Genomic DNA, 115,343 nt, shown 5'->3' on the forward strand with positions numbered 1-115,343 from the left:
ACGAATACCATTTTTTGTAATCGTTTTTATTTCATTACGCTCGTTTTTACTCTCATTAATACCTACCGGGATAACATCCGGATATTTCTTCCAGTATTCTCTTGTATTCGCAACACCTTTAATACCCATATCCATAGCGTGATTTGTCGCTTGCGTCACTATATTGAATCCAGTGTCCACTAAAGATTGGCCTACTTCTTCAGGTGTATTGAAAGTCGGATATCCCTGTACTTTTAAATTATTTCCGGCAATTGGAGTCTCCTGGTTCACGATAGCAAGATCACTTGATTTAACAGCTTTTTTGATATTTTCATAAATATAATTATAATCATATGAACCGTCTTTTTGTTTGCCATCTTTAATTACTGCGTCATGATATAAATTATCACCCGTTGCTATTAAATTCACAACCGATTGTACTTTTTTATCTTCCGTAAAATTAGGAGACTGTTGGATAGGACTTTTCTCTACCCAATTCGGTGCTTTTAATGATGTATCTATATTGGATTCAGCCGGTGGTAATGAAGCTTTAGATGTCTTAACATCTGTATTACCACAAGCGGTTAAAAGCACTAAAAAAATAAGACATACTAAAAAAAACTTTTTACTTTTCTGTAAAGTATCTAACATGTGATCCTCTTTTCTGTTTTATTCCTTATAACTAGTTCTAACAAATCATTCTTTACAACAACGTATTTTGGTTTTACCCTTAATTATGGAAGGACCCTCTGTTACACCTGCTTCGGAATATACTAATAATTGTTTTCCGCTTTCTAGCAATCTATCGATTCCATCAGAAGTGATAGATTACTAGAAAAAGATGATCCATCAGGATGTCGACTAGTTTGATATACCTGTTCCAATTGCAATAACTCGTTTAATATTTAAACAAGATAGGAGAATCGTTCATATAGCCTCTTCTCTCGCTTTATGTTTAAGGTACCTCCAAAAAAAGGGGTCGTTGCTGTACCCCTTTACATAGTGCGAAATTTTTGCAACTAATTTCTTTCATTCAAGCGACAAACATTATACCGATAACAATAAGTAAGACCCAAGAACTTATTTTACCAATATACGAAAAAAGTAGCAATCTTTTGCCCCATATAAAGAAGCCAATTAGGAGAAATGAACGAGAGATTCATTCTATTCAATTCCTTCATTGATTAATAAAAAAACAAGCCACCCAACTATTGGATGGCTCTATACTATAAAGAGAATTTGTTATTGGATTACTTCAATTTTCCTTCAAAAACAATCTTCCTACCGCACGGCTCAACTACTGTTTTGCCGTCTTTCTTTACTTCATGAAAGATTGGCTCTTCCATACGACGAGACGGAGCGTAGCCTTCTTGTTCCATACGTGCTAAGCAGTCTGTAATTGTTTCATTTTCAAGTACTTCAAATTTCTTTTTATTAGGTTGTTTTGTCATGCCCTAACCTACTTTCTATTTTTCTTGATGCGAATTGATTTTTCATGTAGACCATATATAACATTGCGAGAATTCCCATTATAATCATAACCGCAATAAAAAAGCTTGTATACTGTATTTTTTCTATAAATACGCCGCCTAATACAGGTCCCATAATACTTCCTAAACTAAAAGCGATTCCGGATAATATATTACCTGCCGGTAGTAAGTGTCTCGGTAATAAATCAGTCATAAATCCAAGCCCTAAAGAGAAGCACGATCCAATAACCATACCCGCTAAAAGCATGCAGGCAAAGACGATCCAGTAATATTGATCAAATACGGCGGCAAGTAGAAAAATGCCCGTACTTATGCTAAACGTCCACGTTAATATACGGTCCCTTCCGTATTTGTCACTTAATATACCGAGCGGAATTTGTGTAATAATACCCCCAACTGCAAATGCTGGTAATAAGAAGGATACATCTGAAACAGACCACCCTTTACGAAGTGCGTATACTGGTAAGTTACTGTTTAACATTGCTTCAAGTACGCCATATGCAAGTGGACCTAGCAGTGCAATCCATCCTAATCCAACAACTTGTTTATAACGAGAAAATGATGATTCACTCTTCACTTCTCTTTCATCTTGCGCTGGGAATGCATTTTTTGTTGGAAGTAGTAAAAGCCAACCTATTAAACAAAGTATAGTAGATATAATAAATGGTGTTGCAAGACCGTACTGCACAGTGCTTGCTAAATACGGACCAACGGCAAAACCAATTCCGAAGAATACACCGTATATCGATACTTGTCTCCCTATTTTACTTGGGTCTGATGTTGTCGTGATCCATGTTTGTGTTCCGACATGAAGCATATGATCTCCAACTCCAACTAGAAATCTAAGGATAAACCATACCCAAAATGAAAATGTTTGTGTAAAAAAGAATAATGAAATAATAACGAGAAACCCACCTATAACAATAATCGGCTTCATTCCAAACCTTTGCATCGGTTTTTCAAGAAACGGCGAAATAACTAATATCCCAATGTACAATGCCGTCGCATGAATACCATTAATACTTGAACTAACCCCTTCTTGTTCAAAAATCATTGCAATGGCCGGTAAGAGCATTCCTTGTGACAAACCCGAGATTGCTACAATCCCAACCATAATCCAAAAAGTAAAACGCATTGACATCCTCTGTCCCTCTCCTTCTCACGCTTCCACTTTTCATTATAAACTGTTTCTTCAAATGCGTGTACGAATATTCGCAATAAAAAACAAGCTAAAAGAATGAACCTTTTAGCTTGTTATCTTATCCTTCCCAAACATGCGCTTTCACATTGTAATGAAAGTGTTTAAAATATGGATTTTCATAAAATGAAGGTCCATATAAGTAATGTTGCATATGAGCTGTTAGTGGCTGCTGCATTTGTAAAGGAACTACAGCTGGTGAAACTTGCATATACATCGGATCTATCATTATTTTTGTATAGATATGATGATTATATGGCGAATAAGCGATTAAGGATGGTTTATGCATTGATAATCTCCCCTTATACATACAAATGTTATAGTATATGCAACACTTCTCATTTCGGGGATTATTTCTGTTCTAACCAATCCTCTACATGTTTTATAAATACATCTAAACAATCAATAAACGGCGAGTGTCCGCAATCTTCTAATACCTTCAACTCTGCATTTGGCAAATGTTTCGCTAATTCCTCACCGACTACTTGCGGTACGACATAATCTCTATCACCTTGTATGACGAGTGTTGGCGCTTTAATACGATGAATTTGTTTACTTCCCTCTACAACCCCATTATGTTCATCTGAAATATTAAATGTAATGAGCGCATAATTCACATCTACGAAATTACGTTGCGTTAACATATCATCTAAATACTTTTCATAACGATCCGGTTCAGGTTGATTATGTGTATATATTAATAGATTCCATACTGTACGGTAATATAGTTTGTTCATATTTTTTATCGCATCTAATACTGGAGCGATTTGTACTGGATCTTGCGCAATTTCTTCTTTCGTCTTTACTAAACTTGATACAATCGGCTGCCCATTCGTATCTTTTTTAAAGATTGGGTATCCTTTCATTCCTACTGATTCTACTAAAATTAACTTTTCTACAAAAGTTGGGTGATTCGCTGTAAATTGCATCGCAACGCCACCACCCATTGACCAGCCCATTAATGAAAATTTCTCTAGCTTTAACTCGTCAATAAATAATTTTACATCGTCTGCAAAGTCTTGTAATGAATCTATCGACTGATTATACGTTGATTGTCCAAACCCTCTTAAATCAAGAGCGTAAATATGGTATTGATCTTGCAACTTTTCAATAACTAAATCCCAATGTTGTGACGATGTCATGTTCCCGTGAATGAGTACAAGAATATCTGTATTTTGCCTTCCAACTTCCTGATATCCAATCGTTTCTCCGTTCGATAGTGAAACAAACTCCATTGTTGCAGGCTTAATCATCACAAGTTCCCCCATTCTATTTAATAGAAAGAAAATTCTTTACTTAATTAAAGAATAGCACGTAGAATATACGTTCGCAACTGTCACTTTACCCATAAATTTTCCACAATTGGAAGCATAAATTGGCCGTGAGTTAATTATTAACCCATAAGCTTGCCATGTGTTTTATTCATGTAGCTTTGGAATAATGTTTAGTCAAATTGATACGAAAAACCTTAATAAACGAGCAAGTGGAACTGACGCTTCAGTTAGTTAATAGTTCACTTTGCCCTCTTGATATGCTTTCTTTACCCTTTCAATTTGAGCAAGGTGTCCTTGTATATGTTGAAGAACTTTCAATTGAAAATAACCTATAAACCATTTATTAATAAAGTTGTTCTTTGGCAGGTTTATCCAAATATATATAGAAAGTATGAAAAAATAGATTTTAACCTGAACAAAGGAGATGAAGAAATTGTTTAAAAAAATCGGTATAGGAGTATTTTCTACAGCAATTGTATTAAGTACCAGTATAGGTTTTTCAGGTATTGTATCAGCAGATAGTCCATCTGCAAATGAACAAGTTAGGAATGGAGGTTTTGAGGATGGGCTAAATAACTGGATTTTATCTAATCCTAATTCTTCTACCGAGAATATTGGAAATTCTGAACCAGGCAATCATTATCTGAAATTAATGCATACAGACACAGCCTATCAGCTTGTTACTGTAAAGCCGAATACAGAATATACATTATCATTTGATATAGCGGGAAGTATAGGTTCTCCAGCAGAAGTAACAGTCGGTAATCTGAATGCCACTCAAGAAATAGTTCCATTAACAAAGAAGCAGTATACAGGATTTAAGCCGGAACATTATGAGATGAAGTTTAAAACAGGTGAGGATGTGTCAAACTTTGCTGTTAAACTTGCTTCCACAGCAAATGGAAGGGCTAAGTTTGATAATGTACAGTTAAAGGCAAATGAGAAATCTTATGTTTTAAATATGGATTTTGATCACAATTCAAGTTTAGAACCTCTTAAACCATTTGGTAATATAAAATACAATATTGAAGAGAATGCAGGAGTAAATAATTCTAAAGGGCTTCATGTAAACGCATCATCCGGTTCAGCATTGTTTGGATCCATAACTTTGAAACCTAATACTACCTACATACTGTCCGCATCTGGAAAAGTAAATACTCCTAGTTCAGAAGTATGGGTATCAGTAGATGTTAATGGAAGAGGCACAGCTAGTTTGGGATTCAATTCCTCACAGTATGAGCAAAAATCGGTCGAATTTACTACTCCAAATTCTATTAATTCAAGTGAATTCTACATTTATCATCTTGCTGCGTTCAGCTTTGATGTCAATCTTGATGATATTGTACTAGTTGAAAAGTAACCATAATATAAAATATATTTCTATTATTGACACATGAAAATAATTTTAGAAATGAACCGCCATATCCATATCGACTAGATACTTTGAAATATTTATGGGAATTCAGCTCGTTTTTTCATTTTTAGGATTTTTACGTTTAGACACAGGTTGACCTTTACTATGTATGTTATTTATATAACTAGGAGGGGGAACATGAAATTAATATCAAAAATAGTAATGACTGCGTTAATAGTATTGAGTACATTTGCATTCAACTTAGGTGGAGAATTTGATAAGAGTTTTCTTTTTACCTCAAAAGCATATGCGGATTTAATCAAGGCACTTCCACAAAATGCGTCAAAGATAGAGTTAGATTATGCCCCTGTGTATGACTACGACACAGATGGGTGTTATGCGACTGCAGCAATTTCACCAGATGGCACGACTAACCCTGGCCTACCTAAGAGCGGTTCCCCGCAAAGTGTCTGTAGAGATGTTAACCGACTGCAAAATTCAAACACTTATTCTCGGGCCAAATCAAATAATGGTTGGACTGCAATTATGTATGCGAGTTACTTTGAGAAAGATCAAACACATGACGGCCCTGGTTCGGCTGGACATACACATGACTGGGAACACACAATAGTTTGGGTTAAAGATGGTCAGGTTCAATATGTAACTTATTCAGCACATGGTGATTGGTACACTAACCCTCGCTCAAACGTTAGATTCGATGGAAACCACCCGAAAATTGTATACCATAAGAGCGGCGCCTCGACACATGCTTTTCGCCTGGCTAATAGCAATGACGAGCCGCCAGAAAACTATTATCACAAGTGGCTCCAACTACCAATGGTTGGTTGGAATGGCTATCCAAGTCCAAATATTCGTGAAAAACTAATGACTACGAACTTTGGAGATGCAACACTTGAGATCAAAGATGGAAGATTTGAAAAAGCCCTTGCTAACGCAAAGCCACCCATTAACTTTGACCCTTATGCACCGGAACTGGAAGATGGTGGTACTTATCAAATGGTTTCTATTTTAAATAATAGTAGTGTCGTTGACTTAAATCAAGCAGATGGAAATGTTCAATTGTGGCAAAATGGCAACGCTAATAATCAAAAATGGAAGCTAGTATATGATTCAAATAAATCAGCATACCAAATTAAAAATATAGCAAATCAAAATTTAGTATTAGCTTGGAATGATCTTAATGGTTCTAATAATGTAGTTGCTACATCTAATCAAAATAAGGAAGAGCAATATTGGATACCAACAGAAGCAGGAAATGGATATTATTATGTAAGGAATAAGAAGGATCAAAACAAAGTGTTAGATGTAAGTGGTTATGGTACTGCAAATGGAACAAATGTTACAGTATATAATTTCCATGGTGGTACTAATCAAACATTCCAATTGTCTAATGTAACAGGGACTTTAACAAGAGTAGTGGAGTCACTCTATAAGGCACAGCCTGGTCAAACCAGTAGATCAAGTAATAATTTTTCACTTGAACATCTCACGGCAGGTACCAAAGTACGAGTTGTTTTAGAAGGAGCAGGTGCTACCTCTTTGTCATTTAAAATCGCAAGAGATAAATCAGGTACAGACCCTGTAATTTGGTCAAATGTTAGAGATGGTTCTATTCTAACGATCCCTTCAGGAGATGATAGAAAGAATTTGTATATCGCAGGTCCTCCTAGCGGATATACTTCTAACGGTACATTTAAAGTGAAATTTTATGCTCTTCCAAACTAAAAAATATTATAACGTTTCTATTCCCTTTATATTAATCTAATTAGAAAATGAGTATGCATACTTCAAAAAATTATTTCGGCTTGCTCGATTGGATTAACTATATTAATAGGAAATATAGTGTTCTGTTGCAAAGTTTTGTTAAGAGATAAAAAGGTGGGGTTAAGTACAGCTGAAAAACCGAAGTCTGAGCCATGACTTCGGTTTTTTTATATAGGTCTAGAGATGGGGTAGCAGTTCTGGCCCATAACAACATTTCCTAATAATGGATTTTTTGTATTTTTAGTCGCTAATTGTCTATCCAGTTCTGTTGCAAAGTTTTTTAATTGAAGTGTATATCTATATTGATAAATTTATCACAAAATTAGCCATAAATGATTCGAAATCCCAAAGTAAACTTTTACCCAAAAGTTTACTTTGGATTTATTTCAATCACTGTGTTTATAACATTTCTTCGTATTTCGAATAAACATCCAAAAAAGTATACATTCAAGACATCACATATTCTTTTAAACACTTAAAGACGACTTTAAAAATACTCTTAAAATCTTGGAAGCATAAGTTTGCCGCAACAAAAAGAACCATAAGCTTGCCGTCTCGGAAAACTTATGGTTCATATCACAGCAACATAAAACCTATAAGAATTTTTTACATAAATCAACATGTCTATTACTAGACAATTATTATAAAAAAGTATATAGTTAGCTAGGTAACTAATTTGAAAGGATCAAAATACATGGACGAAAAACAACATTTTTTTCACATCGTCAGCCAGACTTCTCGGAAGTTTACGAAGAAATTTAATGAACGTGTATCTCCAACAGGGTTATTTAGTGCGCAATGGGCTGTTATTTTCCGCATTAATCAAACTGGTTCTTGTACGCAAACAGAATTATGCCAGTATTTAAATGTTGAATCACCAACGATGACTCGTACGTTAACACGTATGGAAACGATGGGATGGATTATTCGTACAGAAGGTAAAGATCGCCGCGAGAAGCTCATTTCTTTATCCGAAACAGCGATAAAGATGATTCCAGTATGGCAAGAAGAAGTTGATACTTTCGAAGAAAAAACGCTAGAAGGTATTAACGAAGATGATTTACATCAAGCATTTCAAGTGTTACAACAAATTATTAAAAATTTAGATTAAATTGGAGGGATGACGATGCAAAGTGAGAAACTTTGGACGAAGGATTTCCTCGGAACTTGTTTTAGTAGTCTATTTCTCTTCTTAACATTTTACATGCTTATGACTACTCTGCCTGTCTATGTCATAGACGGCCTAAAAGGAAAACCTGAGGAAATTGGTTTAGTTGCAACTGTGTTTCTTATTTCTTCTGTTTTATGTAGACCATTCACAGGAAAATGGCTCGATGATTTAGGAAGAAAGAAAATATTATTTATTTCACTTTCATTATTTTTAGCCGCTACTGTTATGTATTTCGGTGCGCAAAGTTTATTCTTATTACTTGCCCTTCGCTTCTTGCACGGTATTGGGTTCGGGATGGCAACGACAGCTACTGGTACGATTGTAACTGATGTTGCGCCAGCTCATCGACGAGGCGAAGCGCTTGCATATTTCGGCGTATTTATGAGTCTGCCGATGGTAATTGGTCCTTTTTTAGGTTTAACAATTATTTCTCATTTTTCGTTTACTGTATTATTTATCGTTTGTTCCGTATTTTCATTACTTGCATTTTTATTAGGACTACTTGTAGATATTCCGCACGAAGCACCTGTTAGCAAACAAAAACGTGAAAAAATGAAATGGAAAGACTTAATCGAACCATCTTCTATTCCGATTGCACTTACAGGATTTGTTTTAGCCTTTTCTTATAGTGGTATTTTATCCTTTATTCCTATTTATGCGAAAGAACTCGGTTTAAGTGAAATTGCAAGTTACTTCTTTATTTTATACGCACTTGTTGTTGTCATTTCTCGTCCATTTACAGGAAAGATTTTTGATCGCTTCGGTGAAAATGTACTCGTTTACCCTGCTATCATTATTTTCACAATCGGAATGTTCATATTAAGCCAAGCACAAACTTCATTTTGGTTCCTTGGCGCAGGTATGCTAATCGGTTTAGGTTACGGAACATTAATTCCGAGTTTCCAAACGATTGCGATTTCTGCCGCTCCAAACCATAGACGTGGTTCTGCGACAGCTACGTATTTCTCATTCTTTGATAGTGGTATTGGTTTTGGTTCTTTCATTTTAGGTATTGTCGCAGCGAAATCCAGTTATCATAATATGTATTTTATCGCAGCTATTATCGTTGCGTTCACTTTACTTTTATATTATGGATTACACGGACGAAAACAAAAATTCAAGAAACAACCTACAGACGGAAAAATTTCCGCTTAGCGTTAATAAGGAAAGTAAACTTCCCCGTTTACTTTCCTTATTTTGTATTTCTTTCAAGACGAGCGTATACTTATAGTAGAAATAAAAAGGAGGGCCATATATGAAACTAAAAAAATCTCCCCTACTCTTACTTATACTAACATTCATATTTGTAATTACAGGGCTTGGGTTTACTTACTTCAAACAAAATAAAACGACCCCATCAAAACATAATGTGACAAAAGAAAACTGGTTAAATGCCCCTTACTTACGTTGGTCGTACACACACATGAAAGAATTCACTTTAGTTAATGACGTAAAAAACAATCCTGACCAAATTGCTCACTTCCCTTCCGCATTGCAAAACTTAGACGATTTTGCTGTGGAGCGTAGATTCGGAAATACAACTCCTCTAAAAAAACTTTTAGAGGATAACAAAACAGATGCTTTTGTCGTTGTACATAATGGACAACTTGTTTACGAACGATATTTCAATGGGTATAAACAGAATGAACCTCATGGTATGGCGTCATTAGCAAAAGTCTTTACCGGGGCAATTATACAATCTCTCGCTGAAGAGAATCGTATCGATTTAGAGAAAACAGCTGACACTTACATAAAAGAATTAAAAAACACACCGTTCGGTAATGCCACACTTCAGCAATTAATGGACATGCAAGTGTCAGCAGAATACCCGACCTACGGATATGAGCAGCCTGGGCTAGAAAATCAAGATGCACAATTATATTTAGCTAGCAATATTTTACCCCGCGGCAAAAATTACGACGGTCCGATGAAAATTTATGATATGTTACGAGAAGCCGAAGAAACGGCACCGCCTGGTTCTGCCTTTTCTTACAATAACGGATCAACAGAAACGCTCGCTTGGATTATTAGAACTATTACTGGTAAATCACTAGCTGAAAATGTAAGCGAACGAATTTGGTCTCAAATTGGTATGGAAGAAAACGCGTATTACGTTACAGATGAAACAAAAGTAGAACAAGCTAGTGCTGGATTAAATGCAACTGCTAGAGATATGGCGAGATTCGGGCAATTACTATTAAACAACGGGGAATATAACGGAAAACAAATTCTCCCTTCTTCTATTACTAAAGATATAAAAAATGTCCAAGAAGGTGAACTTGCAATTGCCCCTGGAGCTTCCATTTCTTATCATAATCAATGGTGGATTCCCCGCAATGAACAAGGTGCTTTCGAAGTGTTAGGTAGTTACGGACAAACACTTTACATCGATCCGAAAACAAATATGGTAATCGTTCATTTCTCTTCTAACGCAACGCCAAGTAATGAAATACATTCGGTTTACTCAAATATGTATATTGATATTGCACATCATTTGGAGAAGCTTCCACGGTAGTGGAAGCTTCTTCTTATTGCGTTGTTTTATTTGAAACCACTACCCTCATCACGGTTATTCATAATGAAACTTTTTATTAGCAATCCAATAATACGTTACGAAGAGTGTCAATAAAATCCACACTATAGTTAGTAATCCAGTAATTATTGCGTTTGAATTTACTACCCCCGTGACTAACGTTTCCATTGCATACTTACTCATACCGGCTGGATTAAGCTGATCCATTATTGGATTCAAACCAACGATTACTCTGCAGGCTAAAAGGAAAACAATTGAAATTAATGCAATAATACCTTGACTGTGAAAAATAGCACTTATCATTGTTGTGAAAGATACGATAAAAAGAACCCAAATTAGATAAAATAGTAATCCAGTAATTAGGTGTGCAAATGGAACGGCAGTAAAAAGAAAATTTACATATAGATAAGAAGCTACGTATCCAATTGTTACACTAAACGCTACCATTAAATAGTTTGACACTATTTTCCCACCTACATATGAAGTAACAGTAACGGGCCTTGTTAAAATAAAGGCCAACATACCATTAGCTTTATCTGTTTGAATTGCACCCATCATAGAAATCACTAGAATCATAAGTCCAAGCTGATCAAACTGGGATCCTAAAGTACTCGCTAATACTTCGCCCCCTTTTTGCGCTGCCATACTCAGATCAATTGTAATTCCCTGGCCTCCACCTAATGCTTCTAGAATTGATGGCAAATAATGAGTTACTATCGGCTGTGTTGCACCTAAAAATATAAAAACAATTGGTAGCCAAATAATCTTAAAATCACGTAACATTTGAACATATTCTTTTTTTATCAATACCATTGAGTTATTCATTTTTACACCACCAATTTCAAGAAAATTTCTTCTAAAGTATCGTTGCTCATTTTAAATTTAACAATATCCACTTTATGTTCGAGTGCATTTTGCAGTAACATATTTTTGTTTATTTCGATACTTTCAACCTTCACTTTGATTTTAAGCCCAACCACTTCTACATTCTTCACATACGGTAATTTCTTTACAACTTCAATCCAATTTTGATCTTTATCTTTTATTTCAATAATTAATTTATTTTCACGATTACGTTGTAAAAGCTCCGTAATCGTTGTGTCTTCTATTTTTGTTCCATCTTTTATAATGACAAATCGTTCACAGATTTCTTCTGCATCGCTTAAGATGTGGGTTGATAATAAAATGGTTGTATCTTTTTTTATTTCTTTAATCAGATTCAATACTTCCCGCCGGCCGATCGGATCTAATGCGGATACTGGTTCATCCATGACAATAAGCGAAGGTTTATGCAATAATGCTTGTGCAATACCAAGTCGTTGTTTCATTCCACCAGAAAATGTACTAACCTTTGCATTTTCTTCTTCCTTTAGTCCAACTTTCTCCAACATTTTTGGAATCGACTTTGACAATTCTTCTTTTTTCAACCCCGAAAGTTGGCCCATAAACGTAAGCGTTTCTCTCGCTGTCATCCAATGAAAAAAATTAGGATATTGAGGTAAATAACCAATTTCACTTTTCATTTTTGATATTTTTATCCCATTCAATAAAACTTCACCCGCAGTTGGATTAGTAATATCCGAAATTACTTTTATTAATGTGGATTTCCCTGCTCCGTTTGGTCCAATTAATCCGACGCATTCCCCTGCTCGCAGTTCCATCGAGAAATTATTCACAGCAATTTTTCCTTTAAATGATTTTGTTACATTTTTAATCTCTAATTTCATAATTTCTCACTGTCCTTTCTCCCTATAACAAAGTACAAGATAGGTCCCAATATATTAACGAAAAGAATAATTAACGTCCATACAAGTACATTTTTTCTTGTTTTCCTATGTCGATATAAATCAATGAATGCAATTAAAACTAAAAGTGCTCCCACTGCAATAACTGGTAATATACTGGGTAGAAAAGCCATAATATCAATGTCTTTAAGATCATTCAATCCATAATGTATTTTCATTGTCATCACTCCTTTTAAATCTCATTATCATTATTGATAATGATAAAATAAAAACGGATGGATTGCAATCATTATTCTCATTATTTATAATGAGAATAAAAAACAATACATAAGGTGATATAATGAGTAATAAAGTTGAAATTTTAATGCATCCGGTAAGAATGAAAATTTGCCAAGTGTTAATGAGAAATAAAGAAGATGGGTTAACACCATTAGAAATGGTAAAAATCATTAAAAATGTACCACAAGCAACACTATATAGACAGCTACAAACTATGGTTGATTCAGGTATCGTTCATGTAATTAAAGAAAAAAAGGTAAAATCTGTTTCTGAAAAATATTACGCAATCAATGAAGAAGATGCAAAAATTGAAGGAAGTGAATGGAAAGGATTATCTGATGATGAAAAGTTAAACTACATTTCCTATTATCAGTTATCACTTATGACACAATATCAAAGTTACCTTAAGAAATTAGAGGAACAAAACAGTCAAGAAGATAAGGCTACTTTTTCTGTAGTAGAATTAAAGCTAGATGAGGAACACTTTGAAAAATTTCAAAACGAACTTAACGAATTAATGATTAAATACTACAATAGCCAAAGTAAAGATGACGAAATAGAGGCTCCGATTCGGACCGTTGCTATTACAATTATTCCAGAAACGTGAACTCACTCAATATACATAATACAAGCCGATGCTTCCTTACCATAGGAATCATCGGCTACCTTCATTTCGAAAATTGTTTTGACTACTACTGTACGGCTAGCGAAAAAACTTATCTAGAAGCTGCAATGTTGTAGCATCTAGAATTAGAATGGGCTTAAAGGTCCTATCTTTCCTATATTACATGAATTCTATTCTTTCTTTTCTCATGCTAGTCTCATACGATCCACACTCTCTCCAAACGCTTTTTAAAAAGAAGCATGGATAGACTAATAAATATAAATTAGGGATCCACCAAGACATATCAAAATCTAAACGTATTGTCCAAAATGCTAGAGCTTGTAACCCTGAGCAAAAAGTTAAAATTAATGATAAAAACGCAAAGTGGCTCCAAATATGTTTTTGTTTAGAATACAAATACAAACTTAAAAGTCCCGTTAAAGAGATTAGCAAATCCAAGGGTAAAAAAGACCAGTTCCATGCTACTAAAATTGGGTCTTCATAATCTTTAAATAAATATTCTTGCGGAATCATATGGAAAATTGTTATAAACCAATATACAACAAATCCAAGATCAGTAATAAGGAAAAAATACTTTAATTGATTCAATGTATACGTTCCTCCACCATTTCTTTTTTCTTCGCTTCATGTGCCGCACTATTAAAATTTAATATTGCGACTCCAACTAAAATAAAAAGAATTGCTAGTATCTTAATTATATTGATACTTTCTCCAAAATAAATAAAACCAATTGTTGTAATCGTTACAATTCCCATACCTGACCATACCGCATACGCTACGGACATTTCCATCCCCTTTAATGCAAATGAAAGAAATGCAAAACTTACTACATAAAATACAAAAATAAGAATGCTTGGTACAAGTTTCGTTAATCCATCAGATAGTTTCATCGCAGCTGTACCCGCTACTTCAAATAAAATTGCTAAACTTAAATAAATCCACTGCACTATTCTCCCACCTTCTATTTCGAATTAGAAATTCCGTACAGTAACATATCCATAATTGATTCAAGCATACTTCCCAATGAATAATCACTCTTTTCAATAAACATAGGATCATATATGCGATTCAGTGCCCCTAAATACACTTCAATAAAAAATGGAATTTGAATTTTTCTTATGCTTCCTTCTCTTATTCCCTCTTCTATTAAACCGATTACAGTAGACCAGCCTTCACGTAAAAACTGATCTAATTTTAACCATTGGTAATAATGATGTTTTTTTAGTTCTACTAATAATCGTGCATCCATAAATGTAAATTGTTGTGGAATGCAAATTAAAATGAGCCTTATTTTTTCAACTGTTTGTAACGTATCATCTTTAGCGATATTTTTTTCCTTTTCTTGAATACTTTCTATTACATTACGAATAACTTCATCTACTATTTCATCTTTTGAAGAGAAGTGCTCATAGATTGTCCTCTTACTGACAGCTAATTGTTTTGCTAAATCACTAATTGTAAATGTAAACCCCTTCGTTTGAATTTGATGAATTGTTTCTGTTACTATTCTTTGTTTCATAATCCGCCCCCTAAACCTTTGGTACCGATTTAGTTTTTTTGGTACCATTTCATTTTACAATATTTAACACGACATATACAACTAACATTTCAAATTTTCTTATTTTTAACTCAAAACAGGTAAACATAAGAGCGTTGAGAATCATACCTGCATATTCAACAATTAAGTGAATGTATAAAATAACAATCATACATAAAGATTTAAATAAAGTTAAATACAATTCTATAAGGCTATGTTTGTATATGTTCTTTTTTAGTTTGATGAGGCCGGATAGAAAATATTAGTCACTGAGCACTAATATTTTTTGTTTCATATGATTCCTATAACAATTACAAAGCTGAATCATCATTGTTGGAGCTGCTTACTTCTGCTAAAAAGACACCCTTATAGGAGTGTCTTTTCTACTCTCTTTAAAGAATTTATATCAACCTCATAAGTATTCCCATATGGTCTAAGTGATGGAATCTCTTCCTTTGCCCCATAAAATAATAGTTTCAAATCATCATCTTTATACTGAACTACGAAGAAGTCATCGAATTGGTCAAATGTGTTTTGATTAATCGTGATAAACCCTTTTTCTTGAGCAGTTGTTTTAACACTTATTCTTCGTCCATCTTTAATGACATCATATCCATGCTGATTCGTCACTTTGGATAGCTAACCGTTGTAAAGGACATAAAAAAACTCACCTAGACGACCTATAAGATGCCTTAATTCAGTCGCCTTACAACCAAGAACATTCATTTTAAATCGTAACATTTCAAAGTATGCCTCATATAACTTTTTAATTTGTGAGATTCCTATTTTGTCCTTATCCTCATTGACAAGAAGTTTCCCATTATCCCACTCACCTACATATCTATAAGTTTTTTTATTTATATATAAACAGATTTTTCTTAACCGCTCTTCCTTTGTTATAGCGGTTATAACAATAATCAGCAGGATTCATACTCCCCGGTTTCGTATGAAATTTTGTTATTAATCTTTCCTTTACCTCTGCAGATGTTAAAATATCGCCTATTTTTTCTTTAAGTGCCTCTATAAATTGCTCATAAATAGTCAATATAACCCTCTCCTCATGTTTCTCAATAGTTTTACACCTAGTAGAACTTGCACTCTACAATTTGGCCTAATTGTAGAATAATATATTTAAAGTTCTTCATAAATATTTATAACTTACTATATAGATTTTACATTTAATTAAATTTCATAGACTATTAGAGTAAAATATAAATTGGAGAATTTTATTAAATGCTCAAAATAAAGATAATACTCCATTAAGAGCTCGTTTATTTAGGAAACGTGTCTTTTTTTATTGGCTTTTTAAATAAGGTAAACGTGAAGAAGCATTATGAAAAGCAGGACAATAATATAAAATTAACTTCCATTCGAAGGAGTTTAAGCCTTGCATGAATGACTATAATGGCTATTTGGTTGAGCAATCGATATGTTTTGCCGAAACGTCAATATATTAAAAAAGGATCTCTCTTGATAAAGAGAGATCCTTTTTTTACTTCTTCTTCTTTTCTGTCGGTTGGCTTTGTTTAGCGAAATTAGATGAATCATCGAAATTCGGTTGCTTTTTACCAGCATTATTACTTCTACCTTTTCCCATATGTAATGCACCTCCCTCCTCCTTACTATTCCCAATAAAAAACTCCTCTTGCATCCAAGAGGAGTTTTTGTTGTGCTATTATTAATAATGCCTAACTGTTACCGCAGTACTTCCAACACGGTCCTATCCTAACTTTTAACCATGGTGGTGATCATGGCCATCAAGCCTATGATTATCTATCCGTCTTGGCGTTTTCCTTTAAACGATACCCTAGTCTTCGATCGCTTGGTAGGCCGTGGTCCAGAAGTCTTGGATAAGATGCGATGGGGCCGGAGTCGACATCCCAACCTGGGTGAACAGAATTCCAATAAACTGTTTATCTGGATCAGCGTAAGCTGAAGTACCGGTTCCACCATCCCAGCCGAATTGACCGATAGACGCGTAGTCTCCAAGATAGGTACGCACCGCCATCCCAAAGCCCCAGCCACCTTGGATCCCTTGTCCGAACGACAAATGGACGTTATTTTTGGCCAAATCGTCTCGGTATACTTGTTGTTCCGGAGTAAGACGGTTGGTGGTCATCAGCTGTACTGCGGGCCTAGACAGGATCCGTTTAGTGCCATGCATCCCTTTATTCAAAAGCATCTGCAAATACGCGTGATAATCGTCGACGGTTCCAAGTAGTCCGCCACCGCCTGCTTGGAATGCTGGAGGTTTGCTGTAACGTCCACCCGCCCCCTCATCCCACACGATGAATTCACCTGTCTCCGGATTGGGGGTGAAGGCTGGTGGAAGCCGATCAATCTTGAGCTGAGGTACGTAGAATCCAGTGTCCTTCATTCCTAGCGGATCGAATATGCGTTCGTGCAAGAACGACTCGAACGTCTGACCCGTGACCCTGGCAACAAGAACGCCGATTACTTCTATACTGATATGATACTGCCACCGCTCTCCGGGCTGATAGCTTAGCGGAAGTGCACCTAGGCGACGCATAAACTCATCTGGATCGGGCATATCCTGCCCTGGCGTATCGAATATCCCACTCTCGAAGAACGAGTTCATGATTGGAGAACCCATCAACGTGAGATCCACTCCGAGCCCGAATGTAGAGGTCAACAAGTCTCGTACAGTGATAGGACGCCGTGCTGGGACGGTCTCTTCTAGCGGGCCATCGGGTCGTTTCAACACTTGCCGGTCGGCGAGTTCCGGTAGCCATTTGTCTACTGGGTCGTCTAAATGCAGTTTGCACTCATCGAGCAAAACCATTACTGGTGAAACTGCGATTGGCTTGCTAGTGGACGCCAATCGAAAAATCGTGTCCCGACGCATTGGTGCACCACCATCATGCCTCATTGTTCCAAGTGCTTCGACGTGCGTCTCGCCGTTTCGGCTGACTAAGGCGACGAGCCCAGGAATCTTTCCAGAATCGACATGCCGCGCCAATATATTGCGCATTTTGCGCAATCCTGTTTCAGAAAAGCCCTTATTGTTTTGTCCCATTTTGTTCTCCTTTAGTTTAGATTGAGATTTCTAATACATATTGACAATCAATTATTAGTTCTTCAAATAGAAAGATTCCCCTTTTTAATAATTTCGACAAGATGCATTTACATACATGGAGGCACCATGCATCACTATCAACCTAAGATAGGCTATATTTATGGGGATTTAATAATGGGAAATGCAATCATTAAAAACATTGATACAGCCATAAGAAATATGAATACTACAGCAGTAAAGGTACTTTCTTCAAAAATATCTTTATACTGTCCACTTATTTCAACGCTGTTATCCTTAAGTAAGGATTTAAAAACAGCTTGTACATCTTTGCTCTTAGATGTTGTTTCTAATTTTACATAAATCGTTCTACCATAAGCTACATTTGAAACCATAACAGGTGGAGCTGAATGACTTACTCCTTTACGAGTTAACTCATCAAAAGTAAACACTATTATCAAACAGATTGGATGGATTGTTAGGTAGCTCAGCACTTACGGTATAGAATATTTGCTTATATGCCGCTACCATCATTTTTTTGTCAGGGTGATGATGGTACTACTCTTATTGAAAATATTTCAATCCCTTTTAAAATATCAGAATTTTCAGATTCTAAAAGGTTATGAACGAAACAACCTCGAATAATTGTAATACATATTAAGGAGGTTGATCTATTTTGTTTCGTTCCTTTACAAATGGTTGCGTCGCCTTAGTGCAACGCTTCTTGCCAGAACCGTTTATTTTATCATGTTTACTAACTGTTTTCGTTATCTTCTTTGGTATGTTTGCGACTCACCAAACACCTGTAGAAATGATTAATCACTGGGGTAATGGAATTTGGGGACTCCTCGCCTTTTCTATGCAAATGGCATTTGTACTCGTGACTGGATCTGCTTTAGCAAATGCTCCTCTTATTAAAAAAGGATTAACGAAAGCTGCCAGAATACCAAAAACGAATGGCCAAGGCATTATTGCCATTTCCATTGTAAGTTTACTTGGTGCATACATAAACTGGGGCTTTGGAATTGTTGTATCTGTTTTATACGCAAAAGAAGTGGCAAGACAACTGGACGGATTAGATTATAGACTAGCAATTGCCTCTTCTTACTCTGGATTTCTCATTTGGCATGCCGGTCTTTCTGCCTCTATCCCTCTTACGTTAGCAACAGGCGGTGAAACGTTAATTAAAACGACTGCTGGAAGTATTAAAGAGGCGATTCCGATAACAGAAACGTTATTCTCACCATACGCTCTTGTTCCAGTTATTATTTTTCTCGTTACGATGCCTCTCATTAATAAAGCGATGCATCCAGATGAAAAACATACGATAACTGTAGATCCTAGCGTGTTCCATGAAGAAGCTGCTGCTCAAGAAGTAGAAAAAAATACACTCGCTGAAAAAATGGAAAATAGCATCATTATTACACTTTGTGTTGGATTGTTAGGTCTCATTTATATTTTCAATTACTTTTATACGAAAGGTTTTAACCTTACTCTCGATATCGTGATTTTTATGTTATTAATTGCAGGTCTTATTTTCCACCGTACTCCGATTCAGTATATTCGTGCTTTTTCAGACTCTACGAAAAGTGCTTCTGGCATTTTACTTCAATTTCCGTTTTACGCAGGAATTATGGGCATGATGATTGGAGCAAATAGTGAAGGACTTTCACTTGGAGGAGCTATTTCTAATTTCTTTATTAGCATTTCAAATGAAACGACTTTTCCGCTCTTTACATTTTTAAGTGCTGGCATTGTTAACATTTTCGTTCCATCTGGCGGCGGTCAATGGGCTGTGCAAGCACCAATTATGATTCCAGCTGGCGCTGAACTTGGTGTACCTGCTGCAAAAACAGCAATGGCAATTGCATGGGGCGATGCTTGGACGAATTTAATTCAACCTTTCTGGGCATTACCAGCATTAGCGATAGCTGGTTTAGGTGCTCGCGATATTATGGGATTTTGCGTTGTGAACTTACTATATGCAGGTTTTATCATTAGTCTGTGCTTCTTATTTATTTAAACGAAAAGCTAGTTTTATACTAGCTTTTTTACATAATAAATCATTCATTTCCCATGCAATTTATAACTGTCTTCCACTCTATGTCCGTAAGATGTAATGACTCAAACGCAAAAAAATCTTCCCACACTCTTTCAATTAAATATGGATTTTCCCTCAAGAAATTCCACTGTAATACTTTAGGAAGAAAATGCATTTCATATTCTTTACTTCCCCGTACTACCTCATCAACTTCTCTTTCACAAATCCCTCTTATTAAATAATCATTTCTTAACTCTATTTGAATTTGTTGAAATGTATCGCTGCATTTTTTCAATTGAAGTAAACACGTAATATACTTTCGAAAAAGTTCGTTATCATACTGACAACAGTTTATAATACGATCAACTTCATTCATAATGTACGAGCCTTTTCTTCTATTTGTAATAACCATTTTTCGCGCTTTGATACTTTACTCGTTTTCACAGATTGAAACACTGACCGTTTTATATCACGAATGCCACAAAAACGTAAAACACCTCTCTTCATCATAATCCAATCTGCTGATCGATATAATAGTGCGACGTACCATAACGGTGAATCTAGCGTATTAATCACCCACGCCTTCTTACCTTTCAATAATCCTTTCGGCAGAGCCCCTTCATATTTATAAGCAAATCCAGCTACGAAAATACGATCAATAAAACCTTTTAAAATTGCTGGCATCCCCCACCACCATATTGGATAGATGAATAGAAGTGTATCTGCTTCTTCTACTAACGTTCTATACCGAGCTGTTTCCTCTTCATTTACTAAATCGCGTCTTTTCTTCTCTTCATTAAATACGAGGACTGGATCAAATTGTTCTTTGTATAAATCAAGTACGGTAACTGAATGATTTGTTTCCTGTAGTCCTTTTTGCACATGATTGAAAATCGCCGCGTTAAAACTTGAAGGGTTAGGATGAGCATATATAATTAGTACGTTCACTACAAAACAACTCCCTCTATACGTTAAAGTTTCCCCTTCTTTAATAACTTCTCTACAATTTGTACGTTTTTCGAACTTTGCAACAATCGATTTAATAATATAAGTAACTCTTCTTTTTCTAAATCTTTCAGTTTCTCTTTAACTGCACTCTCACCAGCACCTTGAATATCATAAACAACTGCCGCCATATGTTTACAATAATTTTCATAGGGACACTCACAGTTACTTTCTGAAAAATCTTCGAGATCGATAACTACTTCATAATTCCCTGCATTTCCAGTAACGAAAGCAAACACTTTTTTATCTTGTATTTCAACATCTTCTACATGCCCATCTTCATAATATTCATATCCCTTATCTACAATGTACTTTGGGATCCATTTCGTTATATCTTTTAATAAGTAAGCGTACATAATTGTACCCCTTCCTTTAATTCCCTTTTGACTTCAAAAATCCTGCATGTTATTCTAATTACTGTTAAGTAGCAAGTCTACGTGACAAAACGACTGACACCTATTCGGCGAAGGTGTCTCTTTTCATTTGCAGCCGATATGAATTGCCTCTTTCAGGCACATTCAATTTTTGACACTACACACTCAACACCATTCCCTGTATCAGGCTGCTTTAGCAGTCTTTTACTCTACATACTCCGTTATTTTAAGAAAAAAAGAGAGCTTAGCTCCCTTTTCTCGCCTTATACAATACCCCTTTTTCAGCATAGAGATATTCATCAGCTAATGTAATTTTCCCATCCAGTTTTAGTTCGTCTAATAATCTTGATAAATAAAATTGATGCAACATCTTTTTCGTGAATTTTCCTTCATGATGCGAAACGATATGTTCTTGAATATCTAACAATGATATCGGCTTATCTTGCTCTATCATATATTCATAAACTGTACTACGCAGTTTTACGTATTTTTCGAGTGTCACAGTAATGCGCAACCCCTTTCTTCTTAATATAAATTTTCGTAATCGGTTTTTTTGCAATAAAAAAACCTCTCCGATAAGAAGAAGTTACGTATATATCTTCGTCTTATCTCCCAGAACAAATATGTTCTGCTGGAATTAGCACCTGCATCGCGGTTGCTGGGTTTCATCGGGCCAGTCCCTCCACCTCTCTGGATAAGAAAATATTCACTTAATTCTTACTATACGTAATTCCACTTTAATTGTCAAACAAATATAATAAATATAACAAATTATATTTTCTTCCTTACTGTTCATACTACCCATATACGAACATCCAAGGAGGATTATGAAATGCATCAAAATGCTCGCGGATATGTACAAGATTCTTTTCAATCATTACAAGAAGCTAAAAATTGTTTAGAAGAAGCGCTCGAAACAGTTGAAAAAGATTTTAATCGCGCTCGTATTGAACAATCACTTTATGCTGTTGAACAAGCTATTCAACGTTGCGAGTACACCGTTCACATTTTAGAAAAAGATTAAAAACTTCCCATCAATTGATGGGAAGTTTTTTCAAATGGCATACTTCATAATTATTGCCGTTATGATTAAATAATATACAGAATTAGCAATTTCTAAAATTCCTACTTTTATAATAGAAATTTTTTTGCCATACAACATAATCGCTCGAATGACACTTGGTATAAAAATAAGAGAACACCACGGATTAATCGCAAATACGATTATCGTTAATACAATATGATATCCCCAAGATATAAGACGATACTTCGGATTATTTTTTTCACGAATCATCGTTTTCACATAGAACGTACTACCTAAAAAGTATAAAAATGAAATAAGTGCAATGAATATAGCTGTATGATCGATTTGCTTCATTGAAAAGCAATAACTAATTAACCCACCGATACAAAACACAATAATCGCACAAATATCATTTAATAGTGCTCTTTCATTTTTTTGACGAGCGTAATACATATTCACTATAAATAATGGAATCATTACTATTACGAATAAAAGAATTCGCCACTCATATAATAAAGAAATCATCCCAAATAGGAACGCAATGCTGAAATAAACAATGGCAGCTTGTAAAAACTCTTTTTTTCGTCTTTGCTTTATGTACGTAAGAAATGGATACGTGGCTAAATAGATAAAGAACCACGCTAAAAACAATGGAATATGATAAATAGTAGGTTTCCCAAGTACGACACTTAATAAAAAAGGAATAACAAGCATAGCCCATGCACCATGTTGCTTCGGAATAACTAACTTCATTAACTATACACCTCCCTTTTGAAAGAAGTTCTCACCTACAATTATACAAATAATTTTATATAATAACGGATGTATATTAAATCGATTTTTTGACAAAAAAATGCTCCTTACAATATGTAAGAAGCATGAAAGAGGCAAACGAATATGTAAGTCGCGACCCTACCTTATATGAGTATGCTTTTCTATGTCACGTTATGCTCATCTAATATACCATATTTCTTTTTAAATCTTGTAAGAATCGTAATCCATGAAGTACTAAATAGTAATAAGAAAATAACATTCGAAATCGCATGGCTCAAATCAAAGTAAAAACTTGCGATATAATACGAAATGACAGTTTCCCATGTTGCTTCTCGTATAAAACCGAGAAGGCCCCAGAAATTCATAATCCAGCCAAATAAAAAGCCAACAATTACTCCGTAAAGAAGTCTTCCCCATAGCTTTTTCATAAAAAATGTATTACGAAGTAAACCTGCTATAAAACCAATCATGCCCCACGAAAACATTTGCCACGGTGTCCATGGACCTTGTCCCAAAAAAATATTAGATACGATTGCTGCTGTAGCACCAATCATAAAACCAGTTTCACTTCCAAATACAATTGCAGAAACGATAATGACAAAAGAAGTTGGTTGTACACTTGGTAAAATAAAAAATGGCACCCGGCTTACTGCTGCAATTGCCGCTAATACAGCAACGAGAACAATTTCACGTGAAACAAACGCCTTTCTTTCAAAACGGATATAGAAAGGTAACATAATAACCGCTAATATAAACAAACTACTTAACATGTAATAACCGTCCATGACAAGTGTCGTAAAGAGTAATGTGCCGATTATTACTGCAAAGATAAATATTATGAATGCAACATATCGTTTGGACAAGCTTCGTACACATCCTCCCACGTTAATGCATATGGCAATTCTTTTCGAATGAATCGATTAATAGATGTTGTATAAAAGAAGTTGCCGCTAAAAAATTCTTTCGGTGCATCATTCATAATGACTGTTCCATCAAATAACATCATACATTGATCCACGTATTTCGCTGCAAACTCAATATCATGCGTTGCCATTACAATTGTTGTACCTTCTTTTTGTAGCTTCCTAAATAGTTCTCCTACTCTTTCTTTCTTCCATGGATCCAATCCCTTTGTCGGTTCATCAAGTAATAATAACGTTGGCTTTGATAATAACGTCGTACATAACGCAAGTAATTGTTGCTCTCCTCCGCTACAATCATGCGGATGGCGTTCTTTAAGCGAGTACAACCAAAACTGTTTTAGCGTATCTTCTGCTATTTCTTTTCCCGCTTCTCCGTATAATTCACGTGCACGTTCATAAACCTCGTCCCATACTGTATCAAATGTAAAATGGTAATACGGATGCTGCGATACATACCCAATACTTTTAAACCGTTCTTTCGAATCAATTTTATGTATCACTTTTCCGTCCCACTTTACTTTTCCTCTTCTCGCTTTTTGTAATCCTGCTAAAATCGTTAACAGTGTAGACTTACCTGTACCGTTCTTCCCAACGAGCGCTATCCATTTTCCTTTTTCAATCGAAACTGATAAATCACGTAAAATAAGCGGACTATTTTTTTCATATTGGAACGAAATATGCTCTGCGCTTAAAATTACCTCTTGCTTTTCACTTTCTGCTATTGGGTCATTTACATATGATATCGCTGCAAAATCATTCATTTTCATTTGCGCCTCTCGCACTGTAAACGGAATATCTCTCACATTCCACTCTAAAAATAGCCTTGGAATTTGCGGAATAAATGGACGGAATGTTTCTACTCCCCACATATCCGTAATAACAATTTTAGGACTACCATCATACATAATACGGCCATTATCCATACAAACAACGCGTGTTGCAAGCGGAATTACTTCATCTAAACGATGTTCACTTAAAATAATCGTAATTCCAAGTTCTTCATTAATCCGTTTTAATAATCCTAAAAATTCTTTTGCAGCGATTGGATCTAACTGCGCTGTCGGTTCATCTAATAATAGCAATTTCGGCTGCATAACTAATACCGCAGCTAAATTAACAAGTTGCTTTTGCCCACCAGATAACGTGTGAACAGATTGATGCAATAAATCTTGAAATCCTAAAAAGCTAATAAGCTCTGCTATTCTTTTTTGAATAATATGTGATGGTAATCCGATATTTTCTAAAGAAAATGCTAATTCTTGAATCACTGTATCCATAACGATCTGGTTTTCTGGGTTTTGAAATACCATCCCAATTTCTTGGGCAGATAACAAATCAGCTACTTCCTCTATTAAAACACCCTCATAAAATATCTCTCCAGAACGCGTACCAATTGGAAGTAACTCCTTTTTAAAATGTTTTAATAACGTCGTCTTCCCAGATCCCGATCCTCCAGCAAGTGCAATAAACTCACCTTTTTGAATAGAAAGAGAAATATGCTGTAACGCGTATTCGTTTTCATCAGCATATACAAATGATAAATTGTTTATTTCTGCATGCGCCACCATATCCATTCTCTCCCTTCCATCATAATTGGTAAACTAATAAACAGTGTAAATAATACAAACATCATTCCATCGTATTGCTGGAATAAAATAGATTCGACTTTCGGATAAATAATCAATTTCCCTCCGCCATAATTACTACATACAATAGCAGCTATAAATAAAATGATTAAATAATTGAGCGTATACCAATCGCGCCTTTCCATTCTATAGCGAATATACGTCGTACGCTTCGTTACACCAAATCCACGAGCCTGCATAGAATCTGCCGTTTGCAGTGCATCTTCTAACGAACAAATTAATAATACTTGCAGCAATTGCATACCATTTTTGACGCGTTCAATTATCGAACCTGAATCTACCTGCACACCTTTCGTCTTTTGAACGAGTGTGATTTTCTTTAATCGTCTTATAAACAAAGGAACAAATCTCACTGTAATCATCGTTAACAATGCAACTTTCGGTGAAATTCTTGAAAACAAATATAAAAATTTATGACTGGAAATAATATCATTGTATGACGCAAACGTAAACATAACTGCAACTAGTAATAACCCCATTACTATTCCAAACATAATCGCCTCAAGCTTAATACGGCTATCACCTAACCAAAATAACGTAGTTCGACCTCTATGCGTTAATAACGAATTAAATAAAATTACCATAAAAAAGAAAACAATTGTGCTCGGTAGCATCTTTCTTATCTTTTCGCTATTTCCTTGCATCACATTTAACATAATAATTAATACTATTGCTCCAATTAAAAAAAGAGGATGAAGACACATCGTACATAGTATCATCACCCCGATATAATAGAAAAAATTCACAAAAGGATGTAAAGAAGAAAAACTTATTTTCATAACCCTTTACCGAATGCCTTTCTTATTGTAATACGTATACCCACTCAATTGTATCTCCTGGTTTTACCGTAACTACACCAGCACTATGGTTTGGAAAAGCACCGTTCACACGATATTTCCATCCACTAGTATCCGCAATATCTTTTTCATATAAATCATTAATACCTTTTACATAAATACTATCTCTAGATCCGCTTGCATCAACATCTAATCCTGTACGTTGTAATACTTTATACACAGTGTCGCCATCTTGTACATCCATCTTTTTCGCACCCATTATATATCCGTTATTTCCTTTTACCGAGATTGTTACTTGTTTTGCTTTAGGTACTGGTGGTGGCACTGGGTTTGGTGGTGGTACCGGTGTTGGTGGAGCTGGTACACTATTGTTCTCTTCTGGCTTTTTCTTTTGCTCCTGCTTCGGTGTTTCTTTCGGCTGATTCACAACCTTTGCTTCTTCTTTTACTTCTGGTGCTTTCGGTTGTTGTTTCTCTTCTTGTGCTTGTTGCTGCTCTGGTTGCTTATTTACAGCCGGCTGTTCTTTCGGTTGTTCCTGTTGTTTCTCTTCTTTCTTTACCTCTGGTTGTGCCTGCGGCTTTTCCTCTTTCGGCTTCTCTTCTACTTTTTGTTCTTGTTTCTCTTTCTGTTCTTCTTGCTGCTTTTGCTCTGATTCAGCTTGCTTTTCTTCTGTTTTTTCTTCCGGCTTCGCTTCATCTTTTTGTTCTTCTTGTTTCGCTACCTCTTCTTGCTTCGGTTCTACCTTCTTCTCAGGCTTTACAGCTGCCTCTTCACATCCGGCAAGTAGCCCGAGCGAAAGCAGTAAAGAAATGAACCATTTCACCTTACTCATCCTATCTCTCACCTTTCATACGAAAATTAGGAGCAAATAATTGCTCCTAATTTTTTGTTAAGCTGCTTTACGTCTCCATAATACATATGCAGAAGCAATACATAATACACCTATACCTACTTCTGTTGCTGCACCATGAGAAGATGCTCCTGTTTTTGGTAGACTGTTACCGTTTCCGATTTTTTTATTCTTAACCGGTTCGTTATCTACAACTACTTTTAGATTTTCATCTTTTGTTTCTTGTTGTACTTGTTTTTGTTCTTTCGGTTCTTCAGTAACTTTTTTTTCTACTACATTATTTTCTGGTTCAACGACCTTTTCTGGCTCTTCAATCGGTTTTGGCTTAATTACATTACCAGCGTCTACATTAGACCAATCATAAATAGATTTTCCCATTTCCTTAAATTGAAGTAATGCTAAAAGAGCCTGTTCTGTAGCCATTCCGTTACCATTTTGATCACTTGGTAACCATTTAAATTCACCATTTGAAAGTTGATATGATAATAGGTTTTGCATTGCCTTATGAAGACGATTTTGATCTACATCTTTAACAAGCGATAATCCAATAATTGCTTGCGCAGTACTATTTGAATTTTCTTGTCCATCAGCTGAAAAACCACCATTTTGCAGCTGTTCGTTATATAAATACGCAACAGCTTTTTGTATAGCTGGTTTCACATCTGATCGCTCTTGATAAGGAGCTAATGCTGATAAAACCATACCTGTTACATCAACGCTACTAGCACTATCTTTACTACCTGAACTATTATGAGTCCATCCACCGTCTGTATGCTGATTATTTAACAGTGCTTCCACTAGAGCAACTCTGTTCCATTTTGATTCAACTGGAATCTCATACTTCTTCGTATCAAATGCAAGTAAAGCAAATGCATAACCTGTAACAGAATTCACTTTATCTGACTCATACAATTTTTGAACTAAATTATGTCCACCTACATTTTTAGGGTCTGCACTCATTGCATTCATCATAATAATTGTTCTAGCTAAATCTGTCGCTGAAAAACGATTAATGCGCTTTTCTACTTTTTCAGTTACTGACTTAACATAATTTAATTTTGCCTCAATTGGCACATTCTTTCCAGAACGAGAAAGCGCTACAGCTACCCAGTCACTTTCAATTCCATCTTGTAACATTTTTTCAGATGTTTTTGAGATTGCTTCTTCTAATTGCTTCGCTGGAATTTGAACATTCTCTTGCTTTGGTTGTTCTGGTTTTTTACTATCTTGGTCACCTTGGTTTTTCCCATCTGGCGTTTTACCGTCTTGGTCACCCTGGTTTTTCCCATCTGGCGTTTTACCGTCTTGGTCACCCTGGTTTTTCCCATCTGGCGTTTTACCGTCTTGGTCACCTTGGTTTTTCCCATCTGGCGTTTTATCATCTTGACCTTCTGATTTTGGTTCTTCTGTTTTGCCACCGTTAGTTTCTTCTGTTTTACACGTCCCGAACTTATCTAACGTTTCTTTCAATGTTTCCTGGCTTATATTGCTCCAGTCTGAAACAAAGCGAAAGACAACAACATCTCCAGATTTTAATTTATAACTATCTGCTCCGACTTCTGCAGACTTATCATTTACATCATATAGCCAAGCACTTGTAGCCCCGGCCATTAAACCATCGATTCCTTTTACATATGTTCCAAACGACATCGTTTCAGATTCTACTTTGTCCCCCATGACCTTTTGCAGCAAACTTAAAGCTGTTTCCCCATCTTTAATTTGCTCTTCTTTCGGACATAACATAATGCCCTTTTGTGATTCCCCAATAATTGCAAGTTTTGCTGTATTTCCTTCAGCAAACGTAATATGTACTGTATTCGCAAAAGAAACAAATACAAGTGTCACTGCCATTAACGACGTAAGCAGCCACTTTTTCAACATTGCCATCCCAAAATTTCCTCCCTTACTACCATTTACACAAAAAAAGGCCCTTCAAGGGCGTGCGATTGACACTCTCTTTTTGTAAGTGTCGAACAAAAATGTACAACACCTCCTACCCGCATTATTCGCGGCTATATTTGTATAGGAAAAATAATTTTGTTTATGAACGTATCATTGTGATAACATTCACTTTTCTTGGCACAACTTACTTCCATTTAAGTTATCGTAAAACGATAAACCTATACATTCTGTAAATTTTAAATTTCTGTATTATTTTACTATTGACAAAGAATTTTGTCCATGCTTTATCGGATTTATTTTCTAAGAATAATAACTTATTAACTCTTAACGATGTAAACTCTTTTCACTAATAATGACGCCATCTTCATCCGCATAGACATATTCATTTGGATTCCAATCCACTTGTCCAAAGTGCAATGAAATATTTCGTTCTCCTTTTCCTTCTTTCACACTTCTATTTGGCATCGTTCCTAACGCTAAAATACCAATATTAATATTCTTTAGTTCACTAGAATCACGAACATACCCATTCACAATAATTCCTGCTAGCTTTCTTTCTTCCGCAATAGCTGCCAAATTATCACCAAGTAACGCACAATTCGTAGACGCTCCGCCATCAACAACTAATACTGTTCCTTCCAGTAATGTTTGCAATCCTTCCTTCACTAGTACATTATCATCTTTCACTTTTACAGTTGCAATTTTCCCGTGGAATTGTTCTTTCTTCCCAAAAGACCGAAAAGACTGGCGACATATTTGTAATTCCTTTTCAAATTCATCACATAGATCAGTAGTTTTCCACATCTTGTTCCCTCTTTTCCTTTTTCTTTCTACATAACATATTCTTGGCTTATTATCGTTTCCCTGTCTAATATTGCAATAATTTGTACGTATGGGAAAAGGATACAAAAACTATTGCCTTAAGAAGCTACCTTTATTATAATCTATTTCACAGATTAAATTCAGAATATTAAAAATTAACCAAGTGAAGAAGGAGGGATTTTATGCAAATACAAACTGAGGCAAAAAAACAACCTAGTAAACAAAAGTTTAAAATGCCTGATGCGTACGTACTACTATTTTTTATTGCCTTACTTTGCGCCATTGCTACTTATTTCGTTCCTGCTGGAGAATTTAAAAGGGTTACAAACGGGACCGTTACAACGACAATACCAGGTAGCTATCATTCTGTTCCGCAATCACCCGTAGGATTTGTTTCTTTTTTTACCGCTATTGAAAAAGGAATGACACTTGCTGCCCCTATTATCTTTCTAATTTTATTTACAGGTGGAGCCATTGCAATTCTTGAAAAAACAGGTGCTCTTGACGGTTTAATCTATCATGTTATTAACAAATTTCGTAATCAGCAATTACTTTTCATTTGTATCGTTGCCGCACTTTTTTCTATTCTTGGAACGACTGGTATTATCGTTAACTCAGTTATCGGTTTTATCCCCATCGGCATCATCGTTGCACGCACGTTAAAATGGGACGCTATCGTCGGTGTAGCAATTATTTATTTAGGCACTTATGCTGGTTTTAATGCTACTATTTTATCTCCCTCACCTTTAGGCATTTCACAAAAGATCGCAGAACTTCCGATGTTTTCCGGGATTGGTTTACGCACCGCAATCTATATATCTTTTTTACTTGCCACTATCCTTTATATAAATTGGTATGTAAAACGCTTGAAAAAATCAAATAAAGGAAGCATCCTTGGCGACAACTGGTTTCCCAGTAACGCTCTTTCAAGCGAAAAAGAAACAGAGAAAAAAGAAGTCCCTTGGACGATACGTCATAAATTAATTTTACTCGTTTCAGCTTTATCATTAATTGCATTTTTAATAGGCGCTTTTCGTCTACATTGGACGGACGCAGAAATGACCGCTACTTTTATTTTCATAGCAATTACAGCAGGAATAATAGGTGGCATGAAAGCAAACGATATCGCATCCACTTTTCTAACTGGCTGCCAAAATCTTATCTACGGTGCTTTAATCGTCGGAATGGCTCGCTGTATTTCAGTCATTTTAGAACAAGGCAAATTACTTGATACAATCGTTAACCAACTCGCACAAGCTCTCGAAGGACAAAGCCCTGTATTTGGCGTTATCGGTATGTACGTAAGTAGTGCCGCATTACATTTCCTTATTTCATCCGGGACAGGAGAATCGGTTATTTTTATTCCGATATTAGCTCCATTAGCTGATTTCATGCACATTACACGCCAAGTTACAGTACAGGCTGTTATGCTTGGGGAAGGTATAGTAAACTGCTTAAATCCAACTTCTGGTGTTTTAATGGGCGTTCTCGCAGCGAGCGGGATTTCTTATGGAAAATGGATTCGTTTCATGGCTCCACTTGCACTCATTTGGTTTATCATTGGACTTGTTTTTCTTATTGTTGGGGTGAATATTGAGTGGGGACCTTACTAAATACTTAACTAGATAAATAAGTACTATCGTTCCATATAAATATCTATTCTATTTCCCTCACTAGTCCTATAAAAATCATTTATTCTAGTAAAAATATAAGAAGGGATTGATCATAATGATCAATCCCTTTTATCAAAATATAATACCTTTAAAAATCTTAGTTCCAGATTTTATTTACCCATTCTGGATGATCAATAAAAGGGTTGCGGTTATGTTGATATTTTGTAAAAATCACTTCATTACGCTTTCGCTCTAAATCATCGACCGGGTCTTGTTCATTCCATTTTAATAAGACAGATAGTTTCCCCATGTATGGATCTTTATTGTTATTCACTTTTTCATTTAGTTCTAAATCTATTTCGCCGTTGTCTCCCTCGTAACGAACAGCCATATAAAACAGCATTCTAGCAATATCTCCTTTTACACTATCACGAGGTTCCCAAGAATCACTATCATATTTACATTCTGTCGCTTCAGAATGATTTACACCACCGTTATCAAAATCTAGATTTCCACGTGAACTATTTACAGATACATCCGTCGCTCTTAAATGATGTAGATCTGTTCCAGGTCCTGCAGTCGTTCCAAAGTCACCGTGAGATTTTGCCCAAACATGCTCTCGGTTCCAGTTATTTACTCCTGATCCATTCGTAAGTTTCCCTTGCGAACGACCAGTATATAAGAGTATCACATTATTTTTATTATTCGGATCTTCATCAGTATCTCTTAACGCGTCCCAAACCGCACTGTATGATAACTTTGTATGATTATCAATAATATTATGCAATTCCTTCTTTAATTCTAACCCCGTTTTTCCTATTGCGTTATTATAATATGTATCGTCATAATTTTTTACAATAATCTCCTGTGCTGATGCAGGAACCACTTCACCATGTATAGTATCTGTGAATGATAGAGATGCAGAACCTAAAATAAAAAATGAAGATAGTGTAACCATAGCAATCTTTGTATTTCGAAACTTCATATACCCATTCCCCTTTAAAATATAATTTAAAGCTATTAACTAAAAAGTGCTTTCTAACCCCCGAAACCTTTTAGAAACCCATACCCCTTTTCTGTTTATTTAATACAAGACTCTATCCAGTCTGTATCACTTCTAAACTTTTTGTTTATTCACATTCCAAACAATTTCACTTTTTACAAGGAATATCCTTTTCTTATAAAGATTATTAACATATTCTTTACAACTAAAAAGTAGTTTAATATTAACTTATAAATTTAAATTTATTTATGCAATAATGCATATTTGATAAATACTTTAAAAAACAGTTTGAATAAAATGCATTCAAAGAAAACCGTGCCACAAAACAGATACGGTCTAAGACAGAAATAATAAAAATTAAGATGATAGCTCGACTTTTCCCTTTTCCATAACTATCTTTATTTTTGTGTAAAACCTTTCTTTCTCTGAATAATACGTACAAAAATAGATTGGATACCATGTAGGCACCAATCTATTTTAATTAAAGAAACTGTGTCAATTCTGAGTTCACAACACGTTGTGCAGTAATAATAACATTTTCAGCTGTTAGTCCATAAACACTATATAGTCCACCAGGTTGATTAGGAACAATTTGAACTTCATATTCAAATGCTTGTCCAAGAGCAGGATGAACTAAACTTAGAGTTGCAAAAGTAGAAGCATTAGAATTCACATTGAAGTTTACCTGTTCAATTAATACTAATGAACCGTCAAGTCTAAAAACTCTAGCTACTCCAGTAAGTGGGCCCGTAGTACGGTTAAGGATCTTCACCCTAACTTTATTTGCATTAGCAGGTTGATTTCCTACGTTTTCAATTGGTCCTGTAGTAAGAGCCATATAACACCACCTCCATTATATTATTATATTCAATGATAAACATTAATGTTATAGTCTAATTACCCAATTTATTTAAAATAAAAAGAAGCTCCAAATTCTATTATATTTAGGTCATAGATATTAAACTTAATAAAATCAAAGGCAGGAACATATTTGATATGTTCCTGCCTTTTTATTGTGGGATACCGATAAATAGCCCTCTAGCTAAGATTTTAAAGTGCTACAAAATCAAAAATTTTATCTCACCAAAGTTTTCTACGAGAATCCAGTGAACAGCTTATTTACATGATTTTTGTTCTCAGAAGTTGATCTTGTAGCGCTCTTTCTCGTAATTCACTATGTTTTCCAAAGAAAATAGTGAAAAACAGGGCGGTGAATACATTTACAAAATGACAAAACTGTAAGAATACACGAATGTTTGTAAGAAAGTTCGATGTTTTCTTTTTCCTTTTTTTATTATAGTGAAAAAGAAGAACAAAATATTCTCTTATGTAGGAAAGGAAGATAATAATGATCGATCTATTAAATAAATGGATGTTAGAAAGTACAGCCAATTTTAATATCGTTGTAGGACTTACAGCACTTCTATTTTTTGGTTCAGTAATTGCACTTATTATTATTTACAAAAAAATTGGTAAACCGGTTGAAAGAACAAATGCTATTTATTTAAAAATTACTTCTCGTATGTTTACTACTCAAATTCTAATGAATGCTATATTTATTTCTTTAGTTGGTAAAGATATTGAGAATTTCCGTCAAATCTTTATATTATTTGAAGCTTTTGTATTCTTTATTGGAGCTATTTATTCGTTTAAATTATATAGACAGGAGTACAAATGATTCACTTATAAGAAACAATAAAAAACAGTAGTGATTTTACATTACTGTTTTTTATTGTTCATTTTTAATTGTAAACTTTTCATTTTTAGTTAACTGTATATTCTATACATATGAGGTTAACATAACCCATCATTAGCGTTAGCGAGGAAAAAGGACAACCCTGCTCTCACAAGTGAACCCTTTTTTAGTTCTATGAATCTATACATATTATATACATTCCTATCCTAACGTGGTTTTAGTGCTCTTGTTTGTTACTGGATTAGCCAAAAAACTGTATAAAATCTTGCATACTATTAGCGTGTTTTTTCAAAAATACTGGCATCCCCCAATTTGTGCTTTCTTATGGATATTTCTTGACTCCTCATTAAAACACTCTCCTGTTCTTTGTCTATCTTTAAGAATAAACCCTGCTTGTTTATTTCAAGTTCTTGCATCGAGGTTTTACCTTCTCCCAAAGCCAAACAAACAATTCAGATTACATGCCTATATCAAACTAAACATTCAATCTTTATCCAGTTTGTAAATAAAATAGGATAATCAGCCCCATAACGGACTAACTATCCTATAAATTATTATCTAAATTCAATAAAGTGAAACTTTAATCAGCCCTCACCAATTGGGCTTTTACGGGCAGTTGATCCCCACCTAATTTCTTTGCTTCCGCTGAAATTTGAGATGAGGGTCTTACTGCCCGGCAAATAGCGGGATAAAACTAGAACTTCTTTTCCTATGTATATTTACTTCGTTACCTCTCCAAACTGCGCTCTCGTCACTTTCGCCAAGTCATCTACTTTAAGCTCAATTTGTATACCAATTTTCCCGCCACTTACTATCATCATTTCAAGTGATTGGGCACTTTCATCAATACATGTAGAAAATAACTTCTTCATTCCGACTGGTGAGCAACCACCACGAATATATCCTGACACTTTCGTAATATCTTTAACAGGAATCATTTCAATTTTCTTTTCACTTACTGCTTTTGCGGCAGCTTTTAAATTTAGTTCCTCATCTACCGGAATAATAAACACATGATAATTTTTACTATTCCCTTGAGCGATTAACGTTTTATATACTTCTCTCACTTCTCTTCCAATTTTCTCGGCTACTGATACGCCATCAATTTTCCCATCGTCTGGATCATATGACATCATCGAATATTCAATTTTTTCTTTATCTAATATTCGCATCGCATTTGTTTTATCTTTTTTCATAGTGATCTCCTTAAAAGGTTATTTCATATTATTAAGTTTTATTATACACCCTTTTCCATTTCTCCTACATAACTTCACGTATATTTCAAAACTAAAAATATTGATAATTCAAAAATCATCTGATATAATTTGGAAAAACTTACGTTAAGGAGAGATTTGCAATGCTAAATTTTAATACTTCTTTCCAACTTCATCATCAAACGTAACGCCGTGTATCCGAAGAAAAATTTTTCTTCGTGGGTACAGGGCTTTTCCTGTTGACCCACGAAGCGTTCATAAAGCTATGTGGGTATTTTTATACCTGCATAGCTTTTTTTAATTTGAAAAAGGAGTGATTATGATGGAAATGAGAAATGTAAAAGGAACGAAAGACTATTTACCAGAGGAGCAAGTGCTGCGAAATAAAATTAAAAGAGCTTGTGAAGATACGTTTGAACGATACGGATGCAAACCTTTAGAAACGCCGACGTTAAATATGTATGAGCTTATGTCTTACAAGTACGGCGGTGGCGATGAAATATTAAAAGAAATATATACACTTCAGGATCAAGGAAAACGTGAGCTCGCCTTACGATACGATTTAACTATTCCATTCGCAAAGGTTGTGGCAATGAATCCGAACCTCCGCCTCCCTTTTAAACGTTATGAGATTGGGAAAGTATTTCGAGATGGGCCAATTAAACAAGGAAGATTTCGTGAATTTATACAATGCGACGTTGATATCGTCGGTGTTGAGTCTGTCATGGCAGAAGCTGAACTTATGGCTATGGCGTTTGAGCTGTTCCGAACGTTAAACTTAGAGATAACGATTCAATATAATAACCGAAAATTGTTAAATGGTATTCTTCAGGCCATTAACATCCCTACTGAGTTAACAAGTGACGTCATTTTATCATTAGATAAAATCGAAAAGATTGGGATTGATGGTGTACGAAAAGACGTATTAGAGCGCGGAATTTCTGAAGAAATGGCTGATACGATATGTAATACCGTATTATCTTGTCTAAAACTTACTATCGCTGACTTTAAAGAAGCTTTCAATAATCCACTCGTTGCCGATGGAGTAAACGAACTACAACAATTACAGCAATATTTAATCGCTCTTGGAATAAATGAAAATACGATATTCAACCCGTTTTTAGCGCGAGGACTCACAATGTATACAGGTACTGTATATGAAATCTTTTTAAAAGATAGATCGATTACATCTAGCATCGGTAGCGGCGGCCGTTACCATAACATTATCGGAGCATTCCGTGGTGATAATATGAACTATCCAACAGTCGGTATTTCATTCGGTTTAGACGTTATTTATACAGCACTATCGCAGAAAGAAACAATCTCATCTACAGCGGATCTATTTATCATCCCACTCGGGACAGAGTTACAATGCTTACAAATTGCCCAGCAATTACGTTCTACCACTTCCTTAAAAGTTGAACTAGAACTAGCAGGACGCAAATTAAAACGTGCCCTTAATTATGCCAATAAAGAGAATATCCCTTATGTGCTTATTATTGGGGAAAACGAACTTAGTACAAACACTGTTGTGTTGCGGAATATGAAGGAAGGTAGTGAGGTGAAGGTTCCGATTTCTTCTTTAAGTAATTATTTATAATACGAACCACCCTCGTTTGGGTGGTATTTCTATTTTATAGATACCTAACAATTAGTTTACATAAAATTATTATAATCTATTAAAAATACAAATAAACAATATCCAATTACCTATTATTTTTGGTAATATATAGATACGAATTGTTTTAGGAGGATTAACTTTAAAAACCTACATTCAAGCACTAAAGTGGACTACAGGGATCTATCATCTTTTATTACTTCCTTGTTATTATGTATTTCCAAGTCTTGTTAACCTATATGGGTTACCTTTACTACTATTGATTGTTTTACATATCAATACTATTTTATTAGCTAAAAAAGAAGGCATGAATACGTACCCTCATTATATCGGTATTATCGTTACTCTAGTTGCCTTCTTTCCTTATATAGACATCTTTCTACATATGATAGCAGCCATTTTCCTTTTATTAGATGCTGCTTCTACGAATGCAAAAGAAGTGTATGATTCATAACAGGATGAAATGAAACTTTAATCAGTAGAGTTTTGAAGTCGGTTAGCAAATTGCAAAACTTACACAATAACTTCATTGCTAACACCCAAAAAGGATTTACTTTTTAAGTAAATCCTTTTTTAAATTCCCCTCCTTACTCCAGAATAATAAAAGAATATTCTGTTTAATTTTTATAAATTTCTAAATATTTATAATACATTCGAATTAACATACATTTTAGTTATGTAAAAAATCTAAGTTTTAAGGAGATGAATCCATGCTTAAAAAGTTGGTAGCAGGTGCATTATTAACTGTTTCGTCGTTAACTGGAGGAATGGGATTAGTATCAGCTAGTACCGAAAAAGATTATACGATTTCCTCTTTCGAATATGTAACTGTAGATGAAAAGACTGTTGATTCGTTTAACAAATTGAGTGCTCCATCAAGGGAAGACGTAAAAATAACGTTAGTTCTACCGAAACAAAATCAAAATGGAGACTGGTTATCTTATGGATTTTCGAGCAAAGAAAGTTTAGAGTCTTTTATTGAAAAAGATAAACAAAGGTTGAATCATTCAATCACTCCCCTTGGTGTTGGAGGAAGCGGACCTGGTAGTACAGACTTCTATAAACTCACAAATCAAGGTAGCGAGTATTTTTCACTAAGTAGCGGTTATAAAAACTTGTCTGCTAGTTGGCAAAATCAAATTGTTTCTGTACGTACAGCAGCTCCTACTGCTAGCTATTCAACAACACTATGGGAACGTACTTCAACTGACGGATATGGAAAAGATGTTGTTTTTAAACATGCTGATTGGTATGGTCAAACTGCAAACTTAAATAACTTTCCAACTTCAGCAGTTGAAGTTAAAAAGTAAAAAATATAGAAATAAAAGGTGTTTTCACGTATGAAAGCACCTTTTATTTCTACAATTATTTCTTCTATAACAATTTCAACTCTTAATTATTATTTTTCGTATTCCTACTCTCCAAAACTTTCTCCATATTATGAGTTGCCCATTCCATCATTAATAGAATCACTGGACGTAGTGATTCACCAAGCTCAGTTAACGAATATTCAACTTTAGGTGGCACTTCACGGTATACTTCACGATGTATAATGCCATCAGCTTCAAGTTCTCTCAGCTGCAGCGTTAACATTCTTTGTGTGATATTTGGTTTTAATCTTTTTAATTCATTAAAGCGCTTTGTACCATCTAATAAATGATACAAAATTACCCCTTTCCATTTCCCTCCAATCACCTCAACCATAGCTTCAACTGGACAAGAATATTTATTTAAAAATGGGTAATTTATATTATTTTCGTTTGGACAATCCATAATAAATCCCTTCCCTTAACATTAGTATCTTTTTTGATACTATACCACATAAATGTGCGTACTTGTATCTATGTTACTTTAAAAATATAATTTACTTACAAAAATAAATTCATGAAAAGAGGAACTTTTATGACAAATACAAACGAAATTACAAAAGAAAAGATTATGGAGGCTTTTCATTTCAGACATGCATGTAAAGAATTCGATCCTATGCACAAAATTTCAGAAGAGGATTTCAAATTCATTTTAGAAACAGGCAGACTATCTCCTTCTTCTTTTGGATATGAGCCTTGGAAATTTATTGTCGTACAAAATAAAGAATTAAGAGAAAAACTACAACCGTATTCATGGGGCGCTGGTGGGCAACTTGCAACAGCTAGTCATTTTGTTATTGTTCTTTCAAGAAACATTAAAGATATGCATTATGATGCAGAGTATATTAAATATATGATGAACGATATTATTGGATTGCCTGAAGACACTCAAAAAATTAGATATGAATTCTTCAAAAAGTTCCAGGAAACAGATTTTAACTTATTACAATCCGATCGTGCTGTATTTGATTGGGCATCTAAACAAACTTATATTGCTTTAGGTAATATGATGACGAGCGCAGCTCAAATCGGTATTGATTCTTGTCCAATAGAAGGATTTGATAAAGAGGAAGTAGATTCTTTACTTCGTCAAGAAGGCATTATACAAGACGATAACTTTGAAGTATCAGTTATGGTTGCCTTTGGTTACCGTAAAGAAGAGCCAAAGCGTGATAAAACAAGACAGACTATGGATACAATTGTTGAATGGATTAAGTAATATAGCACAGACAAATAATCCTCCTAATAGCTGTATACTCATACTAAAGAAGAATCAATTGTTTTCTTACGTATGAATTTGGTTTTTCATGGAAAGATATGTTAGTATGTATACAGTTTGAGTGCTCTATTTTTAGAGTCGAACAGGAGGAGAATGAATATGTCTGATATTGAAGTTGGCGAAGTGTTTACTCTTAGTGATGAGAATAATGAAGAGCAAGAAGTAGAAGTACTTGGAGCGATGGATGTCGAAGGTGCAGAATATATTGCAGTTGCCTTTGTTGAAGATATCCAAACAGAAACTGAGGAAGACATCGATATTTTCTTTTTAAAAGTAGAAGAAGATAATGAGTTTTCATACATTGAAAATGATGAAGAGTTTGATAAAGTATCTGCTGCGTTTGAAAAGATTTTGGATGAGCAAGAGCAAGAATAGTATGAATGAAAAACACGAGGGCGGATGCATATCCGCCCTCGTGTTTTTATTCATCACTCATTCAGTGATTTATGCAGTAACTCCAGTACATCTTTCATCGCAAAAGGTCCATCTTTTTTAACATGTTCCGCAAATTCTGAAACGAGACGTAATGTTCTCACACTTTCGATTGGATGTTCTCCTGATGCACTTTCAGCTGAAAGCATAACTGCATTCGTCCCGTCCAGTACAGCTTGAAACACATCAGTCACCTCTGCCCTTGTTGGAATAGAATGATCTACCATAGATTGAAGCATTTGTGTTGCTGTAATGACATATGTATTCGTTCGATTACATTCCTGAATCATCATTTTCTGTAAAAGCGGAATGCATTGATACGGTAACTCTACTCCTAAATCGCCCCTTGCAATCATAATTCCATCTGCTTCTTTACATATATCTTGAAAATTCTCGATTGCTTCCATCGTTTCTATTTTTGCAATTACATTAGGTGACGTTTCTTTATACTGTTGTATAAAATCTCGTATTTCTTTTATATGACTAGGTTTTCTTACGAAAGAACACGCGATAAAATCAACATTCTCTTCTAAAAGAAACTGAATATCTTTTTTATCTTTCTCTGTAATAGCTGGTAAACGAACAGCCGCATCTGGTAAATTAACTCCTTTATGAGATGAGATATTGCCACCTGTTTTTACCTTCGTTTCTATTTTATCCGTACTTATCTTTTCAACAATTAATTCAACTTCTCCATCATTAATTAAAATTCTACTGCCTACTTTCACATCATTCGCAATTCCTTCATAATCAACACTTGCTTCTGTATTACTCCCTGTAACTGGTTGTGTATGTAAAATAAAAGAATCTCCTGCCTGAAGTGTAATTTGCTCTCCCTTCACTTCACCTAATCTTATTTTAGGACCTTGTACATCACCCAAAAATTTAATAGAGTCATCTAATGATTTCACTAAACGAATGATGTCTTTATGACTTTCATGCGTGCCATGCGATAAATTCAGTCGAACAATTTTCATACCATTCTTTATTAACTGTGCTAACGTTTCTTTATTATTACTTGCGGGTCCAATTGTACAAATTCGATCGATTGTCATTTTTGTCACCATCCTTTTTTTAATAAGTTTCCCATATGAACTTAAAAATAACAGAGATTCTGACATGAATAGATTTAAATTTACACGAATTTCATAAAGTTAAACCTGTATCCCTTGCTGGCTAAGCATTAGAAGATATATTCGCTTTTTTGCAAATGAAGACATGTTGAATCGAAAGTAAAAGAAAAGTTAAGTATGGAATAAACCATTGAGAGTTTCGAAATTTTCATATATTGTATGAATTGAGTTCGAACTCAAAAATTTAAAAAGGTGGGAAAATTAGTGAATATGAAAAAATCTTTATCGGTGACAACTTTAGGGTTAGCGGTTTTAGGTTTTGGTTTTACTAATAACGCAAGTGCTTCAGAGGTCGATACTATAGACAAGCAGCCCGTTTTAGTTGACTTTGATACAATTCAATCAACAAAAACATCTAGTGTTCCTAGTTTGACTATTGCAGCTGCACCTAAGAATGACTCTAACATTAGCGTATATACTCCCTTTTTTGGTAACCCCTATGCAGTTGCTAAATCGAAATCAACTACGACCGAAGACTATGTTTATGCAAAAGCAAGAACTTTCAATGGCGATGGCTCATTAGTGAATACGAAAAGTAATAGTGCAAAAAAATCATCCTTTGTAAGTGCTACAGCGACCAACACAAGCATTTATTATGGAGATGATTACGCTATCGGTAATCATACCTATAAATTAAGTGGTTATAATGATGTGAATCACGAAACAAAAGCTTTCTGGTAAGAAAGAGAAAAAAGATATGCATCTTGCATATCTTTTTTCTATAATATTTTACATATATTGAGGTGCTATTTATGAAACAAATATATATTATTAGCGGTGTTTTACTTATTTCATTACTTACAATTTATATTTTGTTCAATACTTCATTCATACAACCTCATCCACCTTCCATAGAAAATAAACGAGAGCAACAAACCAATACTATTTCTTACGGATTGAAGGATAATCAAGGCCAACATATTAACAATGGTAGTACAATTACTAGTGAGGATAATAAAATTAATGTAACATTATCATTCGTACATACTATTAATGAAAACCGAAAATATGGATTAATTGTTCTAGAAGATTACGAACAAAAACCTTTTAAAATAGAAGATACTACTAATGAAATATCACACTATTTTTTTGATATGAAACCAAACAGTTCAATGACTACGAAAATCTCTTTACACACTTCTCCTGATGCAAGTGAATTAACCTTTTTAATAATTAAAAAACCTGAATACAAATTAAAAGATAATAACTTAAATAAAGCAGCTATTTTAGAAGATATTCTAAGTATGCGGTATTCAATGCATCTTCTTCAGAAAGAAAACGAAAAAATAAAACTCTCCCTTATAGATCCAAATGCTATTTTAAAAGATGGTCTTTACGAACCAGTATTTGTTACGAACCGTGAAGAGAACTTACAAACTGTCTTCTTTGAAAAGGAAGGCAAGCAATTAATTTTATCAAACGGTAATGAAAAAAATGATGAAATGACTTACGCAATCGTGGCTTTTAAAGATTGGAAACAAGTTGAAATATTTAACAATAGAAAAGTCGTTTATACTAAGGTTGCACCTGAAACGAGACAAATCTTTAATTTCACATTGCCTTCAGTAGATCAGGAAAGTAATTTTCAACTCGTCGCTTTTCCATTTCCTTTTAAAGTTAGCGAAGAAGATTATGTTAGTCAACAAGCATTCAGTTCCTTTCGCATCGTAATTGAAAATGTAAATAAATAAGTTATACTATGCACATTACAACAACCTAAAAAAGGCCTACTCACACGAGTAGGCTTTTGAAACTATGAAAGTTTCGTCAATAACTGATTTAAATCTTTTTTCGTTTTCGTCGTTAATGATTTCATTTTATTAATATCGATTTTTTCTTTCTCCGCTCCTACAATTAACGGATACATACTTTGACCGATTGTTTTAGAATCCGTCGGATGTGATGCTTCTAGCTCTTTTTCAATCACATCCCACTTTTCATTAATTTGTTTGCCAAGCTTATTCACTGTTTCCAATTTTGGATTAGCAGCTAACTGCTTGTCCAAGCTATCAATTAATGCTACAACTTCTTTAACATTCGTTTTCACAGCAACACTTTTCTTCGGATCTTTCGTTGTCTTTCCGTTATTGTTTGTGCTTGTGCTTTGATCTGTTGTTTTCCCACTAGTCGTTTGATCATTCGTTTTTCCTGTCGTCTCTTTTTCTTTTGTTTTTACATTCTCGTTTTGAGTTGACGTTTTGCCATTACTTTCTGTTCCTGATGATTCTTTCGTATTTTTTGCATCCTTATCTGTTTTTTCATTTGAAGAAGTATTTGTTTCTTTTTCGGTATCTTTCGTTGTTTTTGACGCTTCATCTGCACTTGTCGTTTTTGCTTCTCCATCATTTTGCGCAGTTACTTGCTCTTTCTTTTCCGTTTCTTTATCTGCTGAAGGACTACAAGCTGCCATAGTAAGCATTGTACCAATTGTTATCGATGCGATAGCGACCTTTTTCATTTTCATATAAATCCCCCTATGTTTTACATAATTTATCCTCCCCTTTACGATTCGATTCCCCCTTAAAAAATCCCTTTTCATACGAATTACCATCTTTCCGACAGTAATCTTCATAATAATACGTACAAAAACTGATAAACTCATTTTAATATTCGAGTTTCTTCTACTTCATTTTTCTACTCGCAAGTAAAAGAAAAAGAGTATATTGTCACATTAAGAATTACTATCTTCATATGACGATATACTCTTCTATCAAATTTTTATCTTTCTTGACATTTTATTTATACAAAAAAATAAAATTTTCTTTCGTTTTTTGTTTCTCAACATTTGTTAACATAATATTTTTATGAATAACCACCATTCGAGTGAATGACTTGCCCAGTAACCCATTTCGCTTCTTCACTTACTAAAAAAGAAATTAAGCGCGCAGCATCCACCGGTTCTCCTACTTTACCTTGCGGGAACTTCCATACTAAATGATGCTTCAGCTCCTCTGTAATCCATCCTGTATTCGTCGGTCCTGGATCTACAGCATTCACTGTAATCCCCTTCTCCATCGCAACTGGTGCTACTGACTTTGTAAATGCTTCAATTGCCCCTTTCGTTGCTGCATATGCTAGTTCATCTGGCATTGGACCTACTGACTGTCCTGAAGTAAGATTAATAATACTCCCGCCCGTTTTAAGTGAATAATGTTTTATAAACAATGAACTTAATAGCATAGTAGCCCGAACATTAACTGTATAATGTTTATCCAACTGCTCTACGTCTAATTCCTCAATCCTCGTATGAGTAGAATATACTGCATTATTAACTAGAATAGATGGATCACCTAACCGTTCTGATACCATATAAAACAAACGATTTGGCGAATAAGACTGCGATAAATTGATTTCTGCCATTTCACATCGAACATCGTAACTTTCAATTTCCTTTTTCAGCAAAAAGGGTTCTTGATCACTCATTCCCCATGGCATCGCTTTATCATACTTTGGCCAGTACGTGAAAAAAATGTCTATCCCTTTTTGAGCAAGCACCTTGCATACAGCTGCACCAATTCCATTCAGACGAGTTGCCCCTGTTACAATTGCTATTTTCTTCACCTTTTTCTCCTCCATCTATACACAGATCCCCTGCATGAATACAGAGGATCTATCTTCTTATTGAATATTTGACAGTATACGTTCAGCACCTAATTTTAACATTTTAATAAAGATATAATTTACAATCGTAAACATTACAAATAAAACGATAAACATAACCCACAGTCCGACATGAAGGAAGAAGTATAATACACTTACTCCCCCCACAATAATTAAAGCTATTAAAATATTAGCTAAAAAATTCCACAAAGTTGTATATCGACTTTTAAATAATTTCTGCTCTGTATCCCAATGAATATCTGCAGTTTGCGCGTCCCAGCGTGTTCCGATTAAATTAATTAATAACAACCCGTTCGCACTTAGTAAAAACCACAGTATCATAAAGACTGGAGAAATCCCAGCTACAACTGCCATCGTAATACCGAATACTGCTAAAATGATCACATTAATTAACCAAGCAGTGATTGCTTTCGCAAAAAAGATATCCGAAGCCTTTACTGGTAAATAACGATTCACAAACCAAGAGCTTCCATCTCGCGAAAATGACGTTGTTGCAATGACGTTACTACCCATTAAAAATAACGATGCACAAAGACCAACACCAATTGCAAATCCTGTTGTCTTTGGATTGTTAATATACTCTGTAATAAACTTTAAGTTTCCATCTTGCACAAATAAAATAAAGAACAACATAATTGGCATAACGAAAGTTTGTACAATGCAATTTAAGAAAAATTGTGGTGTACGGAATAACGTTTTAAATTCTTTTTTCACATACGCTTTTAAATGCGAACTTTGTACTGTTGATTTCTGTAAACCTTCCGCCGAAATAACTTGTTTCTTTGCTGTACTCGTTGAAAGTCCAATAACCCCTTTTAAATATGTACGCTCTGCTATGTAATAAAACAACACAAAGAAGACAAATGAAATAACTGCAAAGATTATTACATATAAAGGTCCCTTCCAATTTGCATTTTCTACTAATGCCACTGCTCCAAAATATGTAGTTGGAAAATAATTTGTCATTTGTACTAAAAGAGAAGATTGATTATTTACAAGGTATTCCGCAGCCCCATCTCCAGAAAACGCACTTTTATTTCTCCACTGCATAAATACGTTAATTCCTACAATAAATAATATACTTACGATTCCAATAAATATATTTCCTCGATCTTTATTTTTCGCTATATTTGTATACCTCATAATAATTGTCATCAGTAACGAAGCTAATACTAACGGCACGATTGGGAAGAGTAAGTAAATAAAAATCATATATATGTAATATGTAATAAATGCGCCACTTTTTAAACCGTACGTAATGAAGATTGGTAATAAAATAAATGAACTCATTACGTATTGTGTAATTAATACCGTTAAAAATTTTGCCGAAATAATTTGCGCTGGTTTTAATGGTAACGGCAGTAACATTTCAATATCATTGCTGTAGTAAAATACAGTTAAAATGTTCGTTATACTCATTAAAAATACCCATATACTCGCAATCGCAAGTCCCATTGCAATAATCATTCCCGGCCCTTGCCCTAATTGTTTCAGACCTTCATACATTCCGTGCGTCATCGAACCAAATATTAAAAATCCAACAAATAAAATAGCTGCAAATGAAAATAAATACGCCCATCGCTTCTTCTTATCTGCTATAAAATCTGCGTAATTTAACTTTAATAGTACCTTCGTTAACGTCCAAATTTTACTCATTGCCCGTCATCTCCAAGAACATTTTTTCAAGTGATTCATTGGATTTAAAATGATCTCTCATTTCATCTAAATTTCCTTTAAACTGCAAATTCCCCTTATTAATAATAGCAACCCGGTCACATATTTTTTCCGCTACTTCTAATACGTGTGTAGAGAAAAATACAATCTTTCCTTTATCCGCATGTTCTCTCATCATTTCTTTTAAAATATATGCAGATTTCGGATCAAGCCCTGTTAACGGTTCATCTAAAATCCATACATCTGGCTCATGCACGAGCACACCAATAATAACGATTTTTTGTCTCATACCGTGCGAATAACTTTGAATTTGATCAGATAATGCATTATAAAGATCAAACTTCTTCGCTAAAGACTCTATTCGTTCTTGTCTTACTTCTTTCGGCACTTCATACATATCAGCCATAAAGTTTAAATATTCAATTCCTTTTAAACGTAAAAACATATCTGGGCTATCCGGCACATAACCAAACGTCTTCTTCGCTTCCATCGGCTCTTCCATAATATTTTTTCCATTAATCGTAATAGTCCCTTTGTCCACCCCGTGAATGCCAGTAATCATCTTAATTGTCGTGGATTTACCCGCACCATTCGGTCCTAAAAATCCAAAGATTTCGCCGCTAGGTACAGATAAACTTAAATCTTTTACTGCATAAGTAGACCCATTATAACTTTTTGACACATTCGTAATTTCAATCATTCCATCCAATCCTTTCCTTAATTACCAAATAACTATATTGATATTATAGCATACTTCTATTTTTAGATTTTTGTATTTTTCAGTTTTTTAACCTTTGAAATAAATATACAGACCTAATCCAACGATCAAAACGACAGCTAGTATAATATAAATCATCGTAAGCCTTCTAATATTCCCCTTTGTCGCTTTACTATAGTTTGCATCACCCTTTCGCCCAATTAACACCGTCGTAATGACAGTAATCACTACAAGTAATACAACGATCATAATCCAATTTAGCATACCTTCCTCCCCCTCCTTACAACCATTTTACAATATTATCCTCTTTGTTTCGCAGCATATTTCCTCTTTTTACTATTATTATGAAGCAAACTGGAAAACTATTATTACCATTCCTATCCAATTGTGATATATTTATAACATAACGTGACTTATTTCTAACAACGTAAGGAGGACCTATCATGAAAACAACTTGGATAAAATATTTAGGATTTCTCGGTTTCTTCGGTTTCCTCGGATTTTTTTATGAAAAAGGATTGTTTACTATGTTCTGTTTCTTCTCCTTTTTCACATCGTATAGAACAGTTCAACACGATGAACTGTTTGAACAAATTGTCAATAAATCGTGTCGCAATGCATTTATCGTTACATTACTAACTACCGCTATCATTATATTTATTGAAATGTTATTTCCAAACCCGGCGCTACAAGAAATTGATATCGCTCTTATTTTCGGCACACTCATTCTTACGTTCGGTTTTTCTATGTTCTTTTATGATAAACCTGTTGATGAAATGGAAGATGCACCATGGCGTTCGTAACGAGGATAAAAGAATACCGCGCCAAATTGAACATGACACAAGAAGATTTAGCAAAGAGCGTTGGTGTGCGACGTGAAACAATTAGTCATCTCGAAAAAGGTAAATACAATCCTTCCTTACAACTTGCTCACGATATAGCGAAGGCACTACATAGTACGATTGATGAGATTTTTATTTTTGAGGATAAATAAAAAATACCGTCATTCTTTCCAAGAAGAATGACGGTATTTCTTATTGATTATCCATATAAAACCGCATGAAATACGCCTAATAGTAAGTATTGATCCTCCATGTAATCTCCATCATATACATTCATCTCAATGTAATACATATCTTCCTCAAGACGAATATTCCAATCTGCAATTACATAGCCTTTTCGTAATAATTTTCCCATTCCAAATGAAGTTTTATGAACAACGTATTCTTCTGCCTTATATGTAAAGGTAAATAAGAAATTTGCATCCAATAACTTTCCGTCACATACAAGTATTTCATGCTCTGCATCATGATTATCTTTGTACATTACTAAAATCCTTCTTTGGCGCTGCCTACTTACATCCTTTGCAATGACGCGAATATTGTCCTTACTATCCTTTATTTCATAAATAATATTACTACCAATTTTCGGAATAAAATCCAGCACTCTCATCAGCGTATTTTTATAATAGCCCCTTACTACACCTACTTGCTCACTTCCATTATAAACCTCTATCGGTGTCGTATCTGCTTTGCTATCACACGGTCGTTTGTAAGAGAGCTGCATCATTCGCTCTCCTCTTAAGTACTGATCAAACGTCACAGGATATTCTATCATGCGCAGTTCTTTATTTAACTCATACAAATAGCGTTGAACACTCTCTATTAATGTTGTAGTAGCTATACGCTCTTGAAGTTCAAATTCTTGCCAGCTGGAAAAAACATTCCATTGATTATGATCCTCTTCGTAGAAGAAACTAAGAATTACCTCTTCACGGTCAGCCATTTCATATTTCATAGGCACGTTCTGCCCATGTTGAACTTGTTCCATCCACTGACCTAAATAAATCCCCAGCTCTGCAACCTTCATACATGATTTTTGAAAAAATACGCTGTCACTCGCGCAAATCGTTACATCTCCTTCGATAAAGCCCTTTGAATAAGCATCATACCGTGGCTCATCCTTCTGCGGGAGATTCTTGTCTAACTCAAATAAAAACGTTAACATCCTTTATTCACCTCTAGTTGTTACACTAATCATACATGACATCGCATCACGCTAGGAAACTATTTATATACGCATATTTAATTCACGCATTATAACACGTGAATGACCTTGTATAGTAGCTCTATTTTTTTGTTCTATAGCTTAGTATATGAATTTATATGAGCGATTTTTCAAATATATCTATCGCAACTTACAATATATCAACGATTTTTCAAATATATCTATCACAACTTACAATATATCTATCACAACTTACAATATATCAACGATTTTTTCAATATATCGATTTTTCGACAAATATCAGCACAATTAAAATGAAGCTACCTTTTCTTCCGCCACTTCTACAATTTCTAAAATTTGTAGCAGACTCTCCACTTCATAAGTCGGGTTAACATCTGTCCCGTTTTCTTTCAAACTCGGATTATACCAACACGTATCAATGCCGTAATCTTCTCCGCCTTTCATATCAGAAGTTAACGAATCTCCAACCATTAGTACGCTTGATTTATCAGTAATCCCAAACTTCTCAAACGCATAATCAAAAATCTCACGTGCTGGTTTTTGATGACCAACTTCTTCAGAAATAATAATGTGATCAAAGAAATTACATAAAGACGAATTTCCGATTCTTGATTGTTGCACCTTCGTATATCCATTCGTAATAATACCTAACTTGCAATCTTGTAGATTTTCACATAATTGTACTGCGCCTTCTATAAGATGTACTTCCTTCCCTAAATTTTCAAGGTATACATCACTAAATTGCTGCGCATCTACGTCTATATTATGCATTGCAAATAATTGTCTAAATCGCTCTACGGCTAATTCACTTAGCGTAATCATTTTATTTTCTAAATCTCTCCATAATCCATTACTAATCTCTTTATAACTTGCAAGATAATCATTATACCCTGTAGACATACCAAACTGTACAAACGCATTATGTAATGCGTGTCTTTCCGTTTCAGGGAAATCTAATAATGTATCATCTACGTCGAATAATATAACTTTGTATTTCATGATGTTCTCCTCAATTCCTATTTTAAAAGCTTCGTTCTCATTGTTTAAAATTTATTTAATTCTTTTAACTAAAGCACACTTTAATTCAATTTTTATATAACTAAAACTACACCTCTGCGTTTAATAACTTATAATCATTATTAAAATAGGCATGTATCATGTGTCCACCAAACAAATCTCCATCATGATATTCACAGTATATATCATTTTCTCTAATTTCAATTTCATAGAGCGTAATTGCTTTTGCAAATTTTTCTTTCGTTATATCATATTCTCCTGCATCTACAGCATCCCAATTTAAATGTTCATCATTCTCATCATACTCAGGCCAAAAATCATTTTTGTAATTTATCAATTTTTCTGCTATGGCTACTTTAGCCTTTTTATCAAATTCTTCTATACATAAAAAAAGCTTCTCTGCCCTTTTAATCATCTCATTAACATCTATATATTCATTTCTAATATCCAATTGCCAATGTATTTCCCCATTTTTTTGCTGATATGCTTTACATGTCTCATTAAAGGTAAACAATCCTATTAATTCACTTTTTATTGATTTCCCCATCTCCTAATTTCCTTTCTATTATGATAACCCTCCATCAAATACATAGACATTTTCTTGCTTTTTCCCTATAGTTCATTATAGAAATCATTATAAATCACACGACTTTACCGTCACTTAACATAATAACACGATAGTAATATAAGTTTATATATTTCATTATGAGGCGCTTAACCTGCTCTTTATTGAATACACCATTATCTTCTATTTTCAACTACGCTATAAGTAAAAGGAGGCTAATTCGCTCAGCCTCCTTCTCATTATTAATCTTCTAGCAATAACTCTTTCATTTCCTCTAACGACTCTTTCGTAAAGCCAAGGGCCCTTTCAGCGTATGCTTCAACTGATCTGTATTGCTTTTGAATTTCACCAATCGCAGCTTGCAAGTATTCAGCACGTGCTTCAAACATCGCACCTAATATCTCTCTACTCTCATCGTTTTGTAGTTTTGCACCTAAAAAGACCATCATTTTCTCGTTTAACTTTTCACGGAAACCGTTACTTAGTAAATAATCTTCCATTACTGTTTTCTCTGGTACACCTAGTAAAAGTAATAATAATGCTGATCCAAATCCAGTACGGTCTTTCCCAGCTGTACAATGGTTTACTAACGGTAAGTTTTCCGGGTTTTGCGCTAAGTTTAAGAAGCTTACGAACGCCTCGTTACCACTTACGAAATCTTGATTCATTTTCACAAGATACTCACCTGGTTTTCCTAACATAGAAAGGTCACCAACTTGGAAAAACTCATTTATATTTAAGTCTTTCGCTAAGTCTTGCATAACTGGTAAGCACACTTGACGAGCACCTGTAATCTCAGGATTTGGCTTATGCTTTACCTCAAAGTCTGTACGATAGTCACAAATTAACTTTAAACCAGACTTTTGTAAATAGTCGATATCCCACTCTGTTAGTCCTGCTAATTCTTCAGAACGGTATAATTTGCCCCATTTCACTTTACGTCCATCTGTCGTTTCATATCCACCCATATCACGGAAGTTAAACGCACCTTGTAATGGCAATCTACGCTCAGCTACTGTCACTGCTTGTCCATTACTTCCTACTAGTCTAAAATATGGACGTTCATTTTCACTCGGGTTTTCAATTGTATATGATAATCCTCCATTTACAGTTGCAAGTAGTTCTCCATTTTCTTCAATATGATCTGGTGAAGTACTCCAATAAATACGAACTTCTTCTATATTATTTTCCCACTTTATTTGTAACGTATTATCTTCAATTCTTTCTACAGTTGCTTGTAGCCAATTTCTTTGCTGCTCCATTCTTTCACCAACGCTTTCTCTTATAATCGAATCTCACTCTATTGTATTATACAAATATCTACTTTGTCGTTCTCATTTTTCTTTTTATCTTACAAACAGGCAAAAAGTTCTTTTACTTGTTCAAAATTTGTACATGGATTACCGCGAAATACGTATGCGATTTGTTCATTACCTAAATCTTCGTATACAACTGTTCCGCGATTAGGGTGCGAATAAAACTCTAACCCGTTTATAATTTGTTTTGGGCCATAGTTCATTGTCCATGAAGAAATAGGATAATACGCTTTGTTTTTATGTCTACAAACCCAAAGTGCATATAGTTTATTAACTTCGTCCCAGTATACATACTGCGTTTCGTCATTTCCGAAACCGACCGATTCAAGTTTCCAATTTAGTTTTTCATGAATTAACAAATTTACATAGGATACGTCATCTGGAGCATTCCACTCTCTACATCTTCCTATCTCACCCATTTCACTTCTCTTCGCTTGAAAGCTTAATAAGTGAAATGATGTATGTAATATCGTTTTCCCAAGCTCCATATTTACTGGTTGTAATTCAAATAGAAATCGTTCCATTTCGTCTTGGTTTACATATCCATGATCAACAGAAATTTCAACTTGTGTTTTCCATATAGATGTAACGTAACTTTCTTTTCCTTTATAATTTACACCTTTCCAATACACAAGCCCTTTATATTGAAAACAATCTCCTTTTGCTTGAGAAATACAGCTATCCGGAAATACTGGTTCCATTATATCGAGAAAAAATTCCTTTACTCGAAACATCCCAGTTGGAGTAACAACCTGAAACCAAAAAGTTCCCCACTTTTCACCTTCATAACGTTCTGAAACTTTTTCAACATTCCAGCCTTCTAACAATACATTTGGATACAATAACACGAATGAATGCATGGATTGCTTTAACATATATAGTCCCCTCCCGCTATACGAGTTCGAGAGTATACATCATTCATCCTCCTAAAACTTTCTCACATATCTCTCAGTTGAACTAAGCAGCTGACATCCGTTCTTTTCAAAAACATCCTTCATCCACTCATTTTGCATATTTGTCTCACCAATATAATAAGATGCACCTATTTCCTTTAAGACAAACATCGCACCTGCAAATAACGCAGCTTCATATCCCTTATTACGCATATTTGGAGTAACTGCGAAGTACATAAGTTTCCCTTCTTCTAACGCACCTCTTTCAATATGTGGAATTACAATTCCTATCGGCTCTTCACCTACACTCGCTATTAAACAATGTTCTTTCCACTGCTCACCAATTTCTTCTAGCATCATATGCACAAATTGATCATGAGCGACTGGTTCTCCCGTTGCTTCATTCCACAGTGAATAAAAAGCCTCTTCTCCAACTTCTTCAATAAGCTTAAAATCAATTTCACTTTCTACATCTTCTACTTCGTATATATCTTTAAATACAATCATGTTTTCCGTAACATATTCAAATGAATACGTTTCAAAACATTTTTTATACACATCATAATTTGGACTTTTTGAAGAGATTTCAAAATGTAGTTTTTCTAATCCATCTTTTTCAGCTTCAGCAACGTAATATTGCACCATCTCTTCTAATTGCTCTTCTGTAAAAACCGCTGCATTATTTTCTTTTATCATAATAGAAGAAGCACTTCTTCTTATTTTAAAATGTTTTTCTAACTGTTCTATCGTCGTCATATTCTTCCCTCATCTATATCATACTCGAATTTCTAATCGTTCTCCTTGCATGAGCAGGATTGTCCTTGAATATATAGAATACTAGAAAAGATCGCATCTTTAAAGTGCGGAGGAGGTTCTCCATTGGATATTACAGCATTGCAACAACAGTTAGAGCTTATACAACAAAATGACTACACGCAACTGCAACATATAGACGTAAATGAGTTAACTTTGAACATGCTTCAGTATATCGGAACGACTGATAGCTACGTTCGTTACCAACTTATATATAAATGTTTTGCGCATTTCATTCATCATGAATTCCTTATGGACGATCAGCTGAAATTACTTCTGCAAACTTGTTTAAGTGATGAGTATTTATATTGTGACATTTACTCCCCACATACAGATGGGGTTTTCACACGTTCTTACACTGTTTCGTTAATTGCGTTAATACTCCAATTCGCTAATTCGCACTACTTTTGTACAGAGGAGGATATCGAAGAAATAAAAAATAAACTCATTACATACACAAACTTAGAAACGGATTTTCGGGGCTATATTGAAAATAAAGGATGGGCTCATTGTCTTGCTCATGTATCTGATGCCTTTACTGAAATTGTTCATAATACGTATACAACTTTTGAATGGTACGAAGAATTAATTCATTGTTTATTAAATAAAATCTTTATTCCATCTGACCTTTTTCATAATAACGAAGATGAACGCATTGTTACTCCATTACTAGCAATGCTGTATCATGATTTTCCTCAGAACGATTTAATTTCTATTATTCATAAAAAAATAAAAAGGCTTCCTCAAATTAGAAAACGCCTTTCGCTTAATGAGTATTGTATTTTATGTGCCAATATTAAAACCTTTTTACGCACATTATTTTTCAGAACGAAAGATGACCATAACTTAGCCTTTACAGCACGTAAAACAGAAAGAATGTTAAAAGAACTTCCTAACTATTATTAAATACAAGGAGCAATGACATGGGTTATATTGAAGATATGAGAAATCTAGTAGGAAATCATCCACTTATTCTAATAGGATCACACGCCATTATATTAAATGAAAAAGATGAAGCATTGCTGCAGCTCCGTACAGATTTTAACCGCTGGGGCATTATTGGCGGTGCCTTAGAATATAACGAAACGTTAGAAGATGCTTTAAAACGAGAAGTGTTTGAAGAAACTGGACTTATTATTAAAAATCCAGAACTATTCCGTACATACTCAGGACCAGATTTCTTTCAAATCTATCCAAATGGCGATCAAGTACACGGTGTACTCGTTGTTTATATTTGCCGAGAATTTTATGGGGAGCTTGTATGTGATAAAACTGAGTCAAAAGAATTACGTTTCTTTCCGCTTGATGAGTTACCTAGTACTCTTCATCCAGTCATTGAGAAGATTCTTCGCGATTTTCATCACTCCAATAAAAAATAGAAATCAAACAACCTCATTTCCCGTCATTACAACGTGAAATGAGGTTGTTATCGTTCACCGTAAATCCCTATTTTCCCAAAATGATATTAACGCTCTCTTTTTACAACTTTATATCCCTTTATAAAAAGGATAGTTATATAAGAAACAATAAATGAAAGAATAGTATACATGCCCACCCAAAAGAAAAATGCTGGATCGTGCACTGTAACATTTAACATAAGAAAAATAAGAAATGTTACTATTGGCATCACATAAAATGTACCTACTTTATATGCTCCAGCTATTGAAACAATACAAACAAGCAATGGATATATACAGAAAATAAAAATGATTTCACTCAACATTATGTCCCCTTTCTGCAGAAATAATAGGTTTCTCGTACACATTTTGGGGAACAACAAAATTTTATTTTTTATCAATTATTAGTAAATATAATGTTAGATTGTTATCTCAATCTGATTTCCTTCAGGATCACTTACTACACTTTCATAATAACCATCCCCTGTAGTACGCGGCCCGTTTAACACTGAGTATCCTGCTTCTCTTAATGTATTAGTTAATTCGTTCACTTTTTCTTTACTATCTACTGAAAAAGCAATATGCGCATATCCTATTGTTTGTGTTTGTACTTTCTCGTCTATCCCTACCTGCTTCATAAGTTCTAGACGCGCACCGCCTTCAAAAGTTATGAAATAAGATTCAAACTGCTTTTTCGGATTGTGATATAAGCTATTTTCCTCACCACCGAAGTACTGTTTATAAAAATCACGCATTCTTTCTAAATCATTCACCCAAATTGCTACATGTTCAATTTTCATAATCGACACCTTTTCTTTTATGTTATTCAACTGGCAATTGGATGCTTCATTGCCAGTACATTTAATTTTCTTTATTTGTTCTCGTAATCATAAGATCAAGTCCAAGGCTTTTTAACCCATATAAATAATCTTCTTTCCAGTTGCTCACTGTTATTTTCGGAATATGTTCTGCCGGAATGTACTGCGGACAACTTTTTACAATCTGATCTATTACAATTTGGTTCACTTCATCATCACAGAAGATGAATCCATGAGGGTTAATAATAGCTATACATGTAGCTATTAAACGAGTAATAGCATCTATATTATATTCCTCTGGATTATTCGAATCTTCACTTCTCAAAGCTTGCAAGAAATTTTTATTATCGTACTGCGGGACGAAAGATATCTCTCCTGAGAAAAATGTGCTTCCGCGTACGACATCTCCATTTACCATAATCCCCGCACCTGGGCCATTTTGACCTGAATACAAATATACAAGAGAGGAATTTTCATTGTTTCCAGTATTTTTATGATAGCCGAGTACTGCAGCATTCATATCGTTTTCTATTACTACTGGTATAGAAAACAGTTCCTCCAAGTGACTTTTCAAATTAAAATTTTGGAACTTTTCATATCCAGGAATATAGAAAATACGCCCATTATCGACAGCACCAGGAACACCAATTGAGATTGAACTTATCTTTGGAAACGTAGCTATAAGACTTTCTATATGTTCTGTCAATACACTTAGACCCGTATCGATTAATGCACTTGAAGTACTACCTTGTTCTTTTACTTCCCCTAAACAGTTAAAAATTGTATAGTTCGTCTCATTTTTTTCTAAAAATATCGCTAAACCTAACATATATTCTGGATTATATTCATATCGTTTTGCTCTTCTTCCACCACTTGAATCATCTAAACCGGCTAAAGTGACTTCACCGTCTTGTTTCATTTTTTCTATAAATTTACTTATCGTTGGAAAACTGATTTCTAATGTATTACTAAGTTCAACTTTCGTTGCACTACCTCGCTCTAGAAGAGCTGTACGAATGCCGCGAAGGATCGTCTCTTTAATCGATTTTTGAGTAACAAATTGTTCACTCAAATCGCTCACCACCTTAATCAACATACTTATTAAACACTTTTAATAAGTTGCGTTGACAATATATCATACATCATTTTCTAAAGCAATAGAGATGATATATTTCTACTAGCGGCACTCCGTATTTAAATCGATGCATTCTCTCTCATAACAGACGATACAATTCCAGACAAGATAACAAATAATAAAACAGCTAGCAAAGCATTACGTATTCCGAATGCTTCTCCAAGTATTCCTAAAAATGGTGGTCCGACTAAAAACGCTGTAAAACCGATGATAGAAACTGCAGCAACATTAGAAGTCGCATTTTCACTGTCATCTCCAGCAGCAGAAAGCCCAATCGGGAAACCTAACGCGGCACCAATCCCCCACAGTACTACACCAAGTGCTAGAAAATATGAGTTACTCCCAAATATGACGATTGTCATTCCTATAATCGCCATCATAATAGTAGCACGCATAACCGCGACACGACCGAATCGATCAAGAAAATAACTACTGCACATTCGAGCTAATGTCATTGCCAATACAAAAATAGTGTACATAATAGAACCTGTTACTACACTTTGCTCATGTCCATCTACCATCACAATAGGTAACCAATCATTTGCACTTCCTTCTGCAAATGCCATTCCAAGCACAAAAAGACCAAGTAAAAGCACCTTTTTTTCCATCCGTAAAGAAGTATGTTTCGCTCGCTTTTTGTTTCGCGATTTCTCCTTCTTTCCTGTCCCATGCGGAAGAAAACGATACAACATACATACAAGTAATACAAACATGACCGAAATCGCAAGAAATTGATACAGAATTGGGATGTGAAGCGAGATGGCGGCAGAACCACTGAGCGCGCCTACTAAAGTTCCTATACTAAAAAAGCCATGGAATTTCGGAAGAAGAGTTGTTCCTAATTTCTGCTCAATGGCAGAACCTTCTACATTCAATGCGACTTCTGCTAATCCATATCCTACTCCAAATACTAGTAAGCTACCAAAAGCCCCCATACTAGAAACAAAATAAATAGTAATACCTAAACAAAGCAATCCAACAATCATAAAAAACATACTGCCTATAATAACGTCTCTAGCTCCCTTACCGTCAATAAAATGACTTGCACTTAGTAAACCAATTATTGAACCGACAGATAATCCGAACAAAATCCAGCCCATTTCTGCATTTGACACTGCTAAAATATCTCGAGTAGCTGCTGTTCTAGAAATCCATGTAGCAAATGCCACACCTGGCAAAGCAAATAAGAGGAATAGAGCATTTCGAGAGGCAAGTAGCGTCTTTGTATCATTTTCCGCAAAATCTTTCTTCATATGAAACACCTTTTACTCTTCTATCGTTTTAATAACTTTAGCTGGGTTACCACCAACAACTACATTATTAGGTACATCTTTTGTCACAACTGCCCCTGAAGCAATTACAACATTATCTCCAATTGAAATACCAGGGTTAATAATAGCGCCTCCGCCAACCCAAACATTGTTACCTATCTTTACCGGTTTTCCATATTCTTTGCCAGAGTTTCGTTCCACCGGATGTAATGGATGAGTAGCAGTATAAATGTGAACACCAGGTGCAAACATACAATTATCACCGATTCGAACTTCACAAACGTCCAAAATCACACAATTGAAATTTGCGAAAAAGCTCTTTCCGACATGAATATTGTAGCCGTAATCACAACGAAAATCAGGATTAATTTGTGCTTTCCCATCAGTTGAAGAACCTAAAAGCTGATTTAATAACGTAAAACGCCTCTCATCTCCTGTCTCCATCGCCTCGTTATAAAGGCGTGTTAAACGTTTTGCCTCCACCCTATCAGCCACCAATTCTTCGTCATCCGCAATATACATTTCTCCTGCCACCATCTTTTCTTTCTCCGTTTTCATACATTCATCTCCTTTTTTATTGAATGAGATTCACTTATTAAACACCTTTAATAAGTACCTTTAATTAAACTTATTAAACACGTTTAATAAGTAACCCTATATTATCATACTTTTTCATATATGCAACTAATAAGTTCGGAAAAGAAGTGCGAACTCCTTGCTCTATGTATCGATATGAAGAATAATTGATATCGAAAAACGAGGGAACGCTCAGCGCCCCCTCTCAAATCCAATCCGTTTTTTAATTTCTGCTAAATTTATCTTCGCAATAGCGCGTGCCTTCTCAGCACCGTTTTCTAATGCTTCATATAATAAATCCGGCTCATTCATATACATTGCGTACTTTTCACGAGGTCCAGCTAACTCTCGATCTACAACGCGAAACAACGCTTTTTTCACATCGCCCCATCCGATTCCAGTCTCATATTTTTCACGTAATGACTGTACTTCGTCTTCTGTCGCAAATTCTTTATAAATTGTAAATAAGGTTTCTAGTTCTTTCGGTTCATTTGGAAGTGAAGAATCTGTTTTGATTTTAAATATTAATTTTCGTAGTTTTTCTTGCTCTGCAAATAATGGGATTACATTTCCGTAACTTTTACTCATTTTCCTTCCATCAAGACCAGGTAAAATAGCTCCTTCTTCTTGTATGACATACTCCGGTAGTGTAAATGTCGTGCCAAATGTATGATTAAAATACGTCGCAATATCACGCGCGATTTCAATATGCTGAATTTGGTCTTTTCCAACTGGTACATGAGTAGCTTGAAATAATAATATGTCAGCTGCCATTAAAATCGGGTACGTATATAACCCCATATTCACTCCCGCATCGACCTCTAACCCTGCTTCTTTATTTTGCTCCACCTTCGCTTTATACGCATGAGCACGGTTCATAAGACCTTTCGGAGTTAGGCAAGCTAAAATCCAAGCTAATTCTAGAATTTCCGGTACTTCTGTTTGCCGATAAAAAACAACATCTTCCCCAAGTCCAAGCGATAACCAAGTAGCTGCTACCTCTTTCGTATAACTGCTGAACTTTTCTGAATCATGCACAGCATTTAATGCATGATAATCAGCTATAAAGTACAATGCTCTTCCTTCATTATTCTTTGACATTTGTAATGCAGGTTTAATCGCACCAATATAATTCCCTAAATGCGGATAACCTGTCGGCTTAATTCCTGTTAACATTATTTTTTCACTCACACTAACTCCTCCTTTCTCAAAATAAAAAGAGCCCCTCATCCTTAAAAAAGGACGAGAGACTCCCGCGGTACCACCTTAATTAGCTATCATTAGCTCACTTCATACTTCAATAACGTGAAGTAACCGTCTTTACCTACTCATTTCAGTTAGAAGCTCCAGAGCCCATTCCATATTCATCCCTTACTGATTCTCACCACATATCAGCTCTCTGAAAAGTTTCGAATATGTACTCTTCTCTTTCATTGCTTTTTCGTTATTTTTTACAGTTTATCACATTTCACTTCCAAACAAACCCTAATTTTCTATTTTATATAGCAGGAATTTCCACTTCAATTGTCTAATGTTATATAGGTTTGTTGAAATATTCGAAACAACTTTGGAGGTTTTTTCATGGTAAAATATATATCAATTTTAGGTTCAACAGGATCCATCGGCACATCTGCATTAGATGTCGTTTCAGCTCATCCTGAACATTTTAAAATCGTCGGTTTAACCGCAAATTATAATATCGATCTTCTTGAGCAACAAATCAAAACGTTTCAACCTCGTATTGTAAGCGTTGCGACAAAAGACTTAGCAGACAAGCTTCGTACGCGTATTTCAGCAAATACAAAAATCACACACGGGACTGATGGCTTCATTGCAGTAGCTACTCACCCTGATTCAAATCTTGTATTAAGCTCTGTTGTAGGTGTTTCAGGATTACTTCCAACAATTGAAGCATTAAAAGCGAAGAAAGATATCGCTATTGCTAATAAAGAAACTTTGGTTGCAGCTGGACATATCGTAACTGAACTAGCGAAACAAAACGGATGTCGCTTAATTCCAGTAGATAGTGAGCATTCAGCTATTTTCCAATGTTTAAACGGAGAAAATAATAAAGAGATTGAGAAGTTAATTGTAACAGCTTCCGGTGGTGCTTTCCGTGATAAAACACGTGATGAAATGCAAACATTACAAGCAAAAGATGCTTTAAAGCACCCAAACTGGTTAATGGGCGCAAAACTAACGATTGATTCTGCCACATTAATGAATAAAGGGTTCGAAGTAATGGAAGCGAGATGGCTATTTGATATTCCATATGAAAAAATTAATGTAATGATTCATAAAGAAAGTATCATTCATTCTTTAGTAGAATTTATTGATGGATCAGTTATGGCACAGCTCGGTGCTCCTGATATGAGAATGCCGATTCAATATGCGTTTCACTATCCTACTCGGCTACCTTCTTCCTATGAAAAATTAAATTTATTAGAAATCGGTAGTTTACATTTTGAAAAACCAGATTTAGAGAAGTTCCCTTGTCTACAATACGCATATGAATGTGGCAAAATCGGTGGTACTACTCCCGCTGTATTAAATGCAGCAAATGAAATTGCGAATGCGCTATTCTTAAAAAATGAAATTTCCTTTTTCGATATTGAAAAAACAATTTACAAAACAGTTGAAGCTCATCATAACGTAAAAGATCCTTCACTAGATGCTATATTAGAAGCGGATCAATGGGCGCGCCAATATGCAAATGAATTGTTAATAAAAAAGAGCTAAAACAGTTCCCACTGTTTTAGCTCTTTTTTTTCATGTATTCAACTTAACAAATCTATAACCGTGTGTAACTAACACTTTTAATATCGCATATCCTGGAATGGCTAAAATAATGCCCATAATCCCGAATAAGTTTCCGGCAGTTAAAATGATAAAAATGATAGTAATCGGATGAATATCTAACTTTTTACCCATAACTTGCGGAGAAATAAATTTACCTTCTGCTAATTGTACAACCATCATAACGATAATTACTTTTAACACCATTGCTGGCGAGTCGATAAATGCGATAATTAACGCTGGTGTAATCGCGATAATTGGTCCTACGTACGGAACGATATTTACAATCATCGCTAAAATCGCAAGTAATACCGCATATTTAATACCAATAATAAGATAACCAATTAATAGCATAATACCGATAAATAAGCTGACGATAATTTGACCTCTAATATACGAGCTAATCGCATAATGCATATCATCTAGTATTCTCATTGCTGCTGGTTGTCTTTGCTCTGAAATAAACTTTAAAAAGTGATTCGGCAATTGCTCACCATCTTTTAAAAGATAGAACAATATAAATGGAACCATTACAAATGTCAAAACAACCTCTGTAACAGTACTCAAAAATCCAGTTACATTCCCAGTTACTGATGATAATGACTTTGTAAAATCAACTGTGTATTCTTTTACCATATTCGCAACATTAATATTTAAATTCTCCTGAATTTTACCGAGTAAATTACTTTCCCCGAATCTACGTGCTGCTTGTTCAATCTCATGGCCAAAATACGGTAAGTTATCAATTAATGCATCAATTTGATCTTTAATAATAGGGATAACCGTTACAACTAAAAATACAAATAATCCTAGTACGATTAAATATATGGAAGCTATCGATACGATTCTTGAAACACCTTTCTTTTCTAAAAGCGAAACGAATGGATGCAAAATATAAAATAGCACGCCTGCTAATAGTACTGGGAAGAAAATTGTTTTTAAAAATACGATAAACGGTGTAAAAACAAATGATATTTTTGTTAGCAATAAAATATTAATGAACAATAACGCAAATCCAAGTAATACCGCCAAATAATTTTGTTCTCTAAAAAACTTTCTTAACTTATCTCTTTTTCTTATATTTATTTTCTCCAATGAAACCACCTCTTCGAATGATGAAAAGCCCTTATTCAGGGCTCTTCATCATAATCTATATCTCTATTTCCTTGCAGCTTTCACTACAAATGATACAATAAGAATTAACACGATTGCACCTAATAATGCCGGCACGACATGAATCCCACCAAATGATGGCCCAAAGGATCCAAATAATCTACCACCTAACGAAGCACCTAATAAACCTGCGATAATATTTCCGAACATACCACCTGGGAAATTTTTACCTGTTATAGAACTAGCAATTGCACCTATAATAGCACCAACTATTAATGTGATAATCCATCCCATTTTTAGTCCTCCATTTCTATTATAGTTTGTATGATTCAATACAAACATATGTATTTATCATTGCTAATCATATTTCACTATAGAAATATATTTACTACTATTTTACATATGGAGATACATATATTATATGCAAAAAAGAAAAATATTGTCAAACTCACCCATAAAGCAATTATATTCATATACCATATTTAAAGGAGGCTTCATTGTCTATGATTCTTAAGTTAAATTCCACTTCTTTTGAAGTAGCAACATCCATTTTACAGGTTCAAATTCCAGCTTATAAAGTTGAAGCAGACTACTTAAATAGTACTGCCATACCTCGTTTATATGATACTGTAAACGATATTCAAAATTGCGTTGAAACATTCTATGGATATTTTTCTGAAAATAAACTTGTCGGTTTTATTTCTTTTGTACAAGAAGAAAAACTAATCGATATCCACAGGTTAGTTGTATCGCCCGATTTTTTTCAAAAAGGAATCGCAACGAAACTCCTAATTTATATATTTAACATGTTTCCCTCTTCAATGGCATACATTGTACAAACAGGTAAAGCGAATACCCCTGCTATTACTTTATATAAAAAACACGGATTCATTACAGTATCAGATACAATACTTCCTGACGGTATGATTCTTACGCAATTAAAAAAGACAGAATACACAAAATAATTTGACTTGTTCGCTCCTTTATGTTATTTTTTACTTTATAAAACCTTTTGCTGAGTCCAAATTTTGGAGCGGGGGAACCATTTTTGTAGCTATGCTACTTGGGGCGAATCTTTTTTAAGTAGGGAAACTCTCACTTCCCGAGTCCGACAGCTAACCTCGTAAGCGTAATGGGAGAGGAAGGTGCTTTTTGCCTATGTTACACATTTTGCCTCCTTAATTATAAATATGGGATCGATATCAAATAGTCACCTATATTTATAGAAAAGGAGAATGTATTATGTTACGTTTATCTGATCACGCAATAAAAATGATGGAGCAAAGACTTCGAATTGAAAAACAACGCACATATCAAGCAAATAAGGTTGTAGATAACTTACATCACAAATACTTCTTTCAGCATATTTTTCAACCGAAAAGATAAAGAAAATGTTTATTTAATATTAAAAAACACAAGGTGTGTCTTACAAAGACATTCCTTGTGTTTTTTATATTCTTTATAAAATTCTCACTACATTTAAGCTTGCTGTAATCGCACCTGCTATAGTAGTCACATGCCCTACACCTAACGGGCCATTTTGTAATATTAATGTTGAATTGGCACTCGTCACATTCACAAGAAGTGTATTTGAAATGGCTGGTTCGATTACTACAGTTGATGTCGTTACGTTTTGTATAAAACTCCCTGTTAGTTGCGTTCCATTTAATAGCAATCTAACAGATACTGTCTCATTCCCACCATTTGCATCCCCTTGAAAATAGTAGCTTACTAAATATATTCCTGGCGTCGTTACTGTGACTGTCGTAGCACTAGTTAAAGATACACCAGTTCCATATACAGTGGATCCAGAATTAATTGGGATGTTGGCATTTGCTGCAATTGTGCTTGTTGATGTAGAAAAGAAATATCCGCCACCTGTCGATATAGCAGATGATCCTGTTGCTCCTGTTGGGCCTGTTACTCCTGTTCCCCCTGTCGCTCCTGTTATTCCTTGTATGCCTTGTATTCCGGTCGGTCCAGTTGCACCAGTCAATCCCGTCTGGCCCGTTACTCCTGTTGGACCCGTTATCCCTTGTGGACCTTGGATTCCTTGTGGACCTTGAGGACCCGTTGCTCCCGTCTGGCCGGTTGCTCCAGCCTGCCCCGTTGCTCCTTGTGGTCCTTGGATTCCTTGTGGACCTTGAGGACCCGTTGCTCCCGCCTCGCCGGTTGCTCCAGTTGGACCGGTTGCTCCTTGTGGTCCTTGAATTCCTTGTGGACCTTGAGGACCCGTTGCTCCCGCCTCGCCGGTTGGACCGGTTGGGCCGATTGGGCCTTGGATTCCTTGTAGACCTTGCGGACCAGTCGGACCGGTTACTCCTTGTATCCCTTGTGGACCTTGAATGCCTTGATCACCCGTTGGACCCGTTGCCCCCATCGGTCCCTGTACTCCTTGCAAACCTGTTACACCAGTTGCTCCGGTCGGTCCCTGTATTCCTTGTACCCCTTGAATTCCAGTCGCTCCTGTTGCTCCGGTCGCTCCTGTTGCCCCTGTTGCTCCAGTCGGACCAGTTGGACCCCCTGGTGATCCTGCTGGACCGGTTGGACCAGTTGGACCTCCTGGTGGACCAGTTGGACCGGTTGCTCCAGTCGGGCCAGTTGCAGAACCTGTCGGACCAGTTATCCCAGTGGCTCCTGTTGGGCCGGTTGGACCTGGATCACCTTGTAAACCGGTTGGACCAGTCGGACCGATTACACCTTGCACTCCTTGTATTCCTTGTATTCCTGTTGGACCTACCTGCCCCATTTCTCCCTGGGGACCTTGTAAACCTTGAACACCAGTTTCCCCTTGTGGACCCATTGGTCCTTGCTCCCCTTGAATTCCTTGAGAACCAGTTGGACCGGTTGGACCAATCGGACCCTGTATTCCTTGTATTCCGGTTACACCTTGTAAACCACTACCTCCTAAATTACCTTGCACACCTTGTATACCAGTATTTCCAGTTGGTCCAGTCGGACCAATTTCCCCTTGCACTCCTTGTATGCCTTGTATTCCTGTTGGGCCGGTTGGACCGATTTCTCCTTGCATTCCTTGTATGCCTTGTATTCCTGTTGGACCGGTCGGACCGATTGGGCCAGGAATTCCTTGTATCCCTTGAATACCAGTTGGACCAGTCGGACCTCTTTCTCCTTGTATTCCTTGAACACCTTGTATTCCCTGTGGGCCTCGTTCTCCCATAGGTCCTTGATTACCTTGAGAACCTTGTGGTCCAGTTAAACCAGTTGGGCCGGTTATACCTTGCTCTCCTGTATCACCAATAACTCCTTGTATTCCTTGTGCTCCTGTTGTCCCTCGGGGACCTTGTATCCCCCTGATACCTTGAGGACCTTGGGGCCCAGTTGCTCCCGTCGGTCCAGTCACCCCTGTAGGACCAACAGGACCTTCATGCCCTCCAGTTGGACCGATTGGACCACTATTACCTGTCGGACCCGTTGCTCCTATAAGCGGAAGAGGCAGTGCCACTCCAAATTTTTTGCACTTTCTATGATGACGCACAACAATCCCCCTTCCCCAAAATAATTACACCTTTTATATGAAATGCATTTTTATAAGAAAAGTACACCTTTGACCTCATTTTTTTAAAATAAAGAAGCCTATCATTTCATCTATTTGAAATCATAGGCTTCTTTTATAAAAACACTTTACTTTCTAGCTTTAATAATAAAAAGTAGTCGGCACCATTCTAGCTTTATATAAAGAATAATACTTCGTAGACGGCTCAGCTAGTTCTCCATCAAACGAGCTTGATGGTTCAGGCTCTTCTATTAATAAAAAGATTCGCCCATCATATGTGACAGTCGAATCTTTTTATTGTTCATATTCAAGATGATTATGCCTTTTACAACCAAACAAATAGCACCCACCTATAAAATCCGTTTCAAATTCTAATCCTGGAACGTATCCAGATTTGATACGTTCTACCATTGTTTTATAACAATTATTCTCTTCTGTATATTCCTCAATTAACTCTTTCTTATCATTTTCTGTCCAGTTTTCTTCTACTTCTTCATTCTGAACATCTTCTATTTCTGCTGTTTTCGCTTCGATACATTCCCGTATAACTTCATTTATACGGGAGAAATTATTCGTTTTATATAGAGCATACACAAATCTACCAATCCAATTAGGACTTTTCCAGCATTCTTTATATCCCTTTTCGAACCATTCAATTGCTTCTTTATAGCAATTCAACTCAACATATAAATCTGCTACATTAATTTTCCCTAAAAAATTATCAGATTCCCTGTTAAAAGTATCTAACTTCTCTTTTGCTTCTGTCGTTCGTTCTAAATCAATTAAACATTTTACATAGCTATACATGATATAGTCCGAATCCCCTGCAACTCGCAAGAAAAAGTCTGAAGCTTTTTCCAGCTCTCCAAGGTTATAATGCGCTACAGCTACATTATGATATGCTTCATCTGATGGTTGAATCGAAATAGACTTTTGTAATGCTTCTTTCGCTTCTGTCCATTTTTCTTGTTTCATGTAAATGTCCCCTAAGATGTTATAAGGAAAGTATGAAGAAGGATTAAACTTAACAACTTCTCTTATTAATTCAAGAGCTTTATCATCATTCTCTTCCTCATAAAAGTACATCCAAGCCAGATTATTGAGAGATTGTACGTCTCTAGATTCATGTACTGCTTGTTGAAACAGTTCCATTGCTTCCTCATATTTATTTTGTTCAAACATTTCAATTGCCTTCTCATTAATGTTCAAATAACTACCTCCGAAGTAAATGAATTCATCTATTCCCTATCATTATTGTAAAATGTAAAAATTATAATTTCTATAAAAAAATTTCTTTCTCTCGTCTACATTTCGATTGAAATAGAAGCTAAAACATACGAATTTACAAAAATCAGTAAATTTTTCATTCTCCCTTAAATTGGATATACCTCCTGTTTCATTTTACATATTATGGTACAATTAAGAGGGTACTAACTAAACATTTACGCTCCGCACTAGTAATCTAGCAATACAAAAATCAAAAATCACATGGAATTGAGGGATGTTATGAAACAGAAATTAGCTGTTCTTCTATTCACTGGAATCATATTATCAGGATGTTCAACTATAGCAGAGAATTCTTTAGAAAGCGGGAAAGGCAGTATGGAATTATTAACACCAACGATTACAGCAAAAGACAATGAATTAGAAATTAAAACTAAAGGCATTGATGAAAATAAAGTAACTTTTATTTATGTTGCTAATAAAAAAGTGTTGGAACAAAAACTAAAAAATGGTGAATCCTACAAACTTAACATTAAAGATATCGAACATGCTCATAGGACGGACTACAAACCAAAAGTTCAACTTTTACAAACGAAAGACGATGATGATGATGGAGAAATAGTAACCTTCAAACAAGTTAGATATACAGTTAAAAACTGATTTTAAAGTTGTTTCATTATAAATGTAACAAAAGAAAATATACTTTTAACAGTAGATAAATGTAGGGGATGCTAACATGAAAAAACGATGGATTTCTTGGTGGATTGGTAACATATTTTGGATTATCGTTTTTGGAATATGGGCCGCTATTATTTGGCTACGAGATGTTGATGGTGCTGGTGTTATTCAAACACCTGAAATTAAATCAATATCACTTATCGTTTTATTAATCACGTTTATCATACCGGTATTTTTTCAAATTATATGGCTAATCATTAATTTGAGAATGAGTAAAAAACATAATTATACGATTTAGTTTTTTTGAATTAACAGATGAATATTTTTCATAAAAAAAGAGAGGAATCTACATCAAAATAGATTCCTCCCTTTTACATTTAGACTTATACTGCGCTTTTAATGCATCACTATTCCTCTTTTTTACGATGCATGTTCATCTTTCTTCTTCATTAACGCTCTTTTCTTCATCGCCTTCGTTAAATATCCACCCTTAAACGAGCGAATTTCATACGAAGACATAAACGCTTTCGGTGCAATTTCATTAATGATTTCTAAAAGCTCTTTCTCTCTAGAACGCTTTGCGACGATATCTAAGCGATAACGTATAGAATTAATACCTTCGCCTTCAAATACTGTAACGCCAAATCCAGAGTGACGTAACTCATCTACTAATTCATTACAACGGTCTAGTAAACTAACTTGATACGTAATATAACCAATTGCTAATTTATTCTCTATATAACCGCCTAATAACAGTCCCGCACTAAAGCCAATGACATAGGCAACGATGTTCATCCAATTTGATAAATCTTGAAACACAATACCTAAACTGACAATGTAAATAGCTCCTTCTAACAATCCAACACCAGCAGCGGATCTTGTTTGATTCTTTACAAGCAAAATCGTACGGATTGTTAATATTGGAACGTAAATAATTTGAAGCACAAAAATAAGTAGCGCTTGTAACATTGGTATCCACCTCTTTCAAAAAGTCTTTTGTCATAATAACATACATAACCTTTAGAAATCGATGGGTTTTTTAAAATTTTTTTATTATTTTTCATACTATTGAAAAACACAAAAAAGAAGCGTATTATATTTGTCATTAATTTGATTACTTGTATCATATCGCTAAACTAAAAAAGGAACCTGATTAGGTCCTTTTCATCATAGCTCTATATTTTTCGAAGCATGTTCTCTTTGCTTCTCTTCTTCTTTCACTAACTGCATATTTGCGTACGCTAAATTTGCAATCATTAAAAAGTGACCACCTAAAATACCTGTACCGAATGCCCACATTTCCATTTCATGCTCAATTTCATACATGATGATAGCTCCTAAAATAGCAGCTGCAAATCGGTTTAAAACTCCTAATCCAGGAGCCTTTTCCTTCATTACGATACTTTTCCCGAGTTTCTCCACTCTGCGAGCTAATAACCAAAGACAATAAGCACTTACTGCTAATCCAATACCGAACCCTGTCACTTGTTTTCCAAACGGAGTAATCGTCCACATAAGTAGTAAACCACTAAAGATCACATACAATTGTAATCGATATACACGTAAGGCTTCTTGAATCAAAATATCCGCTCCTAAGTTCTCATTTTTTGTACTTTAGAAGAAAAGCAGCAACTTACACAGTTGCTGCTTTCTCTTCTTCTTGTTCTTGTTCCATCTTACGAATTTCAACACGTTTAATTTGGTAAGCGTCTTTTTCTAACACTTTAAATTCATAACCTTCCGCCTCAACGTGTTGTCCTTCTTCGATTTCATGATTTTGCATCATAATCCATCCACCGATTGTATCCACATCATCTTCTTCGATGTGTAATCCAAATAAATCTTTCACTTCTGAGATAAGCACTTTTCCATCAACAATAATATGTTGCTCGTTCACATGTTGAATTGGTGGTGCTTCATCTTCATCATATTCGTCACGAATTTCGCCGACGATTTCCTCCAAGATATCTTCAAGCGTTACAATTCCAGCTGTTCCTCCGTACTCATCATATAAAACAGCCATCGGAATTCGCTTCTTCTGCATTTGAAGTAATAAATCGTGAATTGGAGTCGTTTCCATCACTTCAATAATCGGACGCATATACGAGCGAATAGATGATAAATCTTTTTGATCCTCGGTCATATATCGAATAAAGAAATCTTTTACGTTGACCATACCGATAATATCATCTTTATCTTCTCCAAAAATCGGATAACGTGTGTATCGCTCATTTTGGATTACTTTCATGTGTTCTTCTACTGAATCTTCCAGGTAGAAACCAACGATTTCTGTTCGCGGTACCATAATCTCTTTTGCAATACGATTATCAAATTCAAAAATGTTATTTACATACTTGTATTCAGCTTGATTAATTTCGCCACTTTCATAGCTATCTGAAAGGATAAGACGTAATTCTTCTTCTGTATGAGCTACTTCATGTTCTGAAGCTGGCTTTAAACCAAATAAACCAGTTATCACACGAGCTGAACCGTTCAATACCCAAATAAATGGATACATTACTTTATAGAACATCATTAATGGACCTGCCAATAATAACGTTACCCTTTCAGCCTTTTGAATTGCCATCGTTTTTGGAGCTAATTCTCCTACTACAACGTGTAAATACGTCATAATCATAAAAGCAAGACCAAATGTTAATACTGATGAAATAGAAGGATTTAAGTTCCATTTCTCAAATAACGGGTGTAATAACTTTTCAATTGTCGGTTCACCTAACCAACCTAATCCCATAGCTGTAACTGTAATACCTAATTGACAAGCAGATAAATATTCATCTAAATTTGTTGTTACCTTTTTCGCTGCTAAAGCACCGCGTTTTCCTTCCGCAACAAGCTGATCGATACGGCTTGAACGTATCTTTACAATCGCAAACTCTGCTGCTACGAAAAATCCAGTAAATGCGATTAAAATCGCAACCATGACTAAATTAAATATTTCCAATGAATCCCCTTAGTTAAAAAACTAAGGTGTCCACCTCCTGTATACTATAATGTTTTCTTATTTGTTTGTTAGAAAACATAGCCCGATACAAAAATTAAAGAGGTCGGATTTCACTTATTCTATAATAATAGAGCAAGTGTCTGTATTAAAGCTGTCGTTTGACCTGATAAAGATTTCGATATTTTTTCACGTTGTGAATCAGTCAATTCATCTAAAAGCGGTTTTAACTCAGTAAGCTCCACTTCTAATCGATGAATATGGTCTGTCACTTCATTCACTTGTTTCGAAACGTGTTCATTGATACCGAGCAGCTTCTTCTTCTCCTCGATTTTCTCTTTAATCTCACAAAGCGGCATATGCATTTCTTTGCACTTCTCAATAAATTGTAATGTCTCAAATGCTGTTTCGTCGTAATAGCGATAATTAGATTGAGATCGCTCCGCTTTTAAGATACCTAGATTCGTATAATAATCAATCGTTCGTTTCGACACGTGAGCCATGAGAGCCAACTGTCCGATTCGATACACCTTCCCAACGATCTTCCCCCCTTGTTTATATTACTTACATCATACAATACATAAACTGTACAGTCAAACGTGACGGTTTATTATTCACAATTTATACAAAATTCCAATCTCCTCCTATGATGATTCAATACGAGTAATCTACACTTATACAATAAAATTACTAAACTACTACCTAATCACTACATTATCTGCCACTTTTAACCTTTCTTATTTAAAAGCATATCCTACTAATAATGATTGCTTGTATAGGAGGGAATTAATATGAAAAAGACAATCATTTCTCATTTTTATAATGAAGAATACCTACTTCCATGGTGGCTTATGCATCACACGAAAATATTCGATCACGGCATTTTAATTAATAGAGGGTCTACAGATCGTTCCGTAGAGATTTGTAAACTATTAGCACCCCACTGGGAAGTACGAAATTCAAGATTTCTTGAGTTTGATCCAACTAATACTGATATTGAAGTGATGGAAATTGAAAGAGAAGTTTCAGGTTGGAAAATCGTTTTAAATACTACTGAATTCTTTTGTTGTAATAATACTGAAGAATTTTTTTCATCTCTTCATACACTAGGCCAAAACATGTATGCGATTAGAATGATTTTAATGATAGATAATCATAATTATAATTATTCAAAGCCTAGATATTCTATCCCCTTAGTAGAACAGCGATACCACGGTGTCTTCCCTTATAACCCAAATCTCGGATGTGCTTGGAGATTTATTCACAATCATCTAGACGGTGCATATTTACCTGGTAGACATCATTCGCGGCACGGATATATAATTTATGACTATCCTTCATTTATTTTAAAATTTTATTTTAGCCCTTGGAATGAACAATCCAAGGCAAGAAAATTACAAATTACACCTACCCTTTCAAAAAGGGGTGTTCAAATGGGACTTCAAACACATTACGGTCAATCTCCTGAAGTACTGGACATACGTTTTTTAGAGCTTAGTAACCTAACACAAGACCTCCGTCATAACCCTGAATATCAAGAATTATTCCCAAAATTCAAACCGTAATACTTTCTGCATCGTCATCACCTCAAACATTTTCATTCACTTAATCAAAAACAATCTCATTTGCATAAAACATGAATAATGTATAAATAATAAATTTTTATTTTAGGAGGAAAAAATGAAAGCTGTTATTCTTGCTGGTGGGTACGGTACAAGAATTGGGGAAGAAACACATTTAAAACCGAAACCTATGATTGAAATTGGAACAAAACCCATTCTATGGCACATTATGAGTTTGTATAGTCATTACGGAATTACTGAGTTTATTATTTGCTTAGGCTATAAAGGATATGCAATTAAAGAGTTCTTTCTAAATTACAACTTACACATGTCTGATTTCACAATACAGTTAAACGATAATACAATTACTAGCCATTCTCATCGTGTAGAACCATGGAAAGTTACACTAATCGATACTGGTGTAAATACCGAAACGGGTGGCCGAGTGAAAAAGATTCAAAATTATGTCGGAGACGAACCTTTCTGCCTCACTTATGGTGATGGATTAAGTAATGTAAATATAAAAGAACTTATTACATTCCATAAAAAACATGGAAAAATGGCTACTGTTACTGCCGTACAACCTCCTGGTAGATTTGGTTCTCTCATATTAGATAAACAGTCTGTAACATCTTTTCAAGAAAAACCATTAGGTGATGGCGGATGGGTTAACGGTGGATTTTTCGTTTTAAATCCTGAAGTTTTCAATTACATTAGTGGAGATAAGTCTGTTTTTGAAACAGACACTTTAGTTCAGTTAGTAAACAAAAATGAATTGACCGCATATCAACATTCTGGTTTTTGGCATCCGATGGATACATTGCGCGATAAAAATAAATTAGTCGAGCTATGGGAAAGTAATAGCGCTCCGTGGAAGGTTTGGTAATATGGCTTCATCATCTTTTTGGAATAAGAAAAAAGTATTTATTACAGGACATACTGGATTTAAAGGCTCCTGGCTCACCCTTTTCTTAAGTTCTTTAGGTGCAGAAGTAGTAGGCTTTTCTTCTCATCCCCCATCCATTCCTAACATTTTTGAACAAGGTAACGTAGCAAAAGAGTGCACGACAATGAAAGGCGATATTACAGATTACCATTCTTTATTTCATGCCATGAAGCAGCATAAACCTGACATAATATTTCATTTAGCAGCTCAGCCAATCGTAACCGCTTCATACAAAAATCCTATCGATACATTCAAAACGAATGTTTTAGGTACTGTCCACGTGCTAGAAGCAGCAAAGTCCGTCGAAAGCGTACGTGCCATTATTAATGTGACAAGCGATAAATGTTATGAGAATGACGGTAGTGGCGACCGAGCGTTCGTGGAAAATGACCGACTAGGAGGTTTCGACCCTTATAGCGCTAGTAAAGCTTGCGCTGAAATAGTGGCAACATCCTATCAAAAATCATTCTTCCGCACTAATACCCAGAAACTCGCCTCAGTCAGAGCTGGTAACGTCATCGGCGGTGGTGATTGGGCAGAAGATCGATTATTCCCTGATATCATTCGGGCATATTTGCACAATCATACTTTGTATATTCGAAACAAATATGCCGTCCGTCCGTGGCAACATGTTTTAGATCCTCTACATGGCTATATCCTTTTAGCTGAGAAACTTTGGAATGATGATAAATATGCAGAAGCGTGGAATTTCGGCCCAATGAATGAACCTAACAGAACCGTTCATGATGTCATTGAATCTGTAATAAAATTATGGAATAACCCACTAACAATCATTTCCTCCTCTACAAATACTCCTTATGAATCACCTGTTTTAACACTCGACAGTACAAAAGCAGTAAATAAACTCGGCTGGACTCCTAAGTTATCAACAGATGATGCTATCGCTTGGACTGTTGATTGGTACAAAAAATATGCATCTGGTGAAAATATAGAATCTTTCACACGACAACAAATCGATGCATTCAAAAATTTATAAGGGGGCTATAAAATGGAACAGAAAAAATGCCGTTTTTGCCACTCATTACTAACCAACACTTTTTTAGATTTGGGCGTTTCCCCTCTTGCTAATTCATTTGTAGCTCCTGAAAGCTCATATAAAATGGAACCTTTTTATCCGCTGCACACATTTGTTTGTAACTCTTGTTTACTCGTACAGCTAGATGAATTTGAATCCCCACAAAATATTTTTCATAACTATTTATACTTCAGCTCTTACTCCTCAAGTTGGCTACTACACGCTAAACAATACGTAGAAATGGCGATTAAGCGTTTCAACTTAACGAAACATTCAAAAGTGATTGAAATCGCAAGTAACGATGGGTACTTATTACAATACTTTAAAAAAGAAAATATCGAGACATTGGGAATTGAACCCGCGAAAAACGTAGCAGAAATTGCTATCAAAAAAGGAATTCCTACTCATGTAAATTTTTTCAGTAATGACTTAGCAAAAAAATTGCCACAAGCTGATTTAATCGTCGCAAATAACGTATTAGCACACGTTCCGAACTTGCATGATTTTGTCGCTGGTTTAAAAACACTATTAAAACGTGATGGCACGATAACAATTGAATTCCCGCACTTATTAAACCTTATATCCTTTAACCAATTTGATACCATCTACCATGAACACTTCTCCTACTTCTCACTTATAAGCCTTCAAAAAGTTTTAAGTTATCATCATTTACAAATTGTTGATGTAGAAGAACTTTCAACGCATGGTGGTTCCTTACGGATTTTTGTAAACCATCTAAATGCCCAATCAACTATCCATTCCAATGTTACAAAATTAATTCAAAAAGAAGTCGACCACGGGTTAGATACTTTAGATTACTATCTCCTTTTTTCTAAACGCATCGAACAATTGAAAATAAATATTTTAAAGTTTTTTATTGAAGCGAAAGTTTTAAACAAACAAATTATCGGTTACGGTGCTCCAGCTAAAGGAAACACCCTTTTGAATTATTGCGGGATAGGTAAAGAATTTCTAGCTTATACAGTAGATAAAAATCCTCACAAACAAAATCTCCTTTTACCAGGAACTCGTATTCCAGTAAAATCTCCAGCAGAAATTAAACGTACAAAACCGGATTACATTTTCATACTTCCTTGGAATTTGAAAGACGAAATTATGAAAGAATGCTCTTTTATTCGTGAATGGGGCGGTAAATTTTTAGTGACGGTTCCAGAAGTTGAGGTGATCGAGCCATGAAGAAAGTTGTTGTAACAGGTGGTAGTGGCTGGATAGGTAAATATGTTGTACATTCACTTATACAAAAGGGATATGAAGTGCACGCCACGTATAATAAAAATAAACCCTCTCACCTCCCTTGCCATTGGCATAAAGTAAACTTGCTTCGCGATGACGAAGTAAAACAATTCATTTCGGATGTTCAGCCTAGCCATCTCATTCACCTTGCTTGGGAAGCAGTGCCACCAGCATGCTATGTATCTATTAATAATTACTATTGGCTAAAGTCTAGTATTTCATTGATTCAACACTTCACAACATGCGGCGGAAAGCGTGTTGTCGTTGCAGGTACTGGCGCAGAGTACGAATGGTTTAACGGCGTATTATTTGAAGATTCACCGCTCCTTTCCTATAAAACCCCGTATTCTTTATGTAAAAATGCACTGCACTCCTGGCTAGAAACGTATGCACAACAAACAGGCCTCAGCATGTGTTGGGGCCGCATTTTTCATATGTATGGACCTCACGAACAAGGTAATCGGCTCGTTTCTAACATTATCACTTCCTTATTAAAAAATGAGGAAGCACTATGTACACATGGAAAACAATCGAGAGATTTCCTCCATGTGAGTGACGTCGCTGACGCTCTCGTAACAGTATTAGAACATGGCGTTACAGGCACCATCAATATCGCTTCAGGTCAATCTGTACAAATTAAAGAACTAGCTTCTATCATCGCTAAAAAGATAGGAAAAGAACATTTAATTAAACTAGACGCGATTCCTTTCTCTAAGGATGAACCTTTATTCGTCGGCGTTAGTGTAGAACGTTTAAAAACTGAAGTAAACTGGAAACCAACATACGATTTAAATACAGGAATAGAAGAAACAATTTTATGGTGGGAATCATTTATACAAAAACATAACGATATACGTCACTAAAACGTAAATCCTTCGTTCCTCTCGCTAATTCCTTATACCATTCTTCTAATCTTTCCGGCGTAATAATATGGTGCGTCCCCATTCCCCCATGCTTACTAGCTTCAGAAAGAGTCGGACCAATTTGTAACTTTCTCTTTCTCATCACATCGTTCCACGGACTAAATCCAAACCATAATATACAAGCAAGAGGTGGATAAATCATCGATTCATGCGCAGATAAATGTCTTCCAACCGTATAACTTCCATGCTCATGATTATGAATAAATCTACCTCTTCTCCATAACGGCCAATCTTCTGGTAAATAACCATGAAATCGCTGTTTCATTAAAGGTATTCCAAAGTTAAGGTCAGGATAGTTGTAGTTAGGATCATCAACCATAATAAGCCCGTCCAGCCAATACATCCTCCCCCCCAATTCATTTAGCGATTTCCAAAACTGATTTTTATCTTGCACGCAAAGAAACTCAGTCGTATTTAAAATCATTTTCCATCCTTGTACTTCTTGTTCTATCCTCATCACTTCATGATCTGTCGCATATGCATCAAACTCTGGATTTACAGAATCTCGCACCTCCCAATGCGGTGCGAATTTTTTACAAATCTCAACGGAACGATCTGTTGAACCTTTATTAATTAAAATACCATGATCAAAAAGTTTCGTATGATGCATAAGCCACCATGGCAATAAATACTCTTCATTGTAAAAATGTGAAATAACGGTTGTAGTTATAATAATCTCCTCCTCTTTCTCTATTAATCTACTTTTTATCCTACAACCAATATACTCATAAGCAAAAATATGTTTCCTAATTATTGATCAAATATTATTATTAATATTTTTGTAAGTTTTCCTTTGGTACCCAGCCCTTCTCACCATCTCTTCCTTCGCACCAAACCCATCCATTCAATTCTTCTAATCCGATCAATCTTTCTCCAATACTCACATTTAATTCTTTCGCAGTATATTGTTTTATAATAATTCCTGTTCCATTCATATCTTTTCTTATAATTTGCTCCGGAACCCATCCTTTCCGGTTATACTTCTCTTCGTGACAAAACATCCAGTTTTCCCAGTTTTCCGGACCAGCGTAACTCTCTATCATTTTCACTACATCCCCCTCTTCTAAGCGAATTGGATTAGGATAATTGCTAACATGTGATTTTATAACGATATATTTCATAACAACCTCCAATAATCAGAAAATTAAGTTATAATATCATTATAACTTAAAGAGGAGGAATGCACTCATGTACTACAACACTTCATTCGAAAACGATCAACCTGTAGGCCGTCTATAAACTAAGACGGGCTTATAACACATACACTATGCCTCGTCTTAGGGAACTCATATTACCCTAAAAATAGACGGAGGTACTTCAAATGAAACAAACAATTTTAGGAGCTATATGCTTATCACTAGCAGCAAGTATATGGGGCGGTATGTATGTTGTTAGCAAATACGTACTCGATTTCATTCCACCACTAACACTCGTTTGGCTACGCTTTATTATCGCTTTTGTTGTTTTATATGGCATTTTGAAACTAGCTGAGAAAAAGCAAAAGAAAAAAGTAACCATTCGCAAAAAAGATTGGCTCCTATTCGCTTGGATTGGATTTATCGGCTATTTCATTTCGATCACATGCCAATTTATCGGAACAAAATTATCCGACGCTCATACAGGCTCGTTAGTTACATCAGCTACACCTGCATTTATGGTTATATTTGCAGCGCTCATTTTGAAAGAAAAACTAACTGCTCGTAGACTTTTATCTACTATAATAGCGACAATCGGTGTCATTATCGTAATCGGATGGGATATTGAAATTGGCTCCTATTTTATTGGAACAATCATTTTAGTTGGAGCCGCTATTACGTGGGCTTTACTATCTATTTATGTAAAAACCGCTTCAGCTCGATTTTCATCTTTAGTTATTACAACGTATGCCATATTCTTTTCACTCTTTTTTATTACACCTTTTATGATATGGGAACTACAAACATCCTCTATCGGAACAGTAAATACGTACGTAATATTAGGCGTATTATACTTAGGAATCGTCTCAACAGCAGGTGCCTTTTTCCTTTGGAATAAAGGATTAGAATTACTGGATGCAAGCATAGGTTCCTTATTTTTCTTCTTCCAACCTATCGTTGGATCGTTACTTGGTTGGCTCTTATTAAATGAAACATTAAATAGTAACTTTTTTATTGGTGGTATTCTTATTATATGTAGCGTTTTAATTACTACTTTTGAAAAGAAATAAAAAGCAAGCAGAGATTCTTAGTCTCTGCCTGTTCGCATTATTGGATCTTGGTCGTGAAAACCAATACAAATCGGTATATTATTTTGCACTTCACTACGTACACTTATAAAACTACACAGCGTTTTAGCAATTAAATATAAAGTGATACCAATTGCTTTTTCACTTGTGTCAAAGCCATTTTCATTATACATATCCGCTAATTCTACAGACTCCGGTCCCTCAACATCATATGTCCATTCAGAAGCCCAATCATCATCCTCTTCTTCAAGTGGAGCATACTCCTCACAAATATAAAACTGACTAGTCCACTCGTTATCAAGGTCATACTCAAAATAAATCGCTTTTGCTTCTTCATTAGTAGCCATTTCTACAGCTGCATCCAAACCTACTCGAATACTTACCTTATATGACTCTACATCAATTACTTTAATTCGTTCTGCATATTCTGTAGACGCCAACATGCAACAAATATCATAATACTTCGCTTCTATTTGCTCTACTGCTAGCGAAAAGACATCCTCTTGCATCTCTTCTAAATACTGAAATATATCCACACTAAATACTCCTCACTCTTTACGCACTCCAATGCGATGGACGAGACAATAATTTCGGTAATTTCGTATGTTTGTCCCCTCTAGCAGCATTAACTTGAACTTGCGTCAGAAAAATACTATTAGTAAAATCAGCCCCGCGAATATCTGCATCTCGCAAATCTGCTCCGATGAGATCTGCTCCTCTTAAATCTGCACCATTTAAGTTAACCGCAATTAAGTAAGCTCCTCTTAAATTTGCACCTTGTAAATTTTTCTTTTTCAGATTCGCTCCCATAAGGTCTGCTCCGCGGTGAATGATTCGTTTCTTACGCGCAGTATTCATTTCCTTCCATACTAATTCGCTCGTTTCTAAAAGAAGAATGTTCACCTCTGCCCTATGCATTGGAACATTTATTTTCATTAACTCATCTGGATTTAAATTCGAAAGTCGCTCTGTCTCCTCAATTGCGGTCTCCAGCTCTTTATGAATTGGCTGTGTTGCCTTTAAAAGAATCGCTTCATTCAAATACCAAAGCATTTCATGAAGTTGATGCATAACCGGAAAAGCATCGTACATTTTTCTTGCATGCTTTGCATCTTCCCTCCAATCAATCCCTTTAAACGTACCCTGAGAAATCTTCTGCCCAGCACCGAAACATTCAAATACTGTACAACCTTTATAACCTTTTCCTCTAAGATTTTTATGTATACTACATTTAAAATCTGATTGTAAGTTGGAACATGGTTTACCACCATCTTTATTCACTGCAAAATCTACCGATGCTGCAAACGGTAATGCAACGCAACATAGACCGAAGCATTTTTCGCAGTTTGCTTTTAAATGATCGTTATGATTAGTCAAAATCTATACCCCCTGTTGTCTTTTGACTATTTCATAATATTCCAACTGTAATAAATAATCAATTTTAAAATAAACCAGCATCTTTCGTTTCAATTCATAACTTTATCATTCGATTTCCTTTCAATTGAAAAGGACTATTTCTATTTAATGAATTATAATTAAATTATAAATTTTCTAACTAAAAAGGAGACTTATTATGGCACTAGAAATGAAAACAAACTGTCAAATTTGCGATCAATCGCTCGAACAAAATTCTGAAGCATACATTTGTGTATATGAATGTACATTTTGCGCACCATGTACAGAAGAAAGACATAACGTTTGTCCAAACTGCGGCGGCGAATTAGTACGTAGGCCAAAAAAGAAACAATAAAAAGCAAAGCGATATCGCTTTGCTTTTGTTTAGGCATCTGAAATTATATATTTAAAAACTTCACACAAACAGGCTCTGGCACAGCAACATCAGATTGTAAAAGTGTTAACTTACCTGTAGATTCATCTCTTGAAAATAACACAAGATTATGTGACTTTTCATTTGTAGCAACAAGGAACTTTTCAGTAGGATCTAATACAAAGTCTCTTGGCCAATTTCCTTCTGTAGATGTGTGTTCAACAAATGTAAGCTGACCTGAACTTTGATCTACGCTATAAACAGCGATACTATTATGACCACGATTACCTGCATATACAAAACGGCCGTCAGAAGAAATATGAATCGCACTTCCTTGATTATTTTCATCAAACTCTTCTGGAACAGTAGAAATATACTGTAATTCTGTAAAGGATCCTTCTGCAGGATTATAGGTTAACACAATAACCTCTGAACTAAGCTCCGTCATCACATATGCATACTTTCCATTCGGATGAAAAGTAATATGTCTTGGACCACTTCCTGGATTTACAGATAAACGATTCACTTCTGTTAATGTACTATCTTTTACTTCATACGTAATTATTTTATCTATCCCTAAATCAACGCCCACTACATATTTTTCATCAGGAGTGTACCCCGCGTAATGTGCATGTGGTTTTTCTTGTCTTTCTTTATTCGGACCTGAACCTTCATGTGCCATAATAGATGAAGCAGGATTTACAGTTCCATTTTCTTCATTTATTTCAAAAGACTCAATCGTTCCTTTATGGTAATTCGCTGTAACTACTGTATGATTTCCACTATCAACACTAATATGACAAGGAGAAGCACCTTCTACTACTTGTCTATTTTTCGCTTTTAGTTCTCCAGTATGACTATCAATGGAATACGCAGCTACACCGCCAGATTCGCCTTCCTTAACAACGGAATAGAGATATTCATTATTTCGGTTAATCGTTACATATGTAGGGTTATCCAGCTTAGCGGCAAGTGTTACATTACTAATTTTTTTTGCTTCTACATCTAGCGTAAATTTATATATTCCTTCGCTATTTTCTTTCGTGTAAGTTCCAACATATCCAATAAACTCTTTGTTATCCTTCATTTTCATAACCCTCTCTCCCTATATTTTTCGTTCATCATGCTTCTTAAAATATTTTATGTTGAAAGAGTATCCTAAAAAATCGGAGTACCTCTTTATACGTTACCATATTTTCTTGGTAAATAGCTTTTAAACCCACTTTTTTTGATACGCTGCTATACTTTCATATTCTTCTTCCAATTGACGGGACAGACGGATATAGATTGGCGTTAAATCTTTATATTTTTCCACACTTTCCATGTTTGGCTCATGATGGAAATCTGCACCTACCATTTCAGAAACTACATGCAACGTATCTACTTCACCTAAACTATATAAACCGAGGATTGCAGCTCCTAAGCAAGAGCTTTCGAAACTTTCCGGAACATATACGTCTTGATGGAAGATGTCCGCCATCATCTGTCTCCAAAGTTCCGACCTTGCAAAGCCGCCTGTCGCTTGAATTTTTTTCGGTTCGCCAATTAACTCTTTTAAAGCGAGAAGAACCGTATATAAATTATAAATTACTCCTTCTAAAACAGCACGGATCAGATGTTCTTTCTTATGATGCAATCCGAGTCCAAAGAAAGATCCTCGTGCATTTGCATTCCATAAAGGAGCTCTTTCCCCTGCTAAATACGGGTGAAACAATAAACCGTCAGATCCAGGATTCACTTTTGCTGCTATTTCAGTAAGTACTTCATATGGATCTTTCCCTAAACGCTTTGCAAGCTCAATCTCTGAAGTACCCAATTGGTCACGAGCCCATCTGAAAATCATACCGCCATTATTAACTGGTCCACCGATTACCCAATGGTCTTCAGTTAACGCATAACAAAACATTCTACCTTTTGGATCTGTTACAGGACGATTTGTTACAGCACGTATCGCACCGCTTGTACCAATTGTAACAGCCACAACGCCAGGATCTATTGCATTTACACCTAAATTAGATAGTACTCCATCACTCGCTCCTACTACAAAAGGCGTAGAAACAAGTACATTCATCTCTTTGGCAAGCTCTTCATCTAATCCTGTTAAACTGTGCGTTGTTGGAACAAGTTTAGAAAGCTTTTCATCTGTAATTCCCGCAACATGTAAAGCCTCTTCATCCCATTTTAAAGATTTCAAATTAAACATCCCTGTTGCTGACGCTATAGAATAATCAATTACATACTCTTTATATAACTTGTAAAAAACATATTCTTTAATAGAAATGAATTTATAACTTTTTGCGAATAACTCTGCCTGCTCATTCTGTAACCAAACTAATTTCGAAAGTGGTGACATCGGATGAATTGGTGTCCCAGTACGAAGGTAAATTTCATGACCATTCATATCATTCTTTATTTTCTCCGCCCAGCTTGCACTTCTATTATCTGCCCAAGTGATACATCTCGTTAACGGCTCTCCCTTTTCATCTACGGCAATGATACTATGCATTGCCGAACTAAAAGAGACACAAAGAATATCACTTGGCTGTACACTACTTGATCGTACAGTTTCTTTAATCGTATGTATTACTGCACGAAAAATTTCTTCTGGGTCTTGTTCCGCTGTTTCAGGCGTAGGAGAATATAAAGGATATTCAATTCCATGACTAGCAATAACAGATCCATCAGTAGAAAATAGAACTGATTTTGTACTAGTTGTCCCAATGTCTACACCAACCATATATTTTGAGCTCACCATTTCTTCCTCCTAACAAAAAATTGTTACAGTATCCCACCATAAAAATACATACCTTTTATCTATTGATAACGTTGTATGCCACAATTATCTAAATAGAAACATCTTTATCTTAAACAAACATATCGAGTAGTAAAACTCCTCCAAAAGCGATAAATGAAAGTAACGTTTCTAATACAGTCCATGTTTTAAATGTTTCTTTCACTGTTAACCCTAGGTATTCTTTTACCATCCAAAAACCAGCATCGTTTACGTGTGAAAACATAAGTGCTCCTGCACCTGTTGCAATAACGAGTAACTCTAAATTCACACCTGTCGTATTTTCAACGATTGGCGAAACGATACCCGCTGCTGTTGTTAAAGCGACTGTCGCTGACCCTGTCGCAATTCGAATTAATCCTGCTACTATAAATGCTAATACAATTGGGGATAGAGCTAAATGCTCAGACATTTGAGCAATAGCATTCCCTACGCCACTATCGATAAGAATTTGCTTAAATCCCCCGCCAGCACCAATAATCGCAACAATTGAACCGATTGGTAATAAGCTATCTTCTGTTACCTTCTTAATAGCCTTTTTATCGATACCTTGGCGAAATCCAAGAAAATAAAACGCTGCAAAACATGCAATCAATAGTGCGATGATAGGACTACCGATTAATGTGACAGTCTTCATCAAAGTAGTAGAAAGAGGCACATAAGGAGCTGCTGCAGCTAAAACCATTAACATAACAGGTAACAAAATAACTAAAAATGAAACTCCTATTCCTGGTAATTTCGTTGATTTTGTATTTACACGAATCAATTCTGGCTCATTTTCAGGAATTACACGTTTGTGAATCCATTTCGCAAATATAGGACCTGCAATAATCGCTGCAAAAAATGTAATAATGAGTGAATACAATAGTACCTTCCCAAGATTCGCTTTATAAATACCAATTGCTACAATTGCCCCTGGATGCGGAGGAACAAGGCCGTGTACGACAGATAGCCCAGCAATTGCTGGTAATGCTATCAATAAAATATTTTGTTTCGTTGTTTTATGAATTGAAATTACTAACGGTAGTAATATTAAAATACCTACTTCAAAAAACACCGGGATTCCAATAATAAAACCTGCAATTAACATAGCCCATGGTAAGTTTTTTATCCCAAAGGATTTTATAAAGAACTCTGCCACCTGCATTCCAGCACCTGACTCTGCCATCATTTTCCCTAAAATTGTACCTAATACTAAAATACCTACTAAATGCCCGAGAACACTTCCGACTCCCGTTTCATAAGCACTCACTATTTTATCCATTGGCATTCCAGACATAATTGCTAAAAACAAACTTGCAACCGTTAAACTAATAAACGCATGCCATCTCCACCACGATACCCCTAAAATAACAATTACAATTGATAATAATGTAATAATTAAAAGGTACATATTCATACTCAATCCCCCTTTATGTAAACCCTTTCATAATTACTATATAATGAAAAGAACCTATATAGTTCTTACTTGAGTAAAAGATACCTTTACATATTGCTATACGTTTAAAAGCATCTTCACATTATAATGATTTATATAAAAAGAATCTCCCTTATTAGAGATACACTATAACTCATCTCTCTAATAAGGGGATTTCTCTTTCATAATTATAATGTTATTGTGATAAACGCTTCGCGCGATCAATTTTTCCTTTTTTAAAAGTGAATGACACTTTCATCTCTGCTTTTTTCACGTAGTAAGACTACAAAATCAGGATCCAGTTTAAACGATGAAGTTACTTAGGATTTGTCCTCTCATGAAAAGCAATTTTCGGAAAGCACATTCACTTTCATGCATTATAATTTAGGAGCTTTCGCCCAATCCGCAGCAAATTTCTCAATACCTTGGTCTGTTAATGGGTGCATAGCAAGTTGCTCGATTACTTTATAAGGGATTGTTGCAATGTGAGCACCTGCCATCGCTACACGAGTTACATGATCTGGATGTCTGACAGAAGCCGCAATAATTTGTGTATCTAATTGATGAACATCGAATAATTCAGCAATTTTAGCAACTAATAGTACACCATCTTCAGAAATATCATCTAAACGTCCTAAAAATGGAGAAACGTACGTTGCACCTGCTCGAGCAGCTAAAAGTGCTTGGTTCACAGTGAAAATAAGTGTAACGTTCGTTTTCACACCTTTTTCAGTAAGATAGCGACAAGCTTCTAATCCTGCTAGCGTCATTGGAAGTTTTATCGTGACGTTTTTATCGCCACCGTTAATTTTAATTAATTCTTCTGCTTGAGCAATCATTTCTTCAGCTGTAACAGCATCTGGCGTTACTTCTGCCGAAACAGACTCAACTTTAGGTACTGCCTGACAAATTTCTGCGATACGGTCTTCAAACTTAACGCCCTCTTTTGCTACTAAAGAAGGATTCGTTGTAACACCAGCTAAAACTCCAAGTTTATATGCTTTTTTTATGTCCTCAAGATTTGCAGTATCAATAAAAAATTTCATGATCAATTCCCTCCAGTTTTTAAACGTTGATGAGTTACATGTTTAATATGCTTATCCCGTAAAAGCCCGATTGATGTGGAATAAAGCCCCTACTTATTAAAGTTTCACTTTATTTCTTTTCTACTGCATGTCCGCCAAATTCATTGCGCAGAGCTGCTACAACTTTTCCTGTAAATGTATCATTGTCTAATGAGCGGTAGCGCATTAATAGAGACATTGCGATAACAGGAGTTGCTGTTTGAAGGTCTAATGCTGTTTCTACTGTCCATTTTCCTTCACCAGAAGAATGCATAACACCCTTAATTTCATCCAGTTTTGCATCTTTAGAAAATGCATTTTCTGTTAATTCCATTAACCAAGAACGAATGACTGAACCGTTGTTCCATACTCTTGATACTTTTTCATAATCGTAGTCAAATTCACTTTTCTCTAGAATCTCAAATCCTTCACCAATAGCAGCCATCATACCGTATTCAATTCCGTTATGAACCATTTTTAAGAAGTGACCACTACCAGCTTTTCCAGCATATAAGAATCCATTTTCTACAGCAGTATCGCGGAAGATAGGTTCAACGATGTCCCAAGCTTCTTGATCTCCTCCGATCATGTAACAAGCACCATTACGAGCGCCTTCCATTCCGCCAGAAGTTCCTGCATCCATAAAGTGAATGCCATCTTTCTTTAATTGCTCATATCGGCGGATAGACTCTTTATAATGTGAATTACCTGCTTCAATTAAAATATCTCTTTTTGATAAAAGTGGTGTAACCTCATCAATAACAGAATCAACAACAGCGTGTGGTACCATTACCCAAAGAATTCTTGGTGATTGTAATGACTGAACAAGTTCACTTAAACTAGATGTACCCGTTGCCCCGTACTCTTTCATTTCTTCTACTGCGCTCGTATTTAAATCAAATGCTACTACTTCATGTTTATGATCCATTAAATTTTTCCCTAAATTTAATCCCATTTTACCTAACCCAATTAATCCTACTTGCATAATATAATTCCTCCTCAAATCATCTTTTATTAAAAATCCATATCACTACAATCTGGAATACCTTTCAGCACTGAAATGTTAGTATGTACAGAAAGGTATTCACAGTCATAGCTTAAGAATTCAACACATTTTTTGTAATTTGAACAACATTTTCTGTCGTAAATCCAAATAGATTCATGACTTCAGCTCCAGTTCCTGAAGCTCCAAATGTTTCAATTGATAGTACTTTTCCTTCTTGTCCTACATAACGTTCCCAACCTAGAGATACACCCATTTCAAGAGATACTCGTTTCGTTATAGAAGACGGAAGAACGGATTCTTTATATTCGTTCGATTGGCGATCGAATAACTCCCAGCTCGGCATTGCAACGATGCGAACAGAAACTTGATCTTCTTCTAATTTTGCTTTCGCACTAGTAGCTAAGGATACTTCAGAACCTGTCGCAATTAAAATTACATCCGGATTTTCATTCGTTTGTGTTAATACGTAAGCTCCTTTAGAGAGATTCTCTATGTTCGCTTTCGTTTCATTAAACACCGGTAAATTTTGACGGCTCAGTACTAAAACGACTGGACCATCCGTTTGCTGTAAAGCATACGCCCAAGCACTTGCTGTTTCATTTGCATCTGACGGACGGATAACTGTTAGACCAGGAATTGCTCGAAGCGCTGCCAATTGTTCAATTGGTTCATGCGTTGGACCATCTTCTCCTACAGCAATCGAATCATGTGTAAATACGTAAGTAACAGGTAAATTTTGCAGTGCAGCCAGTCGAATCGATGGACGAAGGTAATCATTAAATACAAAGAATGTACTTACGAAAGGTTTTACTCCTCCATGGAGAGCCAGTCCATTCGCTGCCGCGCCCATTGCATGTTCACGTACACCGAAGTATATATTTCGTCCAGCATACGATTCTACCGCGTACACAGCTTCACCTTTTATATCTGTCATAGTGGAATGAGAAAGATCTGCACTTCCACCGAAAATAGAAGGAATCGATTTCACATAATGATTAATAGCTTCCCCACTTGCAACACGAGTGGAAATCGTTTTTTCAATATCAAAGGATAGAATGTCTTTCGCTTCAATTAAAACATCACCTGTAATCGCTTTTTCTAATTCATCTGCTAGTGCAGGGTTCGACTCTCTGTATGAATTGAACTGCTCATTCCAGTCATTTTCTTTTTCAATACCTTTTTGTTTCAGTTCATTAAAATGAGCTTTTACTTCTTCAGGTACAAAGAAATCTTCCTCATAACCCCAACCATACACTTGTTTTGTCGCTGTTGCCTCTTCTACTCCAAGCGGATTACCATGTGCTTTGTTCGTTCCAGCAACTTTTGGACTTCCATAACCTATAATAGTTCTAATTTCTATAAGAGTAGGTTGATCCGTATTTTCTTTCGCTGATTGAATAGCTTTTGTAATAGCATCGACATCGTTTCCATCTTCAACTCTTACATATTGCCAATGTACAGATTCTGCCCTTTTCTGAATATCTTCAGAGAAAGCAATGCCTAATTCACCATCAAGTGAAATTTCATTTGAATCATACAGTACAATTAACTTGCCAAGTTTCATATGTCCTGCCATTGACATTGCTTCATAAGCGACACCCTCCATTAAGTCACCATCTCCGACTAAAGCGTACGTATTGTGATCTATAATAGAGTGACCATCCTTATTGAACTTCGCTGCTAAATGCGCTTCTGCCATTGCCATTCCGACAGCATTCGCAATCCCTTGTCCTAACGGGCCTGTAGTCGCTTCAACTCCAGGAGTATGACCAAACTCAGGATGTCCTGGTGTTTTACTATTTAACTTTCTGAAGTTTTTCAAGTCATCAATTGAAACGTCATATCCAGCTAAATGAAGTAGGCTATATAACAAACTAGATCCATGTCCCGCCGATAAAACGAAACGATCACGGTTAAACCATTCTGGGTGATTAGGATTGTAATTTAAATGATTCGCCCATAATGCATAAGCCATTGGTGCTGCTCCCATCGGAAGACCTGGATGACCTGAGTTTGCCGCATTAATAGCATCAATCGATAACGTACGAAGTGTATTCACTGCTAATTGATTTATGTTTTGTGTCATAGTAATCGTCCCCCTAAATGCTTTCATGAAAGAAAGTACTTATTTTTCCGTCTCTTGATCTAACCACCATTTAAATCCACTTTCTTGCAACAGTTCATTAGACGCTTCTGGACCATATGAACCAGACTCATATTCATGAAGCGGTAATAAGTTTTCCTCGAACGCTTCAAGAATTGGTTGTACCCATTCCCATGACAATTCAACTTCTCTCCAATGTGCAAAGAATGTAGCGTCTCCACTCACAGCATCATGAATGAGTCTTTCATACGCTTCAGGTACTCCCACATCCGCTTGCTCACAAGTAAAGTTAATACGCATCGGTTCAATTTCTCCATTTTTCAATGGATTTTTACTATTTAACTGTAATGAAACATTCTCACCTGGGCTAATTTCAATTATTAATAAGTTAGGTTCTGCATTTGGATTATTATCTTGATATTGCTGTTTTAACGTATTTTTAAATTCGATTACAATACGAGTAGACTTTTCTTTCATTCGTTTTCCTGTTCGTATATAAAATGGAACGCCAGTCCAAAACGGATTATCGATCCACAAGCGAGCAGCAACAAATGTGTCTATGTTAGAAGAAGGATTTACTCCTGGTTCCTCTTTATATGCTACAACTTGCCCACCTTTTATCTCTCCTGAAGCGTATTGACCGCGAACGATATGGTTTTGAACGTCTTCTTTTTTCACTTTACGAAGCGTCTCCATTACCTTTCGTTTTTCCTCTCGAATTTCACACGCATTAACCTTTTCCGGCAGATTCATAGCAGTCATCATTAATATTTGTAACATATGATTTTGAACCATATCTCGAATGGCTCCTGCGTGATCATAATATCCAGCTCTTTCTTCAACCCCAACCGTTTCACTAGCTGTAATTTGTACATTCGCTATATGTTCTTTATTCCAAATCGACTGGAGAACAGGATTTGCAAATTCTAGCGCTTCAAGGTTTTGAATCATCGGTTTACCTAAATAATGATCGATACGGTATATCTCGTCTTCTTCAAACGTGCGACTAAGCTTATCATTCAGCTCACGAGCAGATGTAAGGTCGTGCCCAAACGGTTTCTCAATCATCAGGCGTTTCCATCCATCCGTTTTATCAAGTCCGCTTTCCTTAATATTTAAAGCAATCGTCTCGAAAAATTCAGGAGCAACTGAAAGATAGAACATTCTATTACCTTTTATATGTAGTTCTTCTTCCCTTTCACGAACGACTTGTAATAATCTCTCATAGTCTTCCGGCTTACTCACATCTAATGGACAATAGCGAAAATTATCTAAAAAACCTTCCAGTTCCGGAGTACCTTCTTCCCTCTGACGAGAAAACGTCTCTATTGATTCTTTTATTCTTTCTTGAAAATCTTCATGAGATACTTGACGTCTTCCAAGCCCGATAACAGATATTTGCTTTGGAAGCTTTTGATCTCTATATAAGTTATATAGCGCGGGGTAAATTTTCCGTTTCGCTAAGTCCCCTGTCGCTCCAAATAAAACAAAGGTCATTGATTCCAAGTTCAGTCCCCCTCTTGTTGTATAATCCTCTTCAATATACTAAAAATGAATTGTACAGAAGCTCATACTCTTATACTTCCTGTTTTTATAAAAAACAAAGAGTTATCTAATTCCAATTCTTTTTATACCTTTCGCTCTCTCATTGTCCCCAATATTAATAGTGGCAATTCAAAGCATTTCTACTGCAACTTACTTATTTATAGAACTTAACGAAATATTTTATATCTAATTACTTTTAGTAATTAAGTAATCCTATGTCTAGTATATTAACCACATAAATTATTATCGTCAATAAAAATGTCTTGAATTAAATACTATTTATTTTGTAATACTTTTCTAAGTGTATTCCTAGTTACCATTCATTTTCAAAGATAATGATTGATATAATAAATATCAGTTTCATCAAAATCTTCAATTAATTTTCGGTTAAACTCGCGAGCAGACGTTACATTATAATCAAAAGGCTTCTCTATAATAAGACGGTTTAATCCTTTTGTAGTCCACAATCCACTCTCTTTAATATTTAAAGCAATCACATCAAATACTTCTGGTACAACAGATAGATAAAACATACGGTTTTCAGAAATATTTAATTCTGTTTCACGCTTTTTTACAAGGCTCAGTAAATCTTGATAGCCCACTATATTCGCTGTATCTAATTGACAATAACGAAATGTGCTAATAAATTCTTCTACTCCTGATTCGTCATCAGAAGATATTCTAGAAAATGTAGCAAGGGATTGTTCCACCTTTGTTTGAAATTCCACATCTGACATTGCCCTTCTGCCAATACCGATAATCGAAATAGATTGTGGTATATTTTGATTACTAAATAGTTTATATAAAGCAGGGTAAATTTTGCGTTTCGCTAAATCCCCTGTCGCTCCGAATAAAAGAAATGTCATTGAATCCATTTGTTCTCTCCCTTTTAAAACAATTGCTAGAATAGAATATATAAGCTCATTCGCTACTTAGCAAAATATTGTCTCTAAAACCTCATACTTTACCAATGTTTCTTCAATACAATTTTCCCAAGAGCACGTTCTGACTCACTTATGTGGTGTGCTTTTTTTACACCTTCTACATGTAAAGGCAACACATGCGTGACAACAGGTTTAATCTTCCCGCTCTCAATTAATTCTGTAATAAGAGAAAGTTCATATCCGTTAGGTTCAGTAAATATATGGTCACTCTCAATATTTTTCTCTCTTGATATCTCGGTTTGCGGAATTTTCATACCTTTCGGACCATAAATAGACGCTAACTTTCCATTTGGTGCAAGTACTTTATAACTATTCTTTAGTACATCCCCACCTAACACATCAAATACAATATTGTAATTATGCAAAAGCAAAGAAAAGTCTTCCGTTTTGTAATCGACGACAGTATCAGCGCCTAGATCCTTTACAAATTGCATGTTTTTCGTACTAGTCGTAGTTGCAACATGTGCACCGAAGCTTTTTGCTAGTTGAATAGCAAACGTACCTATCCCGCCAGATCCAGCATGAATTAAAACCTTATTACCCTTTTGAACATTAGCGAATTTCACTAAACTTTGCCAACTTGTCAAACCTACTAGAGGGATTGATGCCGCTTCCTCAAAAGATAGATTTCTCGGTTTTTTCGCTACATACTTCTCATCTACTGCCACGTACTCTGCATACGTACCATTTCGTTCAATATCTGGACGACTATATACTTCATCCCCCACTTTACATACTGTTACGTTTTTTCCTATAGCAGCAACTACACCTGCAACATCCCATCCTAAAACGAGCGGGAAGTCATAAGAAATTACGTCTTGAAGTAAACCCTCACGTATTTTCCAATCCACAGGATTTACACCAGCTGCATATACTTCAATCAGTACATCGTTGTCTTCCAATAGCGGTGTCTGCATTTCAATCTCTTGTAGTACACTTTTATCTCCATATTGCATAAGTCCTATTGCTTTCATTCTTTTCACTCCTTTACAAGGCTGGGAAATGCGGTAGCACTTCTTCTCCTAGCTCATCCAATACTTCGTCAGCTGGACGTTGACCATCAAATAGAGCAAGGAATAAATGATTCACACCAATAATTTTATATATATCAAGTAATTCAATTAGTGCCTTACGCCCTGTACGGTAACCTAAACGTATCGGTGTAGGACGTTCATTTGGATCTTCAGATAAATCTAAATGCATCGGTTGTATAAATGGTTTGAATACATCTGGATGATAATCCTCTACTAGTTCTCTCCATTGTCCAATTGCTCCCGCCTGATGCACCGGACTACGTGGATAATACATCCATCCATCTCCATGTTCAGCAAACCATTCCATATTTTGCTGACTAAAACCTGTAATAAAGGTTGGAACACGTTTAGACGGTTTTGGAACTAAATTCGCACCATGAACTTCTCCTAGTGTCGACTGGATAGACGGGAAGTTTTTATACAAAATTTCTTCCAAGTAAGCAAATGCTTCTCTAAACTTTTCACCTCGTGTTTCATGACTAACACCTAACGCTTTGAAATCGGCACGTCTGTCACCGGATGAAACGCCAAGCATAATTCTTTCTGGAAATAGTTGATCTAATGTAGCAATTTCTTTTGCTACACGCAATGGATGACGAAGTGACAACACTGTTGCCGACGTTCCAAATGCGATTTTCTCTGTCTTGCTTGCTAAATACGTCAAATAAATCATCATATCGTAAATTTGACCTGTTGCAGGATCACCAAAATCAGGGTCTTGCAGCAATACATCGCGAAGCCATACACCTGTAAAACCGTATTGTTCCGCTTTTTGTACTAACTCTACTTGTTTTTCCATCGTTGGAGCATGAAACTGATAATTTTCAATCGGAATGTGAACTCCTAACGTAAGTTGATCTTTCGCAAACATACGATTATATCCAAAATGGTTCGCAAACTTTTCCATGTGTTTCACTCACTTTCCCTCATTCATATAAACCTATACTTTTCATATTTCTTCTCAAAATTTATAAGCAACACTGCAACACCACATTGTTGCCGATTGTAATCGTTATAACTTTCTTTGTGCTACGAGTGTTATTATAAATCGGCCATAACATGAATAACAGTACGTACTTTAAAGTGATGTAGGCACTTTAAAGTACCTATACTAAGTGAGTAATAATAAATCATGCTGCAAAAATAACATCTACCCTTTCTTCAAAAAGCTTTACTGTTGCTTTTGCAAATACGTTTCATTATTTCACGTACTTTCCCTTTCTTTATATAAAATTGTTACTAACCAAATTCAAAATATTATACTTATTTTTCGTACTTTGCTATGCTATAACCACAAACAGGAGGTATAAACTATGAAAGCACAAATTATCCATTCTTTTGGGGGTTCATCTGTATTTCAATTAGAAGAAGTTTCAAAACCAAAACTTTTACCAGGTCATGTTCTAATCGATGTAAAAGCAACAAGTGTAAATCCAATCGATACAAAAATGCGTAGTGGTGCCGTTTCAGCAGTCGCTCCTGAGTTTCCAGCTATATTACACGGCGATGTAGCTGGTATTGTTATTGAAGTAGGAGAAGGTGTTTCGAAATTTAAATGTGGGGATGAAGTATACGGATGTGCCGGAGGTTTTAAAGAAACTGGAGGTGCACTTGCAGAATTTATGCTTGCTGATGCACGATTAATTGCTCACAAACCTAAAAATTTAACAATGGAAGCAGCTGCTGCTCTACCATTAGTTGCAATTACAGCTTGGGAATCTTTATTTGATCGTGCAAATATTAAACCTGGTCAAAATATTCTCATTCATGGAGCTACTGGTGGCGTAGGACACGTAGCCATTCAACTAGCTAAATGGGCAGGCACTAAAGTTTTTACAACCGCTTCTCAGCAAAGCAAAATAGACATCGCCCATCGTCTAGGAGCCGACATAGCTATTAATTATAAAGAAGAATCTGTTCAAGAATATGTACAAAAACATACGAACGGAAACGGATTTGAAGTTATATTTGATACAGTAGGCGGCAAGAATCTTGATCATTCTTTTGAAGCTGCTGCGGTCAACGGAACTGTCGTAACAATTGCAGCTCGTTCAACCCATGACCTCTCTCCTTTACACGCAAAAGGACTCTCTCTGCACGTTACTTTTATGGCGTTAAAAATATTACATACAGATAAACGTGACGCTTGCGGGGAAATTTTAACTAAACTAACGCAAATAGTAGAAGAAGGACACCTTCGACCATTGCTAGATTCTAAACTTTTTACGTTTGATGAAGTTGCACAAGCACATGAATATTTGGAGTCAAATAAAGCAATTGGGAAAATAGTGTTGAAAAACGTTTGGTAACTTTCACTAAATAATACAAATAACAGCGGGATTGCTTCGCCTTATCTTTGTCTTAAGAGGCGTGCCACAATCTTAAAAGCTTTCCATCCTTTACAACAAGTAAAAAAAGAACAGCCGAATTTTTCTTATAGTAGAAAATTCGGCTGTTTGCATGTCGCAATTTGCTTTTTATATATTTCCATTAATAGATAAAATACAACTCATTTGCCTTACCATCTTTACCTTCAACAGAATATTATGTTGTTTTTAATTTTTTAAAACACACTACGTACTAATCCCCCGTCTATTCGCAACGCGGAACCATTAATTGCTGAAGAAAGTGGGCTGCTTAAGAACGTGACAAGATTGGCAATTTCTTCTGGTCGAATAAGTCTTTGAATAATAGAGGTTGGTCGATTCTCTTTCATAAATCGCTTCTCAGCTGCTTCTATTGTCAATTGCTCATTAGGATAAAGACTATTTAACATAGTCTCCACTCCTTCCGTTAAAGTCGAACCAGGCATTATAGTATTAACAGTCACATTCGTTCCTGTCGTCAGCTCAGCTAAACTGCGAGAAAGTGAGAGTTGCATCGTTTTAGTCGCACTATAGTGAGCCATTTCTTGAGATGGCATAATAGCTGCTTCGCTAGCAATAAAGATGACTCTTCCTTCTTTTCTTTCAATCATTTTTTTCAAGTACGAGCGAGTAAGTCGAACACCACTCATAATATTGACTTCAAATAATTTAAACCAATCTTCATCAGGGATATCAAAATATTCTACAGGTTCAAAAATTCCTAAGTTGTTAATAAGAATGTCTACTTCAGGGTACTTTTCAATCACATTTTGGCACCCTTGTTCTGTTCCTAAATCAGCTACTACAGGTTGAAGAATAGCATCCGGATACTGCGCTCGAATTTCGTTTATCGTTTGATTAACATTTTCTTCACGGCGTCCATTAATAAGTACAGTAGCTCCTTCCGCTACTAATGAAGTGGCAATTGCTTTTCCAATCCCTGCCGTAGATCCAGTAACCAGTGCTGTTTTTCCTTTTAATTGCATATGCATATAGATTCCTCCAAATTCATGTGCTACATGATTGACTTACGTTGGAATAAATAATTACGTTTATATTGTGGTTCACTTCTCTTATCTTTAACAGAAAATAAGCAGATCCACCCTTTTTTCGAAAGAGTATAAACGAAAATTATGTAGCTATTGGACTCTGTACGGAATTAAAAATCGAAATTATCATCATTTAGATCTACTCGATAATTCTGATTCTAATCATTGTCATGTTAAAAAATCACATCAACAGCAGAGTAAAGCTAAAACCAACTAATAAATACCATTATGATATATATTAACGATAAAGAAAATTACGCACTTTAAAGTTCCATAGGAACAAAAAAGTGCCCTATAAACTATAATTTCTAACTCTTTATATTTGCTAAAGTAGTATCTTTTTTTATCATAGAAAAGGTTGTAAAATCACACATTCTTACATACAGTTATAGGATTATTTTTATCCTAATTAACTAAAAACCATATAACACATTTGTAAAATAAAATTCTAAAAAAACCTTGCAGAAAAATTCTACAAGATTTTTGCCTATACACACAAATTAATCACTATATTAAAATAAAAGGGTTTATAATTCATCGCAATATTATTAAATATAAGCTGCTTTAAAGGCTTGTTGGACAGCTTGTACTTCTAATGAGTCTTTACCATATAAGTTCGTTGCTACACGAATACAAGCTTCTTTTAATTCTTTAAAGTTAGAAGTCATATTTAATTCATCCGTATTTGCATAATAGAAAATATCAAACATTTTATCTTCTCCAATGCCATGTACGTTTACTCCATTATGGTTTCCACCACTAGCAATCAAGTAAGCTACTTTATTAATAATGCTAGAGTTCGTGTGTACACCACCATGATCGTGGTCAGCATCAATAGGTAAGTTATTATAATGTCTATAGTCCTCCGGATATCTAGAAGAGATAGATGATGGGTTTTTCATATCTCTAAAAATACGACCTGATTGTTCTCCCATTGTCCAATTGAACTTTCCGTTATTAGCATACTTTTCAACTGCTACTCCTAAAATATCAGATAGAGCCTCATTAATTGCACCAGCTTCTCCTGCATACTCAAGTCCAGACTCATTTCTTGTAACCGCGTGTGTAAATTCATGTCCTGCCACATCAAATGCTCTAACAATTGGATCTCCGTATACTAGCATAGCTCCATTACTAAATGCATTAAACCACTGCTTAGGATTTCCTTTATTCGTACCATTTGTGTTCCAACCATGAACGACAGAAATTACTTTTTGTCCGTTATTATCAAAGCTGTTACGGCCATATTTTTCTTGATAAAAATCATATACTTTCGTTGCTAAATAATGAGCACTAACTGCTTTAGGATCAGTAAAATTTGTAGAATTACTTGTTACTAAATCATCGAGATAACCCCATACATTTCTTCTATAATTATTATAATCTTTATAATTAGCAGTATATGTTTCAATTCCCTTACCACGAGAATAATCTGCAAGCATGTACGTTCCATCACTTCGCTGCGTAATTCCAAACGTACGATTAATACCTAAGTCATCTTTTCCTGTACCTGTTAATCTTGAAGAATCTTGTGATTTATTTGCTGTCGCAGATTGGACAATACTACTATCTACTTGTATACCCAATTTTTGAACGAGTTCTTTTAATAGATTACCACCAAAAGCATCAATTAATACTGTACCAGATACATATTCAGGTGTAGATGCACTAAAAGTAATTTGATATGCGTTTGTAGCTTTATTTTTATTTTCATCTACATATACCACTTGTTTAATTTCTGGTTCTTCAATAAATGTGAGATTATTTCCATAGATGTTGAAAAGCTGTTTTTTTGCATCCTCTTCTGATAAAGTAATAGGTTGTTTCAAATCTTCCTGTTGTTGTAGATCTTGGGCACTATCCCCTGAAACGCTCGTAAGTACACCATCATCATTAATATGTGCTGTTAGTTGATATCCGTATACATCACGTCCTTCATACGTTTGTTGAAGACGTACCATTGTAGTACCATCATAAGATTTACGACTTTGCGTAACATTATAATTAACTTTGGATTCCGTATTAACTTGCTTTGATGATAATGCTTGTTCTGTTTTTCCTTTTAGTGCATCCTTTGCTACATTTTCTGCCGAATTTTGAGAAGGTGCTGTTAAATTACCTGTTCGGAACGTATCTTCCTTTGTTTCCACTTTTAAATCTTCTGTTTCCGCATGCACTCCTCCATAGGGCATAATCGCCGATAACACCACTCCTGTAGTTAAACCTACCTTTACGAAATTATTCATATTCTTACTCCTTTATAATCTTATTATTAAGTTAAATAAATGTTTTTTCGAAATTGGAAACATAGATATTTCAAACTATCTATGTTTATCTACTGTTTATGAATTGTGATTCCTCATAATATAGATAGATTGCGTCTTTACTTTTAGATTCATTTCATTCCTCAAAAATTACTCATTATATAAGCTATCTTTATATTTATTTATATACGTTATTTTTTGTGGTTCTGATAACATATTTATCGCCATCCACACATTCTTTTTCATTTCTAATTTTTGCATTGGTATCTCTTTTAAAACCGGATTACTTATAATTTCTTCCATTTCTTCATCAATTCTTTTCATAAGATTTTCTTCTGGATTATTTTTTAAATAAGTATTTTTCAGTCCCCATTTTGTCATTATAAATTCATTCGTTTTATTCATAGGATTAATAATAGTAGCTTTACTAGTTAATCGTTTTTTTATTTCATCATGATAGATTTTAATTTTATATCCTTCTTTTAGTGGAATAGTATCTTTTACAATCGTTACATTTGTCCCTTCCATTTCCTTCGTATAAATTTTTTCACCTTTCTCATTAAACACCTCTATTGATGCATATTTTTCATCTGCATAATAGCTATGAGGCGTTTTAGTAGTAACCGTAAAAACAGCCCGCTTTTGCTCTAAGTCTGTATTTAATTCGGCAAACTGATCATCTCCTAATCCTAGGAATTGAATCGTTTCATTTACCAAATTGCTCACTTTCATTTCGTTAACATCAATCGTTAGACTATTATCCTTTTCCTTTACATAGGCATAATACGAACGGAAATGATACATTCTATCCATTTTCTCACCTAAAATTTCAACCGTATAAACCCCATTTGGTACGTCTTGTAAATTGATATCTGCTGTTTCAATTGTTTTTTCTTGAACAACTGTATTCCCTTCTTTTAATTTAATCTTTCTTCCTTTCAATGTATCTATTTCATTTGTATTTAAATGGATATGCAAATTCCCTTTTAACCCAAGTGAAGCAATTTGCTGATTCGTAACTATTTCAAAGTTAGAGTTTATCGGAATATCAGGATCAACTAGAGCTCTCGCCTTAGCTAATTGTAATTCAGGCACTATATACGCTAAAGAAGTAACTGCCGGATAACCTTTCGCCCTATTCATCTCTATTTGTTTATGATTAAGCTTAAAGCCCCATCTTTCAAAAACGGGTGTAAAATCAACTTGTACATTCTCGCTATAATACTGATTCATTAAATCTGGTAAAGAATGGTCACCTTTTTTAAAAGCAGCATTACTAGCTAGTTTTCGATAACCTTGATACATTTTTGCAAAAGCTTCATCGCCAGCTTTTTGTTTCGCCATCGTTAAAAGAATAAGTTTTTGTCGTAAATCTAAGTCATCATAATTTTTATTTTCTTTCATTAAAGCATTATATAAATTCCGTTCTACTTTTTCCTTTTTCCCGAAATTAAACAACCAACCAACTTGATCTGCTTTTTTTCCATATTTACTATATTGATATTGAACACCGAATAGATTATTAGAAACTTCTCCTGTAAATATTCCTTGATTATCAAAACCAGCTTGGTATCCGTGAGCGATTTCATGTAAAGTTCCCCAACTCAGTTTATCTAACCACATCTTTGTACTATCTGAACTATTCGCTGTCCAATTTGCACCATAATAGGCACCGCCAGCACCGGATATATCTGCTTTTAAAAAATAACGATTTTGACTTTTTTTATTCTCAACCGCTGAACCATCTAAACCAATAATTGAATCATACATCGCAAAAATATTTTCATAATACGCAATTAACTCATCCAATGATTGAAAATCTTTTAAAGACCTTACTATTTCTTTATCTTTTTTAGGTATAAATAATTGAAAACTCTCCCCTTGAAGTAACGCATACTCTCCATCAAATTGATCCCATGTACTAAAAAATTGAGATACACTTCCTTGTTGTTTATAAATGGGAAGAGGTTTAGTAGCACTTTCATTCCCTACTTGGTACTCAAGTACAGCGTGCTCTTCACCATACGGAGTATCTATGAAAGGAACTAAAGGCGTATCACCTTGAATGGTAATCCATTCATTTCCTACTTGTATGGATTTTTCATTTTTAGAGTCATTAGACAATAAACGTAATGTTAATTTGTCTTTAAAATTAGGATTCGTTTGTCTTACCTTTAATGGTGTATTTCTCTGCAAAATAAATCCTAAATCTTGTCGATCGTGATATTTACCCTTACTTATGCCCGCCTGAAATATCCAAGTAGGCTCTTCTAAACTAGTAATTTCTTTTACATTTGTTCGTTCATCAGCATGTAAGTGTATATTTCCTATGAGGAAAAACATTGTATACATGATGCCTATAACAAGTAGCCTTTTCATTTACATATCTCCTTTTCTATTTTTTATATACAAAATACAATAAAACCCTCCTTCTTTACTTATAACTGTCGTCAGTAAGTTACTTATTAGTGTAATTATTATAGTTACATTAGCTCATGATTATCAATCATTAAATATATGTAATTTTGCATATATGGATATAAAACCAAAATTTTTGAAATACCGTGAAATGATCCAATATTATTTCATACATTATTCAATAAAAAAACACACGAAGCCCCTTAAGTCTTCATGTGTTTTCATACATGTTATTACATTTGTAATTGAATAAATTATCTTATTCTGTAATATTAAATTTTGAAACCAGTTCCGTTAATTCTTCCACCTTTTCTTTCATTTTGTTAGATTGAATTGATATTTGTTCAATTGATACAGCTTGTGATTGAATTGATTTTACTGTTTGAAGAGTCTCTTTTTTTACATCCGTTGCAGTTTCAGAAACTAGCGAAAGAGAAGCATTTACTTCTTCTGTACCAGCAGACATCTCTTCTGTCGCTGCGGATACTTCTTGAATTTGACTTGTAATCTTATCAATATCTCTCATAATAGACAAGAAGGTTTGATTCGCTTTGTGGGCAGCTTCTTTTCCTTCTACTGCCTTCTGTTGGCCTTTTCGCATGACATTAACTGTATCTTGAGTATCTTGTTGAATGGATTTTATTAAATGATTCACTTCCTTTGCAGATTCTTTAGATTGCTCAGCCAAGTCTCGAACTTCTGCGGCAACCACTGCAAATCCTTTCCCATTCTCTCCAGCACGTGCCGCTTCAATAGCGGCATTTAAGGCAAGAAGATTCGTTTGTTCGGCAATATTAGTAATTGCAGCGAGAGCTGTATCAATCTGTTGTGTACGTGTAACAAGTTTATTTATTACTTTTGATGTTTCCTCGACAACATCATGTACACTATTCATTTGAAGAATAGAGTGATTTATCACTTCACTACCGATATTTATTCGTTCTGTAGTCGTTACTGCTACCTCAGCGACTACTGCTGAAGATTCAGCTACAGTTTGCACCCCTGTTGTAATTTCTTCCATTGAGGATGAGCTCTCCTGAATACTAGTTACCTGTCCTTCTATTTTTGTTTTTACTTCTAAAACAGTCTGTACAACCTCATTTGAAATACTAGACGCTCGATTTGTATCTTGTAATACGCCCTCCGTAGTAGAAATAACCTCTTGTGTTGTCATCTTAACATTCGCAATTAATTGTTGAAGGTTATCTAACATACTATTAAAAGACTGAACAATATGCCCTAATTCATTATTTGCTTTATAAGGAGTACGTGTTGTTAAATCTCCAGCTGCTACTTTTTCCATATCATTTTGTAGTAACACAAGTGGTTTTCGGATAGTTAATTTAATAATATATCCAATTAATATAATTATTAAAATTGCTAAAAGCGAAATACTAACAAACATTATCATTGTATTTTGAGCACTATTATTATTTTCCTTCTGTAAAAGCTCTGCATTATTACTATTATATAAAATTAATTCACGAATTGATTTTATTGATTTTTGCATATTAGGTTCAATCTCTTTTAGGTAATATGCATATGCTTCCTCATTATTAGATTTCCCTAATTCTTGCGCTTTCTTCATTTGAGTTCTTAATTTATTAAATGTTTCATAAAACGTGTTATATAATTCTTTTTCTTTAGTAGAAATAACTTTAGCCTCAAACTGCTTTAAAAGATAATCATTTTCCTGACGAATTCCGTCCATTTCTCTTATTAATTCATTCATTCTTTTTTCATCTTTTGATACCATAATTTCCATAAAGTTCATATTAACATGATAAAAATTAGATTCTACAATACCAATCCACTCAATTGGTAGTAAATTATCCTCATACATATTAGAGGAAGTACTTTTCCCTCTTTCTAATCCCCAAAACCCTATTAGGGATAATACTATACATGCAATACTTGATATAGTTATTAATATGTTTAGTTTTGTACCAACCTTACTGTTTCTTAATAATTCCAATTCACTTTCTCCATTCTAATATATAGTTTAAGTAATGTATTTTATACCAAGAATCCAAAAATTACGATGTTTATTTTGTAATATGCAATTTTGCATATCATCCACTACTGATTCAAAATAACCTAACATTGTAATTTTGGTTTTCCAAAAATTCATGATTATGAACACACCCTATTAATTCTTGAACTTCTCATCCAAAATATCCAAAAATATTGTGGCACCAGGGGAACCCATCATTGATGTATAAATTACACTACCATACAAGACTAGCTTAAAAATATTTTTCTTATTGCTCATTTTCTATTTCCTCTCTATTAGAAGTACTCCTAGCACATCACACTAATAAAAACGATAGTATTAAAAAATAAGGAAAGACATAACACCTATGTCTTTCCTCTAAAATTGTAACACTCAATATACTCTTAGCTCTATTTGATTTGCCAGTTAAATCCTCACATTTCTTTCTTTATAATATCTCCTAACTCCGTCCAACTTGTAATCCGCGGGATATTGAGATGTTGATTGTAAGAAGTAGTTTTTGCATACACATTTATCGGTTTTCCTATTAACGTTTCTAAGACTGCCGGCTTATCATCAAAGAAATAGTTTAATTTTATTTCTTGTATGAAGTGTATTTTTTCTTCATCCTTCATTCCATAGAAAAAGCGATCTTCATGTACCGGAAAACCTTTTTCTATTAACCATTTTTTTGTTTGCTCTCCATGTTCTTTAGGCCGTGCTGTTATATAGTATATTTCATGTCCCTGTTTTTCTAATTCTTGTAATGTCTCTACTGCATATGGAAACGGTGAACAAGAAGTATAATAAATCTCATCCAGCAAACTATTCCACATATGACTGCCTTCCTCCGAAGTCATGCCAAATGCTTCATGAATTTCAATTGTTTTTAAAGAATGAAATACATCCAATCCTACTTTTTTGTTTAATTTCTTATTATATAAATGAAAAGCATGCTGCCTTAAATCAATTAATGTATCATCGATATCAAATCCAAACTTCACTCTTCATCGCTCCTTTCTGCAATCCATTTATCGGAACATATAAGTAGGTTTTATTCTCCTTATATTTTCCGATATTCTGGATAGCCAATAAATCTATAATCTTTTCCAACCTGGGTAAATGATACATCCTTAAATTCAATTGCATCTTGCATTTTAGTAATACCAGTCCCCTCTACAAAGCTAGGCGCCAATCTGCCCCCAATAATTTTTGGTGCGACATATAATATAAGTTTATCCATCAATTTATTTTCAATAAACGAAGCATTTACCTCTCCACCACCTTCAATAAGCAGGGAGGAAACTCCTTTTTGCCCTAAAACATCAAGCATTTCATGTAAGTTTATATGCTTTTCTCCGCTAGTAACAAATACTTTAACTCCTGCATTTTCTAATGCTATCTTTTTTTTCGCTGCATGATTACTTGTTGTAAATATCCAGGTAGGAGCTTCTCCATCTGTAACAACATTAGCTTCCATCGGTATGCGTAATGTCGAGTCCAATATTATTCGAATTGGATTTCGTCCATTTGGAATACGCGTTGTCAATGATGGATTATCCTTTTGAACAGTATTCGCTCCTACTAAAATAGCCGCATTTTCGTTTCGTATTTGGTGTACTTCTTGTCTTGCTTCTGTAGATGTAATCCACTTACTATCCGATGAAGACGTAGCGATTTTACCGTCTAATGTAACTCCTGATTTAATCGTTACAAATGGACGCTTTGTCAAAATATATTTATTAAAGACTTCATTCATTTTTTTAGATTCTTCTTCACACACTCCTACAAGTACTTCAATACCTGCATCTTGTAGAATTTTAATTCCACGTCCAGAAACAAGCGGGTTTGGATCAAGTGTAGCAACTACTACCTTCTTAATTCCTGCTTGTACAATTGCTTCAGCACAAGGCCCTGTTCTACCATGATGAGAACAAGGTTCAAGAGTTACATAGATTGTAGCACCACGTACCTGTTCTCCAGCCATACGTATCGCATGTATTTCGGCATGTGGTTCTCCGGCCTTCATATGTGCTCCGACCCCTACAATTCGATTATCATTTACAATTACAGATCCAACCAATGGATTTGGAGTCGTTTGTCCCTTCATAGCCTTGGCATTTTCTAGTGCTAGCTTCATATACAATTCATGCTCAAGCATGTAAGTGTCCCCCTTCAAAATGTCCAGAACGCTGAATCTTCGTTTGCAAATATTTCTCATTAAACTCTGAGATATCACCCCATAACGGTTCACGACTCGTAACATTTAATCCAGCTTTTTGTAACGCTTCTAATTTTTTCGGATTATTTGTAATAAGTTTTACAGGTTTTGAGCGTAGCGCTTTTAATACTTCAATTGTATCATCATAGTTTCGAACATCATCTTCAAAGCCTAGGTTCAGATTAGCTTCTACTGTATCTAACCCATTTTCTTGCAAGAGGTACGTCATTGCTTTACTAAACAAACCAATTCCTCTTCCTTCATGATTCGCTAAGTAAAATAAAGCACCTGAACCATGTTCTGTAATCATTTGTAAAGACTGCTTTAATTGGAATCCACAGTCACAACGTTTACTACCAAAGATATCACCGGTGTGACAAATACTATGCATACGAATTAGGGCATCTTCAGAATTCTCAAAATCACCATATACAAGCACACTAGATTGCTGCATATCAGCTAAATTAATAGATGAGAGTTTTTTGATAATTCCTTCTACACTATTTGTAACCTCACTACATTGTAACCAAGAATACCATTGGAAAATTTTAGTCTCCCCATATAAATTAATTGGCAATTTGATAGGTCCTACTAAATAAATATCCTTTCCATCTTGATGTATAAATTGAATTTTATCTTCTAACATATGAATTGTATCTGTTGTAACCATTAGGTACCTCCTAGTATTGAGAATCTCTAAAAATTCTCTTCCATTGTTATATTTTTTATTGTTTAACTTACACAACGTAAGTGTTTTTACAGATGCTATTCTTTTTTCTCTCAGCTTATATGCAATATGTATCATTACAACTTTGGCCATTTAAAGAAAAGAGTTTTAGTTACATAAAACAACTTAGTTACTTTATGTAAGCGAGTATACATTCATAATTAATTTACGTCAAGTAATTAATTATAAAAACATTTGTTACTAATAGTAAGATGTTATATAATTTGTTTTAGGAGGTGAAGGAAAATGAATGATTCTACATTATGCCCTCGCTTTGAAAAAGGAATGAAATTTTTTAGCCAACGATGGACAGCACTAATTATTTACCAACTTTTTTCTGGATCTCAGCGCTTTTGTACGCTTGAATCTTCTCTTCCTGTTAGCGGAAGATTACTTTCAGAAAGATTGAAAGAATTAGAACTAGAAGGAATTGTCGAACGTAAAGTCTTTCCTGAGACACCAGTTCGTATAGAATATTCTTTAACTCAAAAAGGATTTGCTTTAGAAGCTATTATTCGCGGAATAGAAGAATGGTCACAGGAATGGATAGAACTTGAGGAATAACATAAAAGCTTTTTCTTATATAGTTTTAAGTAATCAAATTACAGATACCTATTATTAAAACGCTAGTTTTTCAAGCATTTATGAAAAGCTAGCGTTTTTTAATGAATAAAATAAAATTTAAGAAATGAAACAAGATGATCAAACCGATCACCTTGTTCCTTTAAAGATTAAAATAGTGATTTTAACAACTTTTATTAATACATACTCGATTAACAGAAATAATAAATAGAATTTTTGTAACTAAACAGTTTTATTTTCGCAATACAGTTAGCTTATCCCGCTATTTGCGGACAGTAAGACCACCACTAATTAAATTTCCATTTTATTGCATTTGAATATTACTTATGAAATTTCACACGCTCTTCAAGTGGTTGGAATTCTTTTTCACCTGGTGCAGCTGTTGGATTACCAAATGGCATTTGTGCAATTAGCTTCCAATTAGCAGGGACATTCCATTCTTGTTTTACCTCATCGTCAATTAATGGATTATAATGTTGTAAAGATGCCCCTAATCCCTCTGCTTCTAAACCTGTCCACACGACTAATTGGTGCATACCTGATGCTTGGTGTGACCAAATTGGGAAGTTTTCAGCATATGCAGCAAATTTTTCTTGAAGCGATTTAACGATAGCCTCATCTTCAAAGAATAGTACTGTTCCATAACCAGCTTTAAAAGAATCCATTTTTTGTTGCGTTCCTGAGAAATCTCCATCTCCAACTACTTTTCTTAATGTTTCAGTTGTAATATCCCATAATTTATCATGAGCTTCACCAAATAATACAACTAATCGCGCAGTTTGAGAATTGAAAGCTGATGGAGTATATTTCACAGCAAACTCCACAATTTCTTTAATTTTTTCATCCGATACTTGTACCTCTTTGTTAATTCCATAGTAAGTACGTCTTTCTTTCAGTGCAGTATAGAAATCTTTTGTCATAATTCATTTCCTCCTAAGTTTTAATATTCTTCAAAATGATACATTGCGAAGATAATATGAGTTGAAATGAGTTCATTTTTGAACCATTGAACACCATAACACCAATTGCTAGTCATTCTGAATCTAAACCACTGCTTCTTGCTTCAGTTTCCCTAAAAAAACACTTATAGCATCATTGATACAATCTAGTGATCATTCGGTATTATTTTACCCATTCTCTATTCATGTATCCTGCTTGTTTCATATTTACACAAATATGAAAATAACCTTAAATTGCTGGTCAAAAAAGCCAGGTAGCATGAATAACACATTACCTGGCTTTTTACATTTTTAATTTAAATTCAACTAAACATTACCAATGAATAGTAGTAAAAACTATACCTGTCACTTATTTAATAATTAACATCTCATAAGGATGTTGTTCCATAAATCTATTCTCCCAAGGAATCTCTAATGATGTCCAATTTGAACCACCGTCTACTGACTGATACACTCCTTTATTGCTAAACAGATAAAACGTTCCATCACTTGTTGCCTTTAATACTGGTATGATTGTGCCTTTAGGAGTTGGTAAACCTACATTCATTTCTGCCCAAGACTGATTTTTTTCTTTCTTATAAATAAATGATTCACAATTTCCATTATTGTAATCATGCGCTACGTGTGGATTTGAAGATGTCGCGATAATAATATTTTCTGGATCATTTGGGTTAACTGCCATTTGATATGCGTAATGATGCTTTAGCCCGCTACACATATAGTTCCAAGTCTTACCTCCATCATTACTCTCCGCATACTCTTGACCTGGTTCTTTCAAGAATGAATCACCTAACACCCCGTATAAACGATTTGGCGCATCGCCATGTGATTTAAGAATGTGAATATCTTGAGGATAGTTCCCCTCTTTTTCCTCAGTCCATGTCTTACCTCCATCTACACTTTTAATTAATCCGCCTACCTCAATAGTCGTATAAATAGTTTCTGGATTATTAGCATCAATTTCAATATGTTTTACATGGTGTGTATATGTTCTTTGAGGAAAGAACCATGATGAATATGATGGCATTTGTCGATAATCAGTTAGCAGCTCAAAACTGTCTCCTCCATTTTTGGATACGAACATTGCGCTCGGTTCAGTTCCTACATATACAATCCCGTTACCGTCATCCCCCTTCGCTGGAGATACAGAAACTGCTGTAATAGCTCTCATATGAATAGCATTTGCTGGGAACACTTCACCAAAGGAAGGTAACGCACCAATCGCTTCCCATGAACTTCCTCCATCTTTACTTCTCCATAATCCCCTGTCAAAGGTACCACAATACATTCTTTCTGGATCGTATGGATCTGAAGCTAACGCAACCGGATTCGCACCTACAAACTGCGATTGGACGCTCCATGTTGAGTCTTTTTTTTCTGCAATTACAAGTTCTCTATCAAACGCTAATATGAATTTTTCCATAACTAAAATCTCCTCGTTTCATAATATATCTTGTATTATTTGAATCTTTACCATTACAAGTTAAGAGGTGACATTTACGTGCTATAGCATATAAAAGGTAAATTTTATAAGCAATATGTGATTAAAAACTTACATTATATAATTTGTTAACTTCACATCCGTATGATGAACAAGATGTCCTGTTAACTCATATAAGTCCATATGCCACCTCTAAATAAATCGTAATTTACATGCTATAGCATATATAATATAGAATCCATTATTTTATGTCAAACTTTAATACTGTTAATCAGTTCTTTAGCTCGTCTAAAGTAATTTAAAAGTCATAATATAAACAGAAACATTTTATTGTCTATTCAATAAAAAAAGAGTGCAATTTTTGCACTCTTTTTACTCATTTCTATTAGAAATCAAAGTTATCAGGATCTGGACCAACGCGGTGATTTTGATTTAATGCATCGATTTTTTCCATATCTTCTTTCGTTAATTCAAAGTTAAATACATCTGCATTTGCAATAATGCGGTGCTCTTTCGTTGATTTTGGAATTGTGATCACTTCATTTTGAAGGTCCCAACGTAAAATCACTTGTGCTGTTGTTTTACCATGTTTCTCAGCAATTGCCTGTAATGTTTCATTATCTAATAATTGACCTTGCATAAGTGGTGACCATGCTTCCATTTGAATACCTTGTTCTTTACAGAAAGCTTGTAATTCTTTTTGTGTTAAACGAGGATGGTATTCTACTTGATTGATCATCGGCTTAATTTCTGCATCTTTTATTACATCTTGCAGATGGTGAATTTGGAAATTACTTACGCCAATTGCACGTACACGCTTTTCTTTATAAAGTGTTTCTAACGCTCTCCATGTATCTTTATATTTCCCTTCTACAGGCCAGTGAACAAGATATAAATCTAAATAATCTAGCTTTAATTTTTTTAAGCTCTCTTCGTATGCAGCAATCGTTTCTTCATATCCTTGATCTGCGTTCCATACTTTTGAAGTAATAAATAATTCTTCTCTTGCAATACCAGTTGCTTCAATACCGGCACGAATCCCCTCACCTACAGCTGCTTCATTTCCGTAAATTGCAGCTGTATCGATGCTACGGTATCCTGCCTTAATTGCTGATTTAATTGCTTCTACAAGTTCTGGTCCTTCTTCTACTTTAAATACGCCTAAACCGAACCAAGGCATTTCTACACCGTTATGCAATGTTGTTGTACTTTGTAAGTTTTTCATTATATTTTCTCTCCTTTTATTTTACTTGATCTCTTTTTTCTAATGTCATGCTCCATGCTGTTAAAATAACAGCACCTACTACCATAATGCCGCCTACCCAAGCTGTATGAATTAACCCTAACGAGTTCGTTACAATACCGCCTAAATAAGCACCAAGAGCAATCCCAGCATTAAACGCCGCAATATTAATTGCCGATGCAACATCGACAGCACTCGGTACAAATCGTTCAGCTAACATTACGACATATACTTGTAACCCTGGAACATTCATAAATGCGAATAGCCCCATTAAAATAATTGTGATTAACCCAGCTACCTTAAATGGTGCCGTAAATGTTAAAACAAATAGTATAATCGCTTGAATAAAGAACATGTAGAATAGCGCTCGAATTGGATTATGATTCGATAATTTTCCGCCAATCACATTCCCTATCGCAATGGCGATTCCATACACTAATAAAATGATAGTAACCGTATTTGCTTTAAATCCTGTTACCTCTTGTAATAACGGAGATAAATACGTAAAAGTTACGAATGTTCCCCCATATCCTAATGCAGTAATAATGAAAACTAGTAACAGTCTTCCGTTCGTAATCAGTTTAAATTGATCGCGGAATGATACAGACGCACCTTTTTTCATATTAGATGGAATGAGAATACTATTTGCAATTAAGGCGATAATTCCAATTACTACAATTGCTAAAAATGATGTTCTCCAGCCAAATTGTTGACCAATAAATGTTCCAATTGGTGCACCTGTAATAGTTGCAACTGTTACACCAGTAAACATAATCGCAATCGCGCTAGCCCGTTTATTTTCTGGGACAAGTGCCGCAGCAATTGTTGAACCAATTGACATAAACACACCATGTGAAAGTGCAGAAACAATTCGCGCAATAAGTAATACAGTGAAGCTTGTTGCTACCGCTGCGATTCCGTTACCAATAATGAAAATAATCATAATCCACATTAATAACGTTTTTCGTGACATATTAGCTGTTAATGACGTTAATACTGGAGCCCCAAACGCTACGCCTAACGCATATAAAGAAACTGTTAAACCAGCCGTTGTAACCGACACATGTAAATCTTCCGAAATAGATGGTAATAAACCGACACTAACAAATTCAGTTGTCCCAATCCCGAACGCACTAATTGCTAACGCTAACAACGCAAATATACTTCTTCGATTCGTCTGAACTTCTGAAGACGATGCTGTATATGAATTCAATTGAGTTTCCCCTCTTCCCTATAATTCCTATCATAATAGTGCGATAAAAAGGCCCTTTTATCTTCTAAAAAACATATTTAATCTCTACAAACGCTATTATGAATGGTTTCATTCTTTTTTAAAGAACGCACTTTAAAGTACTATAGGTACTTTTTAGTACCGTAAAGCTTGTCTCTCTCTTACATGTACTATTATGAAATATATTCAATACAATGAATAGTACGTACTTTAAAGTGCTGTAGGTACTAAAAAGTAACATAGTTAGTTACCAGTACCGTAAAGCTTGTTTCTCTCTTACATGTGCTATTATGAATGATAATCACCCTAATAAAAAGTACGTACTTTAAAGTACTATAGGTACTAAAAAGTAACATTTATATAACCTAGCTTATTTTGCTCAAAAATTGAAATCTACATTCCATGAAAAAGACTTTCAAATGAAGAAATACACTTTCCCGTAGAGGCAACTTTAGAGAATATTACTTAAACATATAAAGGATCATGTTCATTACCACAGACAAATAATAAAAAGGCAAAAACGAACAGAAATGTGTTCATTTTTGCCTTTTTTATTTAACAATTAAAATGTACGACTTCTGGAAAGGAAATCTGCATTAGCTCCTGTTACACCACTTTGTCCCCAGTTCCCTGGAATCATTTCGCGAATAAGAATTAGTACTTTATCCAAAGGTGCATGAGTATATTTAGATGTTACTTGTGTAAGTTCGTTTACCCACTTATCCTTTGTCTCTTGATCAAATGTATTCCATATATCAATCTTAATAATAGCCATTCCATTAACGTTACGACCTGGTATATCGTAAGACTCTTTTGTCTCCCAATTGGACACCCTACTTTTCTCAGCAAAGGTAGCATCACTTGCTACAGCCCCAGCTTTCCCCCAGTTTTCTTTCTCAAGTTCCGTTATCAACACTTGAATTTTGTCAGGGACAATTTTTAATAGTTTTATTGTAAGTTCCGTTACACTATAAATAAATTCCTTCTTTTCTTCTGTTGACATGGTTGGCCAAGTATTTAGCTCGATTAATGGCATAGTATTGCCCCCTAAAATTAATTATCTATTGACTAGTTACAACTATTGGTTCAAATGATTTTTAACTGCTCTTACTACCAATTCGTGATCTTCTTCTGGTGGTAATCCTGAAACTGTTATCATTCCAATAACCCCTACGTTTTTTATCCTGATAGGAAAGCATCCACCAAACGCAGCATATTCCGAAGTATCTAAAAGATATTTTTCATTATATGAAATTCCAGTTATTTCACTTTGTATCTGCATATAATACGAGCTACGATCATGCAGGGAAACGACTCGTTTTTTACGCTCAATCCATTTCGTATTTTCCGCATTTGTCCCTGTCATCTTGAAATGAAATAATTGCACACCATTTTTCGTTATATCAACAGCAATCAATTTCCCCTCTCGCTTTGCTGTTTCAACGATAAATAAACCTAGTTGCAAGGCATCTTCATTTGTAAAAGAGGAAAATTGAAGCGTTTCCTCCTCTTTTAAAATTTGTATACTTATTTCATTCAAATTTGAAGTACTCATATCTTTAACCTCCATAATTGTTTTATGCCACACCGACATTTTTTCGAAATTATTAGGCCATATAGTACAACCTTTCAATCAATCTGATTCCAAATAAACTGCTGTAACATCGTTGGTAACTAGTAGTACCGTAAAGCTTGTTTTCTTCTTACTGGTGCTATTATGAATGATATTCAAAGTTATAAAAAGTACGCACTTTAAAGTGCTATAGGTACTTTAAAGTACTATTTTACTTATCCCTATCTTACAGAGACTATTATGAAATATATTTAACATCTTAAAAATGTATGTACTAAAGAATAATATTTTTAATCACTAACTTTTTTGCTCAATGGTTGTAATTCATCAGATACAGAAATAGACATACAAAAACGCCATCCTTTCCTATAATTTTAAAGAAAGAATAGCGTATTTTTCAAAAATGAGTTCTTTTATTGAGAAACTTTGATTCTATATCATACATAAAAGGGCAACCAGTGCTAAAACAGCTGGAAGTCCTTGTTTCACAATAATTGATTTATTAGATGTGAAACCTCCGAAAATAGCTGCTACCACCACACAAATCACGAAAAATAATTGGACCATATAACCAATTGGATTGAGTCCAAGTACAAGTCCCCAAATGAGACCAGCCGCTAAAAATCCATTATATAAACCTTGGTTTGCAAACATAATGGCTACGTTTCGATCTCCTTCTAAATGCTTCGGTAATTTGAAAGCACGTTTCGCTACTTTTGAATCAATAAAAAACATTTCAAGGATCATGATAAACAAATGTTCTAATGCTACGATCCCGACTAAAATAGCTGCGATTATTTCCACACTATTCTGCCCCCTACACTCTCTATTCTTTAATATTCTCTACATTTTTTTGCATCTGTAATAGAACATGAATAAGTATTTTGCGTTCTTCTCCACTGATATTTACGAACATTTTCTTCATAAAATGTTCCTTTTCTTTCTTGTCAAAATATTAATTGATATATCAATTATTGATACATCAATTAATATACATCTCTCTTTTTATTTTTGCAAGTTTTTTTGCTCAATTGGTTTTATTTTGTTCTAGCAACTTTAAACCAATTCAAAACATCAGTTCGCATTTCTAGAAATCATAATTACTTTAAGTTCATTCTGACAATCATATTTAACTAAATATATAAAAGAATTGAGTTATATCTCCATCAATTTATAAAAATTAATTTTTTCTAAAAACAGATACTTTACGTTTTTTATAGTAATAAAAATCATTTTTTTGTTTCAGAGGCAATCCATTTTGTTAGCCTGATGGGCATAAGATAGCACCCATATGGAGAACCAATTATCTTTCAAGAAAACGGCTTGAAATCTGGATTTGGTACAGGAGTTGCCTACTTCCGTAATCCAGATGGTACTAATTTAGAGCTAATTGCTCCAAAAGGGCCATTTAGACGTGACTAATTAAAATATATTAATACTGAAAAACCACCTTTATGAGAGGTGGTTTTTGTTGCTAATGGTCAAGATTAATATTGAGGTCTGATTGACACCTATTCCTTTTCCATATCTTTCATCATACCATCGAAAGAATAGTCTTATAGCTATTTCAAATATTTCGGCTGTACTATATTGCTAGCAAGCTAAAATTTCATGGTACTCCCCAAAAACTCTGCTGAATCATAACCCAAAGTTCATTTTATCATTTCAAGGTAATTCGAAATTCTTAAGTTGTTGGGCACGGGGTACAGCTGAAAAACAGTGTATATTCATTAACTTCAAACTAATTTTGATGTAACAAAATTGTATTTATACCTTTTTAACAAATTCAGATTTTAATTTCATAGCTCCAAAACCATCAATTTTACAATCAATATTATGATCTCCATCAACTAATCGGATACTCTTTACTTTTGTACCAATTTTTACAACTGATGAAGTTCCTTTTACTTTAAGATCTTTAATTACTGTTACAGAATCACCATCGTTTAAAATATTTCCATTTGCATCTTTAATTACCTTTGTATCTTCACTATTTTCAGCTTCTAATTCTA

Annotated in this window: 118 protein-coding genes, 5 pseudogenes, 2 riboswitches and 1 other annotated feature (2 of these 126 cut by a window edge); of the genes and pseudogenes, 36 read left to right on the plus strand and 87 right to left on the minus strand. The window is 35.0% G+C overall.

The features are described from left to right. The 5 genes from ACUN13_RS18530 to phaZ form a co-directional block, all read right to left on the minus strand. On the minus strand, positions 1 to 630 hold the 5' portion of the coding sequence (locus tag ACUN13_RS18530; RefSeq protein ID WP_049108466.1) for a CapA family protein. 606 nt of this gene lie to the left of the window's left edge; 630 of the gene's 1,236 nt are visible here — the first part of the coding sequence; it begins with the start codon at positions 628 to 630; its stop codon lies off the left edge, out of view. Positions 631 to 1,229: 599 nt separating this feature from the next. After that, a complete protein-coding gene (locus ACUN13_RS18535; RefSeq protein ID WP_000166303.1) occupies positions 1,230 to 1,430 on the minus strand; it encodes an NETI motif-containing protein in 201 nt (66 codons plus the stop codon). Beyond that, positions 1,414 to 2,610 (minus strand): MFS transporter, encoded by a 1,197-nt coding sequence (locus ACUN13_RS18540; RefSeq protein ID WP_000062798.1) that lies wholly within the window; start codon positions 2,608 to 2,610, stop codon positions 1,414 to 1,416. Before ACUN13_RS18540 ends, ACUN13_RS18535 begins: the two co-directional genes overlap by 17 nt. Before the next feature lie 118 nt (positions 2,611 to 2,728). After that, positions 2,729 to 2,956 carry a hypothetical protein gene (locus ACUN13_RS18545; protein ID WP_257115538.1) on the minus strand — a complete coding sequence of 76 codons (228 nt, stop codon included), beginning with the start codon at positions 2,954 to 2,956 and terminating at the stop codon, positions 2,729 to 2,731. Between the two features lie 61 nt (positions 2,957 to 3,017). Continuing rightward, positions 3,018 to 3,920 (minus strand): intracellular short-chain-length polyhydroxyalkanoate depolymerase, encoded by a 903-nt coding sequence (gene phaZ / locus ACUN13_RS18550; protein WP_257115539.1) that lies wholly within the window; start codon positions 3,918 to 3,920, stop codon positions 3,018 to 3,020. A 454-nt stretch (positions 3,921 to 4,374) separates the two neighbouring features. Between phaZ and ACUN13_RS18555 the strand changes: the two genes are divergently transcribed. The 5 genes from ACUN13_RS18555 (at position 4,375) to ACUN13_RS18575 (ending at position 10,766) form a co-directional block, all read left to right on the plus strand. Further along, positions 4,375 to 5,301 carry a carbohydrate binding domain-containing protein gene (locus ACUN13_RS18555; protein WP_247999051.1) on the plus strand — a complete coding sequence of 309 codons (927 nt, stop codon included), beginning with the start codon at positions 4,375 to 4,377 and terminating at the stop codon, positions 5,299 to 5,301. Positions 5,302 to 5,493: 192 nt separating this feature from the next. Then, a complete protein-coding gene (locus ACUN13_RS18560; protein WP_257115540.1) occupies positions 5,494 to 7,041 on the plus strand; it encodes an NPP1 family protein in 1,548 nt (515 codons plus the stop codon). Positions 7,042 to 7,774: 733 nt separating this feature from the next. Continuing rightward, entirely contained in the window at positions 7,775 to 8,191 is a 417-nt protein-coding gene (locus ACUN13_RS18565) for a MarR family winged helix-turn-helix transcriptional regulator (protein ID WP_000343680.1), read from the plus strand. Between the two features lie 15 nt (positions 8,192 to 8,206). Continuing rightward, positions 8,207 to 9,406, plus strand: a complete 1,200-nt coding sequence (locus ACUN13_RS18570; protein WP_001190318.1) for an MFS transporter — start codon at positions 8,207 to 8,209, stop codon at positions 9,404 to 9,406. Between the two features lie 100 nt (positions 9,407 to 9,506). Further along, positions 9,507 to 10,766: a serine hydrolase domain-containing protein gene (locus ACUN13_RS18575; RefSeq protein ID WP_257115541.1), complete on the plus strand. Its 1,260-nt coding sequence runs from the start codon at positions 9,507 to 9,509 to the stop codon at positions 10,764 to 10,766. A gap of 54 nt (positions 10,767 to 10,820) precedes the next feature. On the opposite strand, the gene ACUN13_RS18580 is transcribed toward ACUN13_RS18575, so the two are convergent. From ACUN13_RS18580 to ACUN13_RS18590, 3 genes are read right to left on the minus strand one after another with little or no spacing between them, the layout of a single operon-like run. Next, positions 10,821 to 11,609: an ABC transporter permease subunit gene (locus ACUN13_RS18580; RefSeq protein ID WP_063547975.1), complete on the minus strand. Its 789-nt coding sequence runs from the start codon at positions 11,607 to 11,609 to the stop codon at positions 10,821 to 10,823. Positions 11,610 to 11,611: 2 nt separating this feature from the next. After that, positions 11,612 to 12,511: an ABC transporter ATP-binding protein gene (locus tag ACUN13_RS18585; RefSeq protein WP_257115542.1), complete on the minus strand. Its 900-nt coding sequence runs from the start codon at positions 12,509 to 12,511 to the stop codon at positions 11,612 to 11,614. Then, positions 12,508 to 12,747 carry a PLD nuclease N-terminal domain-containing protein gene (locus tag ACUN13_RS18590; RefSeq protein WP_257115543.1) on the minus strand — a complete coding sequence of 80 codons (240 nt, stop codon included), beginning with the start codon at positions 12,745 to 12,747 and terminating at the stop codon, positions 12,508 to 12,510. Before ACUN13_RS18590 ends, ACUN13_RS18585 begins: the two co-directional genes overlap by 4 nt. Positions 12,748 to 12,869: 122 nt before the next feature. Here ACUN13_RS18590 and ACUN13_RS18595 point away from each other — a divergent pair, with 122 nt between their 5' ends. Continuing rightward, complete coding sequence (locus tag ACUN13_RS18595; protein WP_000066852.1) at positions 12,870 to 13,415, plus strand: transcriptional regulator; 546 nt, start codon at positions 12,870 to 12,872, stop codon at positions 13,413 to 13,415. Between the two features lie 177 nt (positions 13,416 to 13,592). Here the strand turns inward: ACUN13_RS18595 and ACUN13_RS18600 are convergent, their stop codons facing one another. From ACUN13_RS18600 to ACUN13_RS18625, 6 genes and pseudogenes are all read right to left on the minus strand, one after another. Continuing rightward, the gene (locus ACUN13_RS18600) at positions 13,593 to 14,021 is read right to left on the minus strand and encodes a YvaD family protein (protein WP_063547981.1); all 429 of its coding nucleotides are present in this window, start codon (positions 14,019 to 14,021) and stop codon (positions 13,593 to 13,595) included. Then, positions 14,018 to 14,380, minus strand: a complete 363-nt coding sequence (locus tag ACUN13_RS18605) for a DMT family transporter (protein ID WP_257115544.1) — start codon at positions 14,378 to 14,380, stop codon at positions 14,018 to 14,020. The genes ACUN13_RS18600 and ACUN13_RS18605 overlap by 4 nt, the downstream gene beginning before the upstream one ends. 14 nt (positions 14,381 to 14,394) lie before the next feature. After that, positions 14,395 to 14,952 carry a TetR/AcrR family transcriptional regulator gene (locus ACUN13_RS18610; protein WP_257115545.1) on the minus strand — a complete coding sequence of 186 codons (558 nt, stop codon included), beginning with the start codon at positions 14,950 to 14,952 and terminating at the stop codon, positions 14,395 to 14,397. 384 nt (positions 14,953 to 15,336) lie between these two features. After that, a pseudogene (locus tag ACUN13_RS18615) lies at positions 15,337 to 16,015 on the minus strand (DUF7225 domain-containing protein). A 762-nt stretch (positions 16,016 to 16,777) separates the two neighbouring features. Then, positions 16,778 to 18,007, minus strand: a complete 1,230-nt coding sequence (locus ACUN13_RS18620) for a serine hydrolase domain-containing protein (protein WP_063547985.1) — start codon at positions 18,005 to 18,007, stop codon at positions 16,778 to 16,780. Positions 18,008 to 18,231: 224 nt separating this feature from the next. Beyond that, positions 18,232 to 18,547 (minus strand): annotated as a pseudogene (locus ACUN13_RS18625) (thiol-activated cytolysin family protein); the annotation flags it as partial. Positions 18,548 to 18,680: 133 nt separating this feature from the next. Here ACUN13_RS18625 and ACUN13_RS18630 point away from each other — a divergent pair. Further along, complete coding sequence (locus ACUN13_RS18630) at positions 18,681 to 20,027, plus strand: short-chain fatty acid transporter (RefSeq protein WP_445423894.1); 1,347 nt, start codon at positions 18,681 to 18,683, stop codon at positions 20,025 to 20,027. A gap of 40 nt (positions 20,028 to 20,067) precedes the next feature. On the opposite strand, the gene ACUN13_RS18635 is transcribed toward ACUN13_RS18630, so the two are convergent. From ACUN13_RS18635 to ACUN13_RS18650, 4 genes are all read right to left on the minus strand, one after another. Next, positions 20,068 to 20,421, minus strand: a complete 354-nt coding sequence (locus tag ACUN13_RS18635) for a group-specific protein (protein ID WP_257115546.1) — start codon at positions 20,419 to 20,421, stop codon at positions 20,068 to 20,070. Then, positions 20,418 to 20,993, minus strand: a complete 576-nt coding sequence (locus ACUN13_RS18640) for an NAD(P)H-dependent oxidoreductase (protein WP_257115547.1) — start codon at positions 20,991 to 20,993, stop codon at positions 20,418 to 20,420. Before ACUN13_RS18640 ends, ACUN13_RS18635 begins: the two co-directional genes overlap by 4 nt. A 23-nt stretch (positions 20,994 to 21,016) precedes the next feature. After that, positions 21,017 to 21,406 (minus strand): SWIM zinc finger family protein, encoded by a 390-nt coding sequence (locus ACUN13_RS18645; protein WP_257115548.1) that lies wholly within the window; start codon positions 21,404 to 21,406, stop codon positions 21,017 to 21,019. Positions 21,407 to 21,668: 262 nt separating this feature from the next. Next, the gene (locus tag ACUN13_RS18650; protein WP_000171476.1) at positions 21,669 to 21,926 is read right to left on the minus strand and encodes a hypothetical protein; all 258 of its coding nucleotides are present in this window, start codon (positions 21,924 to 21,926) and stop codon (positions 21,669 to 21,671) included. A 100-nt stretch (positions 21,927 to 22,026) separates the two neighbouring features. After that, positions 22,027 to 22,125: riboswitch (SAM riboswitch) on the minus strand. A 131-nt stretch (positions 22,126 to 22,256) separates the two neighbouring features. Here ACUN13_RS18650 and ACUN13_RS18655 point away from each other — a divergent pair. Then, on the plus strand, positions 22,257 to 22,448 hold the full coding sequence (locus tag ACUN13_RS18655; RefSeq protein ID WP_000554032.1) for a hypothetical protein: 192 nt from the start codon (positions 22,257 to 22,259) through the stop codon (positions 22,446 to 22,448). 30 nt (positions 22,449 to 22,478) lie between these two features. Here the strand turns inward: ACUN13_RS18655 and ACUN13_RS18660 are convergent, their stop codons facing one another. The 7 genes from ACUN13_RS18660 to rraA all read right to left on the minus strand — a co-directional run bounded on the left by ACUN13_RS18660 (position 22,479) and on the right by rraA (position 30,144). Then, the gene (locus ACUN13_RS18660; protein ID WP_257115549.1) at positions 22,479 to 23,201 is read right to left on the minus strand and encodes a YwiC-like family protein; all 723 of its coding nucleotides are present in this window, start codon (positions 23,199 to 23,201) and stop codon (positions 22,479 to 22,481) included. A gap of 182 nt (positions 23,202 to 23,383) precedes the next feature. Next, positions 23,384 to 24,085: an ECF transporter S component gene (locus tag ACUN13_RS18665; RefSeq protein ID WP_257115550.1), complete on the minus strand. Its 702-nt coding sequence runs from the start codon at positions 24,083 to 24,085 to the stop codon at positions 23,384 to 23,386. Further along, on the minus strand, positions 24,058 to 25,719 hold the full coding sequence (locus tag ACUN13_RS18670) for an ABC transporter ATP-binding protein (protein WP_257115551.1): 1,662 nt from the start codon (positions 25,717 to 25,719) through the stop codon (positions 24,058 to 24,060). The genes ACUN13_RS18665 and ACUN13_RS18670 overlap by 28 nt, the downstream gene beginning before the upstream one ends. Further along, positions 25,692 to 26,570: an energy-coupling factor transporter transmembrane component T gene (locus ACUN13_RS18675; RefSeq protein WP_033687044.1), complete on the minus strand. Its 879-nt coding sequence runs from the start codon at positions 26,568 to 26,570 to the stop codon at positions 25,692 to 25,694. The genes ACUN13_RS18670 and ACUN13_RS18675 overlap by 28 nt, the downstream gene beginning before the upstream one ends. 22 nt (positions 26,571 to 26,592) lie before the next feature. Beyond that, positions 26,593 to 27,420, minus strand: a complete 828-nt coding sequence (locus tag ACUN13_RS18680; RefSeq protein ID WP_257115552.1) for a DUF4430 domain-containing protein — start codon at positions 27,418 to 27,420, stop codon at positions 26,593 to 26,595. A gap of 57 nt (positions 27,421 to 27,477) precedes the next feature. Beyond that, the gene (locus tag ACUN13_RS18685) at positions 27,478 to 29,325 is read right to left on the minus strand and encodes a DUF4430 domain-containing protein (protein WP_257115553.1); all 1,848 of its coding nucleotides are present in this window, start codon (positions 29,323 to 29,325) and stop codon (positions 27,478 to 27,480) included. A 339-nt stretch (positions 29,326 to 29,664) separates the two neighbouring features. Beyond that, complete coding sequence (gene rraA / locus ACUN13_RS18690) at positions 29,665 to 30,144, minus strand: ribonuclease E activity regulator RraA (RefSeq protein ID WP_257115554.1); 480 nt, start codon at positions 30,142 to 30,144, stop codon at positions 29,665 to 29,667. Between the two features lie 200 nt (positions 30,145 to 30,344). Here rraA and ACUN13_RS18695 point away from each other — a divergent pair, with 200 nt between their 5' ends. Beyond that, positions 30,345 to 31,775 carry a YfcC family protein gene (locus ACUN13_RS18695; RefSeq protein ID WP_257115555.1) on the plus strand — a complete coding sequence of 477 codons (1,431 nt, stop codon included), beginning with the start codon at positions 30,345 to 30,347 and terminating at the stop codon, positions 31,773 to 31,775. Positions 31,776 to 31,932: 157 nt separating this feature from the next. Here the strand turns inward: ACUN13_RS18695 and ACUN13_RS18700 are convergent, their stop codons facing one another. From ACUN13_RS18700 to ACUN13_RS18710, 3 genes and pseudogenes are all read right to left on the minus strand, one after another. Then, entirely contained in the window at positions 31,933 to 32,760 is an 828-nt protein-coding gene (locus ACUN13_RS18700; RefSeq protein ID WP_000672192.1) for an endonuclease I family protein, read from the minus strand. A gap of 499 nt (positions 32,761 to 33,259) precedes the next feature. After that, complete coding sequence (locus ACUN13_RS18705; protein WP_257115558.1) at positions 33,260 to 33,616, minus strand: ATPase; 357 nt, start codon at positions 33,614 to 33,616, stop codon at positions 33,260 to 33,262. A gap of 284 nt (positions 33,617 to 33,900) precedes the next feature. Then, positions 33,901 to 33,987 (minus strand): annotated as a pseudogene (locus ACUN13_RS18710) (transposase); the annotation flags it as partial. Between the two features lie 139 nt (positions 33,988 to 34,126). Here ACUN13_RS18710 and ACUN13_RS18715 point away from each other — a divergent pair. After that, a complete protein-coding gene (locus ACUN13_RS18715; protein WP_000566268.1) occupies positions 34,127 to 34,456 on the plus strand; it encodes a hypothetical protein in 330 nt (109 codons plus the stop codon). Positions 34,457 to 34,749: 293 nt separating this feature from the next. Here ACUN13_RS18715 and ACUN13_RS18720 read toward each other — a convergent pair whose 3' ends face one another. Continuing rightward, a complete protein-coding gene (locus ACUN13_RS18720) occupies positions 34,750 to 34,890 on the minus strand; it encodes a hypothetical protein (RefSeq protein ID WP_001156924.1) in 141 nt (46 codons plus the stop codon). A gap of 303 nt (positions 34,891 to 35,193) precedes the next feature. After that, positions 35,194 to 35,670, minus strand: a complete 477-nt coding sequence (gene ybaK / locus ACUN13_RS18725; RefSeq protein WP_257115559.1) for a Cys-tRNA(Pro) deacylase — start codon at positions 35,668 to 35,670, stop codon at positions 35,194 to 35,196. A 337-nt stretch (positions 35,671 to 36,007) separates the two neighbouring features. On the opposite strand from ybaK, the gene ACUN13_RS18730 reads away from it, so the two are divergent. The 3 genes from ACUN13_RS18730 to ACUN13_RS18740 all read left to right on the plus strand — a co-directional run bounded on the left by ACUN13_RS18730 (position 36,008) and on the right by ACUN13_RS18740 (position 38,616). Beyond that, on the plus strand, positions 36,008 to 37,288 hold the full coding sequence (locus tag ACUN13_RS18730) for a histidine--tRNA ligase (RefSeq protein WP_345893688.1): 1,281 nt from the start codon (positions 36,008 to 36,010) through the stop codon (positions 37,286 to 37,288). A 139-nt stretch (positions 37,289 to 37,427) separates the two neighbouring features. Continuing rightward, positions 37,428 to 37,760, plus strand: a complete 333-nt coding sequence (locus ACUN13_RS18735; RefSeq protein ID WP_257116096.1) for a hypothetical protein — start codon at positions 37,428 to 37,430, stop codon at positions 37,758 to 37,760. A 256-nt stretch (positions 37,761 to 38,016) separates the two neighbouring features. After that, complete coding sequence (locus tag ACUN13_RS18740) at positions 38,017 to 38,616, plus strand: hypothetical protein (RefSeq protein WP_445423895.1); 600 nt, start codon at positions 38,017 to 38,019, stop codon at positions 38,614 to 38,616. Positions 38,617 to 38,698: 82 nt separating this feature from the next. On the opposite strand, the gene ACUN13_RS18745 is transcribed toward ACUN13_RS18740, so the two are convergent. Next, positions 38,699 to 39,079, minus strand: a complete 381-nt coding sequence (locus ACUN13_RS18745) for a winged helix-turn-helix transcriptional regulator (RefSeq protein WP_000340580.1) — start codon at positions 39,077 to 39,079, stop codon at positions 38,699 to 38,701. 129 nt (positions 39,080 to 39,208) lie between these two features. Between ACUN13_RS18745 and ACUN13_RS18750 the strand changes: the two genes are divergently transcribed. Together ACUN13_RS18750 and ACUN13_RS18755 are read left to right on the plus strand one after the other, a co-directional pair. Continuing rightward, complete coding sequence (locus tag ACUN13_RS18750; protein ID WP_000185713.1) at positions 39,209 to 39,892, plus strand: NAD(P)H-dependent oxidoreductase; 684 nt, start codon at positions 39,209 to 39,211, stop codon at positions 39,890 to 39,892. Positions 39,893 to 40,045: 153 nt separating this feature from the next. After that, positions 40,046 to 40,327, plus strand: a complete 282-nt coding sequence (locus tag ACUN13_RS18755; RefSeq protein ID WP_002005464.1) for a DUF1292 domain-containing protein — start codon at positions 40,046 to 40,048, stop codon at positions 40,325 to 40,327. A gap of 53 nt (positions 40,328 to 40,380) precedes the next feature. Here the strand turns inward: ACUN13_RS18755 and ACUN13_RS18760 are convergent, their stop codons facing one another. After that, positions 40,381 to 41,439 (minus strand): pyruvate kinase, encoded by a 1,059-nt coding sequence (locus ACUN13_RS18760; RefSeq protein WP_000151078.1) that lies wholly within the window; start codon positions 41,437 to 41,439, stop codon positions 40,381 to 40,383. A gap of 282 nt (positions 41,440 to 41,721) precedes the next feature. On the opposite strand from ACUN13_RS18760, the gene ACUN13_RS18765 reads away from it, so the two are divergent. Both ACUN13_RS18765 and ACUN13_RS18770 read left to right on the plus strand, forming a co-directional pair. Further along, positions 41,722 to 42,198 (plus strand): XoxI protein, encoded by a 477-nt coding sequence (locus tag ACUN13_RS18765; RefSeq protein ID WP_257115561.1) that lies wholly within the window; start codon positions 41,722 to 41,724, stop codon positions 42,196 to 42,198. A gap of 71 nt (positions 42,199 to 42,269) precedes the next feature. Next, positions 42,270 to 43,208: a hypothetical protein gene (locus ACUN13_RS18770; RefSeq protein ID WP_257115562.1), complete on the plus strand. Its 939-nt coding sequence runs from the start codon at positions 42,270 to 42,272 to the stop codon at positions 43,206 to 43,208. Between the two features lie 62 nt (positions 43,209 to 43,270). Here the strand turns inward: ACUN13_RS18770 and ACUN13_RS18775 are convergent, their stop codons facing one another. The 5 genes from ACUN13_RS18775 to ACUN13_RS18795 all read right to left on the minus strand — a co-directional run bounded on the left by ACUN13_RS18775 (position 43,271) and on the right by ACUN13_RS18795 (position 47,794). Further along, positions 43,271 to 43,981: a hypothetical protein gene (locus ACUN13_RS18775; protein WP_000782542.1), complete on the minus strand. Its 711-nt coding sequence runs from the start codon at positions 43,979 to 43,981 to the stop codon at positions 43,271 to 43,273. 338 nt (positions 43,982 to 44,319) lie between these two features. Next, positions 44,320 to 45,078 (minus strand): SDR family oxidoreductase, encoded by a 759-nt coding sequence (locus tag ACUN13_RS18780; RefSeq protein WP_000716965.1) that lies wholly within the window; start codon positions 45,076 to 45,078, stop codon positions 44,320 to 44,322. Positions 45,079 to 45,135: 57 nt separating this feature from the next. Further along, positions 45,136 to 46,794: a putative ABC transporter permease subunit gene (locus tag ACUN13_RS18785; RefSeq protein ID WP_000036853.1), complete on the minus strand. Its 1,659-nt coding sequence runs from the start codon at positions 46,792 to 46,794 to the stop codon at positions 45,136 to 45,138. Next, positions 46,787 to 47,512, minus strand: a complete 726-nt coding sequence (locus ACUN13_RS18790) for an ABC transporter ATP-binding protein (protein WP_000570204.1) — start codon at positions 47,510 to 47,512, stop codon at positions 46,787 to 46,789. The genes ACUN13_RS18785 and ACUN13_RS18790 overlap by 8 nt, the downstream gene beginning before the upstream one ends. 87 nt (positions 47,513 to 47,599) lie before the next feature. Then, positions 47,600 to 47,794 (minus strand): hypothetical protein, encoded by a 195-nt coding sequence (locus ACUN13_RS18795; RefSeq protein ID WP_257115563.1) that lies wholly within the window; start codon positions 47,792 to 47,794, stop codon positions 47,600 to 47,602. Positions 47,795 to 47,973: 179 nt separating this feature from the next. On the opposite strand from ACUN13_RS18795, the gene ACUN13_RS18800 reads away from it, so the two are divergent. Both ACUN13_RS18800 and ACUN13_RS18805 read left to right on the plus strand, forming a co-directional pair. Next, positions 47,974 to 48,333 carry a DUF3796 domain-containing protein gene (locus ACUN13_RS18800; protein WP_000859208.1) on the plus strand — a complete coding sequence of 120 codons (360 nt, stop codon included), beginning with the start codon at positions 47,974 to 47,976 and terminating at the stop codon, positions 48,331 to 48,333. Next, a complete protein-coding gene (locus ACUN13_RS18805) occupies positions 48,321 to 48,524 on the plus strand; it encodes a helix-turn-helix transcriptional regulator (protein ID WP_016122876.1) in 204 nt (67 codons plus the stop codon). The genes ACUN13_RS18800 and ACUN13_RS18805 overlap by 13 nt, the downstream gene beginning before the upstream one ends. Positions 48,525 to 48,571: 47 nt before the next feature. Here the strand turns inward: ACUN13_RS18805 and ACUN13_RS18810 are convergent, their stop codons facing one another. The 6 genes from ACUN13_RS18810 to ACUN13_RS18835 form a co-directional block, all read right to left on the minus strand. Further along, on the minus strand, positions 48,572 to 49,537 hold the full coding sequence (locus ACUN13_RS18810; RefSeq protein ID WP_257115564.1) for a tubby C-terminal domain-like protein: 966 nt from the start codon (positions 49,535 to 49,537) through the stop codon (positions 48,572 to 48,574). A 309-nt stretch (positions 49,538 to 49,846) separates the two neighbouring features. Continuing rightward, positions 49,847 to 50,557: a YjjG family noncanonical pyrimidine nucleotidase gene (locus ACUN13_RS18815; protein WP_409532217.1), complete on the minus strand. Its 711-nt coding sequence runs from the start codon at positions 50,555 to 50,557 to the stop codon at positions 49,847 to 49,849. Between the two features lie 106 nt (positions 50,558 to 50,663). Then, complete coding sequence (locus ACUN13_RS18820; protein WP_257115566.1) at positions 50,664 to 51,122, minus strand: DUF2262 domain-containing protein; 459 nt, start codon at positions 51,120 to 51,122, stop codon at positions 50,664 to 50,666. Between the two features lie 260 nt (positions 51,123 to 51,382). Continuing rightward, positions 51,383 to 52,402 (minus strand): tyrosine-protein phosphatase, encoded by a 1,020-nt coding sequence (locus ACUN13_RS18825; RefSeq protein WP_445423896.1) that lies wholly within the window; start codon positions 52,400 to 52,402, stop codon positions 51,383 to 51,385. Positions 52,403 to 52,491: 89 nt separating this feature from the next. Beyond that, positions 52,492 to 53,331, minus strand: coding sequence for a hypothetical protein (locus ACUN13_RS18830; RefSeq protein ID WP_002198007.1), 840 nt, complete (start codon positions 53,329 to 53,331; stop codon positions 52,492 to 52,494). 51 nt (positions 53,332 to 53,382) lie between these two features. After that, the gene (locus ACUN13_RS18835) at positions 53,383 to 54,105 is read right to left on the minus strand and encodes a GNAT family N-acetyltransferase (RefSeq protein WP_000207392.1); all 723 of its coding nucleotides are present in this window, start codon (positions 54,103 to 54,105) and stop codon (positions 53,383 to 53,385) included. A gap of 123 nt (positions 54,106 to 54,228) precedes the next feature. Here ACUN13_RS18835 and ACUN13_RS18840 point away from each other — a divergent pair, with 123 nt between their 5' ends. Continuing rightward, entirely contained in the window at positions 54,229 to 55,068 is an 840-nt protein-coding gene (locus ACUN13_RS18840; RefSeq protein WP_000355451.1) for a DUF2785 domain-containing protein, read from the plus strand. 17 nt (positions 55,069 to 55,085) lie between these two features. Beyond that, positions 55,086 to 55,541 carry an NUDIX hydrolase gene (locus ACUN13_RS18845; RefSeq protein WP_000540451.1) on the plus strand — a complete coding sequence of 152 codons (456 nt, stop codon included), beginning with the start codon at positions 55,086 to 55,088 and terminating at the stop codon, positions 55,539 to 55,541. 86 nt (positions 55,542 to 55,627) lie between these two features. Here ACUN13_RS18845 and ACUN13_RS18850 read toward each other — a convergent pair whose 3' ends face one another. The 6 genes from ACUN13_RS18850 to ACUN13_RS18875 all read right to left on the minus strand — a co-directional run bounded on the left by ACUN13_RS18850 (position 55,628) and on the right by ACUN13_RS18875 (position 60,550). Continuing rightward, positions 55,628 to 55,882 (minus strand): YbeF family protein, encoded by a 255-nt coding sequence (locus ACUN13_RS18850; protein WP_001289515.1) that lies wholly within the window; start codon positions 55,880 to 55,882, stop codon positions 55,628 to 55,630. 96 nt (positions 55,883 to 55,978) lie between these two features. Then, positions 55,979 to 56,359: a VOC family protein gene (locus tag ACUN13_RS18855; RefSeq protein WP_000687573.1), complete on the minus strand. Its 381-nt coding sequence runs from the start codon at positions 56,357 to 56,359 to the stop codon at positions 55,979 to 55,981. A 61-nt stretch (positions 56,360 to 56,420) separates the two neighbouring features. After that, a complete protein-coding gene (locus ACUN13_RS18860) occupies positions 56,421 to 57,449 on the minus strand; it encodes an ROK family transcriptional regulator (RefSeq protein ID WP_000003038.1) in 1,029 nt (342 codons plus the stop codon). A gap of 122 nt (positions 57,450 to 57,571) precedes the next feature. Beyond that, positions 57,572 to 58,765, minus strand: a complete 1,194-nt coding sequence (locus ACUN13_RS18865) for an MFS transporter (protein ID WP_226603814.1) — start codon at positions 58,763 to 58,765, stop codon at positions 57,572 to 57,574. Between the two features lie 12 nt (positions 58,766 to 58,777). Then, positions 58,778 to 59,341 carry a maltose O-acetyltransferase gene (locus tag ACUN13_RS18870; RefSeq protein ID WP_000845631.1) on the minus strand — a complete coding sequence of 188 codons (564 nt, stop codon included), beginning with the start codon at positions 59,339 to 59,341 and terminating at the stop codon, positions 58,778 to 58,780. Between the two features lie 210 nt (positions 59,342 to 59,551). After that, complete coding sequence (locus ACUN13_RS18875; protein ID WP_257115569.1) at positions 59,552 to 60,550, minus strand: tryptophan--tRNA ligase; 999 nt, start codon at positions 60,548 to 60,550, stop codon at positions 59,552 to 59,554. Positions 60,551 to 60,594: 44 nt separating this feature from the next. Next, positions 60,595 to 60,802 (minus strand) — a binding site (T-box leader). 138 nt (positions 60,803 to 60,940) lie between these two features. On the opposite strand from ACUN13_RS18875, the gene ACUN13_RS18880 reads away from it, so the two are divergent. Next, positions 60,941 to 62,098, plus strand: coding sequence for a 1-deoxy-D-xylulose-5-phosphate reductoisomerase (locus ACUN13_RS18880; protein ID WP_257115570.1), 1,158 nt, complete (start codon positions 60,941 to 60,943; stop codon positions 62,096 to 62,098). A 30-nt stretch (positions 62,099 to 62,128) separates the two neighbouring features. Here the strand turns inward: ACUN13_RS18880 and ACUN13_RS18885 are convergent, their stop codons facing one another. After that, positions 62,129 to 63,250: an AI-2E family transporter gene (locus ACUN13_RS18885; protein ID WP_000411484.1), complete on the minus strand. Its 1,122-nt coding sequence runs from the start codon at positions 63,248 to 63,250 to the stop codon at positions 62,129 to 62,131. Positions 63,251 to 63,313: 63 nt separating this feature from the next. Beyond that, positions 63,314 to 63,562: a GlsB/YeaQ/YmgE family stress response membrane protein gene (locus ACUN13_RS18890; RefSeq protein ID WP_000539733.1), complete on the minus strand. Its 249-nt coding sequence runs from the start codon at positions 63,560 to 63,562 to the stop codon at positions 63,314 to 63,316. Positions 63,563 to 63,771: 209 nt separating this feature from the next. Here ACUN13_RS18890 and ACUN13_RS18895 point away from each other — a divergent pair, with 209 nt between their 5' ends. After that, positions 63,772 to 64,233: a GNAT family N-acetyltransferase gene (locus ACUN13_RS18895; protein WP_000601228.1), complete on the plus strand. Its 462-nt coding sequence runs from the start codon at positions 63,772 to 63,774 to the stop codon at positions 64,231 to 64,233. A 38-nt stretch (positions 64,234 to 64,271) separates the two neighbouring features. Beyond that, positions 64,272 to 64,414, plus strand: a riboswitch (cyclic di-AMP (ydaO/yuaA leader). Between the two features lie 96 nt (positions 64,415 to 64,510). Continuing rightward, positions 64,511 to 64,654: a hypothetical protein gene (locus ACUN13_RS18900; RefSeq protein ID WP_000945243.1), complete on the plus strand. Its 144-nt coding sequence runs from the start codon at positions 64,511 to 64,513 to the stop codon at positions 64,652 to 64,654. A 73-nt stretch (positions 64,655 to 64,727) separates the two neighbouring features. Here ACUN13_RS18900 and ACUN13_RS18905 read toward each other — a convergent pair whose 3' ends face one another. The 3 genes and pseudogenes from ACUN13_RS18905 to ACUN13_RS18915 form a co-directional block, all read right to left on the minus strand. After that, the gene (locus tag ACUN13_RS18905; RefSeq protein ID WP_445423916.1) at positions 64,728 to 66,773 is read right to left on the minus strand and encodes a collagen-like protein; all 2,046 of its coding nucleotides are present in this window, start codon (positions 66,771 to 66,773) and stop codon (positions 64,728 to 64,730) included. 140 nt (positions 66,774 to 66,913) lie between these two features. After that, a pseudogene (locus tag ACUN13_RS18910) lies at positions 66,914 to 67,037 on the minus strand (SAM-dependent methyltransferase); the annotation flags it as partial. Between the two features lie 42 nt (positions 67,038 to 67,079). Continuing rightward, the gene (locus tag ACUN13_RS18915) at positions 67,080 to 67,994 is read right to left on the minus strand and encodes a tetratricopeptide repeat protein (protein ID WP_445423897.1); all 915 of its coding nucleotides are present in this window, start codon (positions 67,992 to 67,994) and stop codon (positions 67,080 to 67,082) included. Between the two features lie 279 nt (positions 67,995 to 68,273). Between ACUN13_RS18915 and ACUN13_RS18920 the strand changes: the two genes are divergently transcribed. Both ACUN13_RS18920 and ACUN13_RS18925 read left to right on the plus strand, forming a co-directional pair. Then, positions 68,274 to 68,669 (plus strand): hypothetical protein, encoded by a 396-nt coding sequence (locus tag ACUN13_RS18920; protein WP_002041528.1) that lies wholly within the window; start codon positions 68,274 to 68,276, stop codon positions 68,667 to 68,669. A gap of 76 nt (positions 68,670 to 68,745) precedes the next feature. Then, a complete protein-coding gene (locus ACUN13_RS18925; RefSeq protein ID WP_000747681.1) occupies positions 68,746 to 68,985 on the plus strand; it encodes a DUF3923 family protein in 240 nt (79 codons plus the stop codon). A 122-nt stretch (positions 68,986 to 69,107) separates the two neighbouring features. On the opposite strand, the gene ACUN13_RS18930 is transcribed toward ACUN13_RS18925, so the two are convergent. The 4 genes from ACUN13_RS18930 to ACUN13_RS18945 all read right to left on the minus strand — a co-directional run bounded on the left by ACUN13_RS18930 (position 69,108) and on the right by ACUN13_RS18945 (position 72,176). Continuing rightward, on the minus strand, positions 69,108 to 69,656 hold the full coding sequence (locus tag ACUN13_RS18930) for a DUF2179 domain-containing protein (RefSeq protein ID WP_000938438.1): 549 nt from the start codon (positions 69,654 to 69,656) through the stop codon (positions 69,108 to 69,110). Positions 69,657 to 69,854: 198 nt separating this feature from the next. After that, complete coding sequence (locus ACUN13_RS18935) at positions 69,855 to 70,268, minus strand: ATP synthase subunit I (protein ID WP_000613876.1); 414 nt, start codon at positions 70,266 to 70,268, stop codon at positions 69,855 to 69,857. Between the two features lie 52 nt (positions 70,269 to 70,320). Continuing rightward, complete coding sequence (locus ACUN13_RS18940; RefSeq protein ID WP_000402258.1) at positions 70,321 to 71,649, minus strand: hemolysin family protein; 1,329 nt, start codon at positions 71,647 to 71,649, stop codon at positions 70,321 to 70,323. A 119-nt stretch (positions 71,650 to 71,768) separates the two neighbouring features. Then, positions 71,769 to 72,176: a MerR family transcriptional regulator gene (locus tag ACUN13_RS18945; protein WP_000285639.1), complete on the minus strand. Its 408-nt coding sequence runs from the start codon at positions 72,174 to 72,176 to the stop codon at positions 71,769 to 71,771. A gap of 261 nt (positions 72,177 to 72,437) precedes the next feature. Between ACUN13_RS18945 and ACUN13_RS18950 the strand changes: the two genes are divergently transcribed. The 5 genes from ACUN13_RS18950 to ACUN13_RS18970 all read left to right on the plus strand — a co-directional run bounded on the left by ACUN13_RS18950 (position 72,438) and on the right by ACUN13_RS18970 (position 77,307). After that, positions 72,438 to 73,211: a glycosyltransferase family 2 protein gene (locus ACUN13_RS18950; protein ID WP_000750973.1), complete on the plus strand. Its 774-nt coding sequence runs from the start codon at positions 72,438 to 72,440 to the stop codon at positions 73,209 to 73,211. Positions 73,212 to 73,326: 115 nt separating this feature from the next. Next, complete coding sequence (rfbF, locus tag ACUN13_RS18955) at positions 73,327 to 74,094, plus strand: glucose-1-phosphate cytidylyltransferase (protein WP_000648808.1); 768 nt, start codon at positions 73,327 to 73,329, stop codon at positions 74,092 to 74,094. 1 nt (position 74,095) lies between these two features. Continuing rightward, positions 74,096 to 75,151 carry a CDP-glucose 4,6-dehydratase gene (gene rfbG, locus ACUN13_RS18960; protein WP_000168659.1) on the plus strand — a complete coding sequence of 352 codons (1,056 nt, stop codon included), beginning with the start codon at positions 74,096 to 74,098 and terminating at the stop codon, positions 75,149 to 75,151. A 12-nt stretch (positions 75,152 to 75,163) separates the two neighbouring features. Next, entirely contained in the window at positions 75,164 to 76,387 is a 1,224-nt protein-coding gene (locus ACUN13_RS18965; protein ID WP_000435779.1) for a class I SAM-dependent methyltransferase, read from the plus strand. Further along, a complete protein-coding gene (locus tag ACUN13_RS18970; RefSeq protein ID WP_445423898.1) occupies positions 76,384 to 77,307 on the plus strand; it encodes an NAD-dependent epimerase/dehydratase family protein in 924 nt (307 codons plus the stop codon). Before ACUN13_RS18965 ends, ACUN13_RS18970 begins: the two co-directional genes overlap by 4 nt. On the opposite strand, the gene ACUN13_RS18975 is transcribed toward ACUN13_RS18970, so the two are convergent. Together ACUN13_RS18975 and ACUN13_RS18980 are read right to left on the minus strand one after the other, a co-directional pair. Next, on the minus strand, positions 77,276 to 78,076 hold the full coding sequence (locus ACUN13_RS18975) for a glycosyltransferase family 2 protein (RefSeq protein WP_075678122.1): 801 nt from the start codon (positions 78,074 to 78,076) through the stop codon (positions 77,276 to 77,278). The genes ACUN13_RS18970 and ACUN13_RS18975 overlap by 32 nt on opposite strands. Positions 78,077 to 78,137: 61 nt before the next feature. Then, the gene (locus tag ACUN13_RS18980) at positions 78,138 to 78,488 is read right to left on the minus strand and encodes an SH3 domain-containing protein (RefSeq protein WP_000875289.1); all 351 of its coding nucleotides are present in this window, start codon (positions 78,486 to 78,488) and stop codon (positions 78,138 to 78,140) included. A gap of 200 nt (positions 78,489 to 78,688) precedes the next feature. Here ACUN13_RS18980 and ACUN13_RS18985 point away from each other — a divergent pair, with 200 nt between their 5' ends. Further along, complete coding sequence (locus ACUN13_RS18985; protein ID WP_445423899.1) at positions 78,689 to 79,573, plus strand: DMT family transporter; 885 nt, start codon at positions 78,689 to 78,691, stop codon at positions 79,571 to 79,573. Positions 79,574 to 79,590: 17 nt separating this feature from the next. Here the strand turns inward: ACUN13_RS18985 and ACUN13_RS18990 are convergent, their stop codons facing one another. Next, positions 79,591 to 80,127, minus strand: a complete 537-nt coding sequence (locus ACUN13_RS18990; RefSeq protein WP_000350943.1) for a hypothetical protein — start codon at positions 80,125 to 80,127, stop codon at positions 79,591 to 79,593. A gap of 19 nt (positions 80,128 to 80,146) precedes the next feature. Then, positions 80,147 to 80,968, minus strand: coding sequence for a pentapeptide repeat-containing protein (locus ACUN13_RS18995; RefSeq protein WP_445423900.1), 822 nt, complete (start codon positions 80,966 to 80,968; stop codon positions 80,147 to 80,149). Positions 80,969 to 81,164: 196 nt separating this feature from the next. Here ACUN13_RS18995 and ACUN13_RS19000 point away from each other — a divergent pair, with 196 nt between their 5' ends. Continuing rightward, positions 81,165 to 81,341: a DUF1272 domain-containing protein gene (locus ACUN13_RS19000; protein ID WP_001162793.1), complete on the plus strand. Its 177-nt coding sequence runs from the start codon at positions 81,165 to 81,167 to the stop codon at positions 81,339 to 81,341. A 43-nt stretch (positions 81,342 to 81,384) separates the two neighbouring features. On the opposite strand, the gene ACUN13_RS19005 is transcribed toward ACUN13_RS19000, so the two are convergent. The 10 genes from ACUN13_RS19005 to ACUN13_RS19050 form a co-directional block, all read right to left on the minus strand. After that, the gene (locus ACUN13_RS19005; RefSeq protein WP_074047500.1) at positions 81,385 to 82,452 is read right to left on the minus strand and encodes a lactonase family protein; all 1,068 of its coding nucleotides are present in this window, start codon (positions 82,450 to 82,452) and stop codon (positions 81,385 to 81,387) included. 120 nt (positions 82,453 to 82,572) lie between these two features. Then, entirely contained in the window at positions 82,573 to 84,114 is a 1,542-nt protein-coding gene (gene gntK, locus ACUN13_RS19010) for a gluconokinase (RefSeq protein ID WP_445423901.1), read from the minus strand. A gap of 109 nt (positions 84,115 to 84,223) precedes the next feature. Continuing rightward, entirely contained in the window at positions 84,224 to 85,549 is a 1,326-nt protein-coding gene (gene gntP, locus ACUN13_RS19015; protein WP_001057601.1) for a gluconate permease GntP, read from the minus strand. 395 nt (positions 85,550 to 85,944) lie between these two features. Then, entirely contained in the window at positions 85,945 to 86,613 is a 669-nt protein-coding gene (gene fsa, locus ACUN13_RS19020; protein WP_000667692.1) for a fructose-6-phosphate aldolase, read from the minus strand. 109 nt (positions 86,614 to 86,722) lie between these two features. Then, on the minus strand, positions 86,723 to 87,616 hold the full coding sequence (gene gnd / locus ACUN13_RS19025) for a phosphogluconate dehydrogenase (NAD(+)-dependent, decarboxylating) (RefSeq protein ID WP_445423902.1): 894 nt from the start codon (positions 87,614 to 87,616) through the stop codon (positions 86,723 to 86,725). A 112-nt stretch (positions 87,617 to 87,728) separates the two neighbouring features. Then, positions 87,729 to 89,723 (minus strand): transketolase, encoded by a 1,995-nt coding sequence (gene tkt / locus ACUN13_RS19030; protein ID WP_168410616.1) that lies wholly within the window; start codon positions 89,721 to 89,723, stop codon positions 87,729 to 87,731. 39 nt (positions 89,724 to 89,762) lie between these two features. Further along, positions 89,763 to 91,247 (minus strand): glucose-6-phosphate dehydrogenase, encoded by a 1,485-nt coding sequence (zwf, locus tag ACUN13_RS19035; protein WP_071731202.1) that lies wholly within the window; start codon positions 91,245 to 91,247, stop codon positions 89,763 to 89,765. Between the two features lie 365 nt (positions 91,248 to 91,612). After that, the gene (locus tag ACUN13_RS19040; protein WP_000377932.1) at positions 91,613 to 92,161 is read right to left on the minus strand and encodes a glucose-6-phosphate 1-dehydrogenase; all 549 of its coding nucleotides are present in this window, start codon (positions 92,159 to 92,161) and stop codon (positions 91,613 to 91,615) included. Between the two features lie 89 nt (positions 92,162 to 92,250). Beyond that, complete coding sequence (locus ACUN13_RS19045; protein ID WP_000643793.1) at positions 92,251 to 93,204, minus strand: NADP-dependent oxidoreductase; 954 nt, start codon at positions 93,202 to 93,204, stop codon at positions 92,251 to 92,253. A gap of 13 nt (positions 93,205 to 93,217) precedes the next feature. Continuing rightward, positions 93,218 to 94,171, minus strand: a complete 954-nt coding sequence (locus ACUN13_RS19050; protein WP_445423917.1) for an LLM class oxidoreductase — start codon at positions 94,169 to 94,171, stop codon at positions 93,218 to 93,220. Between the two features lie 406 nt (positions 94,172 to 94,577). On the opposite strand from ACUN13_RS19050, the gene ACUN13_RS19055 reads away from it, so the two are divergent. Next, on the plus strand, positions 94,578 to 95,573 hold the full coding sequence (locus tag ACUN13_RS19055) for a zinc-dependent alcohol dehydrogenase family protein (protein WP_445423903.1): 996 nt from the start codon (positions 94,578 to 94,580) through the stop codon (positions 95,571 to 95,573). Between the two features lie 254 nt (positions 95,574 to 95,827). On the opposite strand, the gene ACUN13_RS19060 is transcribed toward ACUN13_RS19055, so the two are convergent. The 7 genes from ACUN13_RS19060 to ACUN13_RS19090 all read right to left on the minus strand — a co-directional run bounded on the left by ACUN13_RS19060 (position 95,828) and on the right by ACUN13_RS19090 (position 106,245). Continuing rightward, on the minus strand, positions 95,828 to 96,622 hold the full coding sequence (locus ACUN13_RS19060; protein WP_445423904.1) for an SDR family NAD(P)-dependent oxidoreductase: 795 nt from the start codon (positions 96,620 to 96,622) through the stop codon (positions 95,828 to 95,830). A gap of 605 nt (positions 96,623 to 97,227) precedes the next feature. Continuing rightward, positions 97,228 to 98,925 carry a M4 family metallopeptidase gene (locus tag ACUN13_RS19065; RefSeq protein WP_445423905.1) on the minus strand — a complete coding sequence of 566 codons (1,698 nt, stop codon included), beginning with the start codon at positions 98,923 to 98,925 and terminating at the stop codon, positions 97,228 to 97,230. Positions 98,926 to 99,093: 168 nt separating this feature from the next. Continuing rightward, positions 99,094 to 101,322: a putative mucin/carbohydrate-binding domain-containing protein gene (locus ACUN13_RS19070; RefSeq protein WP_445423906.1), complete on the minus strand. Its 2,229-nt coding sequence runs from the start codon at positions 101,320 to 101,322 to the stop codon at positions 99,094 to 99,096. A 298-nt stretch (positions 101,323 to 101,620) separates the two neighbouring features. After that, positions 101,621 to 103,336, minus strand: coding sequence for a methyl-accepting chemotaxis protein (locus ACUN13_RS19075; protein WP_000422016.1), 1,716 nt, complete (start codon positions 103,334 to 103,336; stop codon positions 101,621 to 101,623). 452 nt (positions 103,337 to 103,788) lie between these two features. After that, on the minus strand, positions 103,789 to 104,358 hold the full coding sequence (locus ACUN13_RS19080; RefSeq protein WP_000668224.1) for a 5' nucleotidase, NT5C type: 570 nt from the start codon (positions 104,356 to 104,358) through the stop codon (positions 103,789 to 103,791). A gap of 59 nt (positions 104,359 to 104,417) precedes the next feature. Continuing rightward, the gene (gene ribD, locus ACUN13_RS19085) at positions 104,418 to 105,515 is read right to left on the minus strand and encodes a bifunctional diaminohydroxyphosphoribosylaminopyrimidine deaminase/5-amino-6-(5-phosphoribosylamino)uracil reductase RibD (protein ID WP_000889435.1); all 1,098 of its coding nucleotides are present in this window, start codon (positions 105,513 to 105,515) and stop codon (positions 104,418 to 104,420) included. Beyond that, complete coding sequence (locus ACUN13_RS19090; protein ID WP_000258858.1) at positions 105,508 to 106,245, minus strand: GTP cyclohydrolase II; 738 nt, start codon at positions 106,243 to 106,245, stop codon at positions 105,508 to 105,510. Before ACUN13_RS19090 ends, ribD begins: the two co-directional genes overlap by 8 nt. A gap of 303 nt (positions 106,246 to 106,548) precedes the next feature. Between ACUN13_RS19090 and ACUN13_RS19095 the strand changes: the two genes are divergently transcribed. Beyond that, a complete protein-coding gene (locus ACUN13_RS19095) occupies positions 106,549 to 106,866 on the plus strand; it encodes a winged helix-turn-helix transcriptional regulator (protein ID WP_001000104.1) in 318 nt (105 codons plus the stop codon). A 338-nt stretch (positions 106,867 to 107,204) separates the two neighbouring features. On the opposite strand, the gene ACUN13_RS19100 is transcribed toward ACUN13_RS19095, so the two are convergent. The 7 genes from ACUN13_RS19100 to ACUN13_RS19130 form a co-directional block, all read right to left on the minus strand. Then, positions 107,205 to 107,804, minus strand: a complete 600-nt coding sequence (locus tag ACUN13_RS19100; RefSeq protein WP_000158938.1) for a nitroreductase family protein — start codon at positions 107,802 to 107,804, stop codon at positions 107,205 to 107,207. A gap of 388 nt (positions 107,805 to 108,192) precedes the next feature. Next, positions 108,193 to 109,266, minus strand: a complete 1,074-nt coding sequence (locus ACUN13_RS19105; RefSeq protein ID WP_000410430.1) for a WD40/YVTN/BNR-like repeat-containing protein — start codon at positions 109,264 to 109,266, stop codon at positions 108,193 to 108,195. A gap of 403 nt (positions 109,267 to 109,669) precedes the next feature. After that, positions 109,670 to 110,509: an aldo/keto reductase gene (locus tag ACUN13_RS19110; protein WP_445423907.1), complete on the minus strand. Its 840-nt coding sequence runs from the start codon at positions 110,507 to 110,509 to the stop codon at positions 109,670 to 109,672. 16 nt (positions 110,510 to 110,525) lie between these two features. Then, the gene (locus ACUN13_RS19115; protein WP_001089896.1) at positions 110,526 to 111,740 is read right to left on the minus strand and encodes an MFS transporter; all 1,215 of its coding nucleotides are present in this window, start codon (positions 111,738 to 111,740) and stop codon (positions 110,526 to 110,528) included. Positions 111,741 to 112,320: 580 nt separating this feature from the next. Further along, positions 112,321 to 112,794: a tautomerase family protein gene (locus tag ACUN13_RS19120; protein WP_445423908.1), complete on the minus strand. Its 474-nt coding sequence runs from the start codon at positions 112,792 to 112,794 to the stop codon at positions 112,321 to 112,323. Between the two features lie 42 nt (positions 112,795 to 112,836). Further along, the gene (locus tag ACUN13_RS19125; protein ID WP_445423918.1) at positions 112,837 to 113,352 is read right to left on the minus strand and encodes a heme-degrading domain-containing protein; all 516 of its coding nucleotides are present in this window, start codon (positions 113,350 to 113,352) and stop codon (positions 112,837 to 112,839) included. A gap of 411 nt (positions 113,353 to 113,763) precedes the next feature. Beyond that, positions 113,764 to 114,135, minus strand: coding sequence for a DUF1304 domain-containing protein (locus ACUN13_RS19130; protein WP_000402473.1), 372 nt, complete (start codon positions 114,133 to 114,135; stop codon positions 113,764 to 113,766). Positions 114,136 to 114,618: 483 nt separating this feature from the next. On the opposite strand from ACUN13_RS19130, the pseudogene ACUN13_RS19135 reads away from it, so the two are divergent. Next, positions 114,619 to 114,753 (plus strand): annotated as a pseudogene (locus ACUN13_RS19135) (VOC family protein); the annotation flags it as partial. A gap of 345 nt (positions 114,754 to 115,098) precedes the next feature. Here ACUN13_RS19135 and ACUN13_RS19140 read toward each other — a convergent pair. Next, on the minus strand, positions 115,099 to 115,343 hold the 3' portion of the coding sequence (locus tag ACUN13_RS19140; RefSeq protein ID WP_000067659.1) for a zinc ribbon domain-containing protein YjdM. 97 nt of this gene lie beyond the right edge of the window; the window shows 245 of its 342 coding nt (coding positions 98-342); the start codon falls outside the window, past its right edge; it ends in the stop codon at positions 115,099 to 115,101.

The organism is Bacillus cereus group sp. Bce041 (genome assembly GCF_052646455.1).

Excerpts from the sequence above, each read along its gene's own strand:
- ACUN13_RS18535 (WP_000166303.1), bottom strand. The coding sequence starts at position 1,430 with ATGACAAAACAACCTAATAAAAAGAAATTTGAAGTACTTGAAAATGAA.
- ACUN13_RS18540 (WP_000062798.1), bottom strand. The coding sequence starts at position 2,610 with ATGTCAATGCGTTTTACTTTTTGGATTATGGTTGGGATTGTAGCAATC.
- ACUN13_RS18545 (WP_257115538.1), bottom strand. The coding sequence starts at position 2,956 with ATGCATAAACCATCCTTAATCGCTTATTCGCCATATAATCATCATATC.
- phaZ (WP_257115539.1), bottom strand. The coding sequence starts at position 3,920 with ATGATTAAGCCTGCAACAATGGAGTTTGTTTCACTATCGAACGGAGAA.
- ACUN13_RS18560 (WP_257115540.1), top strand. The coding sequence starts at position 5,494 with ATGAAATTAATATCAAAAATAGTAATGACTGCGTTAATAGTATTGAGT.
- ACUN13_RS18565 (WP_000343680.1), top strand. The coding sequence starts at position 7,775 with ATGGACGAAAAACAACATTTTTTTCACATCGTCAGCCAGACTTCTCGG.
- ACUN13_RS18570 (WP_001190318.1), top strand. The coding sequence starts at position 8,207 with ATGCAAAGTGAGAAACTTTGGACGAAGGATTTCCTCGGAACTTGTTTT.
- ACUN13_RS18575 (WP_257115541.1), top strand. The coding sequence starts at position 9,507 with ATGAAACTAAAAAAATCTCCCCTACTCTTACTTATACTAACATTCATA.
- ACUN13_RS18580 (WP_063547975.1), bottom strand. The coding sequence starts at position 11,609 with ATGAATAACTCAATGGTATTGATAAAAAAAGAATATGTTCAAATGTTA.
- ACUN13_RS18585 (WP_257115542.1), bottom strand. The coding sequence starts at position 12,511 with ATGAAATTAGAGATTAAAAATGTAACAAAATCATTTAAAGGAAAAATT.
- ACUN13_RS18590 (WP_257115543.1), bottom strand. The coding sequence starts at position 12,747 with ATGAAAATACATTATGGATTGAATGATCTTAAAGACATTGATATTATG.
- ACUN13_RS18595 (WP_000066852.1), top strand. The coding sequence starts at position 12,870 with ATGAGTAATAAAGTTGAAATTTTAATGCATCCGGTAAGAATGAAAATT.
- ACUN13_RS18610 (WP_257115545.1), bottom strand. The coding sequence starts at position 14,952 with ATGAAACAAAGAATAGTAACAGAAACAATTCATCAAATTCAAACGAAG.
- ACUN13_RS18620 (WP_063547985.1), bottom strand. The coding sequence starts at position 18,007 with ATGGGACAAAACAATAAGGGCTTTTCTGAAACAGGATTGCGCAAAATG.
- ACUN13_RS18635 (WP_257115546.1), bottom strand. The coding sequence starts at position 20,421 with ATGAATGAAGTTGATCGTATTATAAACTGTTGTCAGTATGATAACGAA.
- ACUN13_RS18645 (WP_257115548.1), bottom strand. The coding sequence starts at position 21,406 with ATGTACGCTTACTTATTAAAAGATATAACGAAATGGATCCCAAAGTAC.
- ACUN13_RS18655 (WP_000554032.1), top strand. The coding sequence starts at position 22,257 with ATGCATCAAAATGCTCGCGGATATGTACAAGATTCTTTTCAATCATTA.
- ACUN13_RS18660 (WP_257115549.1), bottom strand. The coding sequence starts at position 23,201 with ATGAAGTTAGTTATTCCGAAGCAACATGGTGCATGGGCTATGCTTGTT.
- ACUN13_RS18670 (WP_257115551.1), bottom strand. The coding sequence starts at position 25,719 with ATGGATATGGTGGCGCATGCAGAAATAAACAATTTATCATTTGTATAT.
- ACUN13_RS18675 (WP_033687044.1), bottom strand. The coding sequence starts at position 26,570 with ATGAAAATAAGTTTTTCTTCTTTACATCCTTTTGTGAATTTTTTCTAT.
- ACUN13_RS18680 (WP_257115552.1), bottom strand. The coding sequence starts at position 27,420 with ATGAGTAAGGTGAAATGGTTCATTTCTTTACTGCTTTCGCTCGGGCTA.
- ACUN13_RS18685 (WP_257115553.1), bottom strand. The coding sequence starts at position 29,325 with ATGGCAATGTTGAAAAAGTGGCTGCTTACGTCGTTAATGGCAGTGACA.
- rraA (WP_257115554.1), bottom strand. The coding sequence starts at position 30,144 with ATGTGGAAAACTACTGATCTATGTGATGAATTTGAAAAGGAATTACAA.
- ACUN13_RS18695 (WP_257115555.1), top strand. The coding sequence starts at position 30,345 with ATGCAAATACAAACTGAGGCAAAAAAACAACCTAGTAAACAAAAGTTT.
- ACUN13_RS18700 (WP_000672192.1), bottom strand. The coding sequence starts at position 32,760 with ATGAAGTTTCGAAATACAAAGATTGCTATGGTTACACTATCTTCATTT.
- ACUN13_RS18705 (WP_257115558.1), bottom strand. The coding sequence starts at position 33,616 with ATGGCTCTTACTACAGGACCAATTGAAAACGTAGGAAATCAACCTGCT.
- ACUN13_RS18715 (WP_000566268.1), top strand. The coding sequence starts at position 34,127 with ATGATCGATCTATTAAATAAATGGATGTTAGAAAGTACAGCCAATTTT.
- ACUN13_RS18720 (WP_001156924.1), bottom strand. The coding sequence starts at position 34,890 with ATGCAAGAACTTGAAATAAACAAGCAGGGTTTATTCTTAAAGATAGAC.
- ybaK (WP_257115559.1), bottom strand. The coding sequence starts at position 35,670 with ATGAAAAAAGATAAAACAAATGCGATGCGAATATTAGATAAAGAAAAA.
- ACUN13_RS18730 (WP_345893688.1), top strand. The coding sequence starts at position 36,008 with ATGATGGAAATGAGAAATGTAAAAGGAACGAAAGACTATTTACCAGAG.
- ACUN13_RS18740 (WP_445423895.1), top strand. The coding sequence starts at position 38,017 with ATGCTTAAAAAGTTGGTAGCAGGTGCATTATTAACTGTTTCGTCGTTA.
- ACUN13_RS18745 (WP_000340580.1), bottom strand. The coding sequence starts at position 39,079 with ATGGATTGTCCAAACGAAAATAATATAAATTACCCATTTTTAAATAAA.
- ACUN13_RS18750 (WP_000185713.1), top strand. The coding sequence starts at position 39,209 with ATGACAAATACAAACGAAATTACAAAAGAAAAGATTATGGAGGCTTTT.
- ACUN13_RS18755 (WP_002005464.1), top strand. The coding sequence starts at position 40,046 with ATGAATATGTCTGATATTGAAGTTGGCGAAGTGTTTACTCTTAGTGAT.
- ACUN13_RS18760 (WP_000151078.1), bottom strand. The coding sequence starts at position 41,439 with ATGACAATCGATCGAATTTGTACAATTGGACCCGCAAGTAATAATAAA.
- ACUN13_RS18770 (WP_257115562.1), top strand. The coding sequence starts at position 42,270 with ATGAAACAAATATATATTATTAGCGGTGTTTTACTTATTTCATTACTT.
- ACUN13_RS18775 (WP_000782542.1), bottom strand. The coding sequence starts at position 43,981 with ATGAAAATGAAAAAGGTCGCTATCGCATCGATAACAATTGGTACAATG.
- ACUN13_RS18785 (WP_000036853.1), bottom strand. The coding sequence starts at position 46,794 with ATGAGTAAAATTTGGACGTTAACGAAGGTACTATTAAAGTTAAATTAC.
- ACUN13_RS18790 (WP_000570204.1), bottom strand. The coding sequence starts at position 47,512 with ATGATTGAAATTACGAATGTGTCAAAAAGTTATAATGGGTCTACTTAT.
- ACUN13_RS18795 (WP_257115563.1), bottom strand. The coding sequence starts at position 47,794 with ATGCTAAATTGGATTATGATCGTTGTATTACTTGTAGTGATTACTGTC.
- ACUN13_RS18800 (WP_000859208.1), top strand. The coding sequence starts at position 47,974 with ATGAAAACAACTTGGATAAAATATTTAGGATTTCTCGGTTTCTTCGGT.
- ACUN13_RS18805 (WP_016122876.1), top strand. The coding sequence starts at position 48,321 with ATGGCGTTCGTAACGAGGATAAAAGAATACCGCGCCAAATTGAACATG.
- ACUN13_RS18810 (WP_257115564.1), bottom strand. The coding sequence starts at position 49,537 with ATGTTAACGTTTTTATTTGAGTTAGACAAGAATCTCCCGCAGAAGGAT.
- ACUN13_RS18815 (WP_409532217.1), bottom strand. The coding sequence starts at position 50,557 with ATGAAATACAAAGTTATATTATTCGACGTAGATGATACATTATTAGAT.
- ACUN13_RS18820 (WP_257115566.1), bottom strand. The coding sequence starts at position 51,122 with ATGGGGAAATCAATAAAAAGTGAATTAATAGGATTGTTTACCTTTAAT.
- ACUN13_RS18825 (WP_445423896.1), bottom strand. The coding sequence starts at position 52,402 with ATGGAGCAGCAAAGAAATTGGCTACAAGCAACTGTAGAAAGAATTGAA.
- ACUN13_RS18830 (WP_002198007.1), bottom strand. The coding sequence starts at position 53,331 with ATGTTAAAGCAATCCATGCATTCATTCGTGTTATTGTATCCAAATGTA.
- ACUN13_RS18835 (WP_000207392.1), bottom strand. The coding sequence starts at position 54,105 with ATGACGACGATAGAACAGTTAGAAAAACATTTTAAAATAAGAAGAAGT.
- ACUN13_RS18845 (WP_000540451.1), top strand. The coding sequence starts at position 55,086 with ATGGGTTATATTGAAGATATGAGAAATCTAGTAGGAAATCATCCACTT.
- ACUN13_RS18855 (WP_000687573.1), bottom strand. The coding sequence starts at position 56,359 with ATGAAAATTGAACATGTAGCAATTTGGGTGAATGATTTAGAAAGAATG.
- ACUN13_RS18865 (WP_226603814.1), bottom strand. The coding sequence starts at position 58,765 with ATGAAGAAAGATTTTGCGGAAAATGATACAAAGACGCTACTTGCCTCT.
- ACUN13_RS18870 (WP_000845631.1), bottom strand. The coding sequence starts at position 59,341 with ATGAAAACGGAGAAAGAAAAGATGGTGGCAGGAGAAATGTATATTGCG.
- ACUN13_RS18880 (WP_257115570.1), top strand. The coding sequence starts at position 60,941 with ATGGTAAAATATATATCAATTTTAGGTTCAACAGGATCCATCGGCACA.
- ACUN13_RS18890 (WP_000539733.1), bottom strand. The coding sequence starts at position 63,562 with ATGGGATGGATTATCACATTAATAGTTGGTGCTATTATAGGTGCAATT.
- ACUN13_RS18895 (WP_000601228.1), top strand. The coding sequence starts at position 63,772 with ATGATTCTTAAGTTAAATTCCACTTCTTTTGAAGTAGCAACATCCATT.
- ACUN13_RS18900 (WP_000945243.1), top strand. The coding sequence starts at position 64,511 with ATGTTACGTTTATCTGATCACGCAATAAAAATGATGGAGCAAAGACTT.
- ACUN13_RS18920 (WP_002041528.1), top strand. The coding sequence starts at position 68,274 with ATGGAATTGAGGGATGTTATGAAACAGAAATTAGCTGTTCTTCTATTC.
- ACUN13_RS18925 (WP_000747681.1), top strand. The coding sequence starts at position 68,746 with ATGAAAAAACGATGGATTTCTTGGTGGATTGGTAACATATTTTGGATT.
- ACUN13_RS18930 (WP_000938438.1), bottom strand. The coding sequence starts at position 69,656 with ATGTTACAAGCGCTACTTATTTTTGTGCTTCAAATTATTTACGTTCCA.
- ACUN13_RS18950 (WP_000750973.1), top strand. The coding sequence starts at position 72,438 with ATGAAAAAGACAATCATTTCTCATTTTTATAATGAAGAATACCTACTT.
- rfbF (WP_000648808.1), top strand. The coding sequence starts at position 73,327 with ATGAAAGCTGTTATTCTTGCTGGTGGGTACGGTACAAGAATTGGGGAA.
- rfbG (WP_000168659.1), top strand. The coding sequence starts at position 74,096 with ATGGCTTCATCATCTTTTTGGAATAAGAAAAAAGTATTTATTACAGGA.
- ACUN13_RS18965 (WP_000435779.1), top strand. The coding sequence starts at position 75,164 with ATGGAACAGAAAAAATGCCGTTTTTGCCACTCATTACTAACCAACACT.
- ACUN13_RS18970 (WP_445423898.1), top strand. The coding sequence starts at position 76,384 with ATGAAGAAAGTTGTTGTAACAGGTGGTAGTGGCTGGATAGGTAAATAT.
- ACUN13_RS18980 (WP_000875289.1), bottom strand. The coding sequence starts at position 78,488 with ATGAAATATATCGTTATAAAATCACATGTTAGCAATTATCCTAATCCA.
- ACUN13_RS18985 (WP_445423899.1), top strand. The coding sequence starts at position 78,689 with ATGAAACAAACAATTTTAGGAGCTATATGCTTATCACTAGCAGCAAGT.
- ACUN13_RS19000 (WP_001162793.1), top strand. The coding sequence starts at position 81,165 with ATGGCACTAGAAATGAAAACAAACTGTCAAATTTGCGATCAATCGCTC.
- ACUN13_RS19005 (WP_074047500.1), bottom strand. The coding sequence starts at position 82,452 with ATGAAAATGAAGGATAACAAAGAGTTTATTGGATATGTTGGAACTTAC.
- gntK (WP_445423901.1), bottom strand. The coding sequence starts at position 84,114 with ATGGTGAGCTCAAAATATATGGTTGGTGTAGACATTGGGACAACTAGT.
- gntP (WP_001057601.1), bottom strand. The coding sequence starts at position 85,549 with ATGAATATGTACCTTTTAATTATTACATTATTATCAATTGTAATTGTT.
- fsa (WP_000667692.1), bottom strand. The coding sequence starts at position 86,613 with ATGAAATTTTTTATTGATACTGCAAATCTTGAGGACATAAAAAAAGCA.
- gnd (WP_445423902.1), bottom strand. The coding sequence starts at position 87,616 with ATGCAAGTAGGATTAATTGGGTTAGGTAAAATGGGATTAAATTTAGGG.
- tkt (WP_168410616.1), bottom strand. The coding sequence starts at position 89,723 with ATGACACAAAACATAAATCAATTAGCAGTGAATACACTTCGTACGTTA.
- ACUN13_RS19040 (WP_000377932.1), bottom strand. The coding sequence starts at position 92,161 with ATGGATTCAATGACATTTCTTTTATTCGGAGCGACAGGGGATTTAGCG.
- ACUN13_RS19045 (WP_000643793.1), bottom strand. The coding sequence starts at position 93,204 with ATGAAAGCAATAGGACTTATGCAATATGGAGATAAAAGTGTACTACAA.
- ACUN13_RS19050 (WP_445423917.1), bottom strand. The coding sequence starts at position 94,171 with ATGGAAAAGTTTGCGAACCATTTTGGATATAATCGTATGTTTGCGAAA.
- ACUN13_RS19055 (WP_445423903.1), top strand. The coding sequence starts at position 94,578 with ATGAAAGCACAAATTATCCATTCTTTTGGGGGTTCATCTGTATTTCAA.
- ACUN13_RS19060 (WP_445423904.1), bottom strand. The coding sequence starts at position 96,622 with ATGCATATGCAATTAAAAGGAAAAACAGCACTGGTTACTGGATCTACG.
- ACUN13_RS19065 (WP_445423905.1), bottom strand. The coding sequence starts at position 98,925 with ATGAATAATTTCGTAAAGGTAGGTTTAACTACAGGAGTGGTGTTATCG.
- ACUN13_RS19070 (WP_445423906.1), bottom strand. The coding sequence starts at position 101,322 with ATGAAAAGGCTACTTGTTATAGGCATCATGTATACAATGTTTTTCCTC.
- ribD (WP_000889435.1), bottom strand. The coding sequence starts at position 105,515 with ATGCTTGAGCATGAATTGTATATGAAGCTAGCACTAGAAAATGCCAAG.
- ACUN13_RS19090 (WP_000258858.1), bottom strand. The coding sequence starts at position 106,245 with ATGGTTACAACAGATACAATTCATATGTTAGAAGATAAAATTCAATTT.
- ACUN13_RS19095 (WP_001000104.1), top strand. The coding sequence starts at position 106,549 with ATGAATGATTCTACATTATGCCCTCGCTTTGAAAAAGGAATGAAATTT.
- ACUN13_RS19100 (WP_000158938.1), bottom strand. The coding sequence starts at position 107,804 with ATGACAAAAGATTTCTATACTGCACTGAAAGAAAGACGTACTTACTAT.
- ACUN13_RS19105 (WP_000410430.1), bottom strand. The coding sequence starts at position 109,266 with ATGGAAAAATTCATATTAGCGTTTGATAGAGAACTTGTAATTGCAGAA.
- ACUN13_RS19110 (WP_445423907.1), bottom strand. The coding sequence starts at position 110,509 with ATGAAAAACTTACAAAGTACAACAACATTGCATAACGGTGTAGAAATG.
- ACUN13_RS19120 (WP_445423908.1), bottom strand. The coding sequence starts at position 112,794 with ATGCCATTAATCGAGCTAAATACTTGGCCAACCATGTCAACAGAAGAA.
- ACUN13_RS19125 (WP_445423918.1), bottom strand. The coding sequence starts at position 113,352 with ATGTCGGTGTGGCATAAAACAATTATGGAGGTTAAAGATATGAGTACT.